Here is a 115,343-nt window from a genome sequence, read left to right as displayed (position 1 = left end):
TGTTTAACGCAGCAGAGAAAGCTTAGGCTACCGTGAGCTATGTAAAAACTTACGCAAAGAAGGTTTTAAAATAACACGCTACAAAACGCGAAAGTTAATGGCGAAGCTCAGTTTAGTGGTTAAACAACGAGTAGCTTATAAAGTAACAACTAAGCGTAAACACTCTGATGCAGTTGCAGATAATTTGCTTAACCAAAACTTTAACCCGGTAGCATCCAATCAGATTTGGGCTGGCGACGTGACATACCTGAAAACTGGCGAAGGCTAGATGTACCTTGTTGTTGTAATGGATTTATATTCTCGCCGAATTGTTGGCTGGCATATTGATAAACGTATGACGACTGATTTAGTAATGAGACTAGGGCTTGTAACCTAAGAAAACCAACCAAAGGCTTGGTATTTCATTCTGATAGAGGGTCTCAGTATACAATTAAGCGATATCGCAACCTATTAAAGCATTATGGCATGCGAGCAAGCATGGATGATGTGGGGGCGTGTTGGGATAACACTGTTGTTGAAAGGTTCTTTGGCGGCTTGGAACATGATTGGTTGTTAAAAGTGGCTCAGCCAACGCGTGAGCACATGAAAAATGTCGTTACTGAATATATGAAATAATACAATCTGGAAAGCCTGCACTTAGCTAGTAACGATCAGCCACCAGTAGGGTATGAAAATTCTTTAAAAAAAGTGTCCGGCTGGAGTTGAATAGAACACTAAGCGAGTTGAGTTTTCTATTAGTGCTTCACACACCGCGATTACTTCAAGTACAGTTTTTTCAAAAGGGCCATAAAGGAGTTGAACTTGATTGATACTTGGCCAATTTCATCCTCTGAATTTACGCGCAGATTAGTGCTCAGTGATCCTTTACCATTTGCCAGTAAACTGAGGTTATTCGCGGTATCACTTGCTAATAGCCATAAAATTAACGACACAATAGATACTACCAGCATCAATGTGAGTGCCTGATCTGAGCGCTCTTTAGTACTTGCAACCAACTTAAAAAAGTGAGCATCTGCTTTTGCCTGAGCTACTTTAAATTTTTCAAGCACATCATTGTACAGCGATGCTTTTCTTTGCGCCTGTTGCTGGATTTTACTAAAGTCGGCCGTACCATTTACCATACCGTTTGCAATATTTGATGATATTTTTTCGTAATATGCTAACTGAACTTTTGTGTCACTATGAATATACGAAGCGTTTATTTGCTCAACCGCACTTATGTTGCTGATTAATGTGTTGTATATATTAACAGCTTTCTCTATTAACTCTTGCTCGTCAAATGTAACGGCTGCGTATAGAGCTCATCGAGTTTTCCGACAGGCTAACATTAGCAGAAGTAAGCTTAACAACTTGATAGGAAAGCTTTTCCATTTCATCAAGTGCAGCCCTATTATCATTCATTGCAAAGTAATTGATTAAAACAATTACTAAAAATGCGACTACAGCGATACTGGTCATAGCATGAATTTCTTACTTATGCTGAGGTTTTTAAAAGAGAAACCTGAAGCTATACTCATTTACTCCGTTTAATTATCTATAGTTATTATCGGCTTAAGATGCAGAAATGTTAACTTTAGACGCTTTTTATACATAAAGTTAAATACCGTAACATTCGTTCGTAAACACTAACAACTGAAATATAGAGTGTTCTACTCAATGATCAACATTACTCCTAAAAGAGTTGTTTAATATTTTAAATTTTAGGCACAAAAAAACCAGTAACATTGCTGTTACTGGTTTTTGTATTTGGTGCGGATGGGGGGACTTGAACCCCCACGCCCGAAAGCACTACCCCCTCAAGGTAGCGTGTCTACCAATTCCACCACATCCGCATTTTTTAAGCTATTGCTTAGTGCTAAGTCAGCATGTTTATTTGAGGGAAATAAACAACTTAACGATTTAAAACTAAATTAATTTGGTACGTCAGAGCTTTGCTCTTTAGTTGATGTTACTGGCACATCTTCTTCAATTGGAGTCACTGTTTCAACAGCTGGAGCCGCTTCTAGGTTTTCCCATTCGTCAGTCTTTTTAATTTGACCGGCAGTTAGGTTACCTAACACAATACTAAGCACAAAAAAGATTGTAGCTAGTACCGTTGTTGTTTTCGTCATGAAATTTCCAGCCCCAGAAGAACCGAAAACTGTAGACGATGCGCCGGCACCAAATGATGACCCCATGTCAGCACCTTTACCTTGTTGGATCAAAACCATACCAACAAGCGCTAAAGCTACAATTAAATACACTACTAATAAAATTTCGTACATCTTATACGGTCCCTTTTGCACTATTGCAGATAGCAGTAAATGATTCTGCTTTTAAACTTGCGCCTCCAATTAGGCCGCCGTCTATATCTGTTTGCGCAAATAATAATTCGCTATTTTTTTCATTAACGCTACCACCATATAAGATGGTTAGCCCTTGTGCTAAATCGCTATCTAGTTCAGCAATTTTGTCACGGATAAATTTGTGAACGCTTTGTGCCTGTTCAGGCGATGCAGTCTTACCTGTGCCTATAGCCCAAACGGGCTCATATGCTATCACAGATTCTTTTAGTGCTGCTACACCTAATTTATTAATTACTGCGTCAATCTGCGCAGCAACTACTTGTTCTGTTTGACCGCTTTCTTGCTCTGTTTCGCTTTCGCCAACACATAAAATAGGCGTTAGACCTACTTGTTGCGCGCGAGCAAATTTTGCAGCAACGGTATCATTGCTTTCTTTATATATACTGCGTCGTTCAGAGTGACCAACCAGTACATATTTCGCACCTAGCTGCTTAATTAGCTCTGCATCTACTTCACCAGTAAACGCACCTGGGGTATTCTCAGACACTGTTTGCGTGCCTGTTGTTACACCACTTGCAATCATTGCTGGGACTAGAGGAAACGGAGGAAATAAAACAATGTTTACTTCAGAAGATTTAACATCGTTAATAGCATCAGACAGTTGTTGAACGAGTTCTAATGAACCATTCATTTTCCAGTTGCCTGCGACCATCGCTTTGCGTGCTGCCATTTTTCCACTCCACATTAGAAAGCGGGCGAGATATTAACTCGACTCGCCCAAAGTTACAAGAGGTTATTGTTATCAATCAGTTTGTTTGCTCATAGATTCGACAACCGCTGCTATTTTCTGTGCACTATCAATTACTATTTTTTCTTGCTCAGCTTCAACCATTACTCGTACTACAGGCTCAGTGCCTGATTTACGCAGTAATACGCGCCCTTTATCTGCTAAGCTTTGCTCTACTTCAGCAACTGCGGCAAGCACCTCTGGAGCTTGGGTCGGATCAGTACCGGCAGTGTAACGTACGTTAATCATTTTCATTGGATACTTAGTAAAACCGGCTCCTAAGTCTTGAAGTGTACGGTTTTGTGCTACCATAGCCGCAAGTACTTGTAAGCTTGAGATGATGCCATCACCCGTGCTGATTAAATCTAGATTCAACACATGCCCTGAGCTTTCACCGCCAATTTTCCAGCCTTTTTGCTGCAGCAGTTCCATCACATAACGATCACCGACTTTACTGCGAGCAAAAGCAATGTTTTTTGCTTTTAATGCATTTTCAAGTCCCATATTCGACATAACCGTGCCAACAACACCACCGCCTAAATTGTCATCTTGTGCAGCTTGGCAAGCAATAATATAAACCAAATCATCACCGTCGAATACGCGGCCATTATGATCAACCATCATCACACGGTCGCCGTCGCCATCATAGGCGATACCGACATCAGCTTTGTGTTCAAGTACTTTACGCTTTAATGTGTCAACATGGGTTGCGCCACATTCATGGTTAATGTTTACACCGTTTGGCTCACATGCATGGGTGATCACCTCTGCACCAAGCTCTCGCATTACAGAAGGAGCAATATGGTATGTAGCACCATTAGCACAATCTAAAACAATTTTAATTCCTTCAAGGGATAACCCTTGTGGAAACTGGCTTTTACAAAATTCAATATAACGGCCATCAGCGCTAGATAAACGTGTTGCTTTACCTAACTTGTCAGAAGCAACACAGGTCATAGGCTCGTCAAGCATCGCTTCAATTTGTAACTCTACCTCATCATCTAACTTTAAACCTTGGCCATTGAAAAACTTAATGCCGTTATCATAATAAGGATTATGTGATGCGCTGATCACTATCCCCGCTTCAGCGCGAAACGTTTGCGCTAAATAAGCAACTGCAGGCGTTGGCATGGGCCCTAAAAGAATAACATCAATACCTGCTGCAATTAATCCAGCCTCTAGGGCAGTCTCCAGCATGTAACCTGAAATACGAGTGTCTTTACCTATAATGACTTTTTTAGTGCCATGAAGTGAGAGTACACGCCCTGCGGCCCAACCCAATTTCATCGCAAACTCTGGGTTAATAGGACCTTGACCTACTAAACCACGCACACCGTCCGTGCCAAAATATTTTCTTTCTTTCATTTAAAGTACTCCTTGTTTGCAGGCTTGATATACGCCAAGCACATCTGCGGTTTCTTTTACATCATGCACACGAATAATGTGTACACCGTTTTGTGCGGCGATCAGTGCTCCAGCTAAACTGCCTGCCAATCTATCGTCTGTGTCTCTATTTAATAATTTACCAATCATTGACTTACGCGATAATCCCGCGAGCAAAGGAAGTCCCAATTTTGCATAATCGTTAAATTGAGCCAATATTTGATAATTATGCTTTAGTGTTTTTCCAAAACCAAAACCAGGATCTAAAATTAACTGGCTTTGTTTAATGCCAGCAGCTTCACATGCGGCTATTCGCTGGCTAAAAAAATCATTTATCTCACCCGCTAAGTCATTATAGTGAGGAGCGTGCTGCATACTACGAGGTTGTCCTTGCATATGCATTAAGCACACTGCTACCTCAGGAAACTGTGCAACCACATCGATTGCGCCGGGCTCTTGCAATGCCCGTACATCGTTGACAATATCAGCACCGGCTTCAATCGCTTGGCGCATCACCTCGGCTTTACTGGTATCGATTGAAATAACGCAGTCACTTTGCTCACGAATAGCTTTAATAATAGGAATAACACGCTTTAACTCATCTTCAAGGCTAACATCAGGTGCGCCTGGGCGTGTTGACTCGCCACCGATATCTAAAATGGTCGCACCATCATCAAGTAATTGCATCGCATGACTCAGCGCGGCAGTTGTATTTAAGAACTGACCGCCATCAGAAAATGAATCAGGGGTAACATTCACGATCCCCATAATTACAGGCTCTGCAAAATCAAGCGTTCGGCCGCGCGCAAGGTTAATTTTATTATTCATCGCTAACCTTAATATGTGATAATTTTAGTTATTAACATCAAACTGATACAAAAAAGCCCCGAACTTCGGGGCTTTTGGATACGTTATTTTAACGATTATTCAGCTTTATCATCAAGGTTTGTTTCATCTTTTTTAGATTCATCAGCTGGTTTTTGTACTTCATCAACTGGTTTGTCTTTAGAAACACCTTTTTTTTCTGGTTTAGCTTCATGACGGTCATGCGCATCACGTGGTTCACGTACTGGCTGACGAGCCATTAAATCATCAATTTGCTTCGCATCAATGGTTTCATACTTCATTAGTGCATCTTTCATTGCATGCAGAATATCAATGTTTTCTTTCAATATTGATTCTGCACGTTGATAGTTGCGGTCTGAGAATAAACGCACTTCTGAATCGATTACTTTCGCCGTCTCATCAGACATGCTCATAGAGCGACCACCGCCGCCACCCATGTACATCTCGTTTTGATCTTCAGCGTAAAGTAACGGACCTAGTTTTTCACTCAAGCCCCACTGCGTTACCATTTTACGTGCAATATCTGTAGCACGTTCGATGTCGTTACTCGCACCCGTTGTTACTTTGTCTTCACCATAGATAAGTGCTTCAGCAATTCGGCCACCGTAAAGACTTGAAATCATTGATTCTAAAAGCTCTTTAGAGTGACTAACACGATCTTGTTCTGGTAAATACATAGTCACACCAAGCGCTCGGCCACGTGGGATAATAGATACTTTATAAACTGGGTCGTGCTCTGGCACCATACGGCCAACAATAGCATGGCCCGCTTCATGATACGCCGTCATTTCTTTCTCTTGCTCACTCATCACCATGGTCTTGCGCTCAGCACCCATCATGATTTTATCTTTAGCAGCATCAAATTCAGCCATACTTACAACACGTTTATTACCACGTGCGGCATAAAGTGCAGCTTCGTTTACAAGGTTTGCTAAATCAGCACCAGAGAAACCAGGCGTACCACGCGCAATTACTGCCGCTTCTACGTTATCGCCTAATGGCACTTTACGCATATGTACTTTAAGGATTTGCTCACGTCCACGAATATCAGGCAAGCCAACCACTACTTGACGGTCAAAACGACCAGGACGAAGTAATGCAGGGTCTAGTACGTCAGGGCGGTTAGTTGCCGCTATTACGATAATACCTTCGTTACCTTCAAAACCATCCATTTCGACAAGCATTTGGTTTAGTGTTTGTTCACGCTCGTCGTGGCCGCCCCCCATACCAGCGCCACGTTTACGCCCTACCGCATCAATTTCATCGATAAAAATTATACAAGGAGCTGCTTTTTTAGCTTGTTCGAACATGTCACGTACACGTGATGCACCTACACCTACAAACATTTCAACAAAGTCAGAACCCGAAATAGTAAAGAACGGTACTTTTGCTTCACCAGCAACAGCCTTAGCAAGTAATGTTTTACCTGTACCTGGAGGACCGACCATAAGTACGCCTTTAGGAATACTACCGCCTAATTTCTGAAACTTAGAAGGGTCACGTAAAAAGTCCACCAGCTCGGTTACATCGTCTTTGGCTTCATCACAGCCAGCTACATCAGCAAAGGTCGTTTTGACTTGATCTTCACTCATTAAGCGGGCTTTACTTTTACCAAATGACATGGCGCCTTTGCCACCGCCACCTTGCATTTGACGCATGAAGAAAATCCACACACCAATAAGCAGGATCATAGGGAACCAAGAAATAAAAATGCTTGCTAAAAACGATTGTTCTTCAGGTTTAACACCTTTAACGTTCACATCACTTTTTAACAAATCATTCAAAATGTCTTTGTCATAAATAGGCATAATGGTTTGAAAACGCTCGCCACTATTTTTTATGCCAGTAATTGTGCCACTAGTACTTTCGATAGACACTTCTTGTATAGAGCCGCTACGGGCGTCTTTTACAAATTGACTGTAACTTGTTTGACGATCAACTTGATCGCCGCCATTAAAGCTCTGAAATACTGACATAAGCACTACTGCAATAACCAGCCAGAGTATTAGATTTTTCGCCATATCGCTCAAGGGGTTAACCTCTTGTATCCAATTAATTTAAATTCAACTAAACGCCAAGCAACTGTACTACAGTTTGTATCCAGTCGCTACTATATATACTTCCCGAGAACGGGGACGCGAGGCATCCGGTTTACGTATCTTCACTGCTTTAAAACTATTACGTACATCTTGCAAATATTGATCAAAGCCTTCACCTTGGAATACTTTAACAATAAACGCGCCATTTTTCTTTAAAACTTGGTTGCACATATCAAGTGCAAGCTCAACCAAGTACATGCTACCTGCCTGATCAACCGAGTTATTGCCACTCATGTTAGGTGCCATATCAGACAATACCACATCTACATTTTTACCATCAATACGTTTTAACAATGCATCAAGTACCGCTTCTTCACGAAAATCGCCTTGTAAAAAGTCAACGCCCGCTAAAGAGTCCATAGGTAAAATATCACACGCAACCACTTGGCCTTTGTCACCCACTTTTTCAGCTAAGTATTGTGACCAACTCCCTGGGGCTGCGCCTAAATCAACAACGGTCATCGCTGGGCGCAATAACTTATCTTTGTTTTGGATTTCGTCTAATTTGAAAACAGCTCGAGAGCGCCAGCCTTTTTTTTGCGCTTCTTGAACATATTTATCATCAAAATGTTCTTTAAGCCAACGTTGTGAACTGGCTGACTGTTTTTTATTTGTCATAAATTAACACGCAACTAATTAGTAATATTCTCTAGATGGCGTTAGAATACCCTTAATTCAAGCCATATTCAGCAAAATTTGTAATATCATGACATTATCAAACAAACAAAAGCAGTTTTTAAAAGGTCAGGCGCATAGCCTTAAGCCTGTAGTTTTACTAGGTTCTAACGGTTTAACCGAAGGCGTAGTAGTTGAAATCCAAAGCGCACTAGAAATTCACGAATTAATTAAAGTGAAGGTGCCAACAGACGATCGTGAAACCAAAAAGCTTATTTTTGATGCCATTGTTCGCGAAACAGGGGCTACTAAATTACAGACTATCGGTCATACGATTGTGCTTTATCGTCAAAGCCCTGAGAAAAAAATTCAATTACCTCGTGGCTAATAAGGCCATTTAAAGGTAAAACAAAAAAACCAGCCATTGCTGGTTTTTTTATGCCTGCTTAAAAACCCATTGTCAGCGTTTTAACTTCATAACTATTATTTTCTAGTTTACTCACTAAATAATAATGCCCGTACTGACTCTCATCCATACTTTCAATAGCTTGGTTACTCAATAATGAAGCCAACTGCGGTGTGGTATTACTATGCCCTATTACTACCACAACGCCATTTTGTGCTAATAATTGTTTTTTCAATGTCATTAGATCAGCAGCATCATAGGTAATAACTTTAATATTATAATACGCGGCTAATGGCGCTGCCGTGCTTAGGGTGCGGTTATAGTTACTGCTGAATAACGTTATGTTTGGGTAAGTGTTAACTAACGAAACCAAGTGCTTAGCACGCGCTTGGCCTTGGGCAGTTAGAAATGGATTTTCCCCTGTTTGTTTTTCGCTATGTCGAAACAAGTAAACCTGTTCAGGGGCAGAAAAGGCGGGTTGGCAAATAAATAATAATGCTATCAACAATGTTTTTATGTGGGCGTTCATTATTGCTTCTCTCGTTTATATACTAATAGGCGATTTATAAACTCAGTTGTAAGCTCATTTATGAGTCCAGTTTCTGCATTTAAAATTAAGCTAAAGCCAACATTTAAGTGTGGAAACACAACCAAATCACTGCGATAACCTTGCACCCAACCACTGTGGTAATAAAGCGTTTCATCATCATAATCATACACACGCCAGCCTAGCCCATAGTAGGCTTCGTTCATGTGCTCTCGCCATACTCGTCTGTAGCGTTCTTTTTTAGTATGTGTATAAGGGCGCGTTTGCGTGATCAATGCATCTAAGGATAATACCGATGGATATTGCCCTAATTGCGCATTTAACCAAATAGCCATATCTGAAGCACTGGCGTTTACCCCAGCTGCCGGAGCGACTTTATAATAATTCTTTTTTAAACGGGCACTGTACCAACGCTTTTTCCCACGCACATGAGGGTGTGCGTAGTTACTATCTTGCACCATGGCGTCGTAGCCTAAGCTTGCATCGTTCATTTTTAGAGGGATAAAAAATGCATCATTGAGCCACTGAGTATAAGTTTTGTTGGTGCTTTTTAAAATCACGTCATCAATTAAACTAAACATGACATTTTGATAGCCATAACAGTCACCGGGTTCGCATATGGGTTTTACACTTAATAGCTTTTCTACAATATCGCTATACCCCATTCGCGATTCGATTAAATTATCGTATGCATTCGGTACTAGCCCACTAGAATGGCTTAAAATATGAAAAACCTTTAAATCATCTTTGTAGTCGGTTTGTTTAAATTCAGGAATGTAATGACTAACAGGAAAATACAAATTAAGTTGTTCTTCATTTGCAAGTTTTGCCGCTAACGACCCTGCAAACGTTTTAGATACTGAGGCCAAACGAAACCGAGTGTGTGGATTAATTTTTTGCCCACTGCGCACTTTGGTATGCCCCATAGTATGTATATAATCACGCGCTTGTGCGTTGACGATGGAAAGCGCTCCGCCCGGAATCTTTTTTACTTTTAGTTTTTTTTCTACGTAGCGTCCATAATTTTTAACAAAAGCTTCCCAGTCAGGATCTGTGCTTGCGCTTGCCTGTAAATGCGTCCCTAAAATACATAAAGCAAAAAAATAAAAGGGTAAGGAGTTAAAATACTTCATTCTTAGCTAATTTTTCTTTTTTAGTCATAATCAGCCTCTATAATATCATGAACTTTTGCTCGGACTAACGTACAATATGTTCGATTAATGGCTTTTGAGTGGATGTAAAATATTTATGCGTTTTTTAGTTGTATCACTTTTTATTGTATTAGCTTCAGGTTGTGCCGTAGTTAAGCAGCCTGCAGAACCTTTAGCAATGCCTGCAAAACCTTTGCTTAAGAGTCAAACTTACCAACTTAAATATGAAACCGAGCATGCTTCACCGAAAGTAAAATCGGTGCAATTACCTGCACATAACATCAAAAAAAATCAGACTGTCAGAGTGATCGTAGACCGTGCAAGTGTCACCGACACATTAGTATCTCAAATTAGCCAAGCACTTAACGATAAACAACTAAAAGTTACCACAACCGATAACAGTGATTACACGTTAGCTATTCATCAAGTTGACCTTGAGTTTATAGATGATGCTAAGTACATCCTAGCGCAGCCAGAAAAACCTTATTCATTGTTTTCAAAAGTAGCACAGCAATTCCCTTCTCAACAATGCGCAAATATACTGGCACAAGTTAGTATGCGCCTTACACACAAAGCAACGGGAGATGTAGTGTGGTTTGCCAAATCATCAATAGATAGTGCAAGCTTTCACCGTGAGCCTCTAATCTATAGCTTTACTGAAGAAAAGAAGATCACTAACGAGTTAGAAGTTGTTGCGTTTATTCATAAACATAACACCGAACAGGCTCGGCTTAAGCGTGCTGAACTTGAAAATGAAGTAACGGCCCCTGCTTATAAAACCATCACTAAATTGAGTCGTTTAACTAAATTAAATGGGCCATGCACACGTACTGAGATCAGCGCGTTAACTCCCATGATGCAATTTTACTTGAGCAGCATACTTATCGATAAAATTAAGGTTCAGTAAATTCAGGACGACTGCTACATTTTTTTACAGATTTAGCCTAGAGTTTGACAATATACTACCCTTTTAAGCAAACTCTAATTTAGGTTCCAAGGATGAAGCATTTCCCACAAAGACATTTTTTCCGTTGTGCAGCCTTATTGTTTGCGCTCATTTTAAGTGGCCAGAGCACAGCAAGCAATCGTTACTATGCCGATAACACATTGGAACCCACTACAGGGTTTGCCTGGGACTGGAGTGCGGGAGCAGGTTATTACATAGAAGATTCTTACTTGGTGGGCATGAATTCTTATGATGTTGGCGCCGAGTTAGATTTAAGCCTTGCAGTTTCTTACGATAATTTTTACCTTGATTTTGATCATAATCAACTCAGCGGTGGACTTGTTTTAGGCTATAGCTTAATTAACAAATACGATTGGGGCCTTGATTTATTAGGCACTAATTCGCAAGCCGGGTTTGACGAACAAGGCTTAGGTATTTATAACGATGGCATTATTGAGCCACTACGCGGTATTAAAAAACGTAACTATGATTTTGATACCGGCCTTCGATTAACACGTCGATTTGAAAACTCACAAATTTCCCTTGAATACTTACATGATATATCTGGTGCTCATAATGGCTGGGTGGCAAACGTATTTTTTAGTCATATTCAGCCTTGGCGTAATTGGGAGTTTCGCTCTGGTATTGGCCTAAGTGCCTACTCTGCAGATTTTACAAACTATTATTTTGGTATTGATAGCGATGAAGCAAACGCAACTCGCCCTATTTATCAAACCAATGCCAGTACTAGTATTATGTTTGAATTTCATGCTGAATACCCCATTAATCAAGATTGGGTCTTTTTAGCAGGCTGGTTAACGACGTGGTTTTCAAAAGAAATTGATGACAGCCCAATTATTTCCCAAGGATATCAACACAAAGCCAAGGTAGGCGTGCGTTATGTACTTTAGATTTTTTTACTGTTTATTGTTTAGTTATTCAGGCTCTTTGCTGGCAGCCCCAGTGCAAATACCCGCTCAATTGAGTGCAGTACCTGATACCTGTGTGGCCTTACGTGAAGGACGTCACTGTTACGCCGATGTTGTTTTGTCATGGCAGCAAGTAGAAGTGGGTAATTATTGTCTACGCGATGCCACCTCAAAGTACATTATGCAGTGCTGGCTTAAACAGCGACAAGGTTCGTTTAATTATGCCTTTGACTCAACGCAAAGTATTTCGTTTGAACTATTTGACAGTAATACATCACAAGTCATTGCCGTCACAGAAGTAAAATTACAATGGGTGTATCAAAATAGGCAAAAAAAGCGGCGTTGGCGGTTATTTTAGTCACACACTATAAACATTATGATAGCTAAACATCATTTAGGTATGCGAAGAAAGCTTATGGATAATTACGGTACTATTTTACTGGTTGAAGATGATATTTCTCTTGCACAGTGGGTCACTGAGTATTTAACAGAGCAAGGCTATGTTGTACATGTATGTCATCGAGGTGATGAGGTTATAAGCCAAGTAAAACGTTTAAACCCACAACTTATTTTACTCGACATTATGCTGCCAGGGCTTGATGGTATTAGTGTATGTCGTGAGCTACGTAGCTTTTATCATGCCCCAATTATAATGCTTACTGCCCGCGATGAAGAAATGGATGAAGTCATTGGGCTGGAAGTCGGTGCTACCGATTACATAATAAAACCGGTACGCCCTCGCGCATTGCTTGCACGCATTAAATCGGCCTTGCGCTACAGTAGCGACACGCCTAAAACCGATGTTCAAGCAAATATGATCAATATCGGTCAATTAAGTATTAATACCGAGTCACGCAACGTTTCCCTTAACCAACAGGATGTGAACATTTCAAGCGCAGAGTATTTATTACTGCATTACTTAGCCAGTAATGCAGGACAAGTTGTATCACGCGATGCGGTGTTTAAAGCAACCAAAGGCAGGGAATATGATGGCCTAGATAGAAGCGTTGATGTGCTTATTTCTGCCTTGCGTAAAAAGTTTCATGATGACCCACAAAAACCAGAAAAAATTAAAACCATTTGGGGACGTGGTTATTTGTTTGTGACTACAGCGTGGTAAATTTTAATGCCTGAGTGCTTAAAGTAATTAGCGCGATAGTAATAAAAGTCACTTCAATACACCCAGCCTATTATGGAATAGCATCAATGAAAAAGTTTTATATTTCACTACTTGGCAGTGCGCTGCTTTCAATTATTGTTTTAGGTTGGCTTATTGATGCATTTAGCCAACAAGCGCATGCGCCTTTGGATGAGTTTAGCGTTCAAAGCCAGATTATTGTCGGGTTAAGTAAACAGCTCACGGCGCTTAAACCCGATGCTCGCCCACAACAAGTAACAAAACTAGCCGCTGACTTTGACCTTATACTTAACTACAAATTAAATCAGTCGCTGGCACTGCCCTTAGCGCTATTAGATAAAATGCAAACCCAAGGCGGATTAATACTCGAAGATGAGCAAGGCTTTTATATGCTCTACACAAATGATGAGTTAAGTCCTTATCATTTAACCATGCGTTTAGATAAACCTTATGAGGCCACACAACGAAACGATATTATTTTAACGCTATTATTTTACACTGGCTTATGTGTTTTTATGGGTTTTATTATTACCCCTTTAGCAAAGCGCCTTACGGTGTTAAACGAAGCAGCAAAGCAATTTGCATCTGGTAATGTTAAAGCGCGTATTACCCCCTCTCGATTTACCTATATAAAAGATGTGGAACTGACCTTTAACCGTATGGCGAGTCAAATTGAAAAGCTAGTTGCTGAAAACAAGCTAATGGCCTCCAGCTTATCGCATGATATTAGAACTCCAATTGCTTGCTTACGCTTTGGTGTCGACGCCGCTCTTGATAGTCATGACGAGAGTAAAATAAAGCATTATTTAACTCGCATGGAAACCGACTTGGATCACATGGAGTCAATGCTAAAAAGCTATTTAACGTTTGCTACTTTAGAGCAAAATGCGAATAAGCTTACTTACTCATCAGCAAACCTTAAACAATACCTAAGTGATATTGTATTGCAACTTGAGCCTAGAATAACCTCTCGCTCGCTTAATATTTCTTTAGAATGTGATGATCATACCGTTTATGCTGACTTACATTGGCTGGCAAGAGCAATCACCAACTTAATTAATAATGCCTGCGACTTTGCAAATCACAGCATTCAAGTAACCGCTTCAGTACAAGAACGTTCTCTGGTGGTGAACATCGCCGACGACGGACCAGGCATTGCTCAAGAAAATAATCATAAAGTATTTAGCCCATTTTTTCGTGAACGCAGCCACCGTAATCGCAGTGATAATAGTTATGGCTTGGGATTAGCAATCGTCGCCAAAGTTGCCGATTGGCATCATGGCACTGTAAAAGTGAGTAAAAGTGAACGACTCTCAGGCGCCTGCTTCACATTAACCATCGCTCAGTTTGAACATTAATCAACAATGCAAAGATGCTCAATACAGCTGATAAACGAAATATAATTAAAAAAATTGTGCTATTTATAATCAAAATACGCACGTGTTATTTATACAGCTAGATAAAACGCAATAATTGTGCAACACAGACAAATAAGCACTTTTTATTTAATTACAATTCCAGTAGATTGTCACGGCGTCGAAAAAATAGAGAAGCAGAATAATATGAGTGCAGTAAGAGGTGAGTTTAGCTCCCGCTTTGGTTTTATAATGGCTGCGGCAGGATCAGCTGTTGGCTTGGGTAATATTTGGGGTTTTCCGACCCAAACAGCAAGTAATGGGGGCGCTGCCTTTTTAGTCGCGTACTTAGTACTGGCCTTCTTTTTAGCCTATCCGGCTTTAATGGCAGAGCTGATGATAGGTCGCCATGGGCAAGCTAATGCAGTCTCTTCATTAACTAAATTAACCACGCGACCATGGCAAAAGCAATTTGCCTTTGCTGTCGGTTTTGGTGGTATTTTATGTGCTGGATTTATTTTAAGTTTTTATGCCATTGTTGCCGGTTGGATGTTAAGTGCCACTTTAGAACCGGTAACCACATTGGTCGGGGCTGATGCCGCCTCTTTATGGTTAAGTGAACAATCGCTTACTCGTAATATTCTTTTCACTGTTTTATTTATTATTTTAACTGTTGCTATTATCAGCCGCGGTGTAGAAAACGGCATCGAAAAATGGTCTAAACGCTTAATGCCCGCTCTGCTCGGTATTTTGTTTGCCCTAATTGCCTACGTGATGACTCAAGAAGGCGCTGTTGAGGGGTTAAAAGCTTACTTAGTCCCTGACTTTTCTTCTATTTTTGACCCTACATTGTTAGTGAGTGCCTTAGGCCAAGCTTTCTTTTCATTGTCACTGGGCACCAGTGTGATGATTATATATGGCTCCTATATCAGTAAAAAAGAAAACCTTGTGTCCCTTGGCGCGTATGTAACCTTAATTGATGTGTTTATAGCGTTTGTAGCGGGTTTATTGATCATCCCTGCTATGTACGTGGCACAAGCGCAAGGTGTTGAAATATTCTCTTCAACTACAGGTAAACTTCTCTCTGAAGATACTCTCGTATTTCAGGTATTGCCTGCCTTATTTGATGGCATGGGTGGTGTAGGTTTATTTGTTGGTTTTGCTTTTTTTGCATTGATGAGTATTGCCGCACTAACTTCATCTATTTCCATGCTAGAAGCGCCAGTGTCGTACACGGTAGAGCGCTTTGCGATGAAACGTGTTCAAGCAACGTGGTTAATAGGCGCTTTAATTGCCATAGTGAGCATTATTATAGTGTGTAACCTAGGCACTTTATTTGGCTTAGTGATCACCCTAACAACCAAAATTGCACAACCTTTATTAGGGCTTATGTGCTGTATATTTGTAGGTTGGATCTGGTACAGATCGTCACTACTTAAAGCGATTCAGCAAGGTAACCCTGAGGTGCATAATACGTTATTTTGGAAAATATGGCCTTGGTATACCAAGTTTGTATGCCCTGTTGCGATTAGTTTAGTGTTTTTGCACTCCCTACTAAGCTAGTTATAAGATGCATAAAAAAGGTCCACATCAGTGGGCCTTTTTAGTGGAGCAATACTACTGCTTTAAAATCATATCTTGATGGGGTATACCATCTTCTAAATATTCATCACCAACACATTCAAAACCGAATGAACGATAAAAATTCAGTAGATAGGTTTGTGCGCCAATATAAATATCGCGAGTCGGCCATTGCGCCTTACAGCATGCTATTGCTTCATTGACTAACTGTTTGCCTAATCCAGAACTTCGCTGTGATTGAGCAACCAATACACGCCCTATCGCACTGTACTGAGCATCTTTTTCATAACAACGAGCATAGGCATATACTGTTTGCCCATCAAGTAAATAGACATGGCGTGTAGTGTCTGCGATATCGTGATCATCAAGTTCGGGGTAAGGACATGCTTGTTCTACAACGAATACGTCGACACGTTCACGCATGATTGAAAATAGGGTTTGGGAATCGAGCGCAAAGAATGGCTCACATTTAAACGCCATTTAAACACCTTTTTTATTGCAGGGCTTACCTAAAGTAAGCCCCTAAAGCGATTAAGCAAATAATCGTTCTAACTGATCACATAACTGCGATAAATTAACATGATCATGCTCTATGGTTAAATCAACATAGCCATCACTTCTAAACGCTCTGTCTAATTCAATTAATACATGGGTTTTATGTGCTTCAGGAATAAACGACAACTCTATTTCTTTTATGCCAAACAAACTGCGGCTATTAGGCTGATACTCAAGCTCTTGATAACACCCCGACACAGATTGAAAAGTAGGGGCACGTAAATGACCTTGCTCTACATCGGCTTTAACTAAACTAAAACCAAGCTTTTCCATCGCTTGCATGCATGTTTTAACCGCTTCATTAGGATAAATGTGTAAATGGTCTTTATCTGTTGGATCAAGCGCAAGGTCAATATCAAGGCCTGTTTCTAACCATACATAAGATTGATTATAACCTGCATTAATTTCAGTTATAGGCGTTTCTGAGTGTAAACGGGCTTCAAACGGAATAGTTCTTACTTCACCGGGCTCAATAATACCAATATCGGTAATGCGCCACTGGTCAATCACATGATTAGTGAAATAATCACCGTCTTCACTCGCCACTTTTACACGGGTAACTAACATTAAGTCTAAACCGGTAATTTCTTGGCTCACATCACCTGCAGTAATTACAATTTGCGCGTTAAATAATTGCCCTGGCTGAAGATGCTCGGTCTCTAAAATAGTATCTACTTTGGCGGCACCAATGCCTACCGATGCTAAAATCTTTTTAAACATATTTTCTCCTTAAGCTAAGCAACTCTAATGTTTGCTTACGCTTAAACTCCTTCGTTATGGCATCTTAACCACATTTAAAAGCTCTTGTCAGCGAAAAACTGCTATTTACATGCTGTTTACGATAAAACCAGCCATATATGTGCATTTTTTATACATTGAAGCTACTTTACCTCTGCATAAACTGACAGTAGCAATCATTTGATAAATACTCTCTATCACGTAACTAACTGCGTTAAATAAGTAGATTAATTGTCAATAAGCATTGTTTTTCGCTACACTACAGTGCCTAAAAAAGTGGTATTAATAACTATGGAACTAATTTATTTTGCTACCGCCTTCGTCTGCGGTTTTGGTATATACCAGCTAAAATTGCCGCCACTTATCGGCTTTCTTATGGCTGGATTTATTCTTAATTTAGCGGGTTATAAAAGCACGGAACTGCTGGAGACAATTGCATCTTTAGGGGTTACACTGCTACTTTTTAGTATTGGCCTCAAGCTTAAAATTTCAAATTTAATAAAACCTCAAGTCTGGGCTCCGGCCACCTTACATATTATTCTAAGCAGCGCTTTATTTAGTGGCTTTATGCTACTACTGGGTGTTTTTGCACTGCCATTATTCGTCGATTTAAGTTGGCAAAGTGCGCTGTTAGTTGGTTTTGCTCTGAGCTTTTCAAGCACCGTATTTGCGGTAAAAGTTCTTGAAGAGCGCGGTGAAATGGCAAGCCTGCACGGTAAAATAGCCATTGGTATTTTAGTTATGCAGGATATATTTGCGGTTATATTTTTAGCGGTCAGTACCGGTAAGTTGCCGAATATTTGGGCCTTAGGGTTAATTATTGCCTTACCTTTATTTCGCCCTGTTATGTACTGGGTTTTAAACCGCTCTAAACATGGTGAATTACTGCCGCTATTTGGGTTTTTCTTTGCCTTAGTAGCAGGTTATAACGCCTTTGAATTTGCAGGTCTCAAAGGTGATTTAGGTGCTTTGATTGTAGGTATGATGTTCGCACCACACAAAAAAGCCGGTGAATTGTCTAAGTCATTGCTTAGCCTAAAAGATATATTGCTAGTTGGCTTTTTCCTAAGCATTGGTTTAAGTGCAGAGCTTACCGCCCACTCCTTAGTCGTCGCTTTAGTGCTGGTATTAATTATTCCAATTAAAACCCTGCTTTATTACATACTAACCAACCTATTTAAACTTCGTGCGCGTACCTCTTTGTTAACAGCATTTAGCCTAGCTAACTTTAGCGAATTTGGTTTGATTGTGTGTGCAGTTGCCGCATCTACCGGCATGGTTACCTCTGAGTGGCTTGCTGTTATTGCGATTGCGGTGTCGATCACCTTTGTAATTGCTTCTCCTTTAAATAAACGCTCTAACGAGCTATACGTTAAAATTGAACGCTTTTTATTAAAGTTTGAAAGCAAAACCCGCTTAGCTGAAGAGCTCCCAGTAAACTTAAATGACACAAAAATTGTTATTTTTGGTATGGGTAGAATTGGCACAGGTGCCTATGAAACAATAAACGCAACTCATCCGGATGTTGTTGCAGGTATTGATATTAAGCCTGAGGTAGTTGATAAGCATGTAAAGCGAGGTCGCCGAGTATTAATTGCCGATGCCACCGATCCTGATTTTTGGCAACGTGTTAACCACTCCCACGTTGAAATGGTAATGCTAACTATGCCTAAGCACATGCAAAATATTTTTGCCTTAGAGCAATTACAAGCATCGGGTTATAAAGGACAAGTAACGGCGATTGCCAACTACCCCGATCAGCAAAAAGAATTAGAAGAGATGGGAATAGACTCTACTTACAACTTTTACTTAGAAGCAGGTAGCGGTTTTGCAGAGCATGTAAAGCAAACCCTGTTTCCTTAATAGGGTTTAGATGCAAATAGATTGCATTTACATTCCTTTACATCTGCGTATTTTATTGGTTTAAATATAAGGTAAAATGTCAGTGTTGGTTTAGTAAAGCTAATACCTAAGTGTGTATTTAAATAAAATATACACAACTGGACCCCTTGCTTTTAATTAACCAATAAGATTCTCAAATTAGAGGGCCTACTCCCTCTATCAATAGGCTGTTACTTGCCCGTTACAGCCTATTTTAATTCTTTATTATCCCTTACACTTAGCACCTCAATTCATAAAAGATGTCAATAATGGATCCTCAACAACTTAAAGTCGCTATTAATACCATTATGCCGTTTGGTAAATATGCGGGACGTCCCTTACTTTTGCTGCCTGAGCATTATTTAGTGTGGTTTAAACAGCAAGGCTTTCCTGATAGCAAGCTCGGCTCTCAACTTGCAATGATGTACGAAGTGAAGCTTAATGGTTTAGAGCAAATGTTGATGCCATTACTAGAAAAAAATAGTAAATAAAATAGAACTTTTCTATAAGTGGCCTGTCTATCTATTTGCTACTTGTTGATTTTTTGGTTTTAAACCGCAAAAAAGCGCCTTTAAGGCGCTTTTTTATTGTGTGGGATTTAGTTGTCGAGCGTAATAATAAACTTAGCCCCACCAAGTGTTGAGTCTTCAATTGCGCACTGCCCTTTATGCCATGACACAATTTTACTTACTATCGCCAGCCCTAGCCCAAACCCTCCGGTTTTTTTATCACGACTTTTATCTAAGCGCGTAAACGGCTTAAATACTTTTTCGCGCTCAGAGAAGGCAATACCAGGGCCATCATCTTCAACCACTAGCAGTAACTTTTCATCGGCAGTACTTAAACTAATATGTACACTTTTCGAGGCATGTTTAAGTGCATTACTGATTAAGTTTTGCAGCACCCGCGACATAAAATGACTATCGCATGAGTAAATAAATTGAGTGGGGAGCGTTGTTGTTAGTTTAATACGGGTATCAAAGTTTACTTTTTCAATATTAGTTTTAATTAATGCAACGATATCACAAGGCGCTAATTGTAAACTAGGTTGCTGTGTGTCTAAACGGGCGTATTCCAACATTTCAGATACCAAGGACTCAAGTTCATGAATATCCATTTGCATGTCAGATAAATAGTGCTGTGCTTTGGTATCATGGGTTTTATCCTCGAGTATTGCAATAGCAAACTTCAACCGCGCTAATGGCGTTCTAAATTCATGAGATACAGAAGAGGTGAGCTCTTGCTGAGCACTCAGTAAAAACTCAATACGTTGCTGCATTACTTGCAATGTATCGGTGATGGGTAAGAAGAATGACTTTGAGCCATCGCTTAATTGAAAATCTTGCGAGCCGCCCACAGCCTCGCATGCATGACTCAGCTTTGCAAAGTCTCGCCACAACAAAAAGCTCCACAAACCTATTGGTAAACTTATAATAAACAACACCAGTAAATACGGTAACACAGTCCCTGAGCTGCTGTGTTTAACACCTACAGGGCCTACTTGTAGCAATTGTGAATTATTTAGCGTTACATACCAAACGATACGCTGCTGTTTATCATATAAATAAAGGTAATGGTTTTGAAATAGTTGTGCTTGCTGTTCTGGTGGGAGCACCAGATCTTGCTGGGCAATGACTTGGCTATCAAAATTATGTTTAAGCTGCTCAAGCCCATCTGGGGTTTGCGAAAGCAGCCATAAAGACTGCCCAAATTCGTCATCTAACAATACACTATGCTGAGATTCATCATAGGGCCAAAACTGCTCTATAACACCACTAACAATAAACAAAGAGGCAATAATATACACGTAAAGGCTTATAAATAGCTTTCCCATTAACCTAGCCTAATACCTTGCATTTATTACATATCCCACGCATCTGATACAAATAAATAGCCTTGCCCCCACACCGTTTTAATACGGTATGGTTTATCACTGTTATCACCGAGCTTTTTACGAATACGTGATACACGAACATCCACCGTGCGGTCTAACCCGTCGTACTCACGCCCTATCATATGTTGATGGACATGCTCTCGACTGAGCACTTCACCAGCATTTGAAGCCAATAACCACAGCAATTCAAATTCATGAGAAGTCAGGACAATTTCAACACCGCTTAGCTTTACAATGCGGCTGGTTTTATCTATTGATAAATCACCAAATTGAAGTTCTTCAATCGCTTTAACATTTGGCTGTCCACGGCGAAGCAATGCACTAATTCGAGCAAGAAGTACACGCGGCTCTGCCGGTTTTATAACGTAGTCGTCAGCCCCGAGTTCTAAGCCTATGACTTGATCAAAGTCTTCACCCTTTGCTGTTAGCATTAAAATAGGGAGAGTGTATTTATCGCGTACTTGTCGACATACGCTAAAGCCATCTTTTCCTGGCAACATTACATCTAAAATGATCAAGTCGACGTGGTTTTCACTAAGATAAGGGAACACTTCGTCACCGCGTTCTAAAACGTCAACTTCTAAGCCATTATGCTCAAGATAGTCTTTGGTTAATTGTTGCAACCCTAAATCATCTTCAACAAGTAATATCTTTGGCATTTACTGCTCCTAAATTAAAAAAAGCTCCAAGGTGAGCGTAGCCGATGTTTTTTCTTAGCGTATGCGGTTTGCACTTCTATTTGCACACTCGCTAACGATACACCTGTATGGGGATTAATCAGGGAGTATATGGTCTCCACCTGAACACGCGCTTTATAACTAAGTTGGCCTTTTTTGACACCTTGCCAGCATTGCAATTGTGTATCTTGTTGGTATAAACACACATCGCTAGCGGCTGACAGTTGCCACTTAAATTTTAACTCAAGATCACAAAATTCTTGTTGTTCGGAAACCACACAGACTTTGGGTGATACGTTAAGTGAAGAGGCTTTTGCAACACTAGCGTTGCTAAAAAATGAAGCTGCAAGCACAACCAACATAAAACACTTCATATTAAAATGTATGTTCGAATCCTATAAAGGCGGTCATTGAATAGTTATGTTCAAAAAGCGGGCTGCTATCCATTGCTGAATAATCATAATAGGCTAAATGAAAACGAAGCGCGTTGACTCCATCCACAGGCCAACGGGCGTCGATTTTAGCATAAGGTTGCCAACTACTACCAACTTCTATTTCACCGTGAATAGATTCAGCGCTATTTAAACCATAAAAGTAGTTATTTAGTTGGGCTGATTTGTAATTAACGCCTAACGTCGACTTTAACGTTAATTGCTTAAACTCATGGTGATATTGCCATTGCAACGATCCTCTGTAGCCATTATAAACACTGTTTACATCATGCAATAATTGCACAGAAAAGACTTGCTGCTGCTTTACAAAAAAATAGCTTATACCGGCATCAAGTGCGACTCGTCTTTTTTGTATATTATTTATGTTTACTTGACGCGGTGAATCAGAGTGTAGCGATTCTAATATCTCGTTCTCAGCGGTTGTTTTAAAGGGGAAAATATTTTGTGGATGCCAATCAATAAAAAAGCGTGACTCAGGGTTAATTTCTGACACAAAACTAACGTTATGTTGTTTGCTTTGTAAAAAAGAATAACCAAGACGGCCATTATCAAAAAACCAATTTTGACCATAATAGGCCACTTGCGGAATAACAACTAAGGGGATGTTATCTGCACCATACAGAGGATTTGTGATCACCCCAGCACCAACACTCACACTAAGATTAAGCTCATCAGTGGATATATGTTGCTGCTTCTGAGCAATCGCATTAGTGCTTAATAGCACTAATAACAGGCATATGTTTATTCTCAGATGGAACCGCATGAAGTTAATCGCTAGTTTATAAAGTGGCTTTGACCCTATAGTAGCAAGTAGTATGAACACAAGCTCTAGAGAGTTACAATCATTAACAAATTTGATACAAACAGAACACGTTTACATATCGGCCGCTATTTCGACCCGATTACGACCATGGGTTTTAGCTAAATAAAGTGCTCTATCTGCCTTTTCAACTAATAAACAGCTCTTACTGAAAGGTTCCATTAAAGCAATGCCGAAACTGGCTGAAATATTACGTTTATTATTACTGTCTTCTTTTTTACGAATCGTCAATTTGGCAATGCTCAAACGAAGCTGATTACAAAATGCCATCGCATCATTAATGCTTTCAAAGTAACCCGTAATACAAAATTCTTCACCACCAAAACGATAAGCTCTGTATTGCTCTTGTACACTATTTTGCACTTTTTGAGCGACTAGCTTGAGTACCTCATCGCCTTTTTGATGGCCAAAATCGTCATTAAAACGTTTAAAATGATCAATATCGAACATAATCAACACCGCTAATTTACCGTGTTCATTTTGTGAAGAGGCGTTCAAACAAAACTCAACAATGTCTGTGTCAAACTTACCGCGATTAAATAATCCGGTTAAGGAATCTTTATCAACCGCTTCTTGGGTCACGCTAAGCGCTTCTTTTAAATCTTTAATTTCGTTGTACGCTTGCGCTAATTTGGTTTGGAATCCACGAGCGTAATCTTGCATCGCAATTGATTCGTCAGTTAGGCGCTCAACGCAAGAAAGGATCTCATTAAATGAGTTAATACTAGAGAGCGTTTTTAATTCATTTTGTGAATCAACTAACGAGGTAGTAAAGCTTTTCGAATATTGAATGGAGTCACTAAGATCAAACTGCATTTGCTCTACGGTGCCATGAAACCTTTCAGACATTTGTTGAAAAAATGCAAGCTCTTCGTCATTAATATGCTTATTAAAAATTTCTTGGGCGGTTTGAGCTGAACACGTATTGTGCAAAGAGATGACTTTATCAAGCTCTGTGTTTAGTTGTGGGTTGTCGCCCTGTACATAACAGTACCAAATAGCATAATTTATTGGCGTTACAGGCATTTTGTATTTAACCATCAACGGAATGGCTTTTTTTAAACACTGGGCAGAATGAGCAAGTGAAACCGTATTATCCATAATTAAAACTCTTAGACATCACAAAAAAGATGTTAATAAACACATAAATATCAGCGGTTTATATTAACAGTTTTTTATCATCCAGCAAGCCTATATTATGTTTTCCCCCATATTTTGTGCAATATTCCAAAGCGCACTAATAGCAGGGTCGTTTAGTTCTTTATGTAATACAGCCAAACCAATTTTAAACCCTTGTGGTGGCTCGCCTTTATACTCTAAAACCTGAACCTTATCGTTAAGCGGACTATTATCGAGTACAGTTTTTGGGATCATGGCCACGCCTAACCCTAAACTCACCATAGATACCATAGCTTCATGCCCTGCCACTTGCGCGTAAATTTTTCCTTGCACATTATTTTTTCGCCACCACTGCTCCAACCTTTGTCTTGAAAATCCTTGTTCAGCAACAATAAATTCAAGCTCAGACCAATCAATAGTTTCGCTACTAGTGGCTAATTTTTCTGTGATCGGACATTGAATAGTGGGTGCAATTAATACCAATGGCGAGTAGCCAATATCTACAAATGCAATTTGTGCAGGTAATTTACTGGGTCTGGCTGCAATGGCCATAGATTCATGTCCATCTAACACTCGGTTAATAGCCAAGGCGGGATCGCCCGTATTTAAGGTAATTTCAATATGCTGATGCTGAGCTCTCAGTTGCTCTAAAATATGATGCAAAAAACTGTAGGATGCAGTAACGGAGCAATAAAGGCTCACATTGCCATAAATATGTTGTTGCGGTTCGTTTAAATTAGCCTTAAAGCGCTGCCAATTATTAAGCGTAGCACTGGCATACTCCTTAAATGCAACGCCTTCGCGGGTAAGCTTTACACTGCGATTATCACGCTGGAATAACATCACCCCTACTTCATCTTCTAACTGCTTTATATTACGACTTAAAGTGGGCGCACTTATGTGGCATAACTCACTGGCACGAGAGAAATGAAGCGTTTTTGCCAACGCCAAAAAGTAATTTAAATGCTTATGATCCATAACAACACCAGTATTTCATATTATGAAACACTTTAATTCAAATATATCATTTTACGCAAGAAAAGATTTTCCATATTGTTATTCCAAGCAAAGCAAAAGCAATGCATCTAACAAACTGAATTAATAGGAAACTTATCATGGCAAATTATTTTAATAGCTTACCTTTACGCGAACAATTAGCGCAATTGGCACAATGTGAATTTATGGGCGCAGACGAATTTAACGACGGTGTTGCTGCACTTAAAGGTAAAAAATTGGTAATTGTAGGCTGTGGCGCACAGGGCCTAAATCAAGGCTTAAACTTACGTGATTCTGGTTTAGATGTAGCCTATACACTACGTGATTCAGCCATTGCTGAGCGTCGTCAGTCATTCTTAAATGCATCTGACAATGGTTTTAAAGTGGGTACATATGAAGAGTTAATCCCAACAGCCGATGTAGTACTTAACTTAACACCTGATAAACAACATACTGCAGTTGTTAATGCCATCATGCCATTAATGAAACACGGCTCAACCCTTGCCTATTCACATGGCTTTAATATTGTTGAAGAAGGCATGCAAGTTCGTGAAGACATTACCGTTATTATGGTAGCACCAAAATGCCCGGGGTCAGAAGTACGTGAAGAGTATAAACGCGGCTTTGGCGTACCTACATTAATTGCGGTTCACCCAGAGAATGATCCTCAGGGCCATGGCTTGGCACAAGCAAAAGCCTATGCAGCAGGTACGGGTGGTCATCGCGCGGGGGTACTTAAATCATCATTTATCGCTGAAGTGAAATCTGATCTGATGGGCGAGCAAACTATTTTATGTGGCATGCTACAAACTGGCTCTATTTTATGTTTTGACAAAATGATTGAAAAAGGAATTGATGCCGGTTACGCCTCAAAACTTATTCAATATGGCTGGGAAGTGATCACAGAAGCACTTAAATATGGCGGTGTGACAAACATGCTTGACCGCTTATCAAACCCTGCAAAGATTAAAGCGTTTGAGCTAAGTGAAGAGCTTAAAGTGATTATGCGTCCTCTTTATAACAAACACCAAGATGACATTATCGATGGCACATTTTCACGTGTAATGATGGAAGACTGGGCAAATGATGACGCTAACTTACTAAAATGGCGTGCTGAAACTGCAGAAACTCATTTTGAAAAAACCCCTGCAGGCGATGTAGAAATTGCTGAGCAAGAATTTTTTGACCACGGTATTTTAATGGTGGCAATGGTAAAAGCGGGTGTAGAACTGGCATTTGAAACCATGACAGCGGCCGGTATTATTGCAGAATCTGCCTATTATGAGTCACTGCATGAAACGCCGCTGATAGCCAATACTATTGCACGCAAAAAGTTATTTGAAATGAACCGCACTATTTCAGATACCGCTGAGTACGGCTGCTATTTATATAACCATGCCTGTTTGCCGCTTCTACAAGAATTTATGCAAGGTATTGATACTGATGTTATTGGTAAGGGCTTAAATGAGCAAAGTAATCAAGTTGATAACCAAACTTTAATTCAAATAAATACGGCTCTACGTGAGCACCCTGTTGAGAAAGTAGGCGCAAAATTACGCGGCTACATGTCTGCAATGAAAAAAATAGTTTAACCCAAGGGTCCTAGAACTCTCACTTGTTAGAAACCAAGCCCACTTGCATTTTGCTTTGGGCTTTTTTAAGTGCAAATTAATCATCAATAGCTGAAAATAAATAATGTGCTAAAATAATTCCTCTCATTGCCTCAGTTGTAAATATAAGCATTATCATGACGATACAAAATCTCTCTATTACTCAAAAAATAACAGCGCTTGGAAGCATTATTGCTATTTGTGTTGCTGTATTAATTGGTTTGACGTCTTTGCATAACTCAAAAAATATCATTGAGCAACGCATGATCGAATCAGAACTGCCAAGTAAATTACAAACAATAAGTAATCATATTGGTGGCGAGATCAATGAACTTCTTGGGGCTGCAAAGCAACTTTCGGCCAATACCTATATTTTAAATTGGGCAAATACTGGCAACAACAACGACACGCTATTACTTAAAGAGCTCAATCGCTTGGTTGATCAATACAATCTTGCCACGGCTTCGTGGGCGAATAAAAACACCGCACAATATTGGAACCAAGATGGCTTTTTACGTGTTTTAAAAAATGATGCCGCAGATGGCTGGTTTTTTGCTTTTACTCAATCAAAGCAACCTTACTCAATTAGTATTTATCAAGAGTCTGAAAACGATGTAAAAATGTTTGTTAACCACCAACAGCCTAATGGTTTAGGCTTGGCAGGCTTAGCAAAAAGCATTACAGATATGCAAAAGCTGCTACAACAATTTAAAATTGAGCAATCAGGGTTTGTGTTTATTGCCGATAAAAACGGCTTAATACAGTTACATAAAGATGCAGACAAAGTCGCTAAGGTGAATATAGATAGTATTTACAGCGCTAATATTCATAACAAATTACTTGATAAAAATGGCTTCGCTTTAGAGGAAGTAAATATCAACGGGCAAGCCACACTCATTGCAGCTACACCGATTAAAAACACTGACTTATTTGTATTAGCTCAAGTCCCAAAAAGCGAAGTGTTTTCTAGTGTAAATATCCTAGAGTGGCAAATATTCACCTTCACTATCATCACTGCGCTAATCGCAAGCGTGATCAGTTACTTATTAGCTCGCTCTTTAGCTTCACCGTTATCAACAATGGCTGAGCTATTTTCGCGTTTAGGGCGTGGCGATGCAAACTTAGCCTATCGCTTACCAACATCTCCCCAACCTGAGCTAAATAATTTAACCACCGGCTTTAATCAATTTATTGAAAAAATAGAAACCGCTATTGTGCAAGTAGCCAATGAAAGCCATGGAATTCGCCACAGCTCAGATCATGTATTTGCGCAAGCCAAGCAAAACTCCTTAGCCCTTGATAAGCAAAAAGAGCAAACTATTTCAGTTGCAGCAGCCATTAATGAAATGGGCGCTACAGTGCAAGAAATAGCGCAAAGTGCTGCCAATGCAGCTAAGTTAACCAACGATAGCCGCGATAACACCAAGCAAAGCCATCAACAAGTGTTACAAAGCCAAACGACAATCTCAGCCCTTGCCAGCGACATTGACGGCATAACCGAGCAAGTTGCTTTACTTTCTAAAAAGACTATTGATATCGCTAGTATTGTGGATTCAATTAGAGGTATATCTGAACAAACCAACTTATTGGCACTTAATGCAGCTATTGAGTCTGCCCGAGCTGGTGAACATGGACGAGGCTTTGCTGTCGTTGCTGATGAAGTAAGAGCACTTGCAAATCGTACGTCGCAATCAACCACTGAAATTCAATCTATGATTGAAGAGCTCACTCAAATTTCAGATGATGTTGTAAATGATATCAGCCAATCAAAAAATAAAGCCCAACAAAGCGTTAGCGCAATGCAAAACTCGGTTGAGTTACTTAATAACATTACTGAAACAGCCAATGAAATTAACGATATGGCAACTCTAATTGCCACCGCTACAGAACAGCAAAATAGCGTTGTGAATGATGTGGGTCGTAGTATTGAGCAAATAAGTGAGATCAGTGATAAATCAATGAGTGAACAAATCAATACCGAGCAAGCAATTCGTGATTTAGCCACCAGCGCACAGACACTTGATGCACTCGTTGCTACGTTTAATCAGCAACGTTAGATAGAGTGTTAGATTAAAAAATAACCTCTGTACAAAATAACCACTATACTTAAGTGTTTTTTTTACAGAGGTGTATATGAATACTCTCCAAGGTAAACATTATTTACTGATTGTGCCTGATGGCTCTGTGTGCTTGTAGCACCACAGATAACGCCAATATAAGTGTGCCAATCCCCACTATTACTCCTCCCATGCAATTACAACAGCAGCTTGTAGAGTCTGAGCAACAAATATTTCAACACGACGACGGCCTCAAACAGCAATTAAATGCTTACGTACAATCGAGTAAATCAGTTGATGAAATTACCTATAGTGTACTTAGTTTTTTACTCACAAATGGTGATAACTCACTATCTTATCAATCTACCAGCACTCAAACTGCGTCACAAAGCTATCAAAATTTAAATGCCAATTGTCTTTCACTCTCTATTTTAGCGTATAGCTTGGCCAAACATTTAGGCCTTAAGGCCCGCTTTCAAAAAGTACACATTGCGGAGTATTGGTCACTAAATCAGGGGTTTAATTTACTCACTGGGCATATCAACCTTGCTATAGACAATAAAACGAAACTCAAAGACAGCTCACTTGTTTATCAGCGTAATAAGCGTTAATTATTGATTTTGACCCCAATAGCCGACAAGCCCGTTTTGCAACCTCATTGCTTTCAAAAAAAAGGGTAACCGCCATGTTTTATAATAATAACGGGGGTGAGGCACTGGTAAATAAACACTTTGATTTAGCGTTTAGCTATTTCAAAGCAGCAATCAATAAGGACGCTTCATTTAGTGCTAGCTGGGGCAATTTAGGGGTACTCTTTAAACAATTAGATGATTTAAAGCAAGCGGAGCAAATGTACCGCTATGCTATTGACTTAAATACTGATAATAATACTGCACAAGGTAACTTAGCATTATTATACACACTCACAGATAGAGTGGCCGAAGGCGAAAAGCTATTAGCTGAGCTTGACAGAAAACGCCAAGAAAACCCTTACTATCATATCTCGCTTGGTAACAGTGAGTATGTAAGTGGTAATTTTACAAGTGCAATTAGCCACTATAAAAAAGCTAACGCTATGTCACCAACCTTACATGAAAGCCACTTTGGACTGGCGCGAAGTTACTTTGAGTTAAATAATATAGCTAGGGCGGAATTTCATTTGCGTAAAGCCAGAAAAAAGCAGACTTTACACATGACAAACAACGCTATGATAATAAACTCATCGCATTAAAATCACTTATCGTTAAGGCGAATCATTATTAAATTATTTAGTTTAACCTGCATTGTATTTTTTATAAGTTGGAGTGGACTCTCAAAGCCGATTGAGCCGCAGTTATTCACTGATTTAACAACGCTAACCAGCCCTAAATTAGCAGGCAGAAAAACGAATAGTCACTCGGCTTTACTCACCAGAGAATATTTAAAAGCACGCTTTAAAGAGCATCAACTAACGGTTATTGAACAACCTTTTACTTATCCATCAGGGCTGTTTTCTAAGGCGCAAGGCGTAAATATTGTTGCGACCAAAACAGCAAAAAATACGCTCGAAAATATTAACACTACTCTTTATCAAGAAGCGGCATTGCTAATTGAGGCATTTATTAATCAGCTTTTGACAAACCCTGAGGTATTCAGTCCCCCCTTAAAAGCAGCAACGTAAGCCTCTTTTTTTGCCCGTGGAAGTTTTTTAATCGCATATTCTAATTTACTTGCGTCGCTTTTAGTCCCAACTTGTTGCTGATGAATGAGCACCAGCGGTCCTTTCCCTTTGAGGTTTTTTGCCCCTTTACCCGCTTGGTGCGTTGCTAAACGACGCGCTACATCAACTGTAATGCCGGTATACCAATGACCAAACCGTGTTTGCACAATATACAGTGACCAAACAGCCGGTTTACTTTTACTATTGCACAACTCATCGTTTAAACTTTTTTGATTATTAATGGTCAAAACCTCGCCTTAACACGCTAAACAAAAACAATTACTCAAAAGGGTTTTACCTTGAGTGACTAATCGGTATCATGCAGATTATAAAAAATAAGGATCACAACTAACAATGCAGTCGTTAAAAACTTTTTCTCTTTGGCTTATTGTCGCTTTAACGCTTAGTTCAGCCGCAGGTTGTTCTAGCTGGGTGTACAGAATCAACATCCCTCAAGGTAACTTTTTAGAACAATCAGACGTTGATAAGCTTCGCGTTAATATGACTCGCGAGCAAGTAATTTATGTACTAGGCAGACCGATTGCCGAAGACGCCTTCGATAAAAATACTTGGCGTTACGTTTACAGCTTTAATAAAGGGCGCGCTAATGAACAATATAAATCATTAGTATTAAACTTTGAAAATGAAAAGTTGGTAACGGTATCTGGTGACTATGAGCAACCAGAAAACTTTACAACCCCTTTAGAGCAATAAGCCATTTGGGTTTAATTTAAAAAGGTGAGCATGGCTCACCTTTTTTGTATCTAGCGTTCTAACGGTCGGCCACCAGTTACTTTATTTGCGCGGCCCTCTTCTTTGGCTTTTTCGGCGCGCTTTCTGCGGGCATCTTTAGGGTCGGCAATTAATGGGCGGTAAATTTCAACTCTATCGCCGTCTTTAAGCTCATGATTAAGCTTTACCGTTCTGTTCCATACACCTAAAGTTAAAGCGGTTGCATCAATCTCAGGGCACTTCTTAATAATACCTGATTGGATCACTGCTTGCTCTGCGGTGGTACCTTGGAATACTTCTATATTTAACGTGGTTGCTTTCGTTGGCAACGCAAACACAATTTCAATATTGATCATGCACGCTCTCCATATACCGCTTTTGCACGTTGAGTAAAGGCACTCACCATATTTTTAGCCACATCATTAAAAATTTTACCAAACGCAAGCTCTATTAACTTACTAGAAAATTCAAAGTCTAGCTGTAAATGTACTTTGCACGCATGCGCATCTAATTGCTGAAAATGCCAACGACCTTGTAAGGCTTTAAAAGGCCCATCAACTAAGCGAAGCATCACCGTTTGCTCATCAATTAGCGTATTTTCAGTGGTAAACCATTTTTTTATGCCGGCTTTAGATATTTCTAAACTGGCGGTCATGTTATTATCATGCTGCTTAATAATTTTTGAGTCTGAACAATTAGGTAAAAACTGCGAATAAGCTTCTACATCATTGACTAGATCAAACATCTCTTTAGTGCTGTACATAACCAGCGCACTTTTTTCTATTTGTGGCATACTCACTCCCAACTGTGTGCAGGAATTTTAGCAAGCTTTGTGCGTTTCCCCAAACTTTCATCGCGCTTAAATGAATCCTTCGCTTTTGCATGTATAATTTAAAAAAATCGATGTAAAACATCTCGTATAACGTATATTATAGGGCACTATGGCTAAGAAAAATTCATCAAAATCGACAAGTAATACCATCGCGCTAAATAAAAAAGCGCGACACGAGTATTTTTTACACGACAAGTTTGAAGCAGGTATTGAACTCCAAGGCTGGGAAGTAAAAAGTATCCGAGCAGGTAAAGTAAATATCTCTGAAACTTATATTCATCTTAAAAACGGTGAAGCGTTTTTATTAGGCAGTACAATCCAGCCTTTAAATAGTGCATCAACCCATGTTATTTGCGACCCGCTGCGTTATCGTAAATTATTACTAAGCAGACGTGAACTTGACCGTTTGGTTGGTGCAACCGAGCGTGATGGTTATTCATTAATTGCCACAGCTATGTATTGGAAAAAATGCTGGGTAAAGCTTGAATTCCATTTAGCGAAAGGTAAGAAAATGCATGACAAACGTGAAGACGGTAAAAATAAAGATTGGTCCCGTGAAAAAGAACGCTTAATGAAACATAAAGTTTAAATAAAAACGCCTAACATCATGTTAGGCTTTTTTTTGTTAAATTTTTAGGAAAATACAAATTATTACAAATTAAAGTCGCTCGGCGTTTTGTTTATCAATAATAACTAAATCACGTTACAGCGCCAAATAGCGAGCATCCTATCGTTTACCTTTATTGAGAAAATCAGTACATATTAGTGCAGATAACAAAATCATCTTTGCGGCCAATTGATAACATTTAAGTTACATGGTATTAATAATTAGACTTGTAAAACAAGTAAATTATAACATATCAACAAGGACTTAAGGATGAAGCAATCAATTGCATTTACACCAAGCTTAATCATCGGTGCTACTATCGCATTGTCAGCAGGTTTTAGCACAACGACTTATGCTGCACAGCAAACTGCAGAAAAAGTAGAACGTATTCAAGTAACAGGCTCTCGTATCAAGCGTTCGGACATCGAAGGCCCGTCTCCAGTACAATCTATTAATAAAGAAGACATCGAAAACATGGGTTATGACAACCTACAACAGCTTCTTGAAAGAATGCCTGTTGCAGGTAATGGTACCTTTTCAACCCGTGGTAATAACCAAGACTCAACCGCAAATGGCTCAGCTGCCGTCAGCCTTCGTGGCTTAGGCGCCGATGCTACCTTGGTACTTATTAATGGTCGTCGTGTTGCAATCAGCGCATTTGCTGAAGGGATCACCAACTCATTCGTTGATATCAACAGTATTCCTGTTTCAGCAATCGAACGTATTGATATTTTAAAAGATGGCGCCTCAGCAATCTATGGCTCTGATGCTGTAGCGGGTGTTGTAAACGTTATCTTGAAAAAAGATATTGACGGTATTGAAGTAAACTTAGGTTACGGCGGCACAGATGGCCCTAACTATGAAGAAACTACAGCCAGTATTGTTTGGGGTACTACTAGTGCAAAAAGTAGCGCATCCGTTATTATTGATTACTTTAAAAACACCTCTTTATCATCAGATGAAATGGGGCGTTTAGGTACTGCTAATCAATCTCCATATGGCGGTGAAGATTTTCGTTCATCACGTGGCTTCCCAGGCTACTTTTATGTTGATGGCGTTAAAACAATTGACCCTGCGTGTCCTGCAGAAAATGCAACATCAAGTGGCAGTTGTTTATTTGACTATGGTCCATTTGGCTATATTGCACCGGCATCAGAACGTGTAGGTGCTATTTCACAATTTGAATACCGCTTTGATAATGGCATAACGGGCTTCTTAGAAATGGCCGTTCAGCATAACAGCTCAATTGCAGCAGGTGCCCCAACGCCACTTGATGAAGATGCGGGTTTAACAGTACCAGGTAGTCACCCTAATAACCCATTCGGCCAAGATATTGAAATAGGTCGTTACAGAACCGTAGATGCGGGTGCGCGTCAATGGGATATCGAATCAGACACATTACGTTTTGTTGCCGGTTTAAAAGGTGAAATAAACGATTGGAGCTGGGAAACAGCGGTACAAAAAGGACGTAGTAAGTCGTTACAAACAGGCAATCGCTCACAAGGTTGGGTACGTACCGACTTCTTACAGCAAGAAATTGACGCTGGTAACTACAACCCATTCGGCGGCACTTACAACGATCCGGCTGTAATTGATAGAATTACTACGAGCTTGGTTCGTCAAGGCGAGTCTCATATGACGTCGTTCGATGCTAACATTTCAGGTGAAGCATTTAGCTTTGGTGATGATGTTGTCATGATGGCGGCCGGTATTGAATACCGCGAAGAGGACGTAACGGATACGCCAGATGACCAATTCCAACGAGGATTAATCTTTGGTACCGAGTCTGTGTCAGCTGCAGCAGAGCGTGACCAATACGCTGCCTATGTAGAGTTTTCAATTCCACTTGCTGAGAACTTAGAGCTACAACTTGCTGGTCGTTACGATGATTACAGTGACTTTGGTACCACAACCAACCCTAAAGTTGCTTTACGCTGGGCACCTACAGATGAAATCACAGTGCGTGGTTCTTGGGCGCAAGGCTTTAGAGCTCCGTCACTTGCACAAGTAGGTTTAGGGCCATCTCAAGAGAGCCAGTTCTTTATCGATAATTACCGTTGTAACGCAACGGGTAAAGATTGTGATGCACTAGATTACAACATTGAATTTGCCGGTAACCCTGACTTAGAGGCTGAAGAGTCTGAATCTTGGAACGTCGGCTTTATTTGGGCACCTACAACTGACTTTGGTTTGAGTGTAGATGTATGGAGTATCACCCAAGACAATAAAATTGATGAGCAAGAGTTTGGTCCAATTTACAACTCAGAGTGTAATAACCAAAATAGTACCGTATGTGTTCGCTTACCACCATCAGGTACAGACAGCCTAGGAACTATTCAAAAGATTTTTAGTACTTTTGAAAACGTGTCATCACAAGAAGTTTCGGGCGTTGATATTTCAGCAAACTACAATCACTCACTGGATGATTTAGGCTTACTAAAATTCAATTTAGAATGGGCTTATCAAGATAAATTTGAAAAAGACGGCCGCGATTATACCGGTGAATATGGTTACCCAGAGCACCGCTGGATTTTCTCAACTAACTGGGAAATTGGTCAGTTCAACACAAACATGAACATTAGTTATGTGGGTGAGTTTGAAGATACGCCAGATATCGACTTCGATGGTAACTTAGACTTCGATAGCAATACATCGCGTACTGTTGATTCACAAGTACTGGTAGATTTACAAACATCATACCGTATTACTGAGTCAGCTAAAGTATCGCTAGGTGTGAACAACTTATTTGATGAAGAGCCACCGTTTGCAATTGGTGACGGTGATTCAGATCTGTATGGTTACGCTTCGGGTGTACATAACCCTCGAGGTCGTTATATTTACACTAAAGTGAGCTTTTCGTTTTAATTAAAAAGCAATAAAAAACCGCCAATATGGCGGTTTTTTTTATCTTAAACTAAAGAGCTAAATTATAGCTCGCCTTCGTTTTCAGATAAGAATTTAGCTACGCCTTCAGGGCTTGCGTCCATTCCTTTTTTACCTTCAGTCCAACCAGCAGGACATACTTCGCCGTGCTCGCTGTGGAATGCTAGTGCATCAACCATACGGATCATTTCGTCGATGTTACGACCCAGTGGTAAATCGTTCACTACTTGGTGACGTACGTTACCTTCTTCGTCGATTAAGAAAGAACCACGAAATGCAACGCCGGCTTCTGGGTGCTCAACGTCGTATGCTTTACAGATTTCGTGTTTAACGTCTGCAACTAGTGCGTATTGAACTTTACCAATACCGCCGTCTGCTACAGCCGTGTTACGCCATGCGTTGTGTGAGAACTGTGAATCGATTGAAACACCAATTACTTCTACACCACGTTTTTGGAATTCTGCATAACGCTTATCAAAAGCAATAAGCTCAGAAGGACATACAAAAGTGAAATCCAGTGGGTAGAAAAAGATTACTGCTTTTTTACCTTTGATTTTTTCGTGAAGGTTATAGCTATCTACAATCTCACCGTTACCTAGAACAGCTGCAGCGGTAAAGTCTGGTGCCTGGCGGCCTACTAATACACCCATTTTATTCTCCAAATATTTTGAGTTTATTGTCAATTGCTTACGCAATACTGATACTAATATGGGCACTAATTTTAAAATTACAATAGCAACCATATTTAATTAAACACTATTCTATGGGTATCAAAAATAAATTAACAATCGTATTTATAGATAGCATCGTTCTAAAATAGCGAACGCTTGATAAATGGACTGATTTTTAATCATAAAAAAACCTGCTTAAAGCAGGTTTTTTTACTAATCCATAATATCGCTAGGCATATCACCGCGAATATGTTGCCATATTTCACCGGTTTGATGACCATATTTACGCATCATGAATATTGCACCATCGTGCTCTTTATTCTCAGCAAGCTTTGTTAAGTCTTTATAAAACTGGCGTGCAAGCTCGCGAGTGCGAGGATCTGAAAAGTAATGACAACCAATCTTAGAATAAAAACCTTTAAAGCCATTAAGGATGAGCACATAAATGCGATTGTTACCGGCAACAGCTAATTCATGATGAACTTTATAATCATAATCTGCAAACGCTTGCGCGCTGTCTTCTAATTCTTCGCTTTGTGATAAAATTTCGATAACACGCTCTGGTGCAAGTTTTATAGCTGCACGGGTATAAATTGCGCTGATATTAGTACGTGCTGAAAGTAACTGATCGGTTAGCTCTGGCATTTTATCTTCATCTAAACGTGCCAGTGTTTCAAGGATATTTAATCCTGAGGTTTCCCAAAAGTTATTAACGCGAGTAGGTTTACCATGTTGTATTGTTAACCAACCGTCTCTGGCTAATCGTTGTAATACTTCACGTAATGTGGTTCTAGTAACACCAATTAACTCTGAGAGTTCACGCTCAGCAGGCAGAATTGAACCTGGAGGAAAATCACCATTCCAGATTGACTCTACTATGTATTCCTCAGCAAATCCTGCTGGGCTTTTCGCTTTAAAAATTCTCATTCAATTCCTACTTGAATTAATTCACATCACATCGCTACATACGATTAACTGACTGATTGTACCAGACAAGCCACAACTAACAAGTAAAGTAAGTTAAATTACCTAGGTATGTTATTAAAAAGGCAACTTTACTTGTATGATTCGCTAGTTTTACCGATAGGTTTTAAACACAATATGAATGCCAACCTATTATTCATACCAGACACTTTGACTATTATTATTTAGTTGTTTACACCCTCTATAGGCTGGACTAAGTTAATGACATTAACCAGACTATTAAACGCCTTCCTAGGGAAAAATCATGCAACAGAGTGTCCCATCTGCAATATTTATAAATTTTTTAGGTAAAGCACCTCAATGGTATAAATACACCATTATTGCATTTTTAATAATTAACCCGCTGCTGTTTCAATTAAACCCTTATTTGTCTGGCTGGGTACTGGTTATTGAGTTTATTTTTACACTGGCCATGGCGCTCAAGTGTTACCCACTGCAACCTGGTGGTCTACTTGCTATTGAGGCACTATTAATTGGTATGACATCAACCATGCAAGTTGAACATGAAATAGCACAAAACCTAGATGTGCTTTTATTACTTATTTTTATGGTTGCCGGTATTTATTTCATGAAAGATCTGCTGCTGTATATTTTTACCAAGTTAGTGGTTTCAGTAAGAAGTAAGACCGTTTTATCGCTTGCCTTTGCAATAGCTGCTGCGTTTTTATCAGCTTTTTTGGATGCCCTGACTGTAATGGCGGTTGTTATTGCGGTGGCCATGGGCTTTTATAGTATTTATCACAAGGTGGCTTCAGGAAAAGATTTTATCAGTGAGCACGATATTAACGATGATAACCAAGTAAAAGAGGTAAACCGTCAAGAGCTTGAAGAGTTTCGTGCTTTTTTACGTAATTTACTCATGCATGCCTCGATTGGGACCGCACTTGGCGGCGTGTGTACTATGGTTGGTGAACCACAAAACTTAATTATTGCAGAGCGAGCAAGTTGGCTATTTGGTGAGTTCTTTTTAAGAATGCTGCCCGTTTCTTTACCCGTGCTTTTTGCGGGCTTATTAACAACCTTTTTATTAGAAAAAACAAAAACCTTTGGCTATGGGGCAAAACTGCCAGAAACCATTCATGCTATTTTAAAAAACCATGCACAAACACTTGATAAAAAACGCACCAAACGCGATAGAGTTAACCTCACAATTCAAGCACTTATCGCTATCTGGTTAATTACTGGCTTAGCGTTACATTTAGCAACCGTGGGCTTAATTGGTTTATCGGTCATTATTTTAGCCACGTCGTCGGCCGGCATAATAGAAGAGCACCAACTCGGTAAAGCCTTTGAAGAAGCCCTCCCCTTCACGGCACTACTTTGTGTATTTTTTAGTGTGGTTGCAGTAATCATCGATCAACAACTCTTTACTCCTGTGATTACTTGGGTACTAACATTTGAAGGGCACTTACAATTGGTGATGTTTTTTATCGCTAACGGATTGCTTTCAATGGTCAGTGATAATGTATTTGTCGGCACTGTATATATAAATGAAGTTGCTGCAGCTCTAAAAGCTGGTCAAATAACTCGAGACCAATTTGATTTACTTGCAGTGGCGATAAACACCGGCACAAACTTACCCAGCGTGGCCACCCCTAATGGTCAAGCTGCTTTCTTATTCTTACTGACATCAACACTAGCTCCCGTGTTACGCCTATCTTACGGTCGAATGGTGTATATGGCTTTACCTTACACTTTTGTGCTTACCTTTGTTGGGTTAAGCGCGACTTATTTTGGCTTGAGTGAAATAACCAGTTTGTTTTATGACTGGGGGATAATACAACACCACATCCCTGTAGCGAATTCTGGGCATTAAGAGCTTCCCCGACTTTGAGGAGCTAGGAAATTTCATAGCTCCTCCCTTTTACTTGCTCCGCTGTTTATCCTACGTCATAATCTAAGCCCTTATTTAAATACGGATTTGTTATGAACTGGCTTGCTAATCTAAGTACTCAACGTACACCTTGGTTATTATTCAGTGGGATTGTTTTTCTGCTTGAAGTCATCGCGCTCTTTTTTCAATACAACATGGGGTTAGCACCGTGCATTATGTGTATTTACCAACGCACCGCGGTATTAGGTTTACTTTTTGCAGGTATTATTGGCGCCAGTAAACCAAACAACCTCGTAGTCCGTATTGTCGCTTATACAGTGTGGGGGGTTTCAAGTGTATGGGGGTTACTAATAGCTCGTGAACACATTGAAATGCAAACAACCACAGACCCCTTTGCATTTAGCTGTGAATTTGAGCCAAATTTTCCAGAATTTATGCCGTTACATCACTGGATACCGCAATTTTTTGAAGCGACAGGTGATTGCGGAAATATAGATTGGCAATTTGCCAGCCTAAGTATGCCAGCATGGATGGAAATTATTTTTGTACTCTTTACCGCCACACTTTTTGCGTTAGTGGCCAGTCGATTAATCTCTAAAAAGTCACTTTAATATGTTTACTTTTTTTTCAAGCCAAGTTGATGAGCTTAAACATTTAAAAGTTCGTCAAAGACAAACCGTTATTGCGATCTCGTTAAGTATGCTCTCTCCTAGTGACAGAGTGTTAATGCGTATTGTAAAGCTTATGCTATTAAGCCCATTTTTTTTAATATTTACCCTTTTTGAAGGATGGCTACTAGTGCCCTTTTTAATTGTAGCTGGTTTAAGCTACCCGCTACTAACCGCCCCCGTAGATATTAACTTTGCTAAAAAGCACCTTGGTGCTGCCTTAAAACAGTTTGATCAGGGCGCATAGCGCCCTTTTAAGTTAAAACGCCACCTTTCCATTAAGTTTGGCTAGCATTTTTTTACCCACCCCTTTTACTTTAGCGAGATCTTCAAGTGATGCGAAATCACCATTAGCTTCTCTATAATCGATAATTGCCTGTGCCTTTTTCTTACCGACACCTGGTAACTTGATTAACTGTTTTAAATCAGCAGTATTAATATTAACCATGGCTGATTGCATCTGCTCTGATTGCATCTGCTCTGATTGCATCTGCTCTGATAGCATATCGCTTTGCGCAAAGGTGGTACCCATAGGTAATAAACATAAAGCAGCTGCTAACGAGATTATTTTAATTAATTTCATACTATTTCCTTTTGCGTTCCTACATGAACATTCATTGATTACTTACACCCAGCACTTTTAGATAACGTTGTGGTTACTAAGTACTAACGGTAACAATCACTCCTTGCGACTCCTTTACTGCAACGCGTTATAAAGTGACTTAATAAATAAAGTAGAGTTACTCTTTATTGTCAACCAAGCTGCAGATAAACTAAGGCTAAAGCTTGCAAAACCACGCGCAAGCTTGTACTGTATATAAAAACAGTAATCTAATGATTTAAAATAATCATATTGCCACGTAAGTAAGCAGGAGAAATCATGGCTGTTGTTGTTAAATATGTTGTAGAACGAAACGGAGTCGAGCGCATGACGTTTACTACTAAAAAAGAAGCTGATGCCTATGACAAAATGCTCGATATTGCCGAGTCACTAGAACTCATGCTTGAAAAAGTAGATGTGCCACTAAGTGAACAACAAGTTGAGTCGCTTGCACTTGAGATTGCGAAAAGTAAAGACGACTTTATGGCGGTACTTAAGGGGGCTAAAGAAGTACCTGCAAAAGCTAAAAAAGCAAAGTCAGATAACGTTGCTGATATAAAAGATAAAGCAGCGAGCTAATCTAAAAAATAGTATGCAGCTTATAAGCCGCACTACTAATTTATGAAACTGAATTCGTGATTCGTATTCAGTTTTTTTATGCCTTTAAGTAATAATAACAAGAAGCGAGTAAGACATCACAATTTGCTATTGTTACAAGTCAGTCAATAAAAAATGCCAACCAGTTAAACTGGTTGGCATTTTTTTAAACCAAAACTTTACGTTAGCTAATCACTTACAATGACGATTCAACTTCATCAAACAGATCAGTAATTTCTTTTTTCGGTTCAGCTGTTACGAGGCTTCCTACCACAATAGCAATACTCGCTAAAATGAAGCCTGGGACGATTTCATAAATTACACTGCTTAAGCTCTCACCATTAATGGTAATAGGCGCATAAATCCATACAAGCACTGTTAAAGCACCAATAACCATACCGCTAATAGCCCCTTTTAAGTTCATACGTTTCCAGTAAAGACTAAATAAGACAAGAGGACCAAATGCAGCACCAAAACCAGCCCACGCGTTGCTAACTAGATCAAGTATTGAACTATTACGGTCATACGCTAGGTAAATAGCAAATAACGCAACCAGTATTACGCTAATACGCCCTACTAATACCAGCTCAGTTTGAGAGGCATCACGGTTTAAGTAAATCTTGTAGAAGTCTTCAGTTAACGAACTTGAACACACCAATAATTGCGATGAAATCGTACTCATAATCGCAGCTAAAATAGCAGCCAGTAGGAAACCTGCAATTAACGGGTGGAAAATTAATTCAGCCAATACTAAGAAAATTGTTTCTTTATCGGCAATTGGCATTTGATTTTCAATCATGTATGCAGCACCGAATAAACCGGTAAATACTGCACCAATGGCAGATAAGGTCATCCAAGACATACCAATACGACGCATGGTTGGCATTTCTTTTACTGAACGAACAGACATGAAACGAACAATAATATGAGGCTGACCAAAGTAACCTAAACCCCATGCCATTGCAGAAATAATAGCAATGGTAGAACCACCTGCAAACCAGTCAAGCATACTTAAAGAATGAATTTCGCTTGCTTTAGGCGAGCTTAGTAACTGCTGATAATTTGCATTTGCTAAGGTATCCATAAATGGTTGGTCAAGCATCATATAAGTGGCAATTGGCACTGCTAACAACGAAATAAACATGATACAGCCTTGCACAAAGTCTGTAAGGCTAACCGCTAAAAAACCACCAAATAAGGTATAAACCACTACCACACCTGTGGTGATGTATAAGCCCATTTCGTAGCTCATTTGAAATGAGTTTTCAAATAACTTACCACCGGCGACTACGCCTGATGAAGTATACAAAGTAAAGAACACAATAATAACAATTGCAGAGATCACACGGAGGATATTCTTGTTATCATCAAAACGATTTGCAAAATAATCAGGGATGGTAATAGAGTCATTTGCTTTTTCAGTATAAACACGCAGTCTTGGGGCGACTAAGAAATAGTTTGCCCATGCGCCTAATACTAAGCCAATAGCAATCCAAACCTTGCTAAGCCCAAACAAGTACATTGCGCCAGGTAGGCCCATAAGTAACCAACCACTCATGTCTGATGCACCCGCTGATAAGGCAGCAACACTGGGGGCTAAATTACGACCACCTAGCATATACCCTGATATATCGCTGGTAGATTGCTTATATGCGTATAGTCCTATTCCCAGCATTACAATAAAATATAATGCCAGTGAAATAATCATTCCTGTTTCCAAATTCGCCTCCACTTAAAAAAGTAATAACAGGCTTGTAATCCAAATAATGACTCTTGAGATTTTATAATTAAGACAGTATTGGAATAAAAGCTTTCTACTGAACTATAACACGGTAATTGCTAATAACTCCAACCCGCTAATTTAAGTAGATAAAAAACCATCTATTCGCTCGCTTTTAAAACAAATAGAATAAAAAACAATGAGTTTAGATTAATAAAAATCACCTAAGCCATGATATTTCATTAATAATAATTCATTTTACCGATGCTATTTTGAATGTTTTCCAATATATTATTACAATGTTAATCAATTTCTACTCTTTCGGAATCCTATATGTATTTTTACGCTGCTCGGCAACCTATTTTAGATCGCAATAAAGAACTAATTGGCTATGAGCTTTTATTTCGTGATGGAGTTGATAACGTATTTCCAGATATTGACGGCGATGAAGCCACGTCTAGACTGATTGAAGGCAGTCAATTTAACTTTGGCTTAGAAGATTTAACTGATAATAAACCCGCTTATATTAACTTTACCTTAGACACCTTGTTAAAAGGCTACCCAACCCTTTTAAACAAAGATGGGGTGGTAATTGAAATACTCGAAACCGTCCAGCCAGGTAAACGCTTATTGGCAATTGTTAAAGACCTAAAAGAAAAAGGCTATACGCTAGCGTTAGATGACTATGCACATCAACCTGTATGGCGGCACTTTTATCCGTTTATCGATATTATTAAAGTCGATTTTTTAACTTGTGATATTGAAAACGTTAAAACGATCATAGAGGATTTAAAACCTTATCCACATATAAAATTACTTGCTGAAAAGGTTGAAACTTACGCGCTTTACAATCAAGCTTTTGAACTAGGTTTTGAATACTTTCAAGGCTTTTTCTTTTCAAAACCAGAAATGGTGCAAAGCAAGGCATTACCGCCATCGGGCATGGCACTGGCTGAGCTACTCTATGAAACTTCCAGCGTAGAAATGGATCTTAAGAAGATCACCGATGTATTTGAGCGTGATGTTAACTTATCGTATAAGCTCTTGCGCTATTCAAACTCAGCAGCATTTGCTCGCCGCTTTGAAATAAACACTATAAAACAAGCGCTTATTGTATTGGGCGCGGCTGAAATAAAAAAACTACTCTCTTTATTATTTGCCGCACAAGTCTCTGCAGACAAACCTCTGGAGCTTATTAGACTGTCGCTAACACGGGCACGTTTTTGTGAGTTGTTAGCTATTTCACATAGCAAACTTAAAGATACAGGTATGGCGTTCTTAACCGGCATGATGTCGCTTATGGATGCGATATTAGATGAAGAAATGGACAGCATAATGCTTAAATTGCCTCTGTCTAATGAGATAAAAACAGCGCTGTTAAAAAATGAAGGACTACTTGCTGAATACTTAAACTTGGTCACTCTGTATGAGCATGGTGATTGGCAAGCTGCGAACGACAAAGCTCAGCAACTAAACTTAGGTGATGAAGTGTCTGATGCATATCACGAAGCTCTCAACTGGGTTAGTGAGCAAATGCAGGTGATGATTGATAGCTAAATAAATTATTACTAATTAAGAAAAAACGCCAGCATTTGCTGGCGTTTTTGTTTTAATTAAAGGCTTTCTAAGAAATCTTCATCAAAATCTTCAGGCTCTTCTTTTATTGGCGGATTGCCATCGTAGAGTTCATATAACTGACGCTGAAAGTAAATGTCTTTAACAAACAGGTATGGGTCTAATGAATCATTTAATAAACCCTCTTGAGCCATTAAAGACGCCCTTGCCTCAACCGCCTTTAACGCAAACACTAAAATTGTTTGTGGTGTAGTCAGTGCAATTTTAGGTAAAACCACATTATCAACAACATCACCGGTTAAGTTACGTGCAGTTGATGGCCCCATTGCCGGGATCATTAAATAGGCACCATCGCCTACTCCCCACACACCTAAGGTTTGGCCAAAATCTTCATCAGTTACTTCAAGCCCTAACGAACTTGCAACGTCAAATAAGCCAAACACTCCCACCGTAGAATTCACTAAAAAGCGCGCAAAATTAATTCCGGCACTGCTTGGCTTTCCTTGCAGACCCGCATTAATAATATCAACCGGTGCTGTAATATTATCGGTAAAATGCACAATACTTCGACGCACAGGCTGTGGGGTTACTGTTATATAACCCACTGCCGCAGGCCTTAAAATATAAGCATCAAGTACGTCCATATTAAAGTCATAAATAGGTCTGTTTACACTTTGTATGGGATCGCGCTCATCATATTTACTCTCAGGCACTTGAGCACAACCCGATAACGTGAGTAAACATAATAAAAGTAAGCCTTGTTTTAACATCTCAAATCCTTAAGGTATTAATGTATCAATGTTCAGTTGCACTTGGCGCACCTCTTTAGAAGCAAGCACTTGAGAATGCCCTTCAAGCTCCCCAGTGCTTGGCATAACTGAATCATCATTAGAGATACGCGCAGAAATGATAATTTCACTCGCACTCGATAAGTTTAGCCCTGCCATCATGGCATTAGCATCGCTCAGCTCAACCGTAATTGGAAAGCTATAGTCTGTTAGTTTGACCACGGCTAAAGGCATCGGTGATCCCTTAGCCGCTTTAGCAAACACAAACAAAATACCGTTATTGGGCTGTTTGTCTGCAAGTTGGCTATCGATATCAACGGTAACTTGAATACTTTGAGCCGCTAACTGATCGCCACTGGTTGCCACGTTTTGCTGAGCAATTTGTAGATCGATTTCGCTAATACGTTGGTTGATCATAGCATAGCGCGTATCAGACTCATCCATACTTGCAAGTAACACCTCAAACGCTGCCTTTGCCTGTAGCCAGTCTTTTCTCTCAAAGGCGATCAGTGCAAGTAACGAAATCGCATCAAGGTTATTTGGTTGAGCTTGCAGTACTTTAGAAAGCATACCCGCTGCACGAGTCATGTTCTCTTCACTGCCCTCAAGTAATAGCACCTGAGAGTAGCTAACAAGCGCCTGCATATTATCAGGGTTTATTTTTAATGTTTTATCAAATGACTGTTTCGCCATATCAAATTCATTTAGCATTAAAGCAACACGCCCTAACAACATCCAAGCGACTTCATCATCACCGCTTTGGCTTAACTTAGTACGCAGTGCTAGGGCAAACGCTTGTAACTCATTTTTAGTTAATGGCTCGCCCTTTTGCATTACGGCGCGCTGACCATAATCGGCCAAGTTATCCATTGCATCATGCCAAGCTGCAATTTGTTGCTGGCTGCCTGTCATTGCATAAAAAATACCTGCTAATGCAATTAAAAACGCCGCCCCTGTTAAAGCAAATATACGATTGTCACCACGGCTATTTAGTGACTTCTCTGGCAATAATTCATTAAGTAAACGGCGTTTTAATTCAATAATAGCTTCGCTGTGATTTTGCGAGTCTATACGTTGATTATCTAAATCTGCCTGTAATTCAACTAAACGCTGTTCATAAATGCTGATAAGCTGTGCATTGGCGTTGTGGGTGATGGTTACTATGCGCTCTTTTTTTAAAAAAGGCACAATAATAAACAGCAATGCAATGAGTGTGAGTAAAGCAAAAGACGCCCACATTAAAATCATTTAACTTTGCTCCTGATGTTTATTTTGTTTAATCAGCTTATTGAGCATCACTTCATCAGCGTCACTCCAGGTTTGTTTTACCGACGCTTTACGTTGGCGAATCACAATAAAGCCAAACCCAATTATTACAATGAGTACCGGAAGTACCCACAGTATTAACGTAGCCGGCGTTACCGGTGGATCGTAATGAACAAAGTAGCCATAGCGGTCAATCATATAGTCAATGACTTCATCTTTGCTTTTACCATCTTTTACCAACGCCAGCACTCGCTCGCGCAAGTCTTTTGCGACAACGGCATCAGAGTCAGCAATATTCTGGTTTTGACATTTAGGGCAACGTAATTCTTTTGTTAGCTCTTCAAAACGAACCGCTTGTTCGTTGCTATCAAACTGATAACGATCTTGCTGAGCAAACGCAGCTAAACTAATAAATAAGCTAAGGGTTAATAAAAACAATCTCATGGCTGCAGCTCCTGCATAAGAGGCGCAAACTTAGCGCGCCAAACTCGAGGGTTTATATCACCGGTGTGGTGTAACAAAATAGTGCCATTTTTATCTACTAAAAATGTCTCTGGTGCACCGGACACCCCTAAATCTAAAGACAATGAACGTTCTAAATCTAAAATATTAAATTGATAAGGGTCGCCCGCACGTGAAAGCATATTACTCACATCGTCACGCAGTGCTTGCATATCAAACGGGCCATCAAAATCGGCGTCGTAACTTTGTACATAATACAAGCCGATAATTTTAACCCCTTGCTCGCGTAGCTTAGTTAAATAACCAAGCTCAGCTAAACACGTTGGACACCATGTGCCCCATACGTTTAGTAAATACACGTCCCCCTTTAGCTGCTCATCAGTCCAACGTTTATCGTCTTGCATTAAATCAGGTAAATTAAACGCAGGCACCGTTTGACCAATGCGCCCTGTTTGTATTTCCCGCGGGTTGGCAAACAACCCTTGGTATAAAAACACACAAATAAAGATAAAAATTAATAAAGGGGCAATTGCGATAAGTTTACGGTTCATACTGCCCCCTCTATTTCATCTTTTCGCGGTGAGGCGCGATAGCGCTTATCGAATAAAATCACAAAACCAGCGAGTGAGATCAGAATACCGCCAATCCACATCCAACGTACAAACGGCTTATGGTAAATGCGTAATGACCATGCCCCTTCACTTAGTTGCTCACCAAGCGCAAGATATAAATCACGAGTGAATCCGGCATCAATAGCGGCTTCGGTCATAAATTGCATACCAATATCGTAACGACGCTTTTCTGCATATAAACGCGTTACAGTGTCATTCCCTTTTAATACCGTCACGACACCAGCATGACCACTGTAGTTTGCACCACGAATCGTCTTCACACCTTCAAAGCGGTATTGATACTGGTTAAGCTGCACGATATCGCCTTGCTTCATCGATACATCACGCTCAACTGAATATGCCGAGGTGAGTGTAATGCCCGCTATAACAAAGGCTAAACCAACATGCCCCAGCACCATTGCCCAATAGCTTAAACCTAAACGCTTTATACCGAGTTTAACCGAGCCATGAACCGCTGCTTTGGTATATAAATCAATAAAAGTGGCAATAAATATCCATACACCTAGCGTGGTTGCTAAAAGTGTTAATGGAGTCACTACCTCATAGCTACTAAATAACCACGCACAGGTAATGATAATACTGGCTAGTGCGCCTACAAATATTTTATTTTGTAAAAAGGCCCACTTATTCTGCTTCCAACGCAGGAAAGGTCCAATGCCCATTAAAATAGCAAATGGCACCAGTAAAATAGCAAACATTTTATTAAAGAAAGGTTCGCCAATTGAAATACTGCCTAGCCCCATTTCCTTGTGCACCATAGGTAATAATGTACCTAACAGTACAATTAACGTAGCAACCACTAAGAAAATATTGTTTAACCAAAGTGCCACTTCACGCGATACAAATTTATAACGCCCTTCACTTTTAACTTGTGAGACACGCAAGCCATATAACGCTAAACCGCCGCCAACAACTACGGCCAAAAAGCCAAGAATAAATAAGCCACGATCAGGGTCTGTTGCAAAGGCATGCACCGAAACAATAATTCCTGAGCGAACGATAAAGGTGCCTAGTAAACTTAATGAAAATGCCGCAATAGCCAGTAACACTGTCCATGATTTAAATACGCCACGTTTTTCAGTCACACTTAAAGAGTGCAGTAACGCGGTTGCAACTAACCATGGCATGAGTGATGCATTTTCAACAGGATCCCAGAACCACCAGCCGCCCCAGCCTAGCTCTGAATAGGCCCACCAACTACCTATGGTGATACCTAAGGTTAAAAAGCCCCATGCCGTCATTGTCCATGGGCGTGACCATTTTGCCCAGGTGTTATCAAGCTTGCCGGTTAACAACGCGGCAATAGCAAAGGCAAAAGCAACAGAAAGACCGACATACCCCATATAAAGTAATGGAGGGTGAATGATCATCCCTGGGTCTTGTAATAATGGATTTAAATCGCGTCCCTCAACAGGGAAATAGGGCAGTAAACGTTCAAACGGACTTGAAAGTAGCAAGGTGTACATCATAAATCCGACACCTAAAAAGCCAAGCACACCTAATACGCGAGCACGAAGTACCCAAGGCAGTGACTTTGAACGCACAGCAACAACGGCGGTCCAACCGGCCTGCATTAATAACCACAGTAAAATAGCGCCTTCATGGCCACCCCATGTTGAGGTTATTTTATAATACCAAGGCAAGGTGCTACTTGAGTGATACGCTACATAAGATACGGTAAAATCATCGGTTAAGCTGGCATAAATAAGCGCAGCAAAAGACAAAGCAACAAATGCAAACTGACCAATAGCAAGTGATGGCGCAGCGCGCATCAGACGAAGGTTTCCTGTGTGTGCACCCCAAAGTGGGAAAATACACAACAGCACACTGAGTACCATGGCCAATGTTAGGGAAAAATAACCAAGTTCTGGGATCATATTAGCTCCCGCTATCTAAATTGTATTTTGGTTTCTCATGCTTAATTCCTTTTACTGCCTCGGCAACCTCAGCTGGCATATATTCTTCATCATGCTTGGCCAACACTTCAAATGCTTCAATCACGTTAGGCTCTACTAACACACCTTGCGCAACAATCCCTTGCCCTTCACGAAATAGATCAGGCAAAATTCCTTGATAACGCACAGTGACCAATGGGCCAGTATCAATCAACTTAAAGCTTACCTGTAAGCTTTGCTCATTTCTTTGCACTGTACCAGGGACAACCATACCGCCAATGCGGAGCTTTTGTCCTATATGAGGCTTTTCTTTATTCGGGCCTTTACCATCAATTAATTCACTGGGGGTGTAAAACAAATTAATGTTTTCTTGTAAGGCGTACAACACTAAACCAATTGATCCACCAATACCAAAGAGTACGGCAATAATAACCAAAAGGCGTTTTTTACGTCTAGGGTTCACGAGGTTTGCTCCTGCTTAGAATTTTTAATTCGAGTTTCACGCGCAATTTGCTGCTCTACCGACGCTAAAATTTGTTTTTTGTCGCGTAACGAGCTAAATAAAATGCCTAATAAAATTAATGCGCATGTACCAAAAGAAAGCCATACATAAAAGCCATAGCCTCCCATTGCAATAAAATCTGAAAACGAGTCAAACTGCATAATTACCCCTTAGTTAACAACTGTCGCACCCATGGGCGGTGCTTTTCACGGTGTAAAATTTCATTTTTAAGACGAATTAAAGTCACAGTACCAACAAACGCGGCAAAGGCTAAAATATTAATCATTAACGGCCAAAACATACTTGGATCTACCGCGTCGCGGTTAAACTTAGTGATGCTTGCCCCTTGATGCAGGGTATTCCACCATTCCACCGAAAAGTGAATGATAGGCAAGTTAATAACCCCAACAATAGCTAAAATAGACGCGGCGCGACCGGCTGATTTTTTATCTTCAAAGGCATGGTACAAAGACAACACCCCTAGATATAAAAATAACAAAATGAGTTCAGAGGTCAGTCGTGCATCCCATACCCACCAAGCACCCCACATAGGTTTACCCCACGCAGCACCGGTGATTAAGGCTATTGCGGTCATGCAGGCACCTACGGGTGCTATTGCAATCACCGCAAGCTCTGCATTGCGTAATTGCCATACAAGCGCAACAATGGCTGCAATCGCCATTGATGAATAAGCGCCCATAGATAAAATAGCGGAGGGCACGTGAATAAAAATAATACGGTAACTGTCTTTTTGTTGGTAATCGGCAGGAGCAAAACCTAATCCCCAGACCCAACCAACAACCATACTAATAACCGTTACTACTGCAAAATATGGCAGTAGAGTATTGCATAATTGATATGCTCGCTCTGCTTTCGCATACGGATGTAACCACTTCCACATATTAACTTACACTCACTTTTAATGCTGATGATATGGCAATTGGCGCACTGATAGTCGCAACGACTAACATCGCACCAAGGATTGCAAGCTGACCACTATAATCCAGCGACATAGTGCTGGTATCAATAGCGGAAGTTGCAAAAATTAAAACCGGAATATACAAAGGCAAAACGAGCAGACTCATTAAAATGCCGCCTTTTTGTAATCCCACAGTCAAACCCGCCCCTATTGCGCCAATGAAGCTCAATAAAGGCGTGCCCAATAATAGCGTTAATAACGTTGCCACTAAGGCAGTCGTTTCTAAATTTAGTAGTAAAGCAAATAAAGGGGTCATTAGCACTAACGGGAGGCCGGTGATCACCCAGTGTGCAGCTACTTTGCCCAGCACCGTTAATGATAAGGGGTATGACGAAGCAATGAGCTGCTCCAAAGAGCCATCGTGGTAATCATCTCTAAACAGTTTATCAAGGCCAAGCATGGTCGATAATAAAGCCGCAACCCAAATAATGCCCGGGGCCATTCTTGATAGCAAGCCTGGCTCAGGCCCTATGGCTAATGGAAACAGTGAGATAACAATTAAAAAAAACAAGATAGGATTAACTATTTCAGCGCGCTGACGAAAAGCGAGCTTAACGTCTTTGCTAAATACCGCGACAAATAACTGCCAATATGAGTGCTGTCGTGTCATTAGTGGCGGTACTCCAAAGTCAACGTTTGTAAGTCACTAAAGTGAGTGGTTAAATCTTGGTGTGTTGTTAACAAAATAGCGCCCCCCTTTGATAAGTGCTCAGTAAAACGTTGCTGTAAAAAGGCAACCCCGCTTTTATCTAGCGCCGTAAAAGGTTCATCTAAAACCCATAACTTGGCCTCAGATAACCATAATCGAACGAGAGCCACTCGCCGCTGTTGACCCGCAGATAACGTTCTTACAGGCACATCTTCCAGCCCTACTAAACCTAATTTACTTAATAAAGGGTATAAGTCAGGAGTATCAACATAACCATTAATAGCCAACCAATGTGCTACATTTTCAAGCGCGGTAAGTTGTACGTTAACACCGGTTTTATGGCCTATAAATAATAAGTCTCTGGCATATTCGTCATAATATTTTTTGATAGATTGATTTAGGTATAAAATATCACCTTCATCCGGCAGCGAAAAACCAGCAATAATGCGCAATAATGATGTTTTACCAGCCCCATTAGGACCAGCTAACTGCATGATTTGACCGCTTTTAAGGCTAAAATTAAGTTCATCAAACAAACAACGCTCTTGCTTGATACAAGTAACGGACTTAATGTGTAACAAGATGACGATTCTCTCTGCCAAAAATTAGCGGTAAGTCTACCATAATGATAGGGTAATACGAATATTGCTTTAGAATCGATTTACTTAAAATACAGAAAACTTGATATAAAATAATGAATACACCAACGTACATCACATTGTCTAACCCACAGGTTAGTAATCAAACAACTGATTCTGGTAAGGCTGCGTTAGCAACACTGCCACCTGAAGTGCTGACGGCAAAAAATATTCAGTTTTCTAAAGATTCAGTCACGCTTGATGTGTTTATAAATAAGCATTGGCAAACGATTCGCCTTGGTACAACTGAGACACCCATAAACGTTGAAAAAATAGCAAGCGCTAACATACAGTTAAGTGCAGATGGTAAAAGCTTAACCATCATCCCTAACAATACAACTTTAACAATTAAACAACCGGCTCAGTTGCAACGATTTTTAAATTTTATAAACACCCAAAGTGATATTCAAAACAGTCCACTATCACTTCAGGTGGTATTACAACCTACACCAAAGTTGGTCATTGAAAAATTTAATGCCAGTATTGCTATTAATAAACACGTTGCACAATTACTCGCAGATGAGCCTTTAATAAAGGGGATGATTGAAACGGATAGCAAAGGTACACGACTTAATATTATTAACCGTTTTACTGATATAGTGCACTCACAGCCAATAAACCAAGCCAAACTAACACAGTTGCTTGCCAGTAATTTAAGCCCAGCTCAGCTTCATGCTATGCCTAAGTTTGCGGTATTAAGCCCAAACTCTTTTAAAGACTCATTAACTATTAACCTTAGTCACCGACAATTAAGTGAACTACCTACCATCCCGACTAAGGTAAACATTACTCACCAAGCAGATAAATTACTGATCAAAACCGCTTATCATAATATGACTGTGAGCCTTAAAAACTCATTTAGTAAACCGTTTAATGAGATGCTCTCTTTGCAACAATCGCAAAGCCTAATTGATCACTCGCCAAGTAAACAGCATCCGCTCAGCACGATAAATAGTCCGATACAATCATGGTTGAAAAGCAGTTTTGCTGATTTTAAAACGCGTATTTTAGATGCGGTAAAGTACTTTGAAAGCAAGCCATTTACAACCTCGGTAAGCTCATCTCAAAAACCAGAATTTACAGGCAATGCTCAGCAAAAATGGCTCACCCCAATGCAAAAAATTGACATGACACAATTAAAAAACGTGTCAAATTTAGCGCCGCCCCTAATGCAATTTACCCAGCAAATAAAATCAAGCGTTTCTATGTGGCAACAACAACCGTTATTAGCACACGCTTTATCTCCTTTAGTGACTCCTTTCTCATCCCCATCAACTAACGCGGCTACATTAGGTCAGAGCTTACAGCCTTTAGAAAGACTCTTATTAGCGACGGTTGTAAAACAAAGTCCAAGTACCTCAATAGAACAAAAAGATGCGACAAAGCAAATAGTAAGCAGCCAACTTAATACCATTACAAGCAAACTGACTGATCAAGGAACCGATTTAAACCGTTTAGTTAATCAGGCTTTTAATCGCATGTTGTCAGATACTAATTTACACCCAGCAACCATACAGCGCGAAATACTCAGCACCATAAAGCCCACACAACTTCAAAGCGACATTTTACAGAGCTCGTTTAATAGAGGTGTTGAACAGCTTTCATTAAGCATTTTAGCCGCGCCTATCATTAACCAAAATCCAAGTGCAGTGAGTATTAATAATCAAACGGGTTTAGAAGCTTTACTGCAGGTTTTATTACCGACGTTTAAAGTAGGTAATAGCGCCAATAAATTGTTGGAACAATTACAGCAACCACAAGTACAAGCATTAGCAGGTGAATTAACCCAAATTAAGAACACATTAAGCCAAGTACAAACGCCTGCTATTAGTCAACAACCTGACACAAACGCCTTGGTGCAGTTTTTATTACCGATGAAGTTACCTGCTGAAGCGGCGCAAACAGAAATAACTTTAGGGCAGTATAAAAAGCACAGTAGCGGTAAACTAGCGGATAAAAACGTGTGGTTTGTAAGATTAAATTTTGATTATGCCGAGCTGGGTAAGCTACAAATAATCGCAGAGCTCATGGATAAAGCTGTAGATTGTCAGTTGTTAGCCTCAACCCAAGCGGTGAGCGCTTTAGCTCATCCACATCTTGATAATTTACGCTCAAAACTGGCAAAACAAGGCTTACAAGTGGGTGAACTTAAACTAAAACGAGCGGATGACAACCATCAAGCATTTTACCAATCCCATGCCATTATTAATATTAAGGTTTAGTCATGACTGAGTCATCAAAAAGCAATTCAGCAATTGGACTACTCTACGAGGCGGGACATTCACCCATTGTAAGTGCTAAAGGGTTTGGTGAACTGGCGGATGAAATTATTGCCCTAGCCAAAGAAAAAGGAATTTTAATCCATCAAGATGAAGCACTTGCAAATACACTATCGAAACTAGACCTCGCAGAAGAGATCCCCAAAGAGTTGTACTTTGTTATTGCTGAGCTCATTGCGTTTTCATACGTGGTTAGAGGAAAGTTTCCACCTGGTTGGCAAGACTTTCAGGGAAAGCTAAATATAAAAGCATAACGCAGTGTTATAAAAGCAAAAAAGGCGCTAAGCGCCTTTTTGTTTGTGTAATGAAAACAACAGTTCAGCCTCGGCGCGGGGTAATTCACATTCGCGAATAACCTCATCTAAATCAGCACCTAACTCAACCATTTTTACTGCACGAGAGTATATTTTAGCATCGGGATCATCGTATTTTTGAGCTGCTTGTTGCTGTATCAGCTCTTGGTTTTGTTGTTCTACCTCAAGCACACGCTTACCAATACTCAGTAAACCGGTTCGCAACTCTGACACTTCGCTACGTAAAATATTAATCTGCTCTGATGAATCTTTAACCTGTTGTAATTGCGCGCCAAGCTCACTCGCATAGCGCTTTTTAAACATCACAATTAAAAGCAGCGAGAGTAGCCCAAAAACTAAACCCGCAATAGCAATACCAAGTAATAACATAGTTTTATGTAGAGAAGCTTATATATCGCTTAACTCATCCCATTCGTCATCACTAAGTAGTTTATTTAAATCAACCAGAATAAGTAACTCATTGTCGCGGTTACATACACCTTGAATAAATTTAGCACTTTCCTCTGTACCTACATTTGGCGCACTGTCAATTTCAGAGCTACGTAGGTAAACAACCTCAGAAACGCTATCGGCTAAAATGCCAATCACTTGCTCTTCAGCTTCAATAATTAAAATACGTGAATTATCCGTCGCTTCAATATCAGGTAAACCAAAACGAGAGCGAGTATCAATAACGGTAACAACATTACCACGTAAGTTAATAATACCAATCACATACGAAGGCGCACCTGGTACAGGAGCAATCTCGGTGTAACGCAGTATTTCTTGCACTTGCATTACATTTACGCCATAAGTTTCATCTTCTAGCTTGAAAGTAACCCACTGTAAAATCTCATCATTATTATCTGCATTTTTCTTAGCTGACAGTAATTTATCTTCACTCATGCTCTTACCTCGTAATGGTCATTACTTGTGACGGCTATCTAAGCCTTTCTCTAATAGTGCGTTTAAATTATTAACATCTATTAAAGCACACATTTTTTCTTTAATTACTCCAGCAAGCCATGGGCGCTTACTGTTATTTGTACGCCATTTTACATCTTCTTTACTCAATGTAATGTTATTTATTAGTTTTTCTGCTAATAAACCCCATTGGCTATCACCTAAAGTGATGAGGTATTGATAATTTAAAGATGCCTCTAACTGCTCATCGTACTTTTCAGGCATAACCCAGCGAGCGGTATCAACAACATTGAGCTTTTCTTCTCGGTTTATCATAACCCCTTTAAACCACTTAGGCTTGCCAAATAAATGATTTACTTCTCTAAGCTCATGAATGCCACCTAAGGCTTTTAGCGGCACCGCTAAAGTAAGCCCTGCCACTTCAAAAAACAGCGCTTGAAACTCACCATCAAAGTAGTCAGCTTCACCACCTACAGCCACCTCTTGCTCAGGCACGACGTGTTGCTCTTGGAGAGTGTCAATTTCTACATTCGATACTTGCTTATTAAGCTTTTTAACTTCAACAACAGGCTCAACTATTACTGGTTGTTCTTTTTGCTCTTCATACGTTACCTGCTCAAGCAGTTTAGCAACAGGCTCAAGGTCTTTTGTTGGTTCGTCATCAGATAATAACGCCCCTAAGTACTGAGTGACTACTTTTTCATTAGCAAATAATTGCTTACTCATTTATTAACCTTGTTTTATTAAATATTTAAGTAATGCTTTATAAGCATAGACTCCACGCGCATTTGGGCAAAAATCTACCGGTACTTTTTGCGCTAAACTTGCATCTCTAAATTTAGTATCAACAGGAATAACGCCTGGCCATACTTTTTCTTTATACGTTTCTTGTAATGTTTTATAGGCCTCAAGCGATGCTTTGGTTCGTTTATCATACATAGTTGGAATGATAGTATATTCATAGCTTTTCGCTTGAGAGGTTTGCATTAACTCCATAGTACGCATCATTCTATCGAGCCCTTTAAGCGCCAAGAACTCAGTTTGCACCGGCACTAACACTCTTTCACAGGCAGCAAGCGCATTGACCATCAGCACACCTAAAACAGGTGGGCAATCTAAAATTGCGTAATCGTAATACTCGCTAATTTTAGCCAGTGTTTTTTTTAAAATCAGGCCCATTCCCGTTTTATTACCCATGCTACGGTCAAGTGTCGCGATCGCCATAGTTGCAGGTAAAATATCAAGGTTTTCAATTGTTGAGGGGCATAATGCTTGCAATATTTCTTCGCTTTTCATACTCGAGCCGCGAGTAAAAATATCGTAAACACTGACCTCTAAATCTTCTGAATCAATACCAAAGTAATAGGTTAGTGAAGCATGAGGATCTGTATCAATCAATAACACGCGCTTGCCTTGAAGCGCAAGGATCCCTGCAAGGCTAACCGCTGTAGTGGTTTTGCCTACTCCCCCTTTTTGATTGGCTACTGTCCAAACTTTCACATTACATCCTAATTACTGTTCGTTGCGCGTTGTAACACGGATGCCACCATGCGGTAAACGGATTATTTTTATTGTATCATCTTGGGCAGGTAGCTCAATTTCTGGCTGACTTTGCTCTGATACTGAAATTGATGATTTCGTTTGTTCATCAGAGGGCTCTGGTGCTAAACCATATTTAGAAAGTGCAATCACCACTTTACGGTTTTCAGCACGCCCAGCTTCGGTATCATTATCGGCAAAGGGCGAGTATTGACCATACCCCTCAATGGCCATGCGCGCAGATTCAATGCCCAAACGCTCTAGCTCAACTAATATTGAGGTTGCACGCGCCACTGATAACTCCCAATTAGAACGAAATATTTCATTTCGTATGGTTTCGTTATCTGTATACCCGCGTACTCTTATATAGTTATCGACTGATGCAATGATTGCTTCAATTTTTTTTACAATCTCTTTGGCCTTGTTATGTGCAACAGCACTACCACTGGCAAACAACAATCCGGAATTGAGCTCAATAACCAACCAGTCTTGGCTTAGTTCTAAGCTAGCCTCGCCACTGCGTATCTCATCAATCAGCGACGATTGTAATTTAGCCAATAAACTATCCAGCGGCTTACCTAAGTGGCGTTGACTAATATTACTATTGTCACTTTGACCATCGAGTAACATTGGGCCTTGCTCTTGCTCTTGAATACTTTCGCCATAGAGTATTTCAGCCTCAGGGGTCACCCTTTCAAGCAATAAAGCATCACCATTTACCCCGTTACCCTGCTGAGAATATTGTTTCGTTGACTTATCAAAAACATGCTCCAGAGAATCAGATAGTACTTGTATATTGTCTTCTTTATTTATTGAAATGGCATACAATACAACAAAAAATGCGAACATAATGGTCATGTAATCTGCATAGGAAACTAGCCAACGCTCAGTGTGTTGATTTTTAGTGTTTTGATGACGTAAGCGACGGCGCAACATAACCGCTAATTTGCCTGTAAAATAGGACGTTCAACACGGTAAGCTTCAAGCTTTAATTCTATATTAATAGGGCTCTCACCTTGGCTAATAGCAATTACACCTTCCGCTAACATTTCGTGATAAAGCATCTTTTGTTCAACCCGTTGCTTTAATTTATTGGCCATAGGCAAAAACAGTAAATTAGCTAAACCTACGCCATATATAGTAGCAATAAATGCAGTAGCAATGCCCGTCCCTAATTGCTCAGGATCATTAATAAATGACATGGCTTGAATCAATCCAAGCACAGCACCTAGGATACCGATAGTCGGGCTGTAACCTCCCATCGCTTCATATACACGGCTAGCTTCAAGCAATCGTTCTCGTTCAAGTAATAAATCTATTTCAAGGGTATCGCGTAGTTTTTGCTCTGAACAGCCATCAACTAATAAACTCAGTCCTTTGGCGGCATAGGGATCTGAATGCGCAAGTGCTTCGTTTTCTAATGCTAAATACCCTTCTTGACGGGCTTTATGCGACCAGCGTTTTACTTGCTCAATAGCATCTTCAATATCGTGCTCATCAGTAACAAAAACCCAATGTGTAATACTAAGCATTTTTTTAAATGTATTGGCTGATGTTTGTAGCATCACCGCACCTAATGTACCGCCTAATACAATAATTAATGCTGGCACATTAAACAGCGCAGATACCACACCTCCCTCTAAAGAATAACCTATTGCAATAGCACTTAATGCAACCAATAACCCTAAAATAGAAAGCTTATCCAAAGCCAACCTCTCTTTTTAAGCGCACCGCCACATCATGAAGGCCTATGTTTTCATTTGCTAATCCAGCACTAGCTACTGCTTGCGGCATACCATAGACAACACAACTTTTCTCATCTTGAGCCCAAATTGTAGCGCCAGTTTGTTTAAGCATACGAGCACCGTCACGACCATCTGCGCCCATACCAGTTAAAATAATGGCAAGTACATCGCCTTGATACGCTTTTGCTACACTAGCAAAGGTAATATCCACACTAGGCTTATAGCTAACTCGTTCATTTTTATCTTCAAATACACGTAATGTTCTGTTTGAACCTCGCCCTTCTACCATCATTTGCTGTCCGCCTGGCGCTAAATAAGCACAGCCTGGTTGCAGTCTATCGCCTTGCTGTGCTTCTTTTACTTTAATTTTACACAAGCTATCTAATCGGGTCGCAAACGCAGGTGTAAATGCAGCTGGCATGTGTTGTATGAGTAGTATTGGGTGTGGGAAATTAGCAGGTAACTGAGTCAATATAGTTTGCAGTGCAACTGGTCCACCTGTTGATGTGCCAATAGCAATTAATTGATATTGCTTACCACTAGCACGCGTTGATGTGCTACTAGAAGGCGTTGGGCTTGCGCTTTTAAAGCTACGATCAGGTTGCACTATAGGCTTATGAGCAAAGCGCTCAGAGGTGCTTGGCGCTGGTTTAAGACTTGGAGCAGCAGGCGCTCTGATAATTCTACCATTTCGCTGGCGGCCTATTTCTTTAACTTTATTTTGTAATAGCTTTATTGCGTCGTCGTTATTACGAGCAATATCTTCAAACTTTTTCGGTAAAAAATCCATCGCGCCGGCATCAAGTGCATCTAAGGTGGCAGATGCGCCTGCGCGTGTTAACGAGGAGAACATTAAAATAGGAGTGGGGTTACTCGCCATGATCTCTTTAACTGCACTAATTCCATCAAGCACCGGCATTTCAACATCCATGGTGATCACGTCAGGTCGTAATTGAGCTGTTTTATCGACAGCTTCTCGACCATTTACAGCGAAACCTATAACTTCAATGCCGCTGTCTTGTTCAAGAATTTCACTCACTCTGCGGCGAAAAAAGCTTGAATCATCAACTACTAAAACTTTAACAGCCATTTCGCTCTCTTATTCAATGAATGGGTAGGCATAAAATATATGCCTACTTTTAATTATCCAGCGTAATGCTTTAACATACTTGGCACATCTAATATCAGTGCAATGCCACCATCAGAGGTGATTGTTGCACCTGCCATACCAGGCGTCCCTTGAAGTAATGCGTCTAAAGGCTTAATTACCACTTCCTCTTGACCAATAAGCGAGTCAACAACAAAACCCACTTTTTGAGTTCCTATTTGCACAATAACCACATGACCTTGTGCTTTTCGCTGACCTCTATCAGCCCCTTTGATGAGCCAATGTTCAAGGTAGAATAACGGAATCGATTTTTTACGAACTATTATAGTAAGCTGACCATCAACCACATTGGTCTTTGTTAAATCCAAGTGGAATATTTCACTAACACCCGCCAGCGGCAAAGCAAATGTTTGTTCGCCAACCACTACCATTAAGGTAGGCAGTATTGCCAGTGTCAGTGGTACTTTAATCTCTAAAGTAGTACCTACGCCCATCTCTGATTTAATATTTACTGAGCCATTGAGTTGAGTGATTTTTGTTTTAACCACATCCATACCAACGCCACGGCCAGAAATATCTGAAATCTCTTCTTTAGTTGAAAACCCAGGTGCAAAAATAAGGTTATAAGCTTCGGTATCAGAAAGACGACTCGCTTGGTCGTGATCAAGCACCCCTTTGTTAATGGCAATCTTTTTAAGCTTTTCAGCATCCATACCAGCACCATCATCTTGGATAGTAAGCAAGATATGATCGCCTTGTTGAGACGCTGATAAAGTAACAGTACCGGTTCTAGGTTTACCTGATGCTTCACGAACGTCTGGCATTTCAATGCCATGATCCACTGAATTGCGCACTAAATGCACTAACGGATCAGCAAGCGCTTCCACTAAGTTTTTATCTAAATCAGTGTCCTCGCCTACCATTTGCAAGTTGATATCTTTATTCAATGAACGGGCTAAATCACGTACCACACGTGGGAAGCGGCCAAATACTTTTTTGATTGGCTGCATTCGTGTTTGCATTACCGCACCTTGGATATCAGCTGTCACTACATCTAAATTAGAAATTGCTTTCCCCATGGCCTCGCTATCAGAGTTAGTCGCTAGACTTACCAAACGATTTCGCACAAGTACCAGTTCACCTACCATGTTCATTATTTGGTCTAAGCGTTTGGTATCAACTCGTACCGTTGTTTCTGCCGGTGGAGGCGCTGCTTTTTTAGCGGGAGCTGCTTGTGCCGCAGAAGCCGGCTTAGCTGGCTCTGGTTTAGGCTGTGGCTTTGGTGTCGCAGCAGGCGCAGGTTTATTCTCGACTACAGGTTCTGGTTTACTTACAGGAGCCGGTGTTTCTATCGATTTAGGTGCACCTTTACCATGAAGCTCATCAAGTAACGCTTCAAACTCGTCGTCACTTATTTCATTATCGCCCGAGCTTTGCTCGTTACTTGGTGGAGCCACAGGAGCTGATGGTGTTTGTTGTGGTGTACTTGAGGTTGCTTGGCTCACTTCGCCAAAGCTGCCTACACCATGAAGTTCATCAAGTAGGCTTTCGAATTCATCGTCAGTTATATCACCACTGACATCATTGTCACTTGATGATGATTGTTTTTCTTGTGGGGCTTGCCCTTTTCCATGAAGTTCATCAAGTAGGCTTTCGAATTCGTCTTCGGTTATTTCATCAACCTGAGACTCAGTACTGCTGCTATCTGGGCCGCTAAATAATTCATCAAAAGCAAACGGATCTTTTTCCGCATCATTGCTTGGCTGCTCAGCTATAGGTTCAGGTTCTACCGAGGGAGTTTCAACAGGGGCTGTGTCTTCAACTACAGAATCGCCAGCAAGCTCTTCTGCCGTCGGTGGTTGTCCAAGTTTATGAAGGACTGCAAGTAATTCTGGATCCGCAGGCTCTGGCTGGTCACGATTTTTAATCGTGGCAAACATTTCATTAATGGTGTCCAGTGCTTGTAAAATCACATCCATTAATTCAGAGTTAACTGTTCTTACACCTTGGCGCAGTAAATCAAACACATTTTCAGCACCATGACATGCATCAACAAGCTCTGTCATAGCCAAAAAGCCAGCGCCACCCTTTACAGTGTGGAAACCGCGAAATATTGCGTTTAGTAGCTCAGTATCATCTGGGTTGTTTTCCAGTTCTACTAACTGTTCAGATAAAAGCTCAAGGATTTCTCCGGCCTCTACTAAAAAGTCTTGTAAAATATCTTCATCGACTTCAAAGCTCATGCAGTACTCCCCTATTAGAAGCCCAAACTTGATAATAAATCATCAACTTCATCTTGATCAGATACAACATCATTACGCGATTCTTTATCAATAATAGGCCCTTCGGGACCTGCTAGTGTTTGTGCAACAATGGGATCTTCTATTTTTTCTGGTTGTTCAGTTGGTTCAACCTCACCACCTTGCGCTGCAAATGCAGTTAAAAGGTGAATTAAACTTTCTTCAACTTCACGGACAAGTTCAATAACACGGCGAATAACCTGACCGGTTAAATCTTGATAGTCTTGAGCCATCAGCACATTAGTCATCAGCATTTGTAACTCATCGGTTTTGTGATGAGAACTGCTCATAAACTTATCAATACTATGGCAAAGTGATTTAAACTCACCAAGCTCTATTTCGCGGTTCATTAAACGATCCCACGTTGGCTTGATATCAGCTATTTCGTCAGCGATTTCTTGTGCTAATGGTAAGCTTGCTTCAACCGCATCCATTGTCTTATTGGCTGCGTTTTCTGTCATTTCCATGACATAGTTAAGGCGTTTTTTTGCGTCAGGGATGGCATCAGTGGTAATGTCTGTTAAACGCGTGTCTAACTCGAAACTTTTTAAAGCTTCGTGCAGTTGACGCGTCAACTTTCCCACCTCAGCAAATAAATGTGATTGCTCTTGTGAAGCTGTTTCTAAAATTAACTGATTCGCTTTATCTTGCTCACCATTTTCTAAAAAAACAACTAACTGGCGAGCTTGTTCTAAAGTAATCTGAGGCGCAGCAGGTGCTGACATAAGCCTCTCCCTCTCATTAACCTAAGCGTTCGAACACTTTTTCTAATTTAGTTTTCAATGTACTTGCAGTAAATGGTTTAACAATATAACCATTAACACCTGCTTGGGCCGCAGCAATTATTTGTTCTTTTTTAGCTTCTGCTGTAACCATTAAAACAGGAATATGCTTTAATTTTTCATCCGCTCGAATTGCCCTTAAAAGATCAATACCTTGCATGCCTGGCATATTCCAATCTGTTACAACAAAATCAAACGCTTGATTTTGCAACATAGGCAAAGCAGTTGACCCGTCATCTGCTTCTTGAACATTGGTAAAACCTAAATCGCGCAACAGATTTTTAATAATACGTCTCATTGTTGAGAAATCATCAACAACAAGAATTTTAATGTTTTTATCCAAAACATCCTCCAGTGAGGCCTGAACCTTTATTTACTTACTTCTAGTTTATCCAGTCATTGATTTTTGCTTTAAGCTTAATCATCGCCTGACCATGTATCTGACTTACACGCGATTCACTTACATCGAGTATATGCCCAATTTCTTTTAAATTCATCTCATCGTTATAGTACAAAGAAAGCACCATTGCATCTTTCTCCGGTAACGACTTTATTGCACTGAGTAAAGACTCATTAAACCGTTCATTTTTAACATTATTAAACGGTTTGTCTAGTGCTAAATCTTGGCCATGGGGTGTAATCACATCGTCATCTATACCAAGGTCTTCAATGCCTAACACTTTGCTTACATTTACATCGTTTAAAATATGATGATACTCATTTAGCGAAATTTCAAGTTTTTCAGCAACTTCACTATCTTTAGGTTCACGGTTTAAACTGTTCTCAAGCGCAACAATAGTCTCTGCAACCAAACGGCTTTTTCTGTGAACTGAACGTGGAACCCAATCGCCTCGGCGCATTTCGTCTATCATCGCACCACGAATACGAATACCGGCGAAGGTTTCAAAGCTTGCACCTTTGCTTGCATCAAAGTTTTTTGAAGCTTCAATTAAACCAATCATACCCGATTGAATTAAATCATCTAGCTGCACACTGGCCGGTAAACGAGCAATTAAATGGCACGCCACTTTTTTGACTAATGAGGCATGCTTTTCAACAATCATATTTAAATTCTGTGTTGACTGATATCCCATAACTCTATTCACCGGTATTGTCATTGTTAGTTACTAACTAGTTTCTCAATGAAGAACTCTAAATGACCCGAGGCTTGGCTAGGTGTTGGCCACTTAGCAATTTTTGTAGCCAGTGTTTTAAAAGCAATTGCAGCAGGCGACCCAGGAAAAATCTCAACAATTACTTTTTGGCGGCGCGTTGATTTGCGCATATTTTCATCATATGGAACCGTTGCAACCAACTCCATTGATATATCTAAAAATCGGTCGGTAACCTTTGAAAGTTTTGCAAACAATTCCTGCCCTTCGCGTAAACTGCGCACCATATTGGCAACAATTTTAAATTTATAAACGCCGTGCTCACGGCTAAGTACTTTAATTAAAGCATAGGCATCGGTAATTGATGTAGGCTCATCACATACCACCACAAGCACATCTTGCGCTGCGCGAGAAAAACTCAGCACCATATCGGAAATACCCGCAGCGGTATCAACAATTAAAATATCAAAGTCGGTGTTAAGTTCACTAAATGCACGAATAAGTCCAGCGTGCTCTGAGGGTGATAACTCAACCATACTTTGCGAACCCGATGTTGCAGGCACTATTTTTATGCCTGCGGGACCTTCGACTAAAATATCATCAAGTTCACATTCGCCCGATAAAACATGAGATAAATTACGCTCAACGCGCAGTCCAAGCATCACATCACAATTCGCTAATCCTAAATCAGCATCTAGTACAAGCACACGTTTGCCTTGTTGGCCTAACGCGATTGCTGTATTAAGGGATACGTTCGTTTTACCCACTCCACCTTTGCCGCCGGTGACAGCGATAACTTTTACGCCGTTATTATTATTCTTGCTCATTTTGCGAAGGCCGCTTGCTTGATCTAAAACTGTGTTAATCATACATCTCTACTGTGCTCGACGCCACTGATTGGTGTCGTGATTGTTGTGCTTTTATTCTTTTTAAATACAATTGCTCAGCTTTTTTTACTAGTTTTTCGGCATTTGCCACTCTAATATCTTCTGGTACTCGCTGACCGTTAGTAAGATACCCTATTGGGAGACGATTTTGAATCGCAATACTAATAATCTCACCTAAACTCAATGACTCATCAAGTTTAGTAAAAATACATCCACTTAGCTGTACTTTTTTAAAGTGCCTTACTGTTTCTTGCAATACATTAATTTGCGCCGTCGCACTTAATACTAAATAACTACGTATATCAACACGCTGATTACGCATCAAGGTGTTTAACTGCTCGGTTAAGCGTAAATCACGTTGACTCATTCCCGCTGTATCAATTAAAACTAGACGTTTATTTCGTAAATGATATAAAACTTCTGCTAATTCATTTGCATCTTTAACTTGTTTAACGCCACAACCTATAATACGACCATACGTTGCTAGCTGCTCATAAGCACCAATACGGTAGGTATCGGTAGTAATAAGCGCTACTTTATCAGCACCGTATTTTTGTGCACCCAATGCTGCCAGTTTTGCAACTGTGGTGGTTTTACCCACGCCAGTAGGCCCGACTAACGCAAAAACACCGCCTTGGCGAAGTATTTCGTTGTTCGTGGTTTGCATTTGATCTTCAACCATGTTCAATAAAGCTTTCCAGCCTTGTTGGCGAGACACGTCGTCTGGTACAAAACATGCCATTTGCTCAGCAACATTTTTCTCTATCCCCATACCGACTAAGCGGTCAATCATACATGCACGGGTCGGGTCGCGACGTGCCATATCTTGCTGCATTAAACCTGATACTTGGTGCTCTAATAGTTGACGAATTGCGTTCATTTCTTCACGCATTGTGCTGATGTCACTGGATTCTTTATGCATTGTTTGCTGACCCGGTGCGCTAGGTGAATCTAAATCGTCAAAGCCACTGTCTAAGTCGTCAAAACCTAAGCTATCGGCTTGGGTGCGAGGACGCACTGGCGCGCTTTGTTCACGTTCAAACATATTTTTAGGTCGTGATTGCACAAGCTCTTGTTCTTGATAGTGGCCAGATGTGTCAATACCAGAGTGTGAAAACATTGAAGCAAGCTCTGCTGAACGAGGACGTGGAGACTGACGCTCTAGTAAGGCTTGTAAGCTATCTGCAACCTTTGCTTGTGGCTTAGGTTGAGCGCGTTGCGGTTCTGGTTTAACAAAATTATGTGAACTTTGCTCAGTATGTGCAAATGAAGCGCTTGCAGCAGGTTGACTTTGAGGCTGCTCTGGCGGTTTTGTCGCTGCTTTGTCGTAATCAACTGCAGCAACAATTTCAACGCCATTAGCTAGTTTTTTATTTGACATAATAACCGCATCAACACCCAACTCTTCTTTGACTTCTTTTAGTGCAGTGCGCATGTCTTTAGCAAAAAAACGTTTAATTTTCATAATTCAAACCCCTTTAAAATCTTATTGTTGGCCTACAGAGCTGACAATCTTGATCTGTCTTTCATCTGGTATCTCTTGATAAGACATCACCCGCAATCCTGGAATGGTGTATTTAACAAATCGAGATAACACAGTGCGTAACATTCCTGACGTTAGCAATATTGAAGGTTCACCGGCCATTTCTTGATTTTGATGCGCTTCATTCAATGATGTTTGAAGTCTATCAGCAAGCCCTGGTTCTATTCCGGCACCTTCATCACCTGCATTTTGAAGTGACTGATGCAACATCTGTTCCAACTCAGGCGCCAAGGTTATGACAGGGATTTCAGAAGACATACCAACAGCATCTTGAACGATTAATCTACGCAACGATATTCTCACTGCAGCCGTTAATACATCAGGGTCTTGGCTACGAGGGCCATACTCAACAAGGGTTTGAACAATTGAGCGCATATCTCGTATTGCTACCCCTTCATTTAATAAATTTTGTAGTACTTTAACGATGGTGGTTAGTGGTAATACCTCAGGTACTAGCCCTTCAACTAAGCGAGGGTGACTTTTACCTAACATATCTAATAAGTTTTGTACTTCTTCATGTCCGAGTAATAATGCGGCGCTATTAGTGAGTAACTGACTAATATGAGTGGCCACAACGGTTGCTGAATCAACTACGGTGTAACCTAAAGACTGTGCTTCATCTTTTTGATCAGGTTTTATCCAAACTGCATCTAAACCAAACGCAGGATCTTTAGTTTCAATGCCTTTGAGCGGGCCAAATACTTGGCCAGGGTTAATTGCTAGTTCATCGCCGTGTTTAAGCTCCCCCTCACCACTTGATACACCCATCATGGTGATGCGGTATGCATTTGGGTCGAGTTCAAGGTTGTCGCGAATATGTACAGGCGGCACTAAAAAGCCCAGCTCTTGAGATAGTTTTTTACGCACTCCTTTAATACGGTTTAACAGCTCGCCACCTTGTGATTGGTCAACTAAAGGAATTAATCGATAACCGACTTCTAGACCAATAACATCAACTTGTTGAACATCATCCCAACCTAGTTCTTTTTGCTCTTGTTTAGCCGCAATTCCGGTACCTGAGGCCGCATTTTCGGCTTCTTCCGCTTCTGCTGCGGCTAATTTCAGTTTGTTTTGCTGGGTGTAGTATGCAAGGTAACCTAAAAGCGCCCCTAAACTTAAAAATGCAATATGCGGCATACCCGGGACTAAACCCATAGTGATGAGGATACCAGAGGCAATAAATAATGACTTTTCGTTACCTAATTGCTTCTTAAACTGATCGCCCATATTGTGCGATTCATTTTGACGGGTTACAACAATCGCAGTACCAATTGAAAGTAGTAATGAAGGTAATTGCGCTACCAAGCCATCACCAATGGTTAATAGTGTGTACACTTCCATAGCACGTGAAAAACTTAAATCATGCTGGATCATGCCAACAAATAAACCACCTACAATATTGATCACTAAAATGACTATGCCAGCAATAGCATCGCCTTTTACAAATTTACTGGCACCATCCATAGAACCATAAAAGTCAGCTTCACGGGTTACTTCATCACGACGCTCTCTGGCTTGCTCCGCACTAATAAAGCCAGCATTCATATCTGCATCTATGGCCATTTGCTTACCTGGCATAGCATCTAGAGTAAAACGCGCTGATACTTCTGAAATACGTCCTGCACCTTTGGTAATTACCACAAAGTTAATGATGATCAGAATTAAAAACACCACTAAACCCACGGCGTAGTTACCACCAATCACCACCGAGCCAAATGCTTCAATGACTTTACCAGCAGCATCACCACCGTTATGACCCTCAAGTAGTACCACCCGAGTACTGGCTACATTAAGTGCTAAGCGCATTATGGTTGCAATTAACAGCACCGCTGGGAACATCCCAAACTCAAGCGGTTTCATGGTGTATACAGTGACCAGTAATACAACTAACGCAAGCGCGATATTAAACGAAAATAATATATCAAGCAGAAATGGAGGCAGGGGTAAAATAACCATGCCCAGCGCAGCCAACACCAAAAGCGGTGTACCAACGCCTTTTGCATATTCTTTTTTATCTTTATTAAATTGTTGTAATACCGCTTTAAATTCCATAACTCTACAATTTCAAAAAATTGACACTACGCTGAAATTGCAATAACTATTCCAAGTTAGTTGGTTAGCAGTTAATACTTAAATTCATCGGGGATAGGCAGCTTTTTATTAAGGGCAACAGGGCGTTTTCCACGGCCTTTTTTAAACCGTTTAAGCTGAAACACATAAGCAAGTACTTGAGCAACTGCAGTAAAGAGCTGATCGGGGATTTGATCCCCTACTTCAGCAGTATGATAAAGCGCTCGGGTTAAAGTTGGAGACTCAACAATAGGCACTTCATTACCCAATGCAATTTTACGAATTTGCATGGCGAGCTCATCCACACCTTTGGCTAATACAATAGGCGCGCCTGCTCGCTCTGTATCGTATTTTAAAGCTACGGAATAGTGAGTAGGGTTGGTAACAATAACATCGGCGTCTGGCACATCCTGCATCATTCTCTTTTGCGACATTTGACGTTGGGTTTGCCTGATACGCGCTTTGATTTGCGGATCACCCTCAGAGTTTTTATATTCGTCTTTTACCTCTTGCATAGTCATTTTAAGCTGTTTGTTATGACTATAACTTTGAAATGGGGCGTCAATAGCAGCAATAATAATTAAGGTACAAGACATGCCTAAAAACATCCACGCTAAAATTTCCAAAGCATGAACAATATTGCCAGGCGCACTTTCTATACTTAAATGTAAGATTTCATCAAAATATACATTAATTAAAAAAATAGCGAAGGTTGCCACTAGGCCAAACTTTAATAATGACTTAAGTAGCTCAATAGCCGCTTGCGGGCCAAACATCCGAGTAAAACCTTTCATTGGCGACATTTTACTGGCTTTGGGCGCTGCTGCTTGCCAACTAAAATTAAAGCCGCCAAGCATGGTATTACCGATAAATGCAGCCAATACAATAATGAGTACAAACATCGACATAGGAAATAACAGTACGTCGGCCACCTCTCCCCATACGGCAAACATTTTGGTGGTGTCGTAGGTTTCATTGCGGTTAAGACTCAGCATTCTTCCCATAATGCGGTACAAGCCTTTGCCAATTTCAGGCCCATACATTAATAAGGAAATAGCAGAAAAAATAAGTACAAACATGGTACCTAACTCTTTAGAACGCGCTATTTGGCCTTTCTTTTTAGCATCATCAACTTTTTTTGGGGTGGGTTCTTCGGTTTTTTCTTGTCCGGAATCTTCAGCCATTACGCTCTCCTAAGGGGAACAACCAACTAGAGTACACATCAGCTCAACCATTTTTAGCCATTGGAACTCAAACTGAGTGACAAAGTTACCAAGCGTTGCCCAAATAATAACGAGCCCTGCCACTAAGGTAAACGGAAAGCCTATAGAGAAGATATTTAACTGTGGGGCAGCACGGGTCATGATGCCAAATGACATATTAATTACAAGCATGGCGGTTAATGGTGCTAATGACAGCACTAATGCAGTGGTAAACATCCAACCACCCCATGTCACTATGTCCCAATAATGATCAACCGCCCACCAATTACCATCAATTGGCAGTACCTGAAAACTATGTACCACCATTTGAATCATCATTAAGTGGCCATTAAATACAAAAAATAACAAGGTAGCTAAAATGAGGTAGAACTGCCCTACAGCAGGCACACTCATTCCATTTGAGGGGTCAACAACTGACGCAAAACCTAAACCGGTTTGCATAGCAAGGATTTGCCCGGCTAACACAAATGTATTGAGCAGTAGTGTGGATGCAAAACCAATCGCAACGCCAATCAGCATTTGTTGTAGGACCACTAAAACCATTTCAAAAGAAAATAAATTAGTAAATGTAGCAGCAGGAAGAACAGGAACAACTAAGAAGGTGACCACTACAGCCAAGCCCATTTTTATTCGAGCAGGTACGTTTTTTGCGCCAATACCCGCCATGATCATGATCATAGAGCTGATGCGCACTAAGGGCAGTAAAAAATCACTTAACCATTGAATGACAACGGAAAATGGAAATTCCATTGTTAACCTGCAATTTCGGGGATAAGCAGCACTAAGCGATTAAAAAAGTCCATTAGCTCTTGAGTAAACCAATGTCCTCCCACAATCAGGGCACTGATGGTGATTAATAAACGCGGTAAAAAACTCAGTGTTTGTTCGTTAATTGAGGTTGCTGCCTGAAACACAGCCACAACCAACCCAATAATTAAGCCAGGTACCACAATGGCAGACACCAGCTTAATCACTAAAAATAGGGCTCCACTTAAAATATCAACAAATACTTCAGGTTCCATGGACGACTCCTAGTGTAGTTGGTTAAATGAAGAGTGCACAACTACGTGCCCAAGCCAAAGCTTTTAGCGAGTGTACCCATCACCAAGCTCCACCCATCAACCAATACAAACAACATAATCTTAAACGGTAGCGACACAATCATGGGCGATAACATCATCATACCCATGGCCATCAATACCGATGCAACCACCAAATCGACAATCAAAAAGGGAATAAAAAACATAAAACCAATAATAAAAGCAGTTTGTAGCTCACTGGTCACAAACGCAGGAATAAGCACAACCATTGGCGTTGCTTCAGGCGAGTCAAGCTGATCGTAACCTGCTATTTTAGCAAAGGTTTCTAAATCTTTTATACGTACCTGTGAGAGCATAAACGCTTTCATTGGCTCTTTGGCTAAATCAAGTGCTTCAAGTGACGTTACTTGTTCACTTAAATACGGTTCGATAGCGCGCTCATTTATTTGCTCATAAATTGGCGCCATAATAAAAATACTTAAAAACAGCGACATACCTAGTAATACTTGGTTCGAAGGCGTTTGCTGCAAACCAATGGCTTGGCGCAAAATAGCTAAAACAACAATAATTCGAGTGAAAGAGGTCATCATGATAATAGCGGCTGGAATAAAGCTCATAGCCGTCATGATCGCCAACACTTGTAGCGTCACTGAGTAGTCTTGGGTGCCATCGGCATTAGTGGTGATCGTCAGCGCGTCAATCCCCTCGGCATTGACCCCTGGGACGAACACCATGGCAAATAGGAAAAGCAGCCATTTAGTCATAATATTAGTTCTTTTTATTTTGATTAAGTTGCGGATTCAACATTTTGCCAAACCGCTTCGCTAATTCTGGTAACTCTTTTTCTGTTAGGGGTGTTTCTAACTTGTGTAGATAATTAATACTGTGTGGAGTAACCCCTAATAGGTGCTGTGCATTATCTATTTCAACCACCATTAAGCGCTCACGTGATCCCAACGGAAGACTGCGGATCACTTTAAACTCATCGTTATTGGTTAAATTTGGATTGAGCTTTTTTACAAAAAAAGCCAACACTAAAATTAACACCACAACCATACCCAAAGATAACACCATGGATACGATATCTGTGGTCGGTGTTGCAGCATCGGTTGCTGCAAACACCGAATTGCTTAAACTAGCTAGTGCTATCATCGCAACTTTTTGATCCGTTCAACCTGGCTAATTACATCCGTTAAACGAATACCGAACTTATCGTTCACCACAACCACTTCGCCATGCGCAATCAAAGTACCATTAACTAAAACGTCAAGCGGTTCTCCGGCAACCCTGTCAAGCTCAACGACCGAACCTTGGTTAAGTTGTAATAAATTACGAATATTAATTTTAGAACGCCCTACTTCCATAGAAATAGTAACGGGAATATCTAAAATAGTATCGAGTTTACGTTTTTCTTCACCGCTGAGTTCATGCTTTGAATCATCAAGCTCATCAAGCTCGGTTACTTTGACCTCAGAACTATCGTCAGCGCCTTCAGCTTCAGCAAGTGCTGCGGCCCATTCGTCCATTGTATCTTGATCATCGCTCATACTTTTAACCTTTTAATCAATTACCAGTCTAAGTCTACACCGTTTGAAAGGTGTAAATCATCTTCTAGTTCTGCTAATTCTGCATCTGAATCAATTTTTTTGCCGCCTTTGGTAAAGACATGCAGCTCAGATTTAACTGAATCAGGGCGTTTAATTTTTTCACTAATTTGTAGCGCAACGTTATCGCGTGAACGACCCATTTTAGCTCTAAATGTAGGGAGTTCTTCCACAAATACGGTAATATGCTCAGGCATTTCAACTGGAATTATATCCCCAGCTTTGAGCTCCATTATTTGTCTTAAGCTTAAATCAACTTCAAGTAGCTGGGTCGATAAATCGACTTCTACATCCATTATTTCGTCACGAAGCGCCTTACTCCAACGTAAATCGGTATCTTCAGTATCAGACTGAACACCCGCATCCAATAGCTCTCTGATAGGTTCGAGCATTGAATACGGCAGCGCAATATGGAAGTCACCACCACCGCCGTCAAGCTCAATATGAAAAGAGCTGATAACCACTACTTCGGTTGGGCTAACAATATTAGCCATCGCAGGGTTTACCTCAGAATCGAGGTACTCGAACGACACATCCATCACCGGTGCCCATGCTTCTTTGTAATCTTCAAAGATTATTTTCAGCAGCATTTGTACGATTCGGCGTTCTGTTGGGGTAAATTCACGTCCTTCAATTTTGGCATGATAACGGCCATCGCCACCAAAGAAGTTGTCTACCAGTATAAATACTAAGCGTGCTTCCATGGTAATAAGGCCGGTGCCTTTTAATGGGCGAAAACGCACCATATTCAAACTCGTTGGTACAAACAAGGTATGTATGTACTCACCGAACTTGATCATTTGCACGCCGTTAATTGACACCTCAGCGGTGCGGCGCATCATGTTAAATAAGCTAATTCGCATATGACGGGCAAATCGCTCGTTAACAATTTCAAGTGTCGGCATGCGACCACGCACAATGCGATCTTGCGAAGAAAAGTCGTACTGTAGTGTACTTCCCTCACCATCTTCACCGTCGTGTATATCTTCCTCTTCGACTTCATCGACACCATGTAATAGCGCATCAATTTCGTCTTGGGATAATAAATCGCTCACACTGGCCCCTTATTGCATCACAAAGCTGGTAAATAGTACCCGCTCAATTACTTTGTTGCCTTCAACATTCATCATAGCGGCCTGTACTTTATCAAGTGCAGTAAAACGCAGTGTTTCTTTGCCTACACTGGTGCTAAGTTCATCAGCCGTTGTCATGGAAAATACACTCAGGAGTGTGCCTTCAATCAGTGGAATGTGTTTTTTAGCCGTTTCTTCATTATCATCGCCGCGCACTAATAATTGCACTTTAATCTGTACAATTCTATCGCGACTAGCCCCTGGCACATTAAAAATAAACGGTCTAGGCATAGCAACATATAAAGCACTGCCAATCGTTGCCGAAGAACTTGTTGGCGCAGCAGCTACCTCACCATTGGCAGCATCACCTGCAAGGGTTTCTACTAGCCCATCACCACCTGATAACAAAAAGTACCCTGCCACAGCGCCAACAATAAGTAATACAGCGGCAATAATTATTATGAGTTTGCTTTTACTTTTACTTACTTCTTCTATTTCTAAATTAGTATCTTCAGCCATTGTATTTCCTTTATTTGCAAAGGTATTTGCTTGTTTTAACTATTATAATAGCAGGACTTAGGCATAGTAATCTATTGATGATGACGTTTGTTGTCCAGAACGCTGTATTTGCTTATCTGGTTGCTCACTATTTGTCTCATCTGTAGAGCGATTATTGGCCATTTGCCCTTGTGCATCACCTTCTTGTTGCTGTGCTTGTTCACCTGAAGAATCACCGTAAGAAATACTGCTTTCACCTAGTTCTAAACCTTGCTGCATCAGCATTTCTCTAAGCCTAGGTAACGACTGCTCCAGCGCTTCTTTGGCTTGCTGGTTTTGCACTACAAAGTTGATTTGTGCTTGCTCAGCATCACTTCTAATACGAATTTGCATGCTGCCCATTTCTGGCGGATCTAGGCGAATTTCAGCTTCTTTATTATTAATACTTAACATTGAGCTAACCCGCTCTTGTAGTATTTTTGCCGCATCACTTTTAATAATGTTTAATGCCTGTAACGTGGCAGGATCAATGCTTACTTGTTTCGCTTGTGCTGTACTTTGTAACTGTCGTGCTTGCAAGCTTTGCGCTTCAATAATAGCTTGTTCGTACCCTAAAGTATCGTATTTAGCGAGACTATTAAGCGACTGTTTGTCAAATATATTAATGATCTGAGAGAAAATTTGTGCTGCACGCGGTGGCATTTGCTCAGCATTAGTGCCGCGTATGCTCTCTTTTTGTAATGCGTCTAACTGTTTGGCAAGCTCTTCAGGGTTATCAACTACCGATTTTGAACTCTCTAATTTTAGCTCAGGTTTTACATTGGCTGATTCAGTACCAGCCTGTGCTTTTGGCGTTATTGCTCCCGCCAAAGCATTATTTGAAAATAGTGGCTTATCTTTGGCACTAAACAAGCTATCCGCGTTAATCGCGGTTTCTAAATCACTGATTACTCCTTTTAGCGAGGTAAGTTCTTTCGTTGATAAAGATTCATTTTTAACGTAACCCTGCAACTGATTGAGTAAGGCCTGTTTTTCTGGGGTAGTTAGCGTACTTATTTGTGCATTAATGATCTGCTGAGGTGTTTGCGGCTTCTCACTTTCACTCACATACTTACTGAGTAATAGCTTTAAATCCGCTAGGTTATCTTTATTAATTGGCTTGCTCATCGCATTAAGCTCAGTAGCTAATTCACCTTGCTGAGCAGGTGTTAAATTTGCCAGTAATTTATCTGCTTTAATGGCATTATCATCTTTTGATAACAGCGCCAAAAAGGAAGCATCTAGCGATGCTTTAATGTTCATAGTCTCGGTCGGCTTATCCGATGGTTTAGCAGCCGCGAGTTCATTTGTAACAGCCTCATACTGTCCGGTTGGGGCAGCTGTAGCTAAAGGTTTCGTGTCAAGCTGTGAAGACTCAGCTGCAGTTTTGCTTGCTGATTCAGAACCTACAGTCTTTTGTGACTGCACAATGGCCGTATCATCAACAATTTCATCACTTGGTAAATTAATAACAATAGGTGCCAGCTTATCTTCAGGCTTAGCGTTTATTTTAACAGCGTCTTTGTCTATTAACTGCGCACCGCCATGGGGGTTATTTTTTACTGAGGTATCGATGACTTGTGCCGCATTAATTTGCGCCAGCATATCTTCACCGCTCAAAGGTTTTTCTTCGCTACTTTGCTCTTTTAGATCGGATTGTTCATCTGCTGATTGTTTGTTTGGCGCTTTAGCTTGCGTACTGTGTACTTCAGAAGCTTGGTTCGCAAGAGCTAATTGATCAAAAAAGCCAGCATCATTACTGCTGTCTAGCTTTGTTTTATCACTGTCTTTTTTAACTAAGTATGAGTCTTGCTCAGATACCGCTAACATTGAAATATCATTTATCGCCATAAATCACCTAATAAAAGCGGCAACAGCCCACCGCACAATCCTAAAAATCATTGCTCTTGTAGAATCTAAGCAATTAGCATGCCTACCTTATAGTGCTTTATGCCTTTGATAAAACTGATTAGAGGAAAATTCATCGAGCATTTTTTGCTCACTTTTAGCGGCCAACATATCCGCTTTTATCTGTTGTTTTTCAATTAACTTAGCAACCGCTTTCGCTTTTACTTGTTGCTTTAACCACAAGGTTTTACGCTGGCTAACCACCTGCTTTGCAGTGTTAACAGTGCTTGCTTGTTGACGTATCGCTTCTTCAATCTTAGCAATGAATGCATGATACTGACTAAATCCGGCACTTGATAAACCCGATTGCCCCTTAATATGAAGTTGCTGCGTGTATTCTAGTCGAAAGTCATTTAAGCCCTGCAGCTTTTGCTGATTTAATTGCAAGTTTTGATTAGCTTGCAAGTAGCTCATGCGTAACGTTTCTTCTTTTTCGTTTTCAAGCCTAAGCAACAAATGCAGTTTATTTTTTGCCATTATGCTTGTCCTAATAATTGCGCTAGCCCTTGAAGGCCATCATCATAGCTAATCACATCACGCATCCCTTGTTGTAAAAATGCGTTCACTTTTGGCATCATGTTTATTGCCTGATCGAGCATTTGATCACTGCCTTTTTGATAAGCGCCCAAGGTAATCATGTCTTTGTTTTGTTGATACATTGAATACACTTGCTTAAGCACCCGAGCTTGTTGCATGTGCGACTCAGACACCACTTGAGGCATAACTCGAGAAATCGATTTTTCTATGTCAATGGCAGGATAATGGCCACTGTCGGCTAAATCACGCGATAAAACAATATGCCCGTCAAGTATGGCACGTGCAGCATCAGCAATCGGGTCTTGCATGTCATCGCCTTCACTCAGTACGGTAAAAAAGGCAGTAATAGAACCTTGCCCTTCCCCGCCGTTACCCGCTCTTTCCACCAGCGCAGGTAATTTAGCAAATACTGAAGGTGGGTAGCCTTTTGTTGCAGGGGGCTCACCCACAGCCAGCGCGATTTCACGCTGTGCCATAGCATAACGCGTCACCGAGTCGAGTAATAACAACACGTTTAAACCTTGATCTCGAAAATACTCTGCAATGGTTACCGCACTTTCGCAGCCTTTTAATCGCATTAATGGTGAGGCATCAGCGGGGGCTGCAACAACAACTGAACGTTTACGCCCTTCAACACCCAGTATTTCTTCAATAAATTCTTTTACTTCTCGACCACGCTCACCGACTAAACCCACCACAATCACATCGGCTTCACTGCCTCGGGTCATCATGCCTAATAATACTGATTTACCCACACCAGAGCCTGCAAATAAACCCATACGCTGACCTTGGCCTACCGTAATTACTGAGTTAATAGCCCGCACCCCCACATCCATAGGTTTACTAATGGGGCGCCGTGCCAGTGGGTTTATTGCATTTTGAGCAAATTTAAGTGTATGTTCTGCGTTAATTTTACCTAAGCCATCTAAAGGTCTGCCTAAGCCGTCTATCACTCGACCAAGTAAGCTCATGCCAACAGGCAAACCTGTGTCATTAACTTGGGGGATAACTCGCGCACCAGGCAGTACGCCTGAAATGTGGTCGTTAGGCATTAAATACAAAGTTTGATCGTTAAAACCAACAATTTCAGCGTCAACAAAGCCGTTCATTGTTTCAATTTTACATTGGCTGCCTACCGGAGCGCGCAAACCTTTGGCTTCCAGTGTTAAACCAACCACACGGGTTAAAACGCCCGCAACCGCAGGCGTTGGAATTTTAATATGCCGTTGGTATTGAGATAAGCGTTCGCTTAATGAAGTATCGCTCACAGACATGACACGCCAATAAAAAGTTAGATACCACTGTTATGCAAAAAGCTATCCAATGTTTCTTTGATACGGGTTTTCAAGGTCATATCTAAAGATGATAACGTTGTTTTAACTTCACAACCGCCCCGCTCTAGAGTGGGTTCTGCAATTAGTTGCCAATGATTATCTTCAATAGCTTGCTCACCATAACTGGTTTTTATTAGCGTTAAGTCATCTGGATGAAGATGAATTTTAACTTTCTGTTGTTCTGCATTGAGTGCATCAATACTTTTTTTCAAAGTATGTAAAATAATATCAGGTGATGTTTTTACTTCTTGATAAATAATCGCTTCACTGAGCATAGTGGCTAGCTGTACCAGCTGTCTTTCTGCTTGCTCGTCCACTTTTTTAAGCGGGTCGCTTAAACTATCTAGTAAGCCACGCAGGCTGCTCAACTGCTCATCAATTAATGGTTTAACGTCTTCTTGGCCTTGTGTTTTACCCAGCTCTACACCTTCTTTGTAACCCGCCTCTTTACCCTCGGTTACGCCTTTGTCAAAGCCATCTATATAGCCTTGTTCGTGCCCTTGTTTAAGGCCTTCTTCGTAGGCATCTTGGCGAATACGCTCCAGCTCTACCATAGTTAATGAAGGCAGCTCTGGTTCTTCCGGTTCTTCTACTTGTTCTTTTGCTATTTCTTTACGGTATAGCTCGGCTAAGGGTGTGCCATAAGCCGTAGAACGATTGCGAAAGCTACGCTCATCGGGAGAAACATCAGGAATTGGCCAATTTTTTAATAACTCATCAGCTTCATCTGCATGTAATGGGCGACCTTTAGAGTGACTCATAGATTATAAGAACTCCTCACCACCGCCACCACCAAGCATAATTTCACCTGAATCAGAAAGGCGACGTGCTGTTGATAAAATTTCTTTTTGCGCTGCTTCTACTTCACTAATGCGCACAGGAGCCATAGCTTCTAAATCATCAGCGAGCATTTCAGCGGCACGTTTTGACATGTTACCCAAAATTTTCTCTTTAAGGGCATCGTCGGTCCCTTTAATGGCTTTCATTAATACATCTTGCGGCACTTCACGCAGGATTGCTTGAATGCCTCTGTTGTCTACATCCATTAAGTTTTCGAAGACAAACATTAAATCTTGAATTTGTTGCGACATTTCTTCGTCATGCTCACGGATAGAATCCATTAACTGCCCTTCAACATTGGTATCGAGGTAGTTCATAATATCTGCAGCCGCTTTTAAGCCCCCCATCTTCGCAGCTTGTGCGCCTGCTTGACCAGCAAATTGTTTTTCCATAATTTCGTTTAATTCTTGTAAAGCTGCTGGTTGTACTTCTTCTAAATTGGCAATACGCATGGTTAAATCTAGGCGCACTTTTTCAGTAAATTGCGCTAAAATTTCAGCTGATTGTTCAGGCTCTAAATAAGAAAGCACAATTGTTTGAATTTGCGGGTGCTCATTACGAATAATGTTAGCTACCTGCTTTGAGTCCATCCATTTCAATGAATCAAGACCTTTAGCGCCTGAGCCCATAACAATTTGGTCTATTAAGCTGGCGGCTTTATCTTCACCTAATGCAGCAGTAAGTGCTTTTTTGATAAAATCTTCAGACTGAAAACCTATCGTACTAAAGCTCTGAATTTGTTCAATAAATAAATTATGAACTGCGCTAATTTTAGCTTGCGACAAATCATCGATTGCCGCCATAGCCATACCTACCTTTTGCACTTGTTTTGGCTCTAAGTGCTTTAGGATTTGCGCTGCATCTTCTTCAGATAAGCTCAGCAATAATATCGCCGCTTTATCTACACCATCGAGCTTATCAACATCAAACGCCGCTGGTAGTTGTTTTTGTTCTTGATCAGTCATCTTCTGTTAACCACGCTTTCACTACTTGTGATGATAGTTCTGGTTCATTGGCTACAAGCGCACGAACCGCTTTGAGTAAGTCTTCGTCGCCATGTAGGTCTGGTAAGCGTAGTGTACCATCGCTAGAGAAGCCAACAGAAGCAGAATCAAAGTCATTATTTAGCATATCTAATGTGCTGTCACCAAGGTCAACACCTGAACTAAGAGAGTCTTCATCGTATTCTTCAAGTGTATTATCTGGGTAAATTAAGCGTTTAAGCATAGGTTTAACAACAGCTAATATCAGTACAATAATAACCAGCGCACCTAACACTAAGCGCAACATTTTCATAAACCAGTCTTGTTCCCATAAAGGCAATTCAAAATCAAGCGCTGAGTCTTCACGAACAAATGGTACGGTTACTACTTCAAGAGCATCACCCCGTTGCATATCAAAGCCTACGCCACCTTGTAACAAGCGACGAATATTTGACAAAGCTTCTACCGAGCGTGGCGTCATAGTTGTTTCACCATTTTCACCCACCGTAGGCAGGTAATCAACCGCTACAGACACACTGATTCTGCGGATCACACCGGTTTGCTGACGCTTATGTGAAATAGTGGTATCGAGCTCATAGTTACGAGTGGCTTCTTTGTGAGTTCTACTCGGTGAGGTTGCAGTGCCTGCACCGCCCGCCATCGCATCTTCAGGAATAGTTGAGTTAACTGGTGGCTGATTAGTCAGCGCGCCTGGAATACCAACCGCTAGGCCACCAATATTATTTTCTTCAAAGGTTGTTTCACTTCTTACCGCAGGTAAGTCTGGGTTGTAACGTTTTTGTGTTTCTTCTACCGCACTAAAGTCCATACTTAAATCTACTTGTGCGGTGTAATTACCTAATCCAACCACGGGGATCAAAATACTGTCGATTTTTTCTAGGTATTCTTGCTCACGTTTACGTTCAATATCGTATTCTTTACGTGAGCGTGCAGCTAAAGAGGTTTGCGAGCCTGAATTTAATAAACGACCATTTTGATCGGTCACAGTAACGCGCGAAGGCTCAAGCCCTTGTACTGCTGAAGCTATCATATCAACAACCGAGTCAACTTCTTCGCCATCTAGAGAGCGACCGCGTTTAAGAGTAAGTACAACAGTCGCAGAGGGTTTTTTCTCTCTACGGGCAAATACATTTTCTTTGGGAATCGCTAACAATACTTTGGCGCGAGTAACATTATTTAGCTCTTCTATAGTACGGGCAAGTTGTTGCTCACGGCCATGTTTAAGGCGCTCACGTTCTAAACGTTGGCTTACCCCAAACCCCATGTCTTGCATAATAATGTCGCTACCTGATGTAGGCCCTTGATCTAAACCTTCACGGGTCATCAATAACTTGATATTTTGATATTCAGTTTCATCCACCGAGACCACATTGCCATCAAGTTGGTAGTCAATTTTTTGTGCATCTAAAAAGTCGAGTGTTTCTATTAACTCTTCAGTTTGCATTTTACCTAAAGGGCGCATATCTGGCTGACGAGCCCAAATAATAACGAAAATAGCAATGGCTAAACAAATAGCTAATGCAACAATCAGGGTAATTTGACGTAAAACATCAACACCGCCAAGGGCACTGAAATAGCCTGATTTTTGCTCTTGTTGATCTTCGTTTTCACTTTGCTCCATCATGCCATCAGCAAGTGCCAGATCTGTAGATTGATTAGATTGCGCCACTATAATTCTCCACTACCTAGTTAAACAGGCATATTCATAATTTCTTTATAAGATTCAACAAGCTTATTACGAACCTGTACCGTAGCTTCAAATGCCACAGAAGACTTTTGCGAAGCAATCATAGCCTCGGCAAGTGATACGCTTCTGTCGCCATTCTCTACCGCTTTTACTTTTTGCCCTGTGTCTTGCTGAAGTTCATGCACTGTATTAAGGGCATTACTCAACATGTCACCAAACTGTGCTGTAGAGGTTGATTGCACTTGCGTTGGCAAGTTATTAACTTGATTACTACGTGTGGCCTCTGCAGCCATTGATTGCATTTCTTGAAATAAAGCACTGTTTTGAATTTTCATAATTGTCTCTGATAATGCAGTAAACTCTTAAAGAGAATAAAGCACAAAACATGCCAAAAATTAAAACCAATTAAAACAATGCTTTAAGTAAAATAATTAAGCAGTCAGAGTTTTGACAGCCCTAAATTCAAGTGATTGAACTTAGGGCTTATGGGGGTTATGCTGGGAGGGAAATACCTAAATCGCGCATTTGTGCTAATTTGTAACGCAAAGTACGTGGGCTAATACCTAAGGTTTCGGCTACTTCTTTACGCTTTCCTTGACAGCGTGCCAAGGTTTCTAAAATTATGCGATGTTCTTTATCTTTAAGCTCATCTTTGTAACTGCCGGTATCGACGGCTAACAAATCATTTTTTTGCTCATCTACAGGCGCTGCTTTTTCATCATAATAAGCGTTACTGAGACTACTTTTTACAGGCTCAATGTCAGCTTTAGTTTCTGCTACAAAATGCGTTGGGGCTAGATTTTCGATAAAAATAGCATGTTCATCAATACTATTTCCACTGCGTAAAATTAATGCGCGTTGAATAACGTTATCTAGTTCGCGTACGTTACCGGGCCAGCTATGGCTAAGCAGTTTTTGCTCTGCACTGCTATCTAAATACGCCATTGGCTCTTTGCTTTTACTTAAGTGACGTTCAATCAAATGTTTAGCCAGCACAATAATGTCCCCTGGGCGCTCACACAGTGGTCGCCATAGCAATGGGAAAACATTGAGTCGATAGTATAAATCTTCGCGGAACTGGTTATCAGCAACCGCTTCTTTTAACTCTCGGTTACTTGTGGCAAGCACACGTACATCCAGTGCAATGGTTTTACGACCACCTAAACGCTCAACTTCACGCTCTTGCAATACCCGCAGTAATTTGGCTTGTAAGCCTAAATCCATCTCGGTAATTTCATCAAGTAAAATAGTACCGCCCTGTGCTTGTTCAAACTTACCAGGACAAGCTTGTATAGCACCGGTAAACGCGCCTTTCTCATAACCAAATAAAGTGGCTTCGAGCATATTTTCAGGAATAGCAGCACAGTTAATCGCAACAAACGGTTCATTACAGCGTTTTGATTTGTCATGAATATAACGCGCCAGTACTTCTTTACCAGAGCCACTTGGCCCAAGCACCATCACACTGGCATCTGATCGAGCAACTTTATTAGCAAGTTCGAGTAATTGAATACTACTAGGGTCGGCGACAATGGGCCCGTCTGTTTCTTTTTCTTTTTCTGGTAAGTAACGACTCACCATATTCAATAGCACTTCTGGTGCAAATGGCTTAGCCATATAATCAATCGCGCCTAAACGCATAGCCTCTACAGCATCATCAATAGTGGCATAGGCCGTCATCATTAGTACGGGTAAATCAGGGTAATTTAATTTAATACTACGTAATAAATCTAGGCCGCTCATTGCGCCCATTTGTACATCACTGACCACCAATGAAAATACTTCTTTTTTTAGTAGCAACATGGCTTGCTCAGCACTATTGGCGGCCATACAGGCTATACCTGACATTTCAAGCGTATCAATTAATGCTTCACGAAGTCCGGCGTCATCTTCTACAACTAAAATAGTGTTACTCATTGTAACTCCCCTAATTTAGATGTGACACTAATAGGTAGCAACATACTAAAAATTGCTCCCCCTTGTGGGTTGTTGTTTGCTTCAACACGTCCCTGATGTGCACTGGCCACTGAACTTACAACGGCAAGTCCTAAACCAGTACCTTGGCTTTTAGTGGTATAAAAGGGTTCAAATATTTTTTCACTTTGAGCTAAATCAAGCCCAGGGCCGTTATCACTAACACTAATGCGGACATAATCAGGGTCTTGCGTATCACGCAAAGCACTAAGATGTACTTGTGCACCACTGCCAATGACTTGAATACTATTATGAATTAGGTTTTGAATTGCGCTTGCTAATGCTGTTTTGTTACCCATAATTTCAATATCGAGTTCAGGTAAGCTCACATTTAATTCGCTATCATTGAGCGCTACCATAGCATCGGCACCGGCTTTAACCTCACTGAGTAGCTGTTGCATCGACACTTGCTCAACAACTTGCTGATCACCACTTTTAGCAAATAACAGCATGTCGTTTACTTGGGTTTCTAAATCTTTTAAACGTGACATTAATTTAGTATGAAAACTGCCGCGAGACGCTTCGGGTAAGCGTTTTGAGCCTAAATTTGCGGCATACAACATAGCCGCTGATAACGGTGTGCGTACTTGATGAGCTAAAGACGCCACCATTTTACCTAAGGCACTTAAACGCTGCATATGCGCGACTCGCTTTTGTAAGCGTCGAGTTTCGGTTAAATCGGTCATTAGTATAAGTTGCCCAGGCTCAGGCGCAAGTGCAGTAATATCGAGCTTTATTAAGCGTCCATCTTTTAACGACACTTCATGACCATCATCTTGATGAGGACGAAATGAGCGCTGAATAACGCTAAACCACTTCTCACCTTCTAATGGCTCGCCGAGCATATCGATAGCTATTTGGTTTGCCTTAGCGATCATTCCTTTACCATCGAGTACAATCACGCCCGCAGGCATGGTATCAACTAGATGAGAGAGCCAACTTGCTTGTTGACGCAAATCACTCAACTCACCAACATACTCCTCTTGCAGTAAACATGGGTTATACTGATTAGCAGAAATAAACTGAGGTTTTAGCACACTTGCAAGGGCCATAATCAACTCTCTAAAATAATGTAGATACACTGGCTAATGCACAATATGTACCAAAATTATTTCCTCATAATATCAACAATTTAAACAATTAAAATACGTGCCGTAAAAATGACGCGCTAAGGAATAAGTATGAAAGAAGAAGCTCAGTATCGCTGTCCATGGTTAGATACTTCAAAACCAGACTACGTGGATTACCATGACCATGAATGGGGCGTACCTGTGTATGACGATCACCTACTTTTTGAGTGTTTAACCTTAGAATCGGCACAAGCAGGGTTAAGTTGGTACACCATATTAAAAAAGCGCGCTAATTATAAAAACGCCTTTGCAAACTTTGATGTAAATAAAGTAGCGGCCTTTACTGAGCAGGACCTAGAAACATTAATGCAAAATGAGGGAATTGTTCGCAACCGCTTAAAAATAGCCGCAGCAATTAATAATGCAAAGTGCTTTATTGATATTCAAAAAGAGTTTGGCAGCTTTAGTGATTACCAGTGGCGGTTTGTTGGCAATAAACCTCAGGTAAACGATTTAGAGACGATTGCGGATTACCCTGCAGTTACTGAAGCATCAACGTTATTTGCAAAAGATTTAAAAAAGCGCGGTTTTAAGTTTTTAGGCCCAACCACAGTGTATGCCTACATGCAGGCGTGCGGTATGGTTAACGATCATAGTAATGATTGTTTTAGGAAGGAAGAAGTTAAAAAGTTAGGGTTAAAGGTTAAAGGTTAAAGGTTAAAGGTTAAAGGTTAAAGGTTAAAGGTTAAAGGTTAAAGGTTAAAGGTTAAAAGTTAAAGGTTAAAAGTTAAAGGTTAAAAGTTAAAGGTTAAAAGTTAAGCAAACAGCATAACTTTAGGCTTTTTAGTTGACCCTTTAATTATTATATTTACCAAAAAACAATAAGTTGGCACCCAACACCGACGCGAGGTTAACCCGCTGACAAGTATAGCGCTGAGTTTGCATTAAACGCGGTGTTTATTTTTTCCAACCTAACACCTTACACCTAGTACCTAATATCGGCACTTGCTCTTAATCCCTAGACAAGTTATATTTTTTCATTTTTTCGACCAGAGTGGTTCGCCTTACACCAAGTACTTCAGCAGCGCGGGCGACAACGTAATCAAAGCGCTCTAATGCCTGTGTGATTAAGTTAATTTCAAGCTCAGCTAAGTACTCTTTAAGCTCAATACCTTCATCGGGCAATAAACCAGGTGCGGCTTGAACAAAATCATCTTCGAGATCTATTTCATCTTCGCTAAATCCGCCACTAAAAATATCATTAAAGGCATCACGCTCCATCAGCTCTTCTGGGTACTGTGGCTCATAGGCTTCAACTTCAATGTAGCGGTATTTATTGGGTAAATCAGGAACATCCACCACCTTATCTGGAAACATAATAACCATGCGTTCAACAAGGTTCGCCAGCTCACGAATATTACCCGGCCAAGCATGTTCTTTTAAACTATCAATAGCACGCTCTGTAAACTTAGCCGTAACCCCGTTTTGTTCATTTACACGGCGCATAAGCTCTTTAAGTAGTAATGGTATGTCTTCTGCGCGTTGAGCAAGAGATGGGCTCTCAATAGGAAAAACATTTAAGCGATAGTATAAATCTTCTCTAAATGAGCCTTTTTCTATCATGCTTTCAAGGTCACGGTGGGTTGCAGCAATCACACGCACATCAGCTTGGATCGCTTTGGTACCACCAACGCGCTCATAGCTACGCTCTTGGAGCACTCGCAGTAACTTAACCTGCATTTGCAGTGGCATATCCCCTATTTCATCTAAAAATAGCGTGCCACCTTGCGCTAACTCAAAACGGCCTTTTCGTGCTGAAATAGCCCCAGTAAACGCGCCTTTTTCATGACCAAATAGTTCACTTTCTAATAGCTCAGCAGGAATAGCCCCACAGTTTACTGGTACAAATGGGCCTTTATTACGTTTAGAAAGCAAATGTACGTTACGGGCGACCACTTCTTTACCTGTGCCCGACTCACCTAAAATAAGTACGTTGGCATCGGTTTTAGCAACCTGCGTAATTAAAAAGCGTAAATCCTTCACGGCTTTGGTTTCACCTACAAGGCCATCAAAGGTACTTTTTTCTTTATTGTGTTGATGCTCATGAGGGAGCATACGCTGATATTGCTGACAATCATGTAGTAACTGAGTAGTAACTTCATGAGTAAATGGCTCACAAATTAGTCCAACAACATTAGCCAAACTCAACAAAGGTTTAAGCGTTTCACCAATGAGTAAAAAAGGAAATGTTGGGTATCGTTTAATTAAACTTTCATGATCTAAAGACTGCAAAGCACCTAACACCACAATACATTCTTTGTTTTGATAGTGGCTACATGCCTGTTCAAAGTCAGCTTCAGTTTGCAATTGTACCGCTTCACCAATAAAAGTAAGGGATGCATATAATCCAATAGAGCGATTGTTATTATTATCTAAAATTAAGATCATCTTTAGCGAGCCATTTATTTCACTAATTTGTTTTATTAATCAAATTGTAAGCCAGTTGGATTTGGATGCAAGTAATAGCGGCGATTTTTTGACATTAACGCCAAAAAACAGACACTTTAATTAAAGCAACAATACTTAAGGATTAACCATTAAGTATTAAGGTTGTAAAGGCCCCCTACATTCGCATAATAAGTTAATCGCAAAGCTTAATACTTAAATTAGAGATGTAAAGTCACTTTATAATAAAAATATTCACTAATAGTTACTTAAGTTGCTGTCTTAAATGCCGATAAGTAAGTATATATAAATGCTTGGCATTATAATTGCTGGCATTGTATTAATATTTTTAGTTATCAAAATTTAGGATCTTCTCATGGCACATGCATCAATTAAAAAATACGGTCAAGTTCGTGCAAGCAGTATTAGCGAAATGACACCTTACGAACAAATAAACCTAATTTTTAGTAACATTATCGGGCGCTTAGCTGCAACCAAAGGGTTTATTGAACGCAAAGAAATCGAAAAAAAAGGCGAAAACATTTCAGCCTGTATTTTACTTTTTGGCGCATTACAAGACGCACTTAATTTTGACGTTGGGCAAGGCTCAGAAATTTCAGACAACTTATTAGCGCTATACGACTATTGCCAGCGTACACTAACTAAAGCTAACTTAAATAACGATACAGCAGCAATTATGGAAGTTTCTAGCATAGTGAAAGAAATAAAAGAAGGGTGGGATAATATTCCTGCTAGCGAACGCTCTCCTGCAGTTTAATTTATTATGCCTTTAATAACTGACCAACAGCCAGCAGAGCAAATTAAACAATTGCTCTGCGAGCTTGAAACACTGGTAAATAACAACGATGCTGACGCAGCAGCTTTACAACTTGAAGCGTTAAATACGTGTTTAAAAAGCTGGTGCGAAAGCAATGAGCAGCCAAGTAGTGACGAACTTATAGCAACACAAGCGCATATTAATGCTATTTTAACTCAAGCTAATATCCATAAAGACGACTCGTTTAAAGCCTTGTTAAAGCATAAAAAATCAGACAAAGCGATCAGCGCTTACAAAAGCACTTAAAAAGACAGTTAGCATAATAAAAAGTAAATTAAACGAGGGTGTTGCCCATTGCTCTTCTCTAAAGCGCAGCGCCCTCTTAACCTCTTTGTGAGTAAATCACTTAAAGCCTTTTTGCACTGTTTTAATCTGTTTAACGCAAAAAGTGCGGTATTGTTGTGATTAAATAAAACCGCACTTATAAAACTAAAAACTGCCTTTTCGCAAGCTCAGTATTTGCCTTAGCCTAAAGCCCAGTATATTCCCTAAAGCCTAGCCCTTAACTAATTAGACTTTCTAACTACGCCTGGCATGTTATCTAGCTGAGCTTGAATGTAACTACTCGTTGAGTTTAAGTTTGCTACTAATAAATCCATGCTGTTGTACTGCGCATAAAGGCGCGACTCTAACGACTCCATTTTTCGTGCAAAAGAAATTCGCTCATCACCAATATCACGGAGTTGGTCTTCTCTACTATTTATGCGATTTTGGATCAAGCCACCAGACTTGGTGTAAAAGCTCATTAAATCATCAAACGATTGGGCAAAACCGCCTTCGTCTTTATTTTCGCCAATAAAAAACTGCTGCACTAAATCAATATCATTTTTTACTTGCTCATCTAAGCGTTCGTTATCTAGGCTTAATTTACCATAGCGGTCGGCTTCAACACCTAACTGCGACAACGATAAAGAGTTACCACCGCCTAAGTCAACACTGTTAGTAATTTCTTGCCTTAATTTTGACATAACACCGCGCAGCAGTGAATCACCCGCCATTACGCCAGCGCCATCTTCGCCTGATTTACCTAACTTATTACTTAAATCTAATAATTCATTGTAGCTTTCGATAAAAGTATTTAAGCCTGCTTTTATATTGTCATTATTTTCTTCAACAGTTAACTTACTTAGGTCGTCGTCAATACCTTGTGCTTTTTTAGCGGTAATAGTCACGCCATCAATCACGTTTTTAAATTCGTTAGTGCTACTAGTTACCGTTACTGTGCCGTCAATAGTTATTGACGCATCAACAGCGGCAACTACTTCGCTCACATTTTTTATTCCTGCAGGTGCAGGGTCAAACGCTAAACGCGAAAGGCCTAAGTTGTCGGTGTTGTTAGCATCGTCATCGGCCACTGCAATTTTAATTTGGTTTTCTACACCACTGGTTTGAGCCGAAAACACTAAGCGCTGGCCTGTGTCATCGGTAATTATAGTGGCGTTAATGCTTTTGTTATCTTTACTGTTGTTTATTGCATCGCGCACTTCGCTTAGCGTTGCAGTGTCTGATACTGCAATATCAAAACTATTATCGCCCGAGCTTAACGTCATAGTGCCAGCACCAACAGGGTTGGTGGCATCAAACGCACTCGACATTATTTTATGCTCAGTCGCTAAATTATTTACTTTTACCGAGTAGCCACCTGGTTGGGCGTCTTTATCTGAGCTAAGCGATATAAAATCATCATCCCCCGATGTAGTACGCTTTTGATAGTTATCAACGTCGCCTAGCCCACTCATCGATTCTTGCACTTTTTCAAGCGCAGCTTTTAATGCCCCAGCAGCCGATATATCGGTGGTCAAGTTATTTTCTTTTTTATTTAAACGTGATTCAAAAGGCGCCTTTTCGGCATTAACCAATGCACCCACAATTTCAGATACTTGTAAGCCTGAACCTAAGCCAGTAAACGAAATAGCCATGTTTATACCCCTTTACACTATTAAATAAAAAACAAAAAACTTAAAAAACGCAGCTACTATTTAGTTATATACTTATATAGCTATGCTGTTTGGTCAATTAATAAACCCGCAGTTTCAGACAGCTTAGACACTAAACTTAACACTTCTTCCGAAGGGTATTGTTTAATTACATCGCCAGTGGCTTTATCAAGCACTTTAATTACATCGCGGCCTGAATCTTCATCAACCTGAAACTGTAAACTACGATTCATTTCCCCTAAAAAACCCTGCAATTGCTGCGCCACTTTCTCTAGTTGCTCACGCTCAATTGCCGGTGCTGTAGTATTGGTTTCGTTGTTATTACCTTGCTCAATTGTACGCGCTAAATTCTGCTGCGCTTGTATTGTTGCGGGTGTTACATTCTTGACCGCCAGTGAGGTCAATACCTCAGCGGCTTGCTCCGCTTGCTGCTTATCAACTTGTACAGCATTGCTTGTCGTTAACTGCCCCCCTGCCTGTGAAGTAATCATATTCATAACGCCTCCTGAACCATCTAAAATAGAGTATACACTATTTATTAATTAGCTTAATTTGCGCCTTTAAACAACAAAAGGAGATGAACAAAGTCATCTCCTTTTTTAAATTACTAATACAGACTTTGGGTATTAGTTAGCTACTAAGCCATACTTTTCACTATTAACCTAATAGACTAAGTGCCGCTTGTGGCAACTGGTTTGCTTGCGCTAGGATTGACGTACCTGCCTGTTGCAAGATTTGGTTTTTCGTCATTTGCGCTGTCTCGGTGGCAAAATCAGTATCTTGAATACGACTGCGTGAAGCAGAAACGTTTTCTTGAATATTAGCTAAATTACTAATGGTATGACTAAACCGATTTTGCACCGCACCTAAATCAGCTCTTTGCTCATCTACTGTTTTAATCGCTTCATCAATTGCGGCAATAGCCAATTGAGACTTTGGTTCATCTGTAATATCTAATGCATTTATTTTTAATGTTGTACTACCTAATGCATCTGCTGACATATCTGCAATAGCAAATGAAATTACTTCATCAGCATTAGCACCCACTTGGAATTTAGTGCTAGTAAAACTGCCCTCTAATAAAGATATATCACCGAAAGCTGTTTTTTCGGCTATGCGCGTTACCTCTAACCCCAATGCAACAACTTCTTTTTGCAGTGATGCTCTGTCGTCATCTGAGTTTGAACCATTCGCTGATTGCAATGCTAGCTCACGCATTCGCTGCAAAATATTAGTCGTTTCATTCATTGCGCCTTCGGCTGTTTGCGCAATTGATATACCGTCGTTAGCGTTACGTTGTGCCACAGCAAGGCCATTTACTTGTGAGGTTAAACGGTTGGCAATTTGTAGGCCGGCCGCATCATCTTTTGCACTATTGATGCGCATTCCTGACGCTAAACGCTCCATTGATGTGGCTAAGCCTTGGCTTGATTTATTTAGATTACGCTGAGCGTTTAATGAAGATACATTTGTATTTACTGTTAAGGCCATGATAAAACTCCTGATTACTTTCGTAATATTGCTTGTTTAATTTAACCAAGAGCTGTTACAAATTTTTCTGCTCAGCTCCGTACTGATTAAGTTAACGGCAGGGCAGAAATTATCTTTAGCTTTTTTTTAAAAAAAGTGTGTTTAATTGAAGAGGATGAATTTAATTATCTGATTTTAAATGTTTTTATTTTTAAATTCTTTTAATTTTCTCTGTACATCTTGGTGTTTAAATTGATTTAGATATTAATTACCACAGAAAAATAAGAGGCGCTGCGCTACACTGATAAGTGAAATGTTTAGTTATGAAGGACTACTATATCACATCATGCTTTTCCGTAGATGCTGATTTTGTCACACACTTCTTGTATCGTAGGACAATATTGAAAAGCCCCAAGTAAATTTCCACCTACATATAGTGATAACCTTCACATGTGCTTTTGCTTTTTCACTACGTAATAAAAAAGCGCAACCCGTGCGCTTTTTGTATACTTTTTATTGTGCAAGAGCGACGTTTTAATTAACCACCTAACAAGCTAATTGCGGCTTGTGGTATCTGGTTCGCTTGCGACAAGATTGACGTACCCGCCTGTTGCAAAATTTGGTTTTTCGTCATGGCAGCTGTTTCAGTGGCAAAGTCAGTATCTTGAATACGGCTACGAGAAGCAGACACATTTTCTTGAATATTTGCAAGGTTACTGATTGTATGACTAAAACGGTTCTGCACTGCACCTAAATCTGCACGTTGATCATCAATGGTTTTAATTGCTGCATCAATATCACCAATCGCGTTCTGAGATCCCACAGCAGTACTTACATCGACCCCAACAACACCAATATCCGTAGCGTCAAACCCACCTAAAGTTACATCAATAGTCTCATTTGCATTAGCTCCTACTTGGAACTCTTTAGTACCATATGTTCCATCTAATAGCTTTTGCCCACCGAACGAGGTTGTATCAGAAATTCGGGTTGGCTCTTCTTGTAAGGCTGCTACTTCTTTTTGTAGTGATGCACGATCATCATCTGAATTTGAACCATTCGCTGATTGCAGTGATAACTCGCGCATACGTTGTAGAATATTAGTAGATTCTTGCAATGCTCCTTCGGCTGTTTGTGCCATTGAAATACCATCGTTTGCGTTACGCTGAGCAACAGCTAAACCATTAATTTGTGAGGTTAAGCGGTTTGAAATTTGTAGGCCTGCTGCATCATCTTTAGCGCTATTAATACGCATGCCTGAGGCTAAACGCTCCATTGACGTTGCTAGGCCTTCGCCAGATTTAGTTAAGTTACGTTGTGCGTTTAATGACGACACATTAGTATTTACTGTTAATGCCATTTTACCATCTCCTAGGTTTAAACAGAGTGTGGTTCAACACGTTTTAACAGGAACCACTATTCGATAATTTCTAATTACTAGAAAAGCATTTACTGTGCCAACTTTAAAATAAATATAACCACATGTTTTTAATGTATTTTCTATTGGAATATTAAACGTTAATAATAAGTTATCTGGTTAGCTGGAGTGACGACAATTAATTGCCGCTATTTTGAGGGAGGTTTTTGCCGCTTTGTATTCACTAAAGCGGCAAGGTATTTCTGCTTATAATCTGTTTATAAGTAATCAAATAAAGAGAGGTTTGTTAACCGGCCAAACGTAGCTTGTGACGCTTGCAGTGCGGTTTCTTGTTGAGTGAGTTCACTAATGGCTTCTGCCATGTCTACCTCTACTAAATCAGAAAGGTTACTTTTGTTTTGAATATTTTGTGCAAGGTTAGAGTCGCTAACTCTTTCAAGTGCATTCATGCGCCCACCTAAACTTGCTTGGGTAAACACAACTTGCTCGCTGGCATTTTGTAATTGCACCACGCCATCGTTTAGTACTTGCTGAAAATCATCCCCCGTAAGCGTGCCATTATTTAAACCTGTAATTAAACCTTGTAGCGTATTAAGTACGTTTTCTTTGTGGGGTTTTTCTAGGCTAAAATCGAGCTGCTGCCCAGGTGCTGCGCCGGTTAGCTGAATTTTCATTCCGGCAAACTCTATTGGCTCGTCGGTTACATTTCCGCTAACTGGTGGTATTTGCGCTACTCCATCACGTAAAATTTCATACTGATCCGGATCGCCAGGGTTAGCACCCGCAGTAACCACTACATTAAAAGTATTGGCTGTGGCTGACACTAATGGGTCTGGATCAGGGTTATATTGCTCTTTATGAAACTGATCGAAAACACCTTGTTTATCTACATAAACAGAACCCGTAAGCGTACTTGATGCATCGCCTGTGTTAGATGCTACATCGAGGCGTGCATTGGTTTTTTCAAAGGTGTCGTAGCCGTTGTCGCTAGATTTAATCGACACACCTTCGGCAATAGTAATTTTATGCTGGCCTTGATCGCCTTGGTAATTGTACTTGCCGCTAGCGGCATCAAACTGATACGGTTGCGTGCTGTCTTGGTAGCCTGAAAATATGTATTTACCGTCTTCGGAACGGGTGTTCATTAAATTAGCTAACGTTTTTTGTATTTCGGTTAGCTCCGACGCTAACGACTTTAAGTCGTCTTTACTGTATGCGCCATTACCTGCTTTTAAGGCAATATCTTTAGCTGCTTGAATACTTTCGTTAATACCTTGCAGTACGCTTTCTTCGGTTTTGAGTCGGCCATTGAGCTGGTTAATGTTTTTTGTATACTGTTCATTACTTTGTATTTTATTGGTATACAGCATAGCTTGCGATATATCGGCAGGCGCTTCTGAGGTAGATAAATACTTTTGCCTGGTATTTACTCGCTCTTGTGCGTTTGCTACGCCATTTTGATTTTGTAGTATTTTATTAATGCTGTTTTGATACATTAAGTTATTTGATAAACGCATAATTACCTCGCCGCACTCAATAAGGTGTCAAAAATAGAACGTGCAGCAGAAAGCACCTGAGCTGAAGCTGCGTAAGATTGTTGAAAGCGCAGCAAATTAGCTGCTTCTTCGTCAAGGTTTACCCCAGATAACGACTCGTACCATGCTTCTGACTGCTGTGCGAGTGCGTCGAATGCTGCGCCGTTTGTTTTAGCTTGGCCTGTTACCACGCCAATGTCGGTTACTAATCCGGCATACGCTTGGTTAAACGTTTTATGGTTATCGGCATCTGAGCTTGAAACAACATTTTGGCGCACTAAGTCACCGTTTTGTAACTCGGCTAATTTTAAGCCATTGCGGTTATCGTCAAAGCCGCCTTTGTTAAACTCTAACGTAAAGCTATCGCCTGTGGCTGGCGAGCCTTCAATATCAAAGTCAAAACCATAACCGTCATAAGGAGCACCAAGGCCTGCCAAAACATTTTTACCTGGTGGTGCAATAGTAATTGGCACATTGGCGCCGTTTCCATCGCTAATTAAGTAATCATTTGTACCCGCGGCTTTAACAATGGTTATATTTCCATTAGCGAGTGCAGGAGGAGTGGTAGTTGTAAAGCCACCAGCGGTAACACTACTCACACTGCCAGCAGAAATAGCGCCGCTACCGGTGTTATTTATGTCATCGGCGGTGCGTATTGGCGATGCTAACGCTAGGTCTTCACCGCGACCAGTGGCGAGGGTAATATTAGCTGCTGCTTCTGAATTGAGCTTAATTTGAAATTTATCGCCTTCATTTCCTACACCAGCCATAGTTAACTGCAAGCCAAATAAATCAACACCAGGGTTATTTGCCGAGTTAATTTCGCCGCCGACAAATGTTGCTGTTGTAGCAGCGCCTAATGGCTCACCTTTATTATCTACTGGCTGAATACTCACTTCGTTTGGGTTTGCGGTATAAGTCACAATAAAATCACTGGCAGGTAAATTACTGCCTTTGCCAGGCTCTACTGTTGCACTAACCCCTGCACCACCGGTATTAGCTTGATAGGCAAAGCCTTTTGCCGTAGGTATATTGAATATATCGCCACCCAATTTACCGTTAGCATCCATTCCCAAGTGATTTTGCTGATTAAATGCATCAGCTAACGCTAAACCCATTTGGCCTATTTGATTTTGCGCAGGTACTAAAATATCGTCTCTGAAGGCAAGTAAACCACCTATTTTGCCTTTTAATTTACTGGCATCAACTTCAAGCGGCACAGCTTTGCCGCCATTTACATCTAAGCGCAGTTCTTTAAAGTTTGGATCCGGGTCGCCGCGCATCGAAAACAAGTTAAACGAGCCGTTTTGCATTACAACGGCTTCACCGCTGCCCATAAACACTTGTTTTTCACCATTGGGGCCATCGAGTGTTTCTATATCAATCAGCTCAGATAAATCGCGAATTGCTTTATCACGCTCATTGTAAGCTGAGCTCGCATCGGCTTCATTCCTGGTACCATGAACACCCGCAATTTCTTGATTCAGCGAACTAATACTTTCAATAAGCGTATTAGCCTCTTCAGAAAAGATTTCTAATTGCTCATTAACAACCGCTTTTTGCTCAGAAACAATACCTGCAAGTCGGTCCATTTGATCAACTAAATTTTGTGCATCACTCATCACTAATGAACGAGCAACTGTTGAGGAAGGTTGATTAAGCGCTTCTTGCACGTTATTAAACATTGAGTTGATACTAGTTGATAGGCTATTTGATTTTTCTGAAAAAATTTGATCAACCCGACTCGCTTCACTAACGAATTGATCAAAAAAACTTTTATTTGAAGTATCTCGATTTAATTGCTTTTGCGCAAACTCATTCAATAACCGGTACGTTTGACCACGGCCCACCTGATTATCAATCATGGTGGTAAATTCGGTGCGCTCACGTACATACCCTTCGGTATTAACATTTGAGATGTTTTTACTTGTCGTTTGCAATAACTCAGAGTTTGCTCTTATTCCTGAATTTGCAATATTTAATAAATTAAACGACATGTTACTCTACTCCTTGGCGGATCACGCTTGTGGCGATATTCTTCAATTCGTTACTGTTTAACACCCTTTTTATTTTGTCAGCATAATTAGGGTCGGTTGCATAACCGGCTTGCTGTAAAGAGTCTAAGAACTTATGCGGCTTTGCCGTATTGTTTAATGCATCTTGATAGCGCGGGTTTTGTGTTAAAAAATCTACAAAATCATTCACGCTATCTTTTATCGAATCATACGCTCTAAAGCTTGCTTGCTTTTTAACTGCAGCACCTTGCTCAAACTCTAAAGTGACCTTACTGGCCTTTTCACCCTGCCAACTTTTATCTGACTTAATATTGAATAAGTTGTTTGAGCTATGACCATCACCTTTACTAATAATATGTTTACCCCAACCAGTTTCTAATGCTGCTTGCGCAACCATAACCGCCGGATTTAAACCAATTTTTTTAGCCGCTTTTTTTGCGTGTTCCCACACGGTGCTTACAAATTCCTCAGCATTTTCAAATGTCTTAGGCGCTGTGTTTTGTTCGCTTTTTTCAGTTGAATCAACGAGCGGTGCTTTTTCAATGACCTTTTGGTTTTCTTGATGAGGTAAGGTGCTACCCGCACGTTGGTCACTAAAGAAATCAGACGTTGTACGAAGAACAGAGCCTGGCATAAAGTTTTTTCCATCTGGCGATAGTTGCTGCACAATTAAATCTGCAAGTCCCAAAGAGCCATTTGATGAAAGCTCTGTGGCCATTTGTTGGTCGTGCATTTCTTCAAAAAATTTCACGCCGCTAGCATTAAACGGGCTTTCTTTATCTTCAAAAGCCTCATTAGCTTTACGCATACTTTTAAGCAGCATTTGGGTGAAAATAGCTTCAAATTGTGCCGCTGCTTTTTTTAACGCCGCTTTAGATGCATCGGTTGATGCATCACCGCTGTTTAAAGCATCTCGACGCAAAGAGTCTAAGTTGCCTAAATCAAAAAAGTTTTGCTTATCTAGATGATTTGTTTCCATCAGCTTTTTGACACAATAATTAATAATTCTTAGTTAAATGCAATAATTGAGCCAAGTGAAGTGAAAGGTTCTAGGTTCTAGGTTCTAAGTTCTAAGTTCTAAGTTCTAGGCAGAAATTAAACTAAGTGAGAGACGCGAGGTAAACTCGCTGCTACTTATTGTGTAGGTTTATATTGCTGAGGTAGCAGCGGCTTTATGCCGCGTCTTTTTTTAGGTTAACTGTTAAAGACCCTAAATAGGGTCTTATAAAACTAAATTACAACAAGCTGACCATTTATGGCGCCGGCTTCTTTAAGTGCTTCAAGAATCGCCATTAAATCACCAGGAGCAGCGCCAACTTCATTAATTGCGCGAACTAAATCATCAAGACTCACACCAGGATCAAATACAAAAGCGCGTGAATCATCTTGATTAACATCAATAATACTTTGCTGTGTAACCACGGTTTCGCCTTCTGCTAACGGGTTTGGCTGCGCCACATTTTGTTGCTCAGCAATCGTGACTGTTAAACCACCATGGGTAATTGCCGCAGGTTGTAATTTTACATTTTTGCCTATAACGATGGTGCCGGTACGCGAATTAACAATTATTTTTGCCGAAGTATCCGCAGGCTTAAATTCTAAGTTTTCAAGAGTTGATAAATAAGATACGCGCTGCGAGGCATCTCGTGGCGCAACAACCCGAATAGAGGCGGCATCGAGTGCTTGTGCGCTATTTGGGCCGATTAAATCATTAATGGTTTTCTCTAAACGTTTTGCGGTTGTAAAGTCAGGACGGTTTAAATTAAAGGTAATATAATCGTTTTGCATAAATGGGCTTTTAACGGCACGTTCAACCGTGGCACCGTTTGGCACACGCCCTACGGTTGGCGTATTAATCACGACTCGGCTACCATCTAGGCCTTCAGCACCTAAGCCACCTACAATTAAGCTCCCTTGTGCAATAGCGTATACATTACCATCAACCCCTTTTAAAAATGTTTGTAATAACGTACCGCCACGTAAGCTTCCCGCACTACCAATTGATGACACAGTAATATCTATAGTTTGCCCTGGCTTTCTAAATGGGGGGAGTTCAGCATGAACCGCGACTGCTGCAACATTTTTAATTTTTGGCTTTAAACTCGCAGGTAATGTAATACCAAAACTATTAAGCATGCCTTTAAAACTTTGCTCGGTAAAACGGCTTTGCTCTCCGGTACCTGGTAAACCAACAACCAATCCATAGCCCACTAATTGGTTTGAGCGCACCCCTTCGACCATAGACACATCTTTAATTCGCTCAGCACTGGCAGTAAATTGCCAGCCTAGTAGCACCATAAAACAAAAAACTTTAAAACCATTCATGTTGAATGTCCTCTAAAAGGGAAACAATGAGCTACTAAAGAAACGCGTTAACCAACCCGGGCTTTGTGCCTCTTGAGTTTGACCCTTACCTGAATACTGAATACGCGCATTCGCAATACGATTAGACTCAACGGTATTATCAGCATTAACATCTTGTGGACGCACTAACCCCTCTAAGCGAATAAATTCTTCACCGGTATTTAGCGTTAGCCATTTTTCACCACGAATCACTAAATTACCATTTGGTAATACTCGCATCACGTTAACCGAAATATCGCCAACTAGGCTGTTTGATTGATTTGATTTTGAGTCACCTTTAAACGACGCATCACTACCAACCCCAAATTGAATACTATCGCCACCAATATTAACCGGTAAACCACCTAAACCAATAACAGGATCGAGGCTAGCATCTGTTTGTTTATCTGTTTCTGTTTTAGCCGCTTTTGTGGCTTGGGTTGACTCTTGCAATTTAACAGTAATGATATCGCCTGTTCTAAGTGCTTTTTTATCGGCATATAAGTCATTCGATAACTGAGTACTGAATAAAGAGCCAGTTGCTACCACTGGCTCCATATTAGGCTCAGGATACATAGGTGCATAGTAGGGATCGTCCTGCACTACTTCATTATTTTGTGTAGATACACAACCGCTTAACAGTAAAGTCCCTACTGCAAATAACATAATATTACGCATACAATCCCCCAAAACTATAATTGTTGATTGATGTAGCTCATCATTTCATCAACCGCTGAAATTACCTTTGAGTTCATTTCGTAAACTCGCTGAGTTTCAATCAAATTAACCAACTCTTCGGTCACATTTACATTTGATGTTTCAAGTGAACCTTGAATAATTGTACCTAGGCCCTCAACCCCCGGATTACCTTGAACAGGCGCACCACTTACCGCAGTTTCGGTATAAAGGTTTTGCCCTATAGGCTCAAGGCCCGACGGATTAATAAAATCACTAATCGTGATCTGACCAATAACCACGTTTTCGGCCTGACCTTTAACGCGAACTGACACTTCACCGTCTTGAGATACGGTGATCGACTGTGCATCGTCAGGTACATTCATTTCAGGCTGAACAACATAACCAGCACCCGAGGTTACAACACGCCCATCACCGTCGGTGGTAAACTGGCCGTTACGCGAATAAGCAATATTGCCATCCGGTTGCAATACTTCAAAAAAGCCAGGACCTGAAATCATCCAATCTAATGAATTTTCAGTGGTGAGCATATTACCTTGCGAAAAGTTTTTTTGGTTAGCCACCACCTTAGTACCCGCACCAAGCATTAAACCTGACGGCATTTCGGTATCTTGTGATGAACGACCGCCTGGTTGATTAATATTTTGGTAAAGCAAGTCTTCAAAAATAGCGCGGCTTTTTTTGTAACCCACTGTACTGGCGTTCGCTAAGTTATTTGATATAACCGATATATCAGTTTGTTGAGCGTCAAGCCCTGTTTTACTTATCCATAATGCTGGATTCATAATAATATCCTCACGTTAAAGTTAAACGATGCGCATCAGCTGTTCTTGACGTTCGTCAATCTCTTCAGCTGTTTTCATCAGTTTTACTTGTAATTCAAATTGGCGTTGATGACTGATCATATCGACCATTTCATGCACAGGATTTACATTCGATTTTTCTAATGTGCCACCTAATACTTGTACATTGGCTGATGTTTCAACTATTTGGCCTGGTTTAGCTCTAAATAAGCCATCGTTACCCTTTTCGAGCGTGGCGTTGTTTGCATCAACCACTTTTAGCCGATCAACTTCTTCTAAAAAGTTAGCCGGTGCACCTTGAGGGCGAACTTGAATAGTGCCATCTTTGCTAAATTCAATTTTTTCAATCGGTACCGGTAATATGACGGGCCCACCTTCGCCAATAACTTGACGACCGTCGCTGGTAGTTAACATACCTTCAGCCGTTATATTTAACGAACCCACTTTTGTGTAGGCTTCATTACCAGAGGCATCCTGAACACTCAGCCATGCGTTATCACTCATAGCAATATCAAGGCTACGGCCTGTTTCGACAACACCGCCCGATGTCATGTTTGATCCTGGGCGCTCCTGCATAGCAAAAACACGAGTCGGCAAACCTTCACCGAAAGCCTGCATTGATCGTGCTTGCGCAAAATCAGATTTAAACCCAGTGGTATTCGCATTTGCCAAATTATTGGCTTTAAGAGCAAGCCCTTGCATGCTTTGTTTAGCGCCAGATGCCGCTATGTAGACCATTTTATCCATAACATCGACTCATTAAGAAATCTATGTATGAGTAAATGCAATATAAGTGCCAAATTAAATTTAAGTGTGAATAAGATTTTAGAAGAGGAATAAAAAAAGGCTGCACTAAGCAGCCTTAGTAAATCAAAACATGATTATCTGATCTGAAGGATGTTTTGTTGAATAGTTGAGTTAACCTCAAGCGCACGAGAGTTTGCTTGGAAGTTACGCTGCGCACTAATCAAATCAACCAGCTCATTGGTTAAGTTTACGTTAGACTGCTCAAGAGCTGACGAGTTAATGTTGCCTAGTGTGCCTGAACCTGGCTCACCCGCTATTGGCTCGCCCGAGGTTAAACTTTTTTTCCATGAAGTATCACCTACTTGCTGCAAACCTTGTGAGTTTGAAAAGCGCACCATGGCAACTTGACCTAAGTAAGTTGAATCGCCATTACTGTAAGATGCAACAACTTTTCCATCTGTACCAATATCAATACCCGCTAAGCGACCTACTGTCGCACCATCTTGCTCTAGTGCTTTCACCTCAAAGCGACTCGCATATTGAGTAGGCGTTTTATTTGCAGTACCGGCCTCATCGCGCCAATTAATCGCAATATCATCAAATTGGGCGCCATTAGATAAAATACCCGATAAATTAGCTCCGGTTAAATTAACATCAGTAAAGGTTGGACCAACATTTGGAGCACCATTAGTCGTTGCAGGCAAACCGCTAGCATCAAACCCAAAGGTACTTAGCGCGCTTGGTGTTGCTGTCGCGGCACCAGTTGCATCAAAGGGAGTTTTATCAAGCGTACCATGTACTTGCCATTCATTAGGCGCTGTTTTTACAAAAAAGAATTGTAGAACATGTGGCTCACCAAGTGAGTCATACATTGTGGTCGATGTCGAAGAGTTATAAGTAGTACTGTCTGTTGCATCAAAAGGGACAGCTATTACATCTTCTCGAGAATCGACGTTAAATGATGTATAAACGTTTGAAGTAGAGCGCGGAGAGCCCGAAGAATCTGGTATTTGTAAAGCAGATGAAGTACTAAGACTTACAGAGGTCGTATCACCACTAACTTCATCAACTGGGAAGCTTTGTAAAAAATTACCTTTAGCATCTACAACAAAGTTATCTTTGTTAAGCTTAAATGCACCCGCACGCGTGTAGGTAAAATCTTGTGCGCCTAAGTCTTGACTGGTAGCAAAATACCCCTCACCTGTGATCGCTAAATCCAGTGAATTATTAGTAAACTGCAGCGAGCCCTGATGAAACTGCTGGGCAACCATAGTGGTTTGTACACCATCACCATTTTTTGTTTTACCGGCGCTAAATACTGATGATGCGTATACATCAGCAAATTCAGCGCGAGACTCTTTAAAGCCCGTGGTATTTACGTTGGCAATATTATTGGCGGTAACATCTAAATCTTTTTGTGCGGCAGCAAGGCCTGTTAATGCAATATTGAAGCTCATAATTAACCTCTAACCTAGAAAATATTTAGCCTATTGGCTAAAAAAATACATAAAATCTATTACGCGATTTCTGCGACATCAGTCAGCCTAACCGCACCTTCTTTTGTGTTAATAATAATGCCGCTTGAGCCATTAATATTAACACTCTCAATATTTTTGAATGAGGCAATTGGTAAGCTAGAAAATTCGCCATCCGTACTGCCTTCAGCTTTAACCTCGTATTCACCAGGAGGAAGTCGTTCACCCGCTTCGTTTTTACCATCCCATGCAAAGCGAACCGCACCTGCAGGCTGCGTGCCTAAATCAATAGTTTTAACTAATTGCCCGGATGCATCTTCAATACGAAGCGTTAAATTGTCTACCGGCTTTTCAGCAACAATCGCTCCCTTTACCTCACCCGACTCATTAAGCTCAAGTGTGTCAGACTCCAGCAGCGCTTGCTTACCAACCAATGTTGATGCTTGCAATGCTGAATTTGATGTCATCGACGCAGCTAAAGACTCAAAGTTAGAGTTTAAATTTGAGATCCCTTCAGCCATAGTAAAGTTTGTCATTTGTGCAATCATCTGATCGTTATCAGCTGGTTTGCTGGGATCTTGATATGACAACTGCTGTGTTAACAACGAAAAGAAATCTTCTTGGGTTAACGCATCACTCTCTTCTTTTTTTGGCACTTGCTTATCTTGCCAACGTAAAGAGTCCATATAGGATGAAGAAGTACTAATATCGTTACTCATGAGCTACCCTCAGTTACCGCTGACCTAACAGCAGTGTTTTACTTAACATTTGCTTAGCTGCATCAGCAACTTGAACATTTGTCTGATAAGAGCGAGAAGCAGAAATCATATTTGCCATCTCCTCAACAACATTCACGTTGGGTTTGTAAATATATCCATTTTCATCCGCACTCGGGTGATTTGGGTTATATTCGATTTGTAGTGGTTTATTACTTTCAACCACTCCTAACACTTTTACACCAACGGCAGAGCCCTGTGGGTTGCTTGCTGACGCTGACGCTTTTGTAAGCTCCGCAGCAAATACAGGTTGTCGCGCTCGGTACGTCTCATTTTGCGAAGAGCTAATTGTATTGGCGTTAGAGATATTACTTGCCGTGGTATTTAATCGCACGTTTTGCGCGCTCATACCTGAACCAGCAATATCAAACACATTATATAAACTCATAATTAGGCTCCTTGACTACCGAGGGCTTTTTTCAGGCCTTTAAATTTACCATTAAGAAACTGGACACTGGCCTGATACTCCATAGCATTCTGTGTATACAAGTTCCGTTCCACTTGTATATCAACAGAGTTACCATCACCTGTATCTGTTTGATTTGGCGTACGAAATAGTTCATTACCACCTACACTACGAGTACCACCGGCAATGTGTTTTTCATTGGTTCTTACCATGGTATTGCCGCTTAGTTGGTTGGACTTTGCCGTTTTTAATGCTGAGGCAAAGTCGATATCTTTTGCTTTATAGCCGGGCGTATCAGCATTTGCGATATTAGTAGCGAGCATTTCTGCTCTTTGCGAACGGATCAACATCGCATGCGGATGCACGCCTAATGCTTTATCAAAACTGATAGCCATAACTACCTCCAAAAAATTGACTCAGTACCGATAAAGCAATAAATGAGCCAGCAGTGAAAATAGTGATAATAAAAACAAAAAACGACGCAATGGGCGTCGTTTAGAGGAGGGATAATATATTTATGAAGGTCATTTCTTTTGGTAAATGATACCAGGGTTACAACGCACCATATCAAAGTCAGTACTTAAACCAGACATAGACTCCGACGCACCTAAAAATAAGTACCCCTTAGGGTTAAGTGCTTGAGAGAATTTTGCAATTATTTTGGCTTTCACCTCAGGTGAAAAGTAAATTAAAACATTACGGCAAAATATAATATCGAACTTACCCATTAAGGCGTACGAATCGAGCAAATTTAAATGCCTAAAGCTCACTTGCTTTTTCAATGAATCAACCACTTGTGCCATGCCATTGCCGCTGTCTTTAAAAAACTTTTTACGGCGCTGTGCAGAGAGTCCGCGAGACAATGCCAATGCGTCATATTCAGCATGTTTACATATATCAAGCATGGTATTTGATATATCTGTACCAATTATTTGTGCACCCATTTTTAAAACACCAGGGCTGCTGGATTGAAACTCAGCAACCGACATCGCTATTGAGTAGGGTTCTTGTCCTGATGAGCTCGCCGCAGACCATATTTTTAATGGCCTATTTAACGTTTTAAACTCAGGGAATAATCTGGTTTTAAGTAACTCAAACGGATACTGATCTCTAAACCACAATGTCTCATTGGTTGTCATGGCATCAACAACGGCTGCGCGCAGCTGGCGCTCATGTACACCTAGCGTTTTACTTACCAGTTCAGATAACGAATCAACATTAAATCGAGACATTAATGGTGCCAAACGACTCTTTACTAAATACTGCTTATTTTCACCTAAAACAATACCGCACTGTTGTTCTAAAAATAAGCGAAATTGATCGTATTCATTTTGCTGTAAATCTTTATTAGTCAAATCAATAACACCTATGTTTATTAATCACGATGAACCCATTTATTAACGGCTGTTGCAAGCTCGTCTGGGTTAAATTTTGCAATAAAATCATCTGCTCCTACTTTTTCAATCATCGCTTGATTAAAAACACCACTCAATGATGTGTGTAAAATCACATGTAGTGGCGCGAGCTTAGGATTAGCTTTGATTTCTGCAGTCAGCGTATAACCATCCATTTCTGGCATTTCTACATCAGAAATCAGTAGCCCTACTCGCTCTGTAATATCATTTACGCAATCGAGCTCTGCAATTTCTTTTAATCTTATTAAAGCTTCTTTACCATTTTTAGCCAACTCAGTTGTTACACCTAATGGTTCCAATGCTCGTTTTACTTGATTTCGCGCAACAGCCGAATCATCAGCAATAAATACTATTCTCTCGCCTAAATCTTTTTGTATAGTGCCTTGCGAGGCAACATCATCACTTACCGTAGTATTAACTGGGCAAATTTCGTTTAAGATTTTTTCTACGTCGAGTATTTCTACCAACTCATTTTCAATTTCAGTGACGGCTGTTAAATAAGAATAACGCCCTGCTCCTGATGGCGGTGGCATTATTTTTTCCCAGTTCATATTAACAATTCGCTCAACACCACCAACTAAAAAACCCTGCACTGTGCGGTTATATTCTGCAATAATAATAAAACTGTCTTCAATGTTTTTAATGGGCCGCCCGCCTACAGCCATCGATAAATCAATCACTGAAATAGTTTGGCCTCGAATGTGTGCTACACCACGAATATAAGCATTAGATTTTGGCATGCTGGTTAATGGAGGGCATTGAAGAACTTCTCTTACTTTGAACACATTAATGCCAAAGCGCTGACGCCCATTAAGCTTAAATAACAATAACTCCAAGCGGTTTTGCCCAACCAACTGTGTACGTTGGTTTACTGAGTCTAAAATGCTGGCCATTTAAATCTCCTAAGAAAACAAATATAAGGAACGATAATTGCTTTCAATTAATAAAGCGTCATAACACAACGGGGGCGTCTAAATTCTGACGCAAAATATTTATACCCTGTTTGCAACCATAAGCATAGTCGAAACATTATGAGTTTATTAAAAAAAACCAGAAGATACAGTGTTTTTTATTTTCTTGCTAGCCTCTGCTTCACTTTGCCACTAAAGGCTCAAGTATTTAGTAAAGAATCGCTACAAGAAATGGCTGTTTCTTATGTTGCTCAAAAAGCAGTAGCTACAAATGATAACAAAATACAGTTCAGTGCATTACCGTTAGATAGCCGCATACCTGATCGCCATTGTAACTCAGAACTAGCGCTAGCAACCCCAAGTGAGCCCCCATTTAATCGTCAGGTCACCATTCAGATAAAATGCAACGATAATGAGAACTGGGCACAATACGTGCACGTTAGAATCACTGAATCAGCACCGGTTGTAGTTGCAACTACTAATTTAGCACGAGGTGAAGTGATTACTCCATCCCATTTAAGTATTGATATGCGCCCTGTGCACTTTATACGTGTTCAGTATCTTGATGACCCTGCACTACTTATTGGTAGCCGCAGCAAACGTAATATTCGTGAAGGTATGCCAGTACTACTTAATCAAATTTGTATGGTTTGCAAAGGCGACTCTGTCAACATTTTTGCCAACATTAAAGGGTTAAGAGTAAAAACCACGGGTGTTGCATTAGAGGATGGCACCTTGGGTGAGCAAGTACGAGTAGAAAACAAAAAGACAGGTAAAGTTTTAAATGCGCGTGTAGATGGTGTAGAGTCAGTTCAGGTAAATATTTAATATAAATTTATGCTAAAGTATCTTTAATAAATGCCGATATAAAGGCATCAGTTGGGTAATAAATGGGCTTTTATTATGGTCGGTCAAGTAAATAAATCAAATCAACAACCGAGTGTTTTAACAAACACTCAACAGCAAAAAGTTGATTTAAAAAGAGATAATGCAAATACACAGGCTGCACAAACGCCTTCACCTAAAGCTGCAAGCGATTCTGTGAGCTTAACACCGCAAGCTAAGCAATTAAAATCGTTACAAGAGAAAGCGCAGCAGTCTTCTGATTTTGACAGTAACAAAGTTGCTGAGCTTAAAAAAGCGATTACTGAAGGCAAGTATCAAATAGACAGTGAGAAACTTGCCAAAAATTTAGCAGACTTCGAGTTTAATGTTTATGGCTGATCACAATAGTTTAATTACGATTAAACTAAACGAACAAATAAATTGTTTAACAACCTTGAGTGAGCTTCTTACTCAAGAGCTTAATGCTATTGCCTCACGTAGAGGCGAAGGCTTAAAAGAAATTGCCCAACAAAAAATGTCTTTTTTAACCAGTATAAGCACCCTTGATAAAGAACTCAGCAAACTAATTGCCAGTAATGATCAGCAAACAGATGAAAACGCTGACTTAATAAAGCTAACTCGAGAAAAGCTTGAGCAGTGTCAAAAACAAAATGAAGTTAACGCTCACGCAGCGCACCAGGCACAGTTAAGTGTTAAGCAACTGAAAGGTATTTTAATTGGTGCACCTTCGTCTATGACCTACGATCAAGCTGGTAGCGTAGTAAATACCGATAACAGCATTGTGCGGAACCTAAAAGCCTAAAAAAGAATACCCATAAAAAAACGCCTAAACGATAATTCGTTTAAGCGTTTTTTTATGGGTAATAATTTGTCGCTCAGTAATAAGTCACTTTTTTCACTTCACGTGGCTTTATCTCACCTATGTACAAGTCGTGAACGCGTTTCATATTAAGTTCAAGCTCAGTTATATACATATCATTTACGGCATATGTTTTTATAATTTGTGCGCCTTTAATAATACCTTGTACCTTGCTTTGTAAATAATCATCTTGGGCAACAGAGCCTGCGACGGTTGTGCCTGCGGTAATTTTTTGCCCGTACACTTGTTCCGTTAGTTCGCGGTATGCTTCTAGCTTGGAGGCTTTAATTGCCATAAGCTGTTTTTGAGTGTCATTACTTCCCGACTGCAAACTAATGGGCGCGTACCCTATTGCTTTTAATACAGGGTAATTATTTGGCTCAACATATTTATATTCAACGTGCTTATCAAATATATTGCTACAACCGCTTAACGTTAAGCAGCCTAATGTGATCATTAATGGCATTACTCGCATCATACAGGGCCTTTAAAAACTAATTAAACTCAGTTATGCACGTTTAATGCCAGTGATACCTATATTCTGTAACAACAAATAATAGTGGTACATTACTTGCTGAGATTCATTAACGCTAACGTTTAATTGGAGTAAGAGTATGAAGTCGTTTTTAAAAGCAGTATTGGCAGGATTAAGCACCACTGCTGTATTAACGTTTTCACCTTTTACCCACGCTCAGTGGTATGAGTCTACAGGCCATGCCGTTATTCAAAATAGCGACATTCCAGGTGCAAAGGCCGCTGCAATAAAAGATGCGATTACCCAAGCCCTTGTATTCTCTGGTGCACGGGTGAGCTCGGTGCAAACACTTGTTGATGGTGTTTTAACCCAAGATCAGCTAAAAATAAGTAGCCAAGGCGAAATTCAAAAAATAGAGCTCGTTAGCGAAAACCGCAGCAATGATGAATTTGCGATTACCTTACGCCTAGATATTTTTGCACAAACCGAGCAATGCCCGCAAAGCAACTTCAATAAATTTATAGCTGTGACGCAAAGTCAATTAACAAATCGTGAACAAGCGAGAATGGGTCAAATATTTGACATTAACAAAGCAGTCAGTAAAAACATTTATACCTCGTTGCAAAAATCAAAAATGAGTGCAATACCCGTTGCCTATTTCAACAAAGCTATAAAGGTTGATACCTACTTTAATCAACAGCATGACTATTCAAACAGTCAGTTAGAAGAAATTTCATCACGCAGCAATGCGCAATATGTGCTGTTAAGTCAAATAACCAGTTTATCTACCAGCGATAAAATCAATAGCGACTATGCGTTTTGGCAAGATGAAAGCTATCAGCGCCACTACCAAATAGAGTTTAGCTTATTTAATGGCACCACTTACGAGCCGTTATGGCAAAATAGCTATCAAAGCCAAGCAATTTGGCCATTTGAAAAAACAGCCATTATTGATGTAAATAGTAATCGGTTTTGGCAATCACCTTTTGGCCAAAGCATTAGTGATATAAACCAAACCTTAAGTTACGACCTACAAGCAGCCATGGCCTGTCTACCTACTCAAGGTAAAATAATGCATATGGAAAACAATAAATTAGTGATTAATTTAGGTAAGGCTCATGGCTTAGAAAAAGGCCAACTACTGAGTATTGCCCATCATAATTATTTAACCGACGCACAAGGCAACACTATGCCGCATACCATCACTACACTTAACCGTATACGAATTGAGCAGCTTTATCAGCACAGCGCTATTGCCGTCAGTATTAATGATCAGCCTTTGCCGGGCGTACAAATTAATGACATTGTAGAGATTGCCGAGCAATAGCCGCATGTAAAATGCTAAAGCGCCTCGCTTAGTTTAGCCTTTAAATTAGAGTGGGCGCTTAACCACTGAGCCAATTGCTCAACCCCAGATAAGTGCGGGTAATGCTTTCTACATGCAAATACAATATTACGTTGTTGATTAGGAAAAATAGGCAAATAATGAATACCCACTCGTGGTATTGCTGCAAGTTTTGGCACAAACGTAACACCATCATCCATCGCCACCAGCGCCAATAAAGTCTCAAGGCTATTTCCTTGATACTGGCTGGAAACATCTACCCCTGCCGAAAAACAAAACTGCTGGGCTTGATCTTTAAAGCAATGGCCATCACTTAACATTAATAGGTTGCAACCTTGCAGGTCTTGCAGTGCCACTTTTTTATGCTTACACAATGCGTTATCGCTTGATACGGCAACTAAAAAGTCTTCTTTATATAAATCAATGGTATGGTAACTTTTAAGTTCAGGTACATCCGCTAAAATTGCAAAGTCGACTTCACCACTTTCTAACGCAGCTAAAATAGTGGTTGTTTGCATTTCAATAAACGAAAACTGGCTATTTATAAACGCTGCTTTCATTGATGTTAGTAGCGTAGGTAATAAATACGGCGCAATCGTTGGAATAATACCAATGGTTAGCTTACCCTGCAGTGGTTCATTAGATGTTGCTGCCAGCTCTTTTAATATTTGTATTTGCTCTAAAACGACAGCTATTTGTGTCAATAAACGTTCACCTTTGGCAGTTAAGGTAACGTGCTTGGTAGAGCGGTCAAAAATAATAACGCCTAATTCTTGTTCCAGCTTTTTAATTTGCCCACTTAAGGTAGGCTGGCTTACAAAGCAGGCATCGGCCGCTTTACGAAAATGCTTATAGTGGGCAACCGCTTTGATATACTCTAAATCTTTTAAGTTCATATTTACACTCAACCTGATAGCTTATACCTATCAGTTTAATACAAACAAACGATTGGAACTATATTTAATTGTTCGCCATAATGGCTATCAACAAATCAAGAGGAACTAAAAAACATGTTAAACAATATTGAAGGTCAAACAATCCCAAACGTAACATTCGCAACGCGTCAAAACGACGAATGGAAATCAGTGACTACAGACGACATTTTTAAAGGTAAAACGGTTGTTGTGTTTTCACTACCTGGTGCATTTACACCAACGTGTTCATCAACTCACCTACCGCGCTACAACGAGTTAGCCGGTGTATTTAAACAAAATGGCGTTGATGACATTGTTTGTGTATCAGTAAACGATACCTTTGTAATGAACGCATGGGCTGAACATCAAGAAGCGCAAAACATTACTTTATTACCAGACGGTAACGGCGAATTTACTGACGGCATGGGTATGCTAGTTGATAAAAACGATTTAGGTTTTGGTAAGCGCAGCTGGAGATACTCTATGCTGGTTAAAGATGGCGTAATAGAGAAGATGTTTATTGAGCCAGATTTACCAGGCGACCCGTTTGAAGTATCTGACGCTGACACTATGCTTGATTACATCAACCCAACTCAAGTAAAACCAGAAGCAGTTACTCTATTTACTAAGCCTGGCTGTCCTTTCTGTAAAAAAGCAAAAGAGCTACTTACAGCTAAAGGCTTTGCTTTTGAAGAAATTGTAATGGGCGCTGGCGCATCACTTACCAGCCTTAAAGCGGTATCGGGCCGTGAAACCGTACCACAAGTATTTATTGGCGGTAAGCACATTGGTGGCTCAGACGACCTAGAAAAATACTTTGCTTAATTAAGTAAATAAAACAGGGGCTGCAACGCCCCTGTTTATTAAAGGAAAAACACTATGAAAGAATTGCAAACCGACGTTGTTGTTATAGGTGCAGGTACCGCTGGTTTAAGTGCCTACCGTAATGCTAAACAATTTACTCAAAACGTACTTATGATTGAATCTGGCCCATACGGTACAACCTGCGCACGTGTTGGTTGCATGCCAAGTAAATTATTGATTGCAGCAGCAGAAGCCGCGCACTCAATAGAAATGGCGCCTGCCTTTGGAGTTCACAGCTCAAAACCGGTAATTGACGGTAAAGCCGTTATGGCACGAGTAAAAAGTGAGCGCGATCGCTTTGCAGGATTCGTAGTAGAAGCCGTAGATGAAATACCTAGCGAAGATAAAATTCGTGGCTATGCACAGTTTTTAGACGCCAACCGCGTGCAAATAGACGACCACACCATTATTACTGCCAAACGCTTTGTAATTGCAACGGGTTCACGCCCATCTTACCCTGGCGTATTTAATAACTTTGGCGACCAACTGATTATAAATGACGATGTATTCGACTGGGATGATTTACCAGAATCAGTAGCCGTATTTGGCCCTGGCGTTATAGGCCTTGAAATTGGCCAAGCGTTGCACAGATTAGGAGTAAAGGTAAAACTATTTGGCGTAGGTGGTGCTATAGGCCCATTAACCGACCCCGTGGTTAAAGATTACGCTAACACCGTATTTGCAGAAGAATTTTATGTTGATACCGACTCAAACGTATCAGACATGAAAAAAGTAGGTGATAAAGCCCAGCTCACCTACACCGACAAGCAAGGTGTTAAACATACTGAGCAGTTTGACTATGTACTGGCTGCAACCGGGCGAGTACCAAACACCGATAAGCTAGGGTTAGAAAACACCGGCATAGAGCTTGATGAACGTGGCGTACCACTCGCTGATGCCCACACTATGCAATGTGGCGACTCTCACATATTTATTGCCGGCGATGCCAGTAACATGATCCCACTGCTTCACGAAGCATCCGATCAAGGCACTATCGCAGGGCAAAACGCAGGCCGCTACCCTCAAGTGCGTGCTGGTTTACGTAGAGCTAAAATTGCCGCTGTGTTTAGCGACCCACAAATAGCCATGGTTGGTGAAAGCTTTAAAGAAATTAGCCAACGATTAGGAAGCTGTGATTGCTTTGAAATAGGCGAAGTTAGCTTTGAAAACCAAGGTCGCAGCCGCGTTATGCTAAAGAACAAAGGGCACATGCGCGTATATGCCGAGCACGGTACCGGTTTATTTTTAGGTGCTGAATTTATAGGCCCACAAGCAGAGCACATTGCTCACTTACTTGCATGGGCTGTACAAAACAAAATGACTGTACCACAAATGCTAGATATGCCTTTTTATCACCCTGTTATTGAAGAAGGCCTGCGCACGGCACTGCGTGATTTAAACGCTAAATTAAAATTTGGCCCAGACATTCTTAACCATTGTATGGAGTGTGGCCCAGGCGCATAACACATCACTAATACACACTTGCTACTCAAAGCCAAAACCATTGTTTTGGCTTTTTTTATGTTAAAAACGGGTATATAAAATGGCGTTTAAACTGCTACACTCAGATTAATAAACAAACAAAAATGGACCGAAAATGAGCAATAATAAATATAGACTTGTCACTCGAAGCGATTTTGACGGCCTAGTGTGTGCCGTATTACTTAAAGATTTAGATTTAATCGACGATATTTTATTTGTGCATCCAAAAGACATGCAAGACGGTAAAATAGCCATTACCAGCAACGATATTACCACTAACCTCCCCTATGTTGCCGGTTGTCATATTGCATTTGATCATCACTTGAGTGAAACCGTTCGTAACGCAAGCGATATAAAAAATCACATTATTGACCCAGATGCGCCCTCTGCGGCACGCGTTGTATACGACTATTATGGCGGTGCAGAGAAATTCCCTAATATTTCAACTGACATGATGGAAGCGGTCGATAAAGGGGATTCTGCACAGTTTTCAAAAGACGAAATTTTAAACCCAACAGACTGGGTACTGATGAACTTTATTATGGATGCGCGCACAGGACTTGGCCGTTTTCGTGAATTCAAAATTTCTAATTACCAGTTAATGATGAAGTTAATTGACGCCTGTAAAGATCACAGCATAGAACAAATACTAGCAATGGAAGATGTTGCCGAGCGTGTTGCGTTATACCACGAGCACAACGCACAAGCTAAAGAGCAAATAGACCGCTGCTCATCAGTACACGACAACTTAGTGGTACTCAATTTAACCGAAGAAGAAACCATTTACGCTACTAACCGCTTCGTTATTTACGCCATGTTCCCCGAGTGTAATATCTCAATTCATAAAATGTGGGGGCTTAAAAAGCAAAACGTGGTGTACGCCATTGGTAAATCAATCACCAACCGTAGCTCAAACACCAATGTGGGCGAGTTATGCCTTAAATATGGCGGCGGCGGCCATTTAAATGCTGGCACTTGCCAAGTAGAAACCAGCAAAGCTGAAGAAGTATTGAGTGAGCTGATTGCTACAATTACCAGTGATGGCTGAGTTATAGCTTCGGGGTTCGGGGTTCGGGGTTCGGGGTTCGGGGTTCGGGGTTCGGGGTTCGGGGTTCGGGGTTCGGGGTTCGGGGTTCGGCAAAGTATTTTATAAAGCGGGCTAGTTGATAGCTCGCTTTTTTATATGAAAAATTTAATGGAGAGCTTCGTTGAGCTGTGAACCAGTCATTCAGGCGAGTCGTAATTGTCTTAGTAATAATAAAAGGATATTCTTCCCTTTTTCACATATTTAAATAAGTTCATAAAATAAGGATGTTTTCACGCTAAAATAGGAAAAGTGTCCTCAGACAAAGCTGTTATATAATAATTGGAATCTTATATGTGGATTAAAAAATTTTGGAAACCTCTTTTGTCTTTATTAGTGGTAGTAACAACGTTAGTCGTCGCCATATTTTCATATGTGAGCGTTTTTAATGGTTTATTATCCAAAAATTCCAATGACTGGGGAGCATTTGACAGTTATTTGAGCGGTACTGCTGGTGTTGTGATTGCACTGTTTGCCGTCATCTGGCTTATTTATTCGGTAAGCATCCAAAAGGAAGAAATTGAAAAACTTAAAATTGAATTAAATAAATCAGCAATAGAACAAGAGCAACAGACTGAAATTAGCGCTTTAACTGCATTAATTAGTTCTTATGGCACTTCTGCTCAGGTTACATAATTGAAGCTAAATGGTTGTAATGACGGAACTAATCATATCTCAAACAATGAATCAATTACTTCTAAAAGACCCAGTTAGAGCATGAGCTTGCAAATGTAAATGAGTATACCGCTAATCTGGAAGCAAAACTCGTACAACGTACATAGTAATACATTTTTGTCGGATGTTGTGGCTTAGCTTCGCCACTTATCCGACCCAAGTCAAAAGGTAGGTTGGTTAAGCCGAAGGCGCCACCCAACAGCCTTTCAAATTCACCTTTCATCCGCAAATGGCACAGACTGTGTGAAAACTCTGATCACCTTTTGGTCTAAGTATGTTCTGCTTATGATCTATTAATCTATACATTTAGTTCACTTAATATACTGATATTTATATAATTAGACTATTGATTCAGTTGAGGGTTGAGGCAGTATGTCAAAGTTTATAAGCGGTGAAAGTCGTGACCAATCAACGTTATTTCCAGAATCGTTGGAAGATTACGTCAGTGAAGATAATACGGTCAGAGTGATTGATGTTTTCATTGAGGAACTAAATCTAGCTGAATTGGGGTTTAAAGGATTAACTTTAAAGTCCACAGGCCGCCCTAAGTATCATCCAGCCACATTATTAAAACTGTATCTTTATGGTTACCTCAACCGTATTCAATCATCCCGCCGATTAGAAACCGAATGCCAACGCAATATTGAACTGATGTGGCTACTTGGTAAGTTGGCACCCGACTTTAAAACGATTGCTGATTTTAGAAAAGACAACGGAGATGGTATAAAAAATGTGTGCAAAACGTTTGTTGAAGTCTGCCGTCGTCTGAATATGTTTGAGAAACCAGTTGTTGCCATCGATGGTAGTAAGTTTAAAGCTAGCAACAACAAAGGCAATAATTTTACGCCAAGCAAAGTTAAATTCCACATCGACCGAGTCGAAAAGAACATTGAACGTTACCTTGAATTACTTGATGAAGCCGATAAAGAGCAAGCTAACGTCACAAAAATTAAAGCCACAAAAGATAGGCTAGCTGACTTTCGCAGCCAGTTAAAAAAACTACACGAGATTAAAGAACAAGTTGAAGCTCATCCTGACAAGCAAATATCCACTACTGATCCTGATTCACGTTTAATGAAAACTCAAGGTTTTACAAGAGTTGTGAGTTATAACGT

General features: G+C 40.4%; 119 protein-coding genes, 1 tRNA gene and 2 pseudogenes. 35 read left to right on the top strand and 87 right to left on the bottom strand.

The genetic code is table 11. From position 1 onward, the window contains the following. Positions 1 to 7: 7 nt before the first annotated feature. Positions 8 to 705 (top strand): annotated as a pseudogene (locus MTN96_RS23075) (IS3 family transposase); the annotation flags it as partial. A gap of 50 nt (positions 706 to 755) precedes the next feature. On the opposite strand, the gene MTN96_RS23070 reads toward MTN96_RS23075, so the two are convergent. The 9 genes from MTN96_RS23070 to rlmE all read right to left on the bottom strand — a co-directional run bounded on the left by MTN96_RS23070 (position 756) and on the right by rlmE (position 8,018). Beyond that, positions 756 to 1,121 carry a hypothetical protein gene (locus MTN96_RS23070; protein ID WP_248532834.1) on the bottom strand — a complete coding sequence of 122 codons (366 nt, stop codon included), beginning with the start codon at positions 1,119 to 1,121 and terminating at the stop codon, positions 756 to 758. 154 nt (positions 1,122 to 1,275) lie between these two features. Then, a complete protein-coding gene (locus MTN96_RS23065) occupies positions 1,276 to 1,458 on the bottom strand; it encodes a hypothetical protein (protein ID WP_069438673.1) in 183 nt (60 codons plus the stop codon). Positions 1,459 to 1,747: 289 nt separating this feature from the next. Beyond that, positions 1,748 to 1,832 (bottom strand) — tRNA-Leu (locus MTN96_RS23060). A gap of 78 nt (positions 1,833 to 1,910) precedes the next feature. Further along, positions 1,911 to 2,264: a preprotein translocase subunit SecG gene (gene secG / locus MTN96_RS23055; protein WP_036981843.1), complete on the bottom strand. Its 354-nt coding sequence runs from the start codon at positions 2,262 to 2,264 to the stop codon at positions 1,911 to 1,913. Position 2,265: 1 nt separating this feature from the next. Continuing rightward, the gene (gene tpiA, locus MTN96_RS23050) at positions 2,266 to 3,015 is read right to left on the bottom strand and encodes a triose-phosphate isomerase (protein ID WP_036981841.1); all 750 of its coding nucleotides are present in this window, start codon (positions 3,013 to 3,015) and stop codon (positions 2,266 to 2,268) included. Between the two features lie 72 nt (positions 3,016 to 3,087). Then, positions 3,088 to 4,437, bottom strand: a complete 1,350-nt coding sequence (gene glmM / locus MTN96_RS23045) for a phosphoglucosamine mutase (RefSeq protein WP_013465496.1) — start codon at positions 4,435 to 4,437, stop codon at positions 3,088 to 3,090. After that, positions 4,438 to 5,283 carry a dihydropteroate synthase gene (folP, locus tag MTN96_RS23040; RefSeq protein WP_248532833.1) on the bottom strand — a complete coding sequence of 282 codons (846 nt, stop codon included), beginning with the start codon at positions 5,281 to 5,283 and terminating at the stop codon, positions 4,438 to 4,440. 95 nt (positions 5,284 to 5,378) lie between these two features. Continuing rightward, positions 5,379 to 7,322 (bottom strand): ATP-dependent zinc metalloprotease FtsH, encoded by a 1,944-nt coding sequence (ftsH, locus tag MTN96_RS23035; protein WP_036983413.1) that lies wholly within the window; start codon positions 7,320 to 7,322, stop codon positions 5,379 to 5,381. 66 nt (positions 7,323 to 7,388) lie between these two features. Next, positions 7,389 to 8,018, bottom strand: coding sequence for a 23S rRNA (uridine(2552)-2'-O)-methyltransferase RlmE (rlmE, locus tag MTN96_RS23030; RefSeq protein ID WP_013465499.1), 630 nt, complete (start codon positions 8,016 to 8,018; stop codon positions 7,389 to 7,391). Positions 8,019 to 8,106: 88 nt separating this feature from the next. Here rlmE and yhbY point away from each other — a divergent pair, with 88 nt between their 5' ends. Further along, positions 8,107 to 8,403, top strand: coding sequence for a ribosome assembly RNA-binding protein YhbY (gene yhbY / locus MTN96_RS23025; RefSeq protein WP_008112687.1), 297 nt, complete (start codon positions 8,107 to 8,109; stop codon positions 8,401 to 8,403). Positions 8,404 to 8,461: 58 nt separating this feature from the next. On the opposite strand, the gene MTN96_RS23020 is transcribed toward yhbY, so the two are convergent. Next, on the bottom strand, positions 8,462 to 8,950 hold the full coding sequence (locus MTN96_RS23020) for a histidine phosphatase family protein (RefSeq protein ID WP_069438675.1): 489 nt from the start codon (positions 8,948 to 8,950) through the stop codon (positions 8,462 to 8,464). Continuing rightward, the gene (locus MTN96_RS23015) at positions 8,950 to 10,101 is read right to left on the bottom strand and encodes a serine hydrolase (RefSeq protein WP_036981836.1); all 1,152 of its coding nucleotides are present in this window, start codon (positions 10,099 to 10,101) and stop codon (positions 8,950 to 8,952) included. Before MTN96_RS23015 ends, MTN96_RS23020 begins: the two co-directional genes overlap by 1 nt. 115 nt (positions 10,102 to 10,216) lie before the next feature. Between MTN96_RS23015 and MTN96_RS23010 the strand changes: the two genes are divergently transcribed. The 6 genes from MTN96_RS23010 (at position 10,217) to MTN96_RS22985 (ending at position 16,050) form a co-directional block, all read left to right on the top strand. Next, a complete protein-coding gene (locus tag MTN96_RS23010) occupies positions 10,217 to 11,026 on the top strand; it encodes a hypothetical protein (RefSeq protein WP_069438676.1) in 810 nt (269 codons plus the stop codon). A 92-nt stretch (positions 11,027 to 11,118) separates the two neighbouring features. Continuing rightward, positions 11,119 to 11,976: a MipA/OmpV family protein gene (locus MTN96_RS23005; RefSeq protein WP_036981833.1), complete on the top strand. Its 858-nt coding sequence runs from the start codon at positions 11,119 to 11,121 to the stop codon at positions 11,974 to 11,976. Further along, entirely contained in the window at positions 11,966 to 12,352 is a 387-nt protein-coding gene (locus MTN96_RS23000; protein ID WP_016899250.1) for a DUF3019 domain-containing protein, read from the top strand. The genes MTN96_RS23005 and MTN96_RS23000 overlap by 11 nt, the downstream gene beginning before the upstream one ends. Positions 12,353 to 12,409: 57 nt before the next feature. Then, the gene (locus tag MTN96_RS22995) at positions 12,410 to 13,114 is read left to right on the top strand and encodes a response regulator transcription factor (RefSeq protein ID WP_069438677.1); all 705 of its coding nucleotides are present in this window, start codon (positions 12,410 to 12,412) and stop codon (positions 13,112 to 13,114) included. 86 nt (positions 13,115 to 13,200) lie between these two features. After that, the gene (locus MTN96_RS22990; RefSeq protein ID WP_036981831.1) at positions 13,201 to 14,490 is read left to right on the top strand and encodes a HAMP domain-containing sensor histidine kinase; all 1,290 of its coding nucleotides are present in this window, start codon (positions 13,201 to 13,203) and stop codon (positions 14,488 to 14,490) included. A gap of 204 nt (positions 14,491 to 14,694) precedes the next feature. After that, positions 14,695 to 16,050, top strand: coding sequence for a sodium-dependent transporter (locus tag MTN96_RS22985; RefSeq protein WP_069438678.1), 1,356 nt, complete (start codon positions 14,695 to 14,697; stop codon positions 16,048 to 16,050). Between the two features lie 54 nt (positions 16,051 to 16,104). Here the strand turns inward: MTN96_RS22985 and MTN96_RS22980 are convergent, their stop codons facing one another. Together MTN96_RS22980 and MTN96_RS22975 are read right to left on the bottom strand one after the other, a co-directional pair. After that, the gene (locus MTN96_RS22980; RefSeq protein WP_069438679.1) at positions 16,105 to 16,548 is read right to left on the bottom strand and encodes a GNAT family N-acetyltransferase; all 444 of its coding nucleotides are present in this window, start codon (positions 16,546 to 16,548) and stop codon (positions 16,105 to 16,107) included. Positions 16,549 to 16,599: 51 nt separating this feature from the next. After that, on the bottom strand, positions 16,600 to 17,343 hold the full coding sequence (locus tag MTN96_RS22975; protein ID WP_013465509.1) for a sporulation protein: 744 nt from the start codon (positions 17,341 to 17,343) through the stop codon (positions 16,600 to 16,602). A 309-nt stretch (positions 17,344 to 17,652) separates the two neighbouring features. On the opposite strand from MTN96_RS22975, the gene MTN96_RS22970 reads away from it, so the two are divergent. Next, positions 17,653 to 19,224 carry a cation:proton antiporter family protein gene (locus MTN96_RS22970; RefSeq protein ID WP_069438738.1) on the top strand — a complete coding sequence of 524 codons (1,572 nt, stop codon included), beginning with the start codon at positions 17,653 to 17,655 and terminating at the stop codon, positions 19,222 to 19,224. Positions 19,225 to 19,511: 287 nt separating this feature from the next. Next, the gene (locus MTN96_RS22965) at positions 19,512 to 19,733 is read left to right on the top strand and encodes a DUF3820 family protein (protein WP_036981828.1); all 222 of its coding nucleotides are present in this window, start codon (positions 19,512 to 19,514) and stop codon (positions 19,731 to 19,733) included. Positions 19,734 to 19,840: 107 nt separating this feature from the next. Here the strand turns inward: MTN96_RS22965 and MTN96_RS22960 are convergent, their stop codons facing one another. From MTN96_RS22960 to ilvY, 6 genes are all read right to left on the bottom strand, one after another. Continuing rightward, positions 19,841 to 21,076, bottom strand: coding sequence for an ATP-binding protein (locus MTN96_RS22960; protein ID WP_069438680.1), 1,236 nt, complete (start codon positions 21,074 to 21,076; stop codon positions 19,841 to 19,843). 26 nt (positions 21,077 to 21,102) lie between these two features. After that, positions 21,103 to 21,795 carry a response regulator gene (locus tag MTN96_RS22955; RefSeq protein ID WP_036981824.1) on the bottom strand — a complete coding sequence of 231 codons (693 nt, stop codon included), beginning with the start codon at positions 21,793 to 21,795 and terminating at the stop codon, positions 21,103 to 21,105. A 14-nt stretch (positions 21,796 to 21,809) separates the two neighbouring features. Then, on the bottom strand, positions 21,810 to 22,175 hold the full coding sequence (locus tag MTN96_RS22950; RefSeq protein ID WP_028834008.1) for a DUF3019 domain-containing protein: 366 nt from the start codon (positions 22,173 to 22,175) through the stop codon (positions 21,810 to 21,812). Between the two features lie 13 nt (positions 22,176 to 22,188). Beyond that, positions 22,189 to 23,028 carry a MipA/OmpV family protein gene (locus MTN96_RS22945; RefSeq protein ID WP_248532832.1) on the bottom strand — a complete coding sequence of 280 codons (840 nt, stop codon included), beginning with the start codon at positions 23,026 to 23,028 and terminating at the stop codon, positions 22,189 to 22,191. Positions 23,029 to 23,139: 111 nt separating this feature from the next. Beyond that, the gene (locus MTN96_RS22940) at positions 23,140 to 24,186 is read right to left on the bottom strand and encodes a GGDEF domain-containing protein (protein ID WP_013465517.1); all 1,047 of its coding nucleotides are present in this window, start codon (positions 24,184 to 24,186) and stop codon (positions 23,140 to 23,142) included. A 90-nt stretch (positions 24,187 to 24,276) separates the two neighbouring features. Beyond that, a complete protein-coding gene (gene ilvY / locus MTN96_RS22935; RefSeq protein WP_069438681.1) occupies positions 24,277 to 25,182 on the bottom strand; it encodes an HTH-type transcriptional activator IlvY in 906 nt (301 codons plus the stop codon). 137 nt (positions 25,183 to 25,319) lie between these two features. Between ilvY and ilvC the strand changes: the two genes are divergently transcribed. From ilvC to MTN96_RS37325, 3 genes and pseudogenes are all read left to right on the top strand, one after another. After that, positions 25,320 to 26,792, top strand: coding sequence for a ketol-acid reductoisomerase (gene ilvC / locus MTN96_RS22930; protein ID WP_069438682.1), 1,473 nt, complete (start codon positions 25,320 to 25,322; stop codon positions 26,790 to 26,792). Between the two features lie 155 nt (positions 26,793 to 26,947). Then, positions 26,948 to 28,867, top strand: coding sequence for a methyl-accepting chemotaxis protein (locus MTN96_RS22925; RefSeq protein WP_069438683.1), 1,920 nt, complete (start codon positions 26,948 to 26,950; stop codon positions 28,865 to 28,867). A gap of 76 nt (positions 28,868 to 28,943) precedes the next feature. After that, a pseudogene (locus tag MTN96_RS37325) lies at positions 28,944 to 30,130 on the top strand (tetratricopeptide repeat protein). 342 nt (positions 30,131 to 30,472) lie between these two features. On the opposite strand, the gene MTN96_RS22910 reads toward MTN96_RS37325, so the two are convergent. Next, positions 30,473 to 30,814: a GIY-YIG nuclease family protein gene (locus MTN96_RS22910; protein ID WP_069438684.1), complete on the bottom strand. Its 342-nt coding sequence runs from the start codon at positions 30,812 to 30,814 to the stop codon at positions 30,473 to 30,475. A gap of 106 nt (positions 30,815 to 30,920) precedes the next feature. Between MTN96_RS22910 and MTN96_RS22905 the strand changes: the two genes are divergently transcribed. Continuing rightward, positions 30,921 to 31,280 (top strand): outer membrane protein assembly factor BamE, encoded by a 360-nt coding sequence (locus MTN96_RS22905; RefSeq protein ID WP_013465523.1) that lies wholly within the window; start codon positions 30,921 to 30,923, stop codon positions 31,278 to 31,280. A gap of 50 nt (positions 31,281 to 31,330) precedes the next feature. Here MTN96_RS22905 and MTN96_RS22900 read toward each other — a convergent pair whose 3' ends face one another. Next, positions 31,331 to 31,654: an RnfH family protein gene (locus MTN96_RS22900; RefSeq protein WP_036981810.1), complete on the bottom strand. Its 324-nt coding sequence runs from the start codon at positions 31,652 to 31,654 to the stop codon at positions 31,331 to 31,333. After that, positions 31,651 to 32,091: a type II toxin-antitoxin system RatA family toxin gene (locus MTN96_RS22895; RefSeq protein ID WP_248532829.1), complete on the bottom strand. Its 441-nt coding sequence runs from the start codon at positions 32,089 to 32,091 to the stop codon at positions 31,651 to 31,653. Before MTN96_RS22895 ends, MTN96_RS22900 begins: the two co-directional genes overlap by 4 nt. A gap of 148 nt (positions 32,092 to 32,239) precedes the next feature. Between MTN96_RS22895 and smpB the strand changes: the two genes are divergently transcribed. Both smpB and MTN96_RS22885 read left to right on the top strand, forming a co-directional pair. Beyond that, positions 32,240 to 32,719 carry an SsrA-binding protein SmpB gene (gene smpB, locus MTN96_RS22890; protein ID WP_013465526.1) on the top strand — a complete coding sequence of 160 codons (480 nt, stop codon included), beginning with the start codon at positions 32,240 to 32,242 and terminating at the stop codon, positions 32,717 to 32,719. Positions 32,720 to 33,007: 288 nt separating this feature from the next. After that, a complete protein-coding gene (locus MTN96_RS22885) occupies positions 33,008 to 35,602 on the top strand; it encodes a TonB-dependent receptor (RefSeq protein ID WP_069438685.1) in 2,595 nt (864 codons plus the stop codon). Between the two features lie 62 nt (positions 35,603 to 35,664). Here the strand turns inward: MTN96_RS22885 and MTN96_RS22880 are convergent, their stop codons facing one another. Beyond that, positions 35,665 to 36,270: a peroxiredoxin gene (locus tag MTN96_RS22880; protein ID WP_008109095.1), complete on the bottom strand. Its 606-nt coding sequence runs from the start codon at positions 36,268 to 36,270 to the stop codon at positions 35,665 to 35,667. 234 nt (positions 36,271 to 36,504) lie between these two features. Further along, positions 36,505 to 37,218, bottom strand: a complete 714-nt coding sequence (fadR, locus tag MTN96_RS22875) for a fatty acid metabolism transcriptional regulator FadR (protein ID WP_069438686.1) — start codon at positions 37,216 to 37,218, stop codon at positions 36,505 to 36,507. A 301-nt stretch (positions 37,219 to 37,519) separates the two neighbouring features. Here fadR and nhaB point away from each other — a divergent pair, with 301 nt between their 5' ends. The 3 genes from nhaB (at position 37,520) to MTN96_RS22860 (ending at position 40,024) form a co-directional block, all read left to right on the top strand. Beyond that, positions 37,520 to 39,091 (top strand): sodium/proton antiporter NhaB, encoded by a 1,572-nt coding sequence (gene nhaB / locus MTN96_RS22870; protein WP_138626700.1) that lies wholly within the window; start codon positions 37,520 to 37,522, stop codon positions 39,089 to 39,091. A gap of 110 nt (positions 39,092 to 39,201) precedes the next feature. Continuing rightward, positions 39,202 to 39,720, top strand: coding sequence for a disulfide bond formation protein DsbB (gene dsbB / locus MTN96_RS22865; protein WP_248532828.1), 519 nt, complete (start codon positions 39,202 to 39,204; stop codon positions 39,718 to 39,720). Between the two features lies 1 nt (position 39,721). After that, positions 39,722 to 40,024 carry a hypothetical protein gene (locus MTN96_RS22860; protein ID WP_036981800.1) on the top strand — a complete coding sequence of 101 codons (303 nt, stop codon included), beginning with the start codon at positions 39,722 to 39,724 and terminating at the stop codon, positions 40,022 to 40,024. Between the two features lie 12 nt (positions 40,025 to 40,036). Here MTN96_RS22860 and MTN96_RS22855 read toward each other — a convergent pair whose 3' ends face one another. After that, complete coding sequence (locus tag MTN96_RS22855; RefSeq protein ID WP_248532827.1) at positions 40,037 to 40,360, bottom strand: ComEA family DNA-binding protein; 324 nt, start codon at positions 40,358 to 40,360, stop codon at positions 40,037 to 40,039. A gap of 297 nt (positions 40,361 to 40,657) precedes the next feature. On the opposite strand from MTN96_RS22855, the gene MTN96_RS22850 reads away from it, so the two are divergent. After that, positions 40,658 to 40,957, top strand: coding sequence for a YebG family protein (locus tag MTN96_RS22850; RefSeq protein WP_036981796.1), 300 nt, complete (start codon positions 40,658 to 40,660; stop codon positions 40,955 to 40,957). Between the two features lie 214 nt (positions 40,958 to 41,171). Here MTN96_RS22850 and putP read toward each other — a convergent pair whose 3' ends face one another. Beyond that, complete coding sequence (gene putP, locus MTN96_RS22845) at positions 41,172 to 42,683, bottom strand: sodium/proline symporter PutP (protein ID WP_036981794.1); 1,512 nt, start codon at positions 42,681 to 42,683, stop codon at positions 41,172 to 41,174. A 345-nt stretch (positions 42,684 to 43,028) separates the two neighbouring features. Between putP and MTN96_RS22840 the strand changes: the two genes are divergently transcribed. Beyond that, entirely contained in the window at positions 43,029 to 44,252 is a 1,224-nt protein-coding gene (locus MTN96_RS22840) for an EAL and HDOD domain-containing protein (RefSeq protein ID WP_069438691.1), read from the top strand. A 56-nt stretch (positions 44,253 to 44,308) separates the two neighbouring features. On the opposite strand, the gene MTN96_RS22835 is transcribed toward MTN96_RS22840, so the two are convergent. The 10 genes from MTN96_RS22835 to ccmA are packed head-to-tail and all read right to left on the bottom strand — an operon-like array spanning position 44,309 to position 52,024. After that, positions 44,309 to 45,040, bottom strand: a complete 732-nt coding sequence (locus MTN96_RS22835; protein ID WP_008112252.1) for a VacJ family lipoprotein — start codon at positions 45,038 to 45,040, stop codon at positions 44,309 to 44,311. A 9-nt stretch (positions 45,041 to 45,049) separates the two neighbouring features. After that, a complete protein-coding gene (ccmI, locus tag MTN96_RS22830; RefSeq protein ID WP_024602040.1) occupies positions 45,050 to 46,306 on the bottom strand; it encodes a c-type cytochrome biogenesis protein CcmI in 1,257 nt (418 codons plus the stop codon). Next, positions 46,307 to 46,768, bottom strand: coding sequence for a cytochrome c-type biogenesis protein (locus MTN96_RS22825; RefSeq protein WP_036981786.1), 462 nt, complete (start codon positions 46,766 to 46,768; stop codon positions 46,307 to 46,309). It lies immediately after the preceding gene. Continuing rightward, positions 46,765 to 47,337, bottom strand: coding sequence for a DsbE family thiol:disulfide interchange protein (locus tag MTN96_RS22820; protein ID WP_069438693.1), 573 nt, complete (start codon positions 47,335 to 47,337; stop codon positions 46,765 to 46,767). The genes MTN96_RS22825 and MTN96_RS22820 overlap by 4 nt, the downstream gene beginning before the upstream one ends. Then, the gene (locus MTN96_RS22815) at positions 47,334 to 49,295 is read right to left on the bottom strand and encodes a heme lyase CcmF/NrfE family subunit (protein WP_248532826.1); all 1,962 of its coding nucleotides are present in this window, start codon (positions 49,293 to 49,295) and stop codon (positions 47,334 to 47,336) included. Before MTN96_RS22815 ends, MTN96_RS22820 begins: the two co-directional genes overlap by 4 nt. A gap of 1 nt (position 49,296) precedes the next feature. Then, positions 49,297 to 49,776, bottom strand: coding sequence for a cytochrome c maturation protein CcmE (ccmE, locus tag MTN96_RS22810; RefSeq protein ID WP_008465420.1), 480 nt, complete (start codon positions 49,774 to 49,776; stop codon positions 49,297 to 49,299). Next, entirely contained in the window at positions 49,773 to 49,976 is a 204-nt protein-coding gene (gene ccmD / locus MTN96_RS22805) for a heme exporter protein CcmD (protein WP_008112240.1), read from the bottom strand. The genes ccmE and ccmD overlap by 4 nt, the downstream gene beginning before the upstream one ends. A gap of 2 nt (positions 49,977 to 49,978) precedes the next feature. Then, positions 49,979 to 50,716, bottom strand: a complete 738-nt coding sequence (locus tag MTN96_RS22800; protein ID WP_010387946.1) for a heme ABC transporter permease — start codon at positions 50,714 to 50,716, stop codon at positions 49,979 to 49,981. Between the two features lies 1 nt (position 50,717). After that, positions 50,718 to 51,404: a heme exporter protein CcmB gene (gene ccmB, locus MTN96_RS22795; protein WP_028833998.1), complete on the bottom strand. Its 687-nt coding sequence runs from the start codon at positions 51,402 to 51,404 to the stop codon at positions 50,718 to 50,720. Then, positions 51,404 to 52,024, bottom strand: a complete 621-nt coding sequence (gene ccmA / locus MTN96_RS22790; protein ID WP_139129351.1) for a cytochrome c biogenesis heme-transporting ATPase CcmA — start codon at positions 52,022 to 52,024, stop codon at positions 51,404 to 51,406. Before ccmA ends, ccmB begins: the two co-directional genes overlap by 1 nt. A gap of 113 nt (positions 52,025 to 52,137) precedes the next feature. Between ccmA and MTN96_RS22785 the strand changes: the two genes are divergently transcribed. Further along, a complete protein-coding gene (locus MTN96_RS22785; RefSeq protein WP_248532825.1) occupies positions 52,138 to 54,303 on the top strand; it encodes a flagellar hook-length control protein FliK in 2,166 nt (721 codons plus the stop codon). Between the two features lie 2 nt (positions 54,304 to 54,305). Further along, a complete protein-coding gene (locus MTN96_RS22780) occupies positions 54,306 to 54,614 on the top strand; it encodes an EscU/YscU/HrcU family type III secretion system export apparatus switch protein (RefSeq protein ID WP_010387940.1) in 309 nt (102 codons plus the stop codon). 27 nt (positions 54,615 to 54,641) lie between these two features. Here the strand turns inward: MTN96_RS22780 and MTN96_RS22775 are convergent, their stop codons facing one another. The 31 genes from MTN96_RS22775 to MTN96_RS22625 form a co-directional block, all read right to left on the bottom strand. Continuing rightward, on the bottom strand, positions 54,642 to 55,043 hold the full coding sequence (locus MTN96_RS22775) for a DUF2802 domain-containing protein (protein WP_248532824.1): 402 nt from the start codon (positions 55,041 to 55,043) through the stop codon (positions 54,642 to 54,644). A gap of 18 nt (positions 55,044 to 55,061) precedes the next feature. After that, positions 55,062 to 55,559 (bottom strand): chemotaxis protein CheW, encoded by a 498-nt coding sequence (locus MTN96_RS22770; RefSeq protein WP_008112225.1) that lies wholly within the window; start codon positions 55,557 to 55,559, stop codon positions 55,062 to 55,064. A gap of 21 nt (positions 55,560 to 55,580) precedes the next feature. Beyond that, positions 55,581 to 56,303, bottom strand: a complete 723-nt coding sequence (locus MTN96_RS22765; protein WP_248473655.1) for a chemotaxis protein CheW — start codon at positions 56,301 to 56,303, stop codon at positions 55,581 to 55,583. A 3-nt stretch (positions 56,304 to 56,306) separates the two neighbouring features. Further along, positions 56,307 to 57,077, bottom strand: coding sequence for a ParA family protein (locus MTN96_RS22760; protein WP_008112222.1), 771 nt, complete (start codon positions 57,075 to 57,077; stop codon positions 56,307 to 56,309). Between the two features lie 12 nt (positions 57,078 to 57,089). Beyond that, positions 57,090 to 58,052, bottom strand: a complete 963-nt coding sequence (locus MTN96_RS22755) for a flagellar motor protein MotB (protein WP_248532823.1) — start codon at positions 58,050 to 58,052, stop codon at positions 57,090 to 57,092. A 5-nt stretch (positions 58,053 to 58,057) separates the two neighbouring features. Beyond that, a complete protein-coding gene (locus MTN96_RS22750; protein WP_248532822.1) occupies positions 58,058 to 58,822 on the bottom strand; it encodes a flagellar motor protein in 765 nt (254 codons plus the stop codon). Continuing rightward, positions 58,815 to 59,951 carry a chemotaxis response regulator protein-glutamate methylesterase gene (locus MTN96_RS22745; RefSeq protein ID WP_036981767.1) on the bottom strand — a complete coding sequence of 379 codons (1,137 nt, stop codon included), beginning with the start codon at positions 59,949 to 59,951 and terminating at the stop codon, positions 58,815 to 58,817. The genes MTN96_RS22750 and MTN96_RS22745 overlap by 8 nt, the downstream gene beginning before the upstream one ends. A 53-nt stretch (positions 59,952 to 60,004) precedes the next feature. After that, a complete protein-coding gene (locus MTN96_RS22740; protein WP_248532821.1) occupies positions 60,005 to 62,212 on the bottom strand; it encodes a chemotaxis protein CheA in 2,208 nt (735 codons plus the stop codon). A 14-nt stretch (positions 62,213 to 62,226) separates the two neighbouring features. Next, on the bottom strand, positions 62,227 to 62,994 hold the full coding sequence (locus tag MTN96_RS22735) for a protein phosphatase CheZ (protein WP_069438702.1): 768 nt from the start codon (positions 62,992 to 62,994) through the stop codon (positions 62,227 to 62,229). Positions 62,995 to 63,010: 16 nt separating this feature from the next. Continuing rightward, complete coding sequence (gene cheY, locus MTN96_RS22730) at positions 63,011 to 63,394, bottom strand: chemotaxis response regulator CheY (protein ID WP_036981761.1); 384 nt, start codon at positions 63,392 to 63,394, stop codon at positions 63,011 to 63,013. 40 nt (positions 63,395 to 63,434) lie between these two features. Then, complete coding sequence (locus MTN96_RS22725; protein ID WP_008112209.1) at positions 63,435 to 64,145, bottom strand: RNA polymerase sigma factor FliA; 711 nt, start codon at positions 64,143 to 64,145, stop codon at positions 63,435 to 63,437. A 26-nt stretch (positions 64,146 to 64,171) separates the two neighbouring features. Continuing rightward, on the bottom strand, positions 64,172 to 65,032 hold the full coding sequence (locus tag MTN96_RS22720; protein WP_036981759.1) for a MinD/ParA family protein: 861 nt from the start codon (positions 65,030 to 65,032) through the stop codon (positions 64,172 to 64,174). Beyond that, on the bottom strand, positions 65,025 to 66,515 hold the full coding sequence (gene flhF / locus MTN96_RS22715; protein WP_069438704.1) for a flagellar biosynthesis protein FlhF: 1,491 nt from the start codon (positions 66,513 to 66,515) through the stop codon (positions 65,025 to 65,027). The genes MTN96_RS22720 and flhF overlap by 8 nt, the downstream gene beginning before the upstream one ends. A gap of 21 nt (positions 66,516 to 66,536) precedes the next feature. Next, entirely contained in the window at positions 66,537 to 68,645 is a 2,109-nt protein-coding gene (gene flhA, locus MTN96_RS22710) for a flagellar biosynthesis protein FlhA (RefSeq protein ID WP_069438705.1), read from the bottom strand. 71 nt (positions 68,646 to 68,716) lie between these two features. Then, a complete protein-coding gene (flhB, locus tag MTN96_RS22705) occupies positions 68,717 to 69,847 on the bottom strand; it encodes a flagellar biosynthesis protein FlhB (RefSeq protein ID WP_069438706.1) in 1,131 nt (376 codons plus the stop codon). 9 nt (positions 69,848 to 69,856) lie between these two features. Continuing rightward, positions 69,857 to 70,636 (bottom strand): flagellar biosynthetic protein FliR, encoded by a 780-nt coding sequence (gene fliR / locus MTN96_RS22700; RefSeq protein ID WP_036981751.1) that lies wholly within the window; start codon positions 70,634 to 70,636, stop codon positions 69,857 to 69,859. Between the two features lie 2 nt (positions 70,637 to 70,638). Continuing rightward, the gene (locus tag MTN96_RS22695; RefSeq protein ID WP_010387922.1) at positions 70,639 to 70,908 is read right to left on the bottom strand and encodes a flagellar biosynthetic protein FliQ; all 270 of its coding nucleotides are present in this window, start codon (positions 70,906 to 70,908) and stop codon (positions 70,639 to 70,641) included. Between the two features lie 41 nt (positions 70,909 to 70,949). Continuing rightward, the gene (fliP, locus tag MTN96_RS22690; RefSeq protein WP_013465552.1) at positions 70,950 to 71,690 is read right to left on the bottom strand and encodes a flagellar type III secretion system pore protein FliP; all 741 of its coding nucleotides are present in this window, start codon (positions 71,688 to 71,690) and stop codon (positions 70,950 to 70,952) included. 4 nt (positions 71,691 to 71,694) lie between these two features. Then, positions 71,695 to 72,078, bottom strand: a complete 384-nt coding sequence (gene fliO / locus MTN96_RS22685; RefSeq protein WP_024602027.1) for a flagellar biosynthetic protein FliO — start codon at positions 72,076 to 72,078, stop codon at positions 71,695 to 71,697. Then, positions 72,075 to 72,473, bottom strand: a complete 399-nt coding sequence (gene fliN, locus MTN96_RS22680) for a flagellar motor switch protein FliN (protein ID WP_069438707.1) — start codon at positions 72,471 to 72,473, stop codon at positions 72,075 to 72,077. Before fliN ends, fliO begins: the two co-directional genes overlap by 4 nt. Before the next feature lie 20 nt (positions 72,474 to 72,493). Continuing rightward, positions 72,494 to 73,585: a flagellar motor switch protein FliM gene (gene fliM / locus MTN96_RS22675; protein WP_036981747.1), complete on the bottom strand. Its 1,092-nt coding sequence runs from the start codon at positions 73,583 to 73,585 to the stop codon at positions 72,494 to 72,496. A gap of 9 nt (positions 73,586 to 73,594) precedes the next feature. Further along, the gene (gene fliL, locus MTN96_RS22670) at positions 73,595 to 74,122 is read right to left on the bottom strand and encodes a flagellar basal body-associated protein FliL (protein ID WP_248532820.1); all 528 of its coding nucleotides are present in this window, start codon (positions 74,120 to 74,122) and stop codon (positions 73,595 to 73,597) included. A gap of 57 nt (positions 74,123 to 74,179) precedes the next feature. Further along, positions 74,180 to 75,991 carry a flagellar hook-length control protein FliK gene (locus MTN96_RS22665; RefSeq protein WP_248532819.1) on the bottom strand — a complete coding sequence of 604 codons (1,812 nt, stop codon included), beginning with the start codon at positions 75,989 to 75,991 and terminating at the stop codon, positions 74,180 to 74,182. An 87-nt stretch (positions 75,992 to 76,078) separates the two neighbouring features. Further along, complete coding sequence (gene fliJ / locus MTN96_RS22660) at positions 76,079 to 76,525, bottom strand: flagellar export protein FliJ (RefSeq protein WP_248532818.1); 447 nt, start codon at positions 76,523 to 76,525, stop codon at positions 76,079 to 76,081. Next, positions 76,525 to 77,859, bottom strand: coding sequence for a flagellar protein export ATPase FliI (gene fliI, locus MTN96_RS22655; protein ID WP_248532817.1), 1,335 nt, complete (start codon positions 77,857 to 77,859; stop codon positions 76,525 to 76,527). Before fliI ends, fliJ begins: the two co-directional genes overlap by 1 nt. A gap of 17 nt (positions 77,860 to 77,876) precedes the next feature. Then, on the bottom strand, positions 77,877 to 78,680 hold the full coding sequence (gene fliH / locus MTN96_RS22650; protein ID WP_036981737.1) for a flagellar assembly protein FliH: 804 nt from the start codon (positions 78,678 to 78,680) through the stop codon (positions 77,877 to 77,879). 3 nt (positions 78,681 to 78,683) lie between these two features. Beyond that, complete coding sequence (gene fliG / locus MTN96_RS22645) at positions 78,684 to 79,724, bottom strand: flagellar motor switch protein FliG (RefSeq protein WP_036981734.1); 1,041 nt, start codon at positions 79,722 to 79,724, stop codon at positions 78,684 to 78,686. Further along, a complete protein-coding gene (gene fliF, locus MTN96_RS22640) occupies positions 79,717 to 81,432 on the bottom strand; it encodes a flagellar basal-body MS-ring/collar protein FliF (RefSeq protein WP_069438712.1) in 1,716 nt (571 codons plus the stop codon). Before fliF ends, fliG begins: the two co-directional genes overlap by 8 nt. A 20-nt stretch (positions 81,433 to 81,452) precedes the next feature. Beyond that, a complete protein-coding gene (fliE, locus tag MTN96_RS22635; protein WP_016899229.1) occupies positions 81,453 to 81,785 on the bottom strand; it encodes a flagellar hook-basal body complex protein FliE in 333 nt (110 codons plus the stop codon). 157 nt (positions 81,786 to 81,942) lie between these two features. Continuing rightward, the gene (locus MTN96_RS22630) at positions 81,943 to 83,367 is read right to left on the bottom strand and encodes a sigma-54 dependent transcriptional regulator (protein ID WP_036981728.1); all 1,425 of its coding nucleotides are present in this window, start codon (positions 83,365 to 83,367) and stop codon (positions 81,943 to 81,945) included. Continuing rightward, positions 83,364 to 84,476 (bottom strand): PAS domain-containing sensor histidine kinase, encoded by a 1,113-nt coding sequence (locus MTN96_RS22625; protein WP_248532816.1) that lies wholly within the window; start codon positions 84,474 to 84,476, stop codon positions 83,364 to 83,366. Before MTN96_RS22625 ends, MTN96_RS22630 begins: the two co-directional genes overlap by 4 nt. A gap of 129 nt (positions 84,477 to 84,605) precedes the next feature. Between MTN96_RS22625 and MTN96_RS22620 the strand changes: the two genes are divergently transcribed. Continuing rightward, complete coding sequence (locus tag MTN96_RS22620) at positions 84,606 to 85,208, top strand: DNA-3-methyladenine glycosylase I (RefSeq protein WP_248532815.1); 603 nt, start codon at positions 84,606 to 84,608, stop codon at positions 85,206 to 85,208. 297 nt (positions 85,209 to 85,505) lie between these two features. On the opposite strand, the gene MTN96_RS22615 is transcribed toward MTN96_RS22620, so the two are convergent. After that, positions 85,506 to 86,942: a sigma-54-dependent Fis family transcriptional regulator gene (locus MTN96_RS22615; RefSeq protein WP_248532814.1), complete on the bottom strand. Its 1,437-nt coding sequence runs from the start codon at positions 86,940 to 86,942 to the stop codon at positions 85,506 to 85,508. A gap of 373 nt (positions 86,943 to 87,315) precedes the next feature. Here MTN96_RS22615 and fliS point away from each other — a divergent pair, with 373 nt between their 5' ends. Beyond that, positions 87,316 to 87,717, top strand: coding sequence for a flagellar export chaperone FliS (gene fliS / locus MTN96_RS22610; protein ID WP_248532813.1), 402 nt, complete (start codon positions 87,316 to 87,318; stop codon positions 87,715 to 87,717). A 6-nt stretch (positions 87,718 to 87,723) separates the two neighbouring features. Next, a complete protein-coding gene (locus MTN96_RS22605; protein WP_036981719.1) occupies positions 87,724 to 88,023 on the top strand; it encodes a hypothetical protein in 300 nt (99 codons plus the stop codon). 260 nt (positions 88,024 to 88,283) lie between these two features. On the opposite strand, the gene fliD is transcribed toward MTN96_RS22605, so the two are convergent. From fliD to MTN96_RS22520, 17 genes are all read right to left on the bottom strand, one after another. Next, a complete protein-coding gene (gene fliD, locus MTN96_RS22600; protein ID WP_248532812.1) occupies positions 88,284 to 89,696 on the bottom strand; it encodes a flagellar filament capping protein FliD in 1,413 nt (470 codons plus the stop codon). A gap of 80 nt (positions 89,697 to 89,776) precedes the next feature. Further along, entirely contained in the window at positions 89,777 to 90,211 is a 435-nt protein-coding gene (locus MTN96_RS22595; protein WP_248532811.1) for a flagellar protein FlaG, read from the bottom strand. Positions 90,212 to 90,371: 160 nt separating this feature from the next. After that, entirely contained in the window at positions 90,372 to 91,205 is an 834-nt protein-coding gene (locus MTN96_RS22590; RefSeq protein WP_248532810.1) for a flagellin domain-containing protein, read from the bottom strand. Positions 91,206 to 91,722: 517 nt separating this feature from the next. Beyond that, positions 91,723 to 92,544 (bottom strand): flagellin domain-containing protein, encoded by an 822-nt coding sequence (locus MTN96_RS22585; protein WP_248532809.1) that lies wholly within the window; start codon positions 92,542 to 92,544, stop codon positions 91,723 to 91,725. 275 nt (positions 92,545 to 92,819) lie between these two features. Next, a complete protein-coding gene (flgL, locus tag MTN96_RS22580) occupies positions 92,820 to 94,079 on the bottom strand; it encodes a flagellar hook-associated protein FlgL (RefSeq protein WP_248532808.1) in 1,260 nt (419 codons plus the stop codon). A 2-nt stretch (positions 94,080 to 94,081) separates the two neighbouring features. Further along, positions 94,082 to 96,094 carry a flagellar hook-associated protein FlgK gene (flgK, locus tag MTN96_RS22575; RefSeq protein ID WP_248532807.1) on the bottom strand — a complete coding sequence of 671 codons (2,013 nt, stop codon included), beginning with the start codon at positions 96,092 to 96,094 and terminating at the stop codon, positions 94,082 to 94,084. Position 96,095: 1 nt separating this feature from the next. Continuing rightward, positions 96,096 to 97,091 carry a flagellar assembly peptidoglycan hydrolase FlgJ gene (flgJ, locus tag MTN96_RS22570; RefSeq protein ID WP_248532806.1) on the bottom strand — a complete coding sequence of 332 codons (996 nt, stop codon included), beginning with the start codon at positions 97,089 to 97,091 and terminating at the stop codon, positions 96,096 to 96,098. A gap of 251 nt (positions 97,092 to 97,342) precedes the next feature. Beyond that, positions 97,343 to 98,437, bottom strand: coding sequence for a flagellar basal body P-ring protein FlgI (locus MTN96_RS22565; protein ID WP_028833974.1), 1,095 nt, complete (start codon positions 98,435 to 98,437; stop codon positions 97,343 to 97,345). Positions 98,438 to 98,449: 12 nt separating this feature from the next. Continuing rightward, the gene (flgH, locus tag MTN96_RS22560; RefSeq protein WP_013465588.1) at positions 98,450 to 99,133 is read right to left on the bottom strand and encodes a flagellar basal body L-ring protein FlgH; all 684 of its coding nucleotides are present in this window, start codon (positions 99,131 to 99,133) and stop codon (positions 98,450 to 98,452) included. A 14-nt stretch (positions 99,134 to 99,147) separates the two neighbouring features. Then, complete coding sequence (gene flgG / locus MTN96_RS22555) at positions 99,148 to 99,936, bottom strand: flagellar basal-body rod protein FlgG (RefSeq protein WP_010387879.1); 789 nt, start codon at positions 99,934 to 99,936, stop codon at positions 99,148 to 99,150. A 21-nt stretch (positions 99,937 to 99,957) separates the two neighbouring features. Next, positions 99,958 to 100,701, bottom strand: coding sequence for a flagellar basal body rod protein FlgF (locus MTN96_RS22550; protein ID WP_013465590.1), 744 nt, complete (start codon positions 100,699 to 100,701; stop codon positions 99,958 to 99,960). 134 nt (positions 100,702 to 100,835) lie between these two features. Further along, entirely contained in the window at positions 100,836 to 102,158 is a 1,323-nt protein-coding gene (flgE, locus tag MTN96_RS22545; protein WP_036981703.1) for a flagellar hook protein FlgE, read from the bottom strand. A 59-nt stretch (positions 102,159 to 102,217) separates the two neighbouring features. Further along, positions 102,218 to 102,895: a flagellar hook assembly protein FlgD gene (locus MTN96_RS22540; RefSeq protein WP_036981702.1), complete on the bottom strand. Its 678-nt coding sequence runs from the start codon at positions 102,893 to 102,895 to the stop codon at positions 102,218 to 102,220. A 13-nt stretch (positions 102,896 to 102,908) separates the two neighbouring features. Beyond that, entirely contained in the window at positions 102,909 to 103,340 is a 432-nt protein-coding gene (flgC, locus tag MTN96_RS22535) for a flagellar basal body rod protein FlgC (RefSeq protein ID WP_013465593.1), read from the bottom strand. Between the two features lie 2 nt (positions 103,341 to 103,342). Then, positions 103,343 to 103,753 (bottom strand): flagellar basal body rod protein FlgB, encoded by a 411-nt coding sequence (gene flgB, locus MTN96_RS22530; protein WP_010387869.1) that lies wholly within the window; start codon positions 103,751 to 103,753, stop codon positions 103,343 to 103,345. A gap of 129 nt (positions 103,754 to 103,882) precedes the next feature. Beyond that, positions 103,883 to 104,713 (bottom strand): protein-glutamate O-methyltransferase CheR, encoded by an 831-nt coding sequence (locus MTN96_RS22525; RefSeq protein WP_138626804.1) that lies wholly within the window; start codon positions 104,711 to 104,713, stop codon positions 103,883 to 103,885. 20 nt (positions 104,714 to 104,733) lie between these two features. After that, the gene (locus MTN96_RS22520) at positions 104,734 to 105,666 is read right to left on the bottom strand and encodes a chemotaxis protein (RefSeq protein ID WP_033104116.1); all 933 of its coding nucleotides are present in this window, start codon (positions 105,664 to 105,666) and stop codon (positions 104,734 to 104,736) included. A gap of 138 nt (positions 105,667 to 105,804) precedes the next feature. Here MTN96_RS22520 and flgA point away from each other — a divergent pair, with 138 nt between their 5' ends. The 3 genes from flgA (at position 105,805) to flgN (ending at position 107,332) form a co-directional block, all read left to right on the top strand. Then, positions 105,805 to 106,512 carry a flagellar basal body P-ring formation chaperone FlgA gene (gene flgA / locus MTN96_RS22515; RefSeq protein ID WP_036981695.1) on the top strand — a complete coding sequence of 236 codons (708 nt, stop codon included), beginning with the start codon at positions 105,805 to 105,807 and terminating at the stop codon, positions 106,510 to 106,512. Positions 106,513 to 106,587: 75 nt separating this feature from the next. Next, on the top strand, positions 106,588 to 106,908 hold the full coding sequence (gene flgM / locus MTN96_RS22510) for a flagellar biosynthesis anti-sigma factor FlgM (RefSeq protein ID WP_036983407.1): 321 nt from the start codon (positions 106,588 to 106,590) through the stop codon (positions 106,906 to 106,908). Continuing rightward, positions 106,901 to 107,332 carry a flagellar export chaperone FlgN gene (gene flgN / locus MTN96_RS22505; RefSeq protein WP_036983406.1) on the top strand — a complete coding sequence of 144 codons (432 nt, stop codon included), beginning with the start codon at positions 106,901 to 106,903 and terminating at the stop codon, positions 107,330 to 107,332. The genes flgM and flgN overlap by 8 nt, the downstream gene beginning before the upstream one ends. A 73-nt stretch (positions 107,333 to 107,405) precedes the next feature. Here flgN and MTN96_RS22500 read toward each other — a convergent pair whose 3' ends face one another. Continuing rightward, positions 107,406 to 107,864 carry an LPP20 family lipoprotein gene (locus MTN96_RS22500; RefSeq protein WP_010387855.1) on the bottom strand — a complete coding sequence of 153 codons (459 nt, stop codon included), beginning with the start codon at positions 107,862 to 107,864 and terminating at the stop codon, positions 107,406 to 107,408. Between the two features lie 139 nt (positions 107,865 to 108,003). On the opposite strand from MTN96_RS22500, the gene MTN96_RS22495 reads away from it, so the two are divergent. After that, a complete protein-coding gene (locus MTN96_RS22495) occupies positions 108,004 to 109,191 on the top strand; it encodes a flagellar assembly protein T N-terminal domain-containing protein (protein ID WP_248532805.1) in 1,188 nt (395 codons plus the stop codon). 14 nt (positions 109,192 to 109,205) lie between these two features. Here the strand turns inward: MTN96_RS22495 and MTN96_RS22490 are convergent, their stop codons facing one another. Further along, positions 109,206 to 110,105 carry a LysR substrate-binding domain-containing protein gene (locus tag MTN96_RS22490; RefSeq protein ID WP_248532804.1) on the bottom strand — a complete coding sequence of 300 codons (900 nt, stop codon included), beginning with the start codon at positions 110,103 to 110,105 and terminating at the stop codon, positions 109,206 to 109,208. A 114-nt stretch (positions 110,106 to 110,219) separates the two neighbouring features. On the opposite strand from MTN96_RS22490, the gene MTN96_RS22485 reads away from it, so the two are divergent. The 5 genes from MTN96_RS22485 to MTN96_RS22465 form a co-directional block, all read left to right on the top strand. Beyond that, a complete protein-coding gene (locus tag MTN96_RS22485; protein ID WP_069438729.1) occupies positions 110,220 to 110,948 on the top strand; it encodes a glutathione peroxidase in 729 nt (242 codons plus the stop codon). Positions 110,949 to 111,002: 54 nt separating this feature from the next. Next, entirely contained in the window at positions 111,003 to 112,451 is a 1,449-nt protein-coding gene (locus tag MTN96_RS22480) for a dihydrolipoyl dehydrogenase (RefSeq protein WP_248532803.1), read from the top strand. A gap of 133 nt (positions 112,452 to 112,584) precedes the next feature. After that, positions 112,585 to 113,517, top strand: a complete 933-nt coding sequence (locus tag MTN96_RS22475; RefSeq protein WP_069438731.1) for an exopolyphosphatase — start codon at positions 112,585 to 112,587, stop codon at positions 113,515 to 113,517. 330 nt (positions 113,518 to 113,847) lie between these two features. Beyond that, on the top strand, positions 113,848 to 114,189 hold the full coding sequence (locus tag MTN96_RS22470; protein ID WP_069438732.1) for a hypothetical protein: 342 nt from the start codon (positions 113,848 to 113,850) through the stop codon (positions 114,187 to 114,189). Between the two features lie 411 nt (positions 114,190 to 114,600). Further along, the coding region (locus MTN96_RS22465) for a transposase (protein WP_248532802.1) at positions 114,601 to 115,343 on the top strand (743 nt) is incomplete at its 3' end.

This window comes from Pseudoalteromonas sp. 2CM28B (assembly GCF_023161935.1).
Note: the sequence above shows the minus strand (reverse complement) of the source record. Positions and strands in the feature narration are given on the sequence as shown.

Bases quoted from the DNA above. Each gene is read 5' to 3' on its own strand.
- MTN96_RS23070 (WP_248532834.1), bottom strand. From the start codon at position 1,121: ATGGTAAATGGTACGGCCGACTTTAGTAAAATCCAGCAACAGGCGCAA.
- MTN96_RS23065 (WP_069438673.1), bottom strand. From the start codon at position 1,458: ATGACCAGTATCGCTGTAGTCGCATTTTTAGTAATTGTTTTAATCAAT.
- secG (WP_036981843.1), bottom strand. From the start codon at position 2,264: ATGTACGAAATTTTATTAGTAGTGTATTTAATTGTAGCTTTAGCGCTT.
- tpiA (WP_036981841.1), bottom strand. From the start codon at position 3,015: ATGGCAGCACGCAAAGCGATGGTCGCAGGCAACTGGAAAATGAATGGT.
- glmM (WP_013465496.1), bottom strand. From the start codon at position 4,437: ATGAAAGAAAGAAAATATTTTGGCACGGACGGTGTGCGTGGTTTAGTA.
- folP (WP_248532833.1), bottom strand. From the start codon at position 5,283: ATGAATAATAAAATTAACCTTGCGCGCGGCCGAACGCTTGATTTTGCA.
- ftsH (WP_036983413.1), bottom strand. From the start codon at position 7,322: ATGGCGAAAAATCTAATACTCTGGCTGGTTATTGCAGTAGTGCTTATG.
- rlmE (WP_013465499.1), bottom strand. From the start codon at position 8,018: ATGACAAATAAAAAACAGTCAGCCAGTTCACAACGTTGGCTTAAAGAA.
- yhbY (WP_008112687.1), top strand. From the start codon at position 8,107: ATGACATTATCAAACAAACAAAAGCAGTTTTTAAAAGGTCAGGCGCAT.
- MTN96_RS23020 (WP_069438675.1), bottom strand. From the start codon at position 8,950: ATGAACGCCCACATAAAAACATTGTTGATAGCATTATTATTTATTTGC.
- MTN96_RS23015 (WP_036981836.1), bottom strand. From the start codon at position 10,101: ATGAAGTATTTTAACTCCTTACCCTTTTATTTTTTTGCTTTATGTATT.
- MTN96_RS23010 (WP_069438676.1), top strand. From the start codon at position 10,217: ATGCGTTTTTTAGTTGTATCACTTTTTATTGTATTAGCTTCAGGTTGT.
- MTN96_RS23005 (WP_036981833.1), top strand. From the start codon at position 11,119: ATGAAGCATTTCCCACAAAGACATTTTTTCCGTTGTGCAGCCTTATTG.
- MTN96_RS23000 (WP_016899250.1), top strand. From the start codon at position 11,966: ATGTACTTTAGATTTTTTTACTGTTTATTGTTTAGTTATTCAGGCTCT.
- MTN96_RS22995 (WP_069438677.1), top strand. From the start codon at position 12,410: ATGGATAATTACGGTACTATTTTACTGGTTGAAGATGATATTTCTCTT.
- MTN96_RS22990 (WP_036981831.1), top strand. From the start codon at position 13,201: ATGAAAAAGTTTTATATTTCACTACTTGGCAGTGCGCTGCTTTCAATT.
- MTN96_RS22985 (WP_069438678.1), top strand. From the start codon at position 14,695: ATGAGTGCAGTAAGAGGTGAGTTTAGCTCCCGCTTTGGTTTTATAATG.
- MTN96_RS22980 (WP_069438679.1), bottom strand. From the start codon at position 16,548: ATGGCGTTTAAATGTGAGCCATTCTTTGCGCTCGATTCCCAAACCCTA.
- MTN96_RS22975 (WP_013465509.1), bottom strand. From the start codon at position 17,343: ATGTTTAAAAAGATTTTAGCATCGGTAGGCATTGGTGCCGCCAAAGTA.
- MTN96_RS22970 (WP_069438738.1), top strand. From the start codon at position 17,653: ATGGAACTAATTTATTTTGCTACCGCCTTCGTCTGCGGTTTTGGTATA.
- MTN96_RS22965 (WP_036981828.1), top strand. From the start codon at position 19,512: ATGGATCCTCAACAACTTAAAGTCGCTATTAATACCATTATGCCGTTT.
- MTN96_RS22960 (WP_069438680.1), bottom strand. From the start codon at position 21,076: ATGGGAAAGCTATTTATAAGCCTTTACGTGTATATTATTGCCTCTTTG.
- MTN96_RS22955 (WP_036981824.1), bottom strand. From the start codon at position 21,795: ATGCCAAAGATATTACTTGTTGAAGATGATTTAGGGTTGCAACAATTA.
- MTN96_RS22950 (WP_028834008.1), bottom strand. From the start codon at position 22,175: ATGTTGGTTGTGCTTGCAGCTTCATTTTTTAGCAACGCTAGTGTTGCA.
- MTN96_RS22945 (WP_248532832.1), bottom strand. From the start codon at position 23,028: ATGCGGTTCCATCTGAGAATAAACATATGCCTGTTATTAGTGCTATTA.
- MTN96_RS22940 (WP_013465517.1), bottom strand. From the start codon at position 24,186: ATGGATAATACGGTTTCACTTGCTCATTCTGCCCAGTGTTTAAAAAAA.
- ilvY (WP_069438681.1), bottom strand. From the start codon at position 25,182: ATGGATCATAAGCATTTAAATTACTTTTTGGCGTTGGCAAAAACGCTT.
- ilvC (WP_069438682.1), top strand. From the start codon at position 25,320: ATGGCAAATTATTTTAATAGCTTACCTTTACGCGAACAATTAGCGCAA.
- MTN96_RS22925 (WP_069438683.1), top strand. From the start codon at position 26,948: ATGACGATACAAAATCTCTCTATTACTCAAAAAATAACAGCGCTTGGA.
- MTN96_RS22905 (WP_013465523.1), top strand. From the start codon at position 30,921: ATGCAGTCGTTAAAAACTTTTTCTCTTTGGCTTATTGTCGCTTTAACG.
- MTN96_RS22900 (WP_036981810.1), bottom strand. From the start codon at position 31,654: ATGATCAATATTGAAATTGTGTTTGCGTTGCCAACGAAAGCAACCACG.
- MTN96_RS22895 (WP_248532829.1), bottom strand. From the start codon at position 32,091: ATGCCACAAATAGAAAAAAGTGCGCTGGTTATGTACAGCACTAAAGAG.
- smpB (WP_013465526.1), top strand. From the start codon at position 32,240: ATGGCTAAGAAAAATTCATCAAAATCGACAAGTAATACCATCGCGCTA.
- MTN96_RS22885 (WP_069438685.1), top strand. From the start codon at position 33,008: ATGAAGCAATCAATTGCATTTACACCAAGCTTAATCATCGGTGCTACT.
- MTN96_RS22880 (WP_008109095.1), bottom strand. From the start codon at position 36,270: ATGGGTGTATTAGTAGGCCGCCAGGCACCAGACTTTACCGCTGCAGCT.
- fadR (WP_069438686.1), bottom strand. From the start codon at position 37,218: ATGAGAATTTTTAAAGCGAAAAGCCCAGCAGGATTTGCTGAGGAATAC.
- nhaB (WP_138626700.1), top strand. From the start codon at position 37,520: ATGCAACAGAGTGTCCCATCTGCAATATTTATAAATTTTTTAGGTAAA.
- dsbB (WP_248532828.1), top strand. From the start codon at position 39,202: ATGAACTGGCTTGCTAATCTAAGTACTCAACGTACACCTTGGTTATTA.
- MTN96_RS22860 (WP_036981800.1), top strand. From the start codon at position 39,722: ATGTTTACTTTTTTTTCAAGCCAAGTTGATGAGCTTAAACATTTAAAA.
- MTN96_RS22855 (WP_248532827.1), bottom strand. From the start codon at position 40,360: ATGAAATTAATTAAAATAATCTCGTTAGCAGCTGCTTTATGTTTATTA.
- MTN96_RS22850 (WP_036981796.1), top strand. From the start codon at position 40,658: ATGGCTGTTGTTGTTAAATATGTTGTAGAACGAAACGGAGTCGAGCGC.
- putP (WP_036981794.1), bottom strand. From the start codon at position 42,683: ATGATTATTTCACTGGCATTATATTTTATTGTAATGCTGGGAATAGGA.
- MTN96_RS22840 (WP_069438691.1), top strand. From the start codon at position 43,029: ATGTATTTTTACGCTGCTCGGCAACCTATTTTAGATCGCAATAAAGAA.
- MTN96_RS22835 (WP_008112252.1), bottom strand. From the start codon at position 45,040: ATGTTAAAACAAGGCTTACTTTTATTATGTTTACTCACGTTATCGGGT.
- ccmI (WP_024602040.1), bottom strand. From the start codon at position 46,306: ATGATTTTAATGTGGGCGTCTTTTGCTTTACTCACACTCATTGCATTG.
- MTN96_RS22825 (WP_036981786.1), bottom strand. From the start codon at position 46,768: ATGAGATTGTTTTTATTAACCCTTAGCTTATTTATTAGTTTAGCTGCG.
- MTN96_RS22820 (WP_069438693.1), bottom strand. From the start codon at position 47,337: ATGAACCGTAAACTTATCGCAATTGCCCCTTTATTAATTTTTATCTTT.
- MTN96_RS22815 (WP_248532826.1), bottom strand. From the start codon at position 49,295: ATGATCCCAGAACTTGGTTATTTTTCCCTAACATTGGCCATGGTACTC.
- ccmD (WP_008112240.1), bottom strand. From the start codon at position 49,976: ATGCAGTTTGACTCGTTTTCAGATTTTATTGCAATGGGAGGCTATGGC.
- MTN96_RS22800 (WP_010387946.1), bottom strand. From the start codon at position 50,716: ATGTGGAAGTGGTTACATCCGTATGCGAAAGCAGAGCGAGCATATCAA.
- ccmB (WP_028833998.1), bottom strand. From the start codon at position 51,404: ATGACACGACAGCACTCATATTGGCAGTTATTTGTCGCGGTATTTAGC.
- MTN96_RS22785 (WP_248532825.1), top strand. From the start codon at position 52,138: ATGAATACACCAACGTACATCACATTGTCTAACCCACAGGTTAGTAAT.
- MTN96_RS22780 (WP_010387940.1), top strand. From the start codon at position 54,306: ATGACTGAGTCATCAAAAAGCAATTCAGCAATTGGACTACTCTACGAG.
- MTN96_RS22775 (WP_248532824.1), bottom strand. From the start codon at position 55,043: ATGTTATTACTTGGTATTGCTATTGCGGGTTTAGTTTTTGGGCTACTC.
- MTN96_RS22770 (WP_008112225.1), bottom strand. From the start codon at position 55,559: ATGAGTGAAGATAAATTACTGTCAGCTAAGAAAAATGCAGATAATAAT.
- MTN96_RS22765 (WP_248473655.1), bottom strand. From the start codon at position 56,303: ATGAGTAAGCAATTATTTGCTAATGAAAAAGTAGTCACTCAGTACTTA.
- MTN96_RS22755 (WP_248532823.1), bottom strand. From the start codon at position 58,052: ATGTTGCGCCGTCGCTTACGTCATCAAAACACTAAAAATCAACACACT.
- MTN96_RS22745 (WP_036981767.1), bottom strand. From the start codon at position 59,951: ATGGCTGTTAAAGTTTTAGTAGTTGATGATTCAAGCTTTTTTCGCCGC.
- MTN96_RS22740 (WP_248532821.1), bottom strand. From the start codon at position 62,212: ATGAGCTTTGAAGTCGATGAAGATATTTTACAAGACTTTTTAGTAGAG.
- MTN96_RS22735 (WP_069438702.1), bottom strand. From the start codon at position 62,994: ATGTCAGCACCTGCTGCGCCTCAGATTACTTTAGAACAAGCTCGCCAG.
- MTN96_RS22725 (WP_008112209.1), bottom strand. From the start codon at position 64,145: ATGGGATATCAGTCAACACAGAATTTAAATATGATTGTTGAAAAGCAT.
- MTN96_RS22720 (WP_036981759.1), bottom strand. From the start codon at position 65,032: ATGATTAACACAGTTTTAGATCAAGCAAGCGGCCTTCGCAAAATGAGC.
- flhF (WP_069438704.1), bottom strand. From the start codon at position 66,515: ATGAAAATTAAACGTTTTTTTGCTAAAGACATGCGCACTGCACTAAAA.
- flhA (WP_069438705.1), bottom strand. From the start codon at position 68,645: ATGGAATTTAAAGCGGTATTACAACAATTTAATAAAGATAAAAAAGAA.
- flhB (WP_069438706.1), bottom strand. From the start codon at position 69,847: ATGGCTGAAGATTCCGGACAAGAAAAAACCGAAGAACCCACCCCAAAA.
- fliR (WP_036981751.1), bottom strand. From the start codon at position 70,636: ATGGAATTTCCATTTTCCGTTGTCATTCAATGGTTAAGTGATTTTTTA.
- MTN96_RS22695 (WP_010387922.1), bottom strand. From the start codon at position 70,908: ATGGAACCTGAAGTATTTGTTGATATTTTAAGTGGAGCCCTATTTTTA.
- fliP (WP_013465552.1), bottom strand. From the start codon at position 71,690: ATGACTAAATGGCTGCTTTTCCTATTTGCCATGGTGTTCGTCCCAGGG.
- fliO (WP_024602027.1), bottom strand. From the start codon at position 72,078: ATGATAGCACTAGCTAGTTTAAGCAATTCGGTGTTTGCAGCAACCGAT.
- fliN (WP_069438707.1), bottom strand. From the start codon at position 72,473: ATGAGCGATGATCAAGATACAATGGACGAATGGGCCGCAGCACTTGCT.
- fliL (WP_248532820.1), bottom strand. From the start codon at position 74,122: ATGGCTGAAGATACTAATTTAGAAATAGAAGAAGTAAGTAAAAGTAAA.
- MTN96_RS22665 (WP_248532819.1), bottom strand. From the start codon at position 75,991: ATGGCGATAAATGATATTTCAATGTTAGCGGTATCTGAGCAAGACTCA.
- fliJ (WP_248532818.1), bottom strand. From the start codon at position 76,525: ATGGCAAAAAATAAACTGCATTTGTTGCTTAGGCTTGAAAACGAAAAA.
- fliI (WP_248532817.1), bottom strand. From the start codon at position 77,859: ATGTCTGTGAGCGATACTTCATTAAGCGAACGCTTATCTCAATACCAA.
- fliH (WP_036981737.1), bottom strand. From the start codon at position 78,680: ATGAGTCACTCTAAAGGTCGCCCATTACATGCAGATGAAGCTGATGAG.
- fliG (WP_036981734.1), bottom strand. From the start codon at position 79,724: ATGACTGATCAAGAACAAAAACAACTACCAGCGGCGTTTGATGTTGAT.
- fliE (WP_016899229.1), bottom strand. From the start codon at position 81,785: ATGAAAATTCAAAACAGTGCTTTATTTCAAGAAATGCAATCAATGGCT.
- MTN96_RS22630 (WP_036981728.1), bottom strand. From the start codon at position 83,367: ATGAGTAACACTATTTTAGTTGTAGAAGATGACGCCGGACTTCGTGAA.
- MTN96_RS22625 (WP_248532816.1), bottom strand. From the start codon at position 84,476: ATGGCCCTTGCAAGTGTGCTAAAACCTCAGTTTATTTCTGCTAATCAG.
- MTN96_RS22620 (WP_248532815.1), top strand. From the start codon at position 84,606: ATGAAAGAAGAAGCTCAGTATCGCTGTCCATGGTTAGATACTTCAAAA.
- MTN96_RS22615 (WP_248532814.1), bottom strand. From the start codon at position 86,942: ATGATCTTAATTTTAGATAATAATAACAATCGCTCTATTGGATTATAT.
- fliS (WP_248532813.1), top strand. From the start codon at position 87,316: ATGGCACATGCATCAATTAAAAAATACGGTCAAGTTCGTGCAAGCAGT.
- MTN96_RS22605 (WP_036981719.1), top strand. From the start codon at position 87,724: ATGCCTTTAATAACTGACCAACAGCCAGCAGAGCAAATTAAACAATTG.
- fliD (WP_248532812.1), bottom strand. From the start codon at position 89,696: ATGGCTATTTCGTTTACTGGCTTAGGTTCAGGCTTACAAGTATCTGAA.
- MTN96_RS22595 (WP_248532811.1), bottom strand. From the start codon at position 90,211: ATGAATATGATTACTTCACAGGCAGGGGGGCAGTTAACGACAAGCAAT.
- MTN96_RS22590 (WP_248532810.1), bottom strand. From the start codon at position 91,205: ATGGCCTTAACAGTAAATACAAATGTATCTTCATTAAACGCTCAGCGT.
- MTN96_RS22585 (WP_248532809.1), bottom strand. From the start codon at position 92,544: ATGGCATTAACAGTAAATACTAATGTGTCGTCATTAAACGCACAACGT.
- flgL (WP_248532808.1), bottom strand. From the start codon at position 94,079: ATGCGTTTATCAAATAACTTAATGTATCAAAACAGCATTAATAAAATA.
- flgK (WP_248532807.1), bottom strand. From the start codon at position 96,094: ATGTCGTTTAATTTATTAAATATTGCAAATTCAGGAATAAGAGCAAAC.
- flgJ (WP_248532806.1), bottom strand. From the start codon at position 97,091: ATGGAAACAAATCATCTAGATAAGCAAAACTTTTTTGATTTAGGCAAC.
- MTN96_RS22565 (WP_028833974.1), bottom strand. From the start codon at position 98,437: ATGAATGGTTTTAAAGTTTTTTGTTTTATGGTGCTACTAGGCTGGCAA.
- flgH (WP_013465588.1), bottom strand. From the start codon at position 99,133: ATGCGTAATATTATGTTATTTGCAGTAGGGACTTTACTGTTAAGCGGT.
- flgG (WP_010387879.1), bottom strand. From the start codon at position 99,936: ATGAATCCAGCATTATGGATAAGTAAAACAGGGCTTGACGCTCAACAA.
- MTN96_RS22550 (WP_013465590.1), bottom strand. From the start codon at position 100,701: ATGGATAAAATGGTCTACATAGCGGCATCTGGCGCTAAACAAAGCATG.
- flgE (WP_036981703.1), bottom strand. From the start codon at position 102,158: ATGAGCTTCAATATTGCATTAACAGGCCTTGCTGCCGCACAAAAAGAT.
- MTN96_RS22540 (WP_036981702.1), bottom strand. From the start codon at position 102,895: ATGAGTAACGATATTAGTACTTCTTCATCCTATATGGACTCTTTACGT.
- flgC (WP_013465593.1), bottom strand. From the start codon at position 103,340: ATGAGTTTATATAATGTGTTTGATATTGCTGGTTCAGGTATGAGCGCG.
- flgB (WP_010387869.1), bottom strand. From the start codon at position 103,753: ATGGCTATCAGTTTTGATAAAGCATTAGGCGTGCATCCGCATGCGATG.
- MTN96_RS22520 (WP_033104116.1), bottom strand. From the start codon at position 105,666: ATGGCCAGCATTTTAGACTCAGTAAACCAACGTACACAGTTGGTTGGG.
- flgA (WP_036981695.1), top strand. From the start codon at position 105,805: ATGAGTTTATTAAAAAAAACCAGAAGATACAGTGTTTTTTATTTTCTT.
- flgM (WP_036983407.1), top strand. From the start codon at position 106,588: ATGGTCGGTCAAGTAAATAAATCAAATCAACAACCGAGTGTTTTAACA.
- flgN (WP_036983406.1), top strand. From the start codon at position 106,901: ATGGCTGATCACAATAGTTTAATTACGATTAAACTAAACGAACAAATA.
- MTN96_RS22500 (WP_010387855.1), bottom strand. From the start codon at position 107,864: ATGCGAGTAATGCCATTAATGATCACATTAGGCTGCTTAACGTTAAGC.
- MTN96_RS22495 (WP_248532805.1), top strand. From the start codon at position 108,004: ATGAAGTCGTTTTTAAAAGCAGTATTGGCAGGATTAAGCACCACTGCT.
- MTN96_RS22490 (WP_248532804.1), bottom strand. From the start codon at position 110,105: ATGAACTTAAAAGATTTAGAGTATATCAAAGCGGTTGCCCACTATAAG.
- MTN96_RS22485 (WP_069438729.1), top strand. From the start codon at position 110,220: ATGTTAAACAATATTGAAGGTCAAACAATCCCAAACGTAACATTCGCA.
- MTN96_RS22480 (WP_248532803.1), top strand. From the start codon at position 111,003: ATGAAAGAATTGCAAACCGACGTTGTTGTTATAGGTGCAGGTACCGCT.
- MTN96_RS22475 (WP_069438731.1), top strand. From the start codon at position 112,585: ATGAGCAATAATAAATATAGACTTGTCACTCGAAGCGATTTTGACGGC.
- MTN96_RS22470 (WP_069438732.1), top strand. From the start codon at position 113,848: ATGTGGATTAAAAAATTTTGGAAACCTCTTTTGTCTTTATTAGTGGTA.